Genomic DNA, 113,230 nt, shown 5'->3' with positions numbered 1-113,230 from the left:
CGAGGCGCTGCGCGAGCTCAAGGCCGCTGAAGAGCGTTTCGACGTGATCGTGGCCGACCCCCCCGCGTTCATCAAGCGCAAGAAGGACCTGAAGAACGGCGAAGGCGCCTACCGCCGCCTGAACGAGCAGGCCATGCGCCTGCTGAGCAAGGACGGCATTCTGGTCAGCGCCTCGTGCTCGATGCACCTGCCCGAAGACGACCTGCAGAACATCCTGCTGACCAGCGCCCGCCACCTGGACCGCAACATGCAGCTGCTCGAACGCGGCGGCCAGGGCCCGGACCACCCGGTGCACCCGGCGATCCCGGAAACGCGCTACATCAAGAGCATCACCTGCAGGCTGCTGCCCAACAGCTGATTGCGCTGAATGAAAATCCCGGCCAGGTGCCGGGATTTTTTTGCCTGTAACGGCCTTTCGCCGGCAAGGCCGGCTCCTGCAGGCAGGTGCACTCAATCGCGCTGCGGGTAAGGCATCATTCCCAGTTCTCGCCCGTCGATCACCAGGGTCTTGTAGCGCGGTTTCGCCAGCTTGAGCGTGCCCGCCCGAATCTGCTCGATCAGTGCGCGCCCCGTGCCGATCCCGTCCACCCGCGCATAATCACGCCAGAAGCCCTCGTGACGCGCATATACGAACGCCGACGTCGAGTACTCGTGCTTGGGCACCACCAGCACTTCGTTGACCCCATCGTCATCCAGGTCCACCTGCCAGGCAGCACACCCCGAACTGCCGCATTGGCTCTCGATCAGGGTCAGGTTGAGCATCTGCGCACTGTCCTCCGGCGCAGGCCCGATCCATTCCAGCTTGGGTCCGTACTCACGCGGCGACATGCTCACCGGTTCGGCCTCCAGCAGTCGATCGGCCAGCAGCTCGCGGCTTGGCGCATCCAGGATCTGCCCCTCCTTGACCAGGCGCGACAACCGCTCGAACTGCTCGATCCCCGGCTTGCCGAGCCGGTAGCGCAAAGCGCGCGCATCGAACGCATCCGCCGAGGTGCGCCCGCTCAACAGCCGCTCCATCTGGTTGGCGGCGCTGTAGGTCAACGGGTTGAGCACCGGCGTGAACACCAGCATCAGCACCACGAAACTCAGCAGCGCGATCAACGGGTTGCTGCGCCGCAAGCTGCCCAGCCACACCGCCTGGCGCGGGCGAATGGCCCACAGCGCGGCCAGGCTGTGCACCAGCGCGATGCCGATCAGCAGCATCGCCAGAAAGCGCTGCGGGGTCAGGCCGTACTGGTCGATGCGCAGCCAGCTCGAATAGCACGCCAGCGCCATCAGCAGCGGCAGGCACACAAGGCTGGCGTTCACCAGCAGCTTCAGGGGCCTGGCATAACCGGCATCGTGCTCGCCGTCCTGGAACACGCCGTTGAGCAGAAACAGCGTACTGCCCACCAGGCACAGCAGGATGCTGGTGGAGTAACCGGTGTTGAAGATCGGCGCGACCCCGGTTACCGCCAGCGCCAGGGTGAACACCACCGCAATCAGCGAACACAGCGGCAGCAGGTAGCGGCACACGGTGAGCAGCACATTGCGCAGCAGGCCGATGGCCTTGTCGTTCTGGCGCCCCATGCGGATGCCCAGCGAGAAGAAGATCGGCAGGCACACGCAGATGAATTCGAGCGAGGCGAAGATATCGCTGAGCACCGGCGCGCCCAGAATCGTGAACAGCCGCCCGCACAGCCACAGCAGCAACCAGAACGCCAGGGTCACCAGCAGCGCCAGCAGCACGATGAAGGCATTGTTCCAGGCGTGCTGGTACAGGTCCTGATAGCGCAGGCGATTGCCGTCGCGGGTCGGCCAACTGAGGATGAACGCCGCGCCGATATAGGCCAGCACCAGCGAGGCCGGCATCCAGCGCATCCATAGCCAGCCGTCGGCCGATTGCGCATACAGCCAGGCGGACACGCTGGCCATCAGCAACGCCAGGCCGGCCACCAGCAGCCAGGTGCCGCGCTGGCGCACCGCGCCGCCCAGCAGTTGCAGATTGATGCCGCCCACCAGGGCCAGTGTGGCGCAGAACACCGCGAGCACAGGGTTGCGGTAATGGATGAAGGTGAGCAGCAGCGCCCCCTGTACCAGGGCGATGGCGAGGTAATACAGCACGGAGCGGTTGAGCACGGGCATTCCAAGTCCTTTTGCGAGGGGTGATGCACAAGGCGCGCAGTCTAGGGCCAGGCGACCCCGCACGGCTAGAGCACGTCGACTTCATTGCAACGCCGCACAGGCCCCATGCAGCCATGCACATATACCGATAAAAATCCAGGCCAATAATCCATAAGGGCAAATTTTTCATTGATCCAGGCGACATAAGCAGATAAAAATCGACTCAATCAAAATAAAAACAATGCAGGTTCGACCCATGTCCTCTATCGACCGCTCTCATCCTGGCACTTCAGATACCGCTCGACTGCGCCGCGTGCTGGGGCTGCCCGCCCTGGTGTTCTTCGGCCTGGTGTACATGGTGCCGCTCACCATCTTCACCACCTACGGCATCGTCACCGAGCTCACCGGTGGCCGCACCGCAGGCGCCTACCTGGTGACCCTGCTGGCCATGCTGTTCACCGCGACGTCCTACAGCTTCATGGTCAAACGCTTCCCGGTGGCGGGCTCGGCCTACTCCTATACCCACCTGGCGTTCGGCCCCAACATCGGCTTTCTGGCCGGCTGGTCGCTGCTGCTCGACTACCTGTTCATCCCGATGATCAACTACCTGCTGATCGGGCTGTTCCTCAACATCGCCTTCCCGGCACTGCCGGTGTGGGGCATCATCGTCGCCGCCATCGCCCTGGTGACCGTGCTCAACGTGATCGGCATCCATTCGGTGGCCAAGGCCAGCAACCTGATCGTGGGCGCGCAGATCATCTTCATCGGCGTGTTCGCCGCACTGTCGATCAAGAGCCTGCACGGCGCGCCCATCGACCTGCTGTCGCCCCTGCTCGGTGACGGCACCCGGCCCGGGTTCAGCCACCTGATGACCGGGGCAGCGGTACTGTGCCTGTCCTTCCTGGGCTTCGACGCGGTATCGACCCTTGCCGAGGAAACCCGCGACCCGCAACGCGATGTGCCGCGCGCCATCCTGCTCACCACCCTGGGCGCCGGGCTGCTGTTCACCGTGCTGGCCTACATCAGCCAGCTGGTACTGCCGGGCAGCCACTTCGCCAACGTCGATGCGGCAGCCAATGAAGTGATGTTCAAGGCCGGCGGGCAGTTCCTCGCCAACTTCTTCACCGCGGCCTTCGTGGCCGGCAGCCTGGGTTCGGCACTGGCCTCGCAGGCTGCGGTGTCGCGCATCCTGTACACCATGGGCCGCGACCAGGTGCTGCCACGGCGCTGGTTCGGGCGCCTTTCGCCACGCTTCGGCACCCCGGTGTTCGCCACCCTGGTGGTATCGGTGTTCTCCCTGCTGGCACTGGTGATCGACCTGACCACCCTGGCCTCGCTGATCAGCTTTGGCGCGCTGGTGGCGTTCTCGGCGGTGAACCTGGCGGTGGTGCGCACGCACCTGGTCGATCAAGCCTGCCACCGCAACCTCTCGGGGCTGCTGCGTTACGGCGTGGTGCCGCTGGTGGGCATGAGCCTCACGCTGTGGCTGTGGACCAGCCTGTCGGCACTGACCCTGACCATCGGCATGACCTGGTTCACCCTCGGCCTGGTGTACCTGGGCGTGCTGACCGGCGGCTTTCGCAAGCGCGTGAAGCTGGTGCACTTCTCCGAGGCCGGCTGAACACCATGGCGGTTGGGCGGCCCGCGCGCAGCGAAAACGCCCAACCGCCCAATGCGCCATTCCTTCCCGCCGCCAGCGGTGTAGAATCGGCCTATTCATCGCCAGTCATCCCCGGCGGGTTTATGAGCTCTGGTCGAGCCCTCGGCGATCCCGTGGTGTTTTCGGCCTCATCCGTACCAGCGGCCACCTGCCTTCGGTGCAAAGGACAAGAGAAGCTCACTCCCCTTTTTGTTACCTGATTAGCCGCCAGGAGTGCTTCATGCCTGATTACCGCTCGAAAACGTCCACCCACGGTCGCAACATGGCCGGCGCACGCGCCCTGTGGCGCGCCACCGGCATGAAAGATGCCGACTTCAAGAAGCCGATCATTGCCATCGCCAACTCCTTCACCCAGTTCGTCCCGGGCCACGTGCACCTGAAGGACCTGGGCCAGCTGGTGGCCCGCGAGATCGAGCGCGCCGGTGGCGTGGCCAAGGAATTCAACACCATCGCCGTGGATGACGGCATCGCCATGGGCCACGACGGCATGCTGTACTCGCTGCCCAGTCGCGAGATCATCGCCGACTCGGTCGAGTACATGGTCAACGCCCACTGCGCCGACGCCATCGTGTGCATCTCCAACTGCGACAAGATCACCCCCGGCATGCTGATGGCCGCCCTGCGCCTGAACATCCCGGTGATCTTCGTGTCCGGCGGCCCGATGGAAGCCGGCAAGACCAAGCTGGCCAGCCACGGCCTGGACCTGGTCGACGCCATGGTGATCGCCGCCGACAGCTCGGCCAGTGACGAAAAGGTCGCCGAATACGAGCGCAGCGCCTGCCCTACCTGCGGTTCGTGCTCCGGCATGTTCACCGCCAACTCCATGAACTGCCTGACCGAAGCCCTGGGCCTGGCCCTGCCGGGCAACGGTTCGACCCTGGCCACCCACAGCGACCGCGAAGAGCTGTTCCTCAAGGCCGGCCGCACCATCGTCGAACTGTGCCAGCGCTACTACGGCGAGAACGACGAGTCGGTACTGCCGCGCAACATCGCCAACTTCAAGGCGTTCGAGAACGCCATGATGCTCGACATCGCCATGGGCGGCTCGACCAACACCATCCTGCACCTGCTGGCCGCCGCCCAGGAAGCCGAGATCGACTTCGACCTGCGCGACATCGACCGGTTGTCGCGCAGCGTGCCGCAGCTGTGCAAGGTGGCGCCGAACATCCAGAAGTACCACATGGAAGACGTGCACCGCGCCGGCGGCATCTTCAGCATCCTCGGTTCGCTGGCCCGTGGCGGCCTGCTGCACACCGACCTGCCGACCGTGCACAGCCGCAGCATGGAAGAAGCCATCGCCAAGTGGGACATCACCCAGACCGACGACGAAGCGGTGCACCACTTCTTCAAGGCCGGCCCGGCCGGCATCCCGACCCAGACCGCGTTCAGCCAGTCGACCCGTTGGGAAACCCTGGATGACGACCGCGAGAACGGCTGCATCCGCAGCTTCGAGCACGCCTACTCCAAGGAAGGCGGCCTGGCCGTGCTGTACGGCAACATCGCGCTGGATGGCTGCGTGGTGAAGACCGCAGGCGTCGACGAGTCGATCCACGTGTTCGAAGGCAACGCCAAGATCTTCGAAAGCCAGGACAGCGCGGTACGCGGCATTCTGGCCGACGAAGTGCAGGCCGGCGACATCGTTATCATCCGCTACGAGGGGCCAAAAGGCGGCCCGGGCATGCAGGAGATGCTGTACCCGACGTCGTACCTGAAGTCCAAGGGCCTGGGCAAAGCCTGTGCGCTGCTGACCGACGGGCGCTTCTCGGGCGGCACCTCGGGCCTGTCCATCGGTCATGCTTCGCCGGAAGCGGCAGCAGGCGGCGCGATTGGCCTGGTGCACGACGGCGACAAGGTGCTGATCGACATTCCCAACCGTTCGATCAACCTGCTGGTCAGCGATGAAGAGCTGGCGGCGCGGCGTGTCGAGCAGGACAAGAAGGGCTGGAAGCCGGTCGAGCAGCGTCCGCGCAAGGTGACCACCGCACTCAAGGCCTACGCCCTGCTCGCCACCAGTGCCGATAAGGGCGCGGTGCGCAACAAGGCCATGCTGGACGGGCTGTAAGGTCTGGCGACAATAAAGAACCGGCGCTCAGGCGCCGGTTTTTTATTGCCTGCACTGGCCCCTTCGCTGGCAAGCCCGCTCCCACAGGGCGGACTGCCCCTGAGAACAGCGCAGTACCTGTGGGAGCTGGCTTGCCAGCGAAGGGGGCGCAGCGGTCATCGATCAGAACTGCGGCGTGTACTCCACACTGAACATGAAGTTGCGCGGGTCGCCGAAGTAGTTGTTGCCCGACACCTGGCTGTACGCCGGAATGTAGTACTTCTTGTCGAGCACGTTGTTCAGGTTGACCGCCAGTGTCACCTCGTCGCTGGCACGGTACGCCACCCGCGAGTTCCACACTGTATAGCCGCTTTGCGCAAACGCGCGGTCGAAGCTCAAGGTGCTGCTCTGGCTGTTCAGGCCAGCCCCCACGCTGACCTGGCTGAAGTCGCCCGGCAGTTGATAGTCGGCCCACAGGCGGAACATGTGCATCGGCGTGGAGGTGGCGAACACCTTGCCCTGAAGCTTCTCGTCCTCGAGAAACTTCGTGGTGTTGTAGGTGTAGCTGCCCGCCACCTGCAAGCCTGGCAACACTTCACCACTGAGTTCGGCCTCGATGCCTTGGCTGCGCACCTTGCCGGCTGCCGTGAAGCAACCAACCCCCCCGCAACCTTCCTCGCCGATATCGGCCGGGTCGGCCACGGCGCGGTCCTTGTGGATGTAACGGAACATCGCCAGCGACGCATTCAACTGGCCGTCCATCAACTCGCCCTTCAGGCCCAGCTCATAGTTGTCGCCCTCTACCGGCTTGAGCGGAAGGTTGCCCATGGCGCGCGCGGTCTGCGGGATGAACACCTCGGAATAGGTCGCATAGGTCGACCACTGATCATTCAGTGCATACACCAGGCCGTAGAACGGTGTGACCTTGCCGGTGGTCTTGGTGCTGTTGTTCTCACCATATTCCTGCAGCTCACGGGCAAAATAGTTCTGCTGAGCAAAGGCAAAGTCGTACCAACTGCTGCGCGCCCCCACGATCAAGGTCAGCGGATCCAGCAATTTGACCCGCCAACTGCCATACAGGCCTTTCTGGCGAATGTTGTAAGTGCTGGTGGCCAGGTTGGCCCGGTCGGCGATGCTGTCAAAGTCCAGGTACGGGCGGTGGTGGTCGATATTGTCGATATCCACGCCCGGCGTGAACATCCGCGCATACGCATCGTTGGTGGTGTACTTGGAGTAGTTGGCGCCCAGCAGCACGCTCTGCTCGAACGACAGCGCCTCGAAGTCCCCAGTCAGGTACACATCCATGCCGCGGCTCTTGCCAGCGAAGTCGGTGGCGAAATCCGAATAGGCCGGGCCGGTAGTGGTGCCGGGTGTGACCGGCCGAGCGATGAACTGGTAGGTCGCCTCATTGGACTCGTTCATGGCCATGGCGGCGGCCTTGAGCTTCCAGTGGTCGTTGAAGCGGTGTTCCAGGTCCAGGTACACCGCGGTCTGGTCGTTCATCGCGCGGTTCCAGGTAGACCCGGTGTAGGTCGAGCGCGGCAGGTTCAAGGTGGCCTTGTTGCTGTAGCGCGGCAAAGCGATCATGTAGGGCCGCGAATGGCTTTTCTTGTTGCTGGCGCCGATGCCCAGGGTGGTGTCTTCGCTGAGGTCGAAGTCCAGGGCACCGTAAACGGTCTGCTCCCAGTTCCACACATAGTCGGTGAACGAGCGCCCCTTTTCATAGTTGACCACCGCCCGCCCGCGCACCGTGCCGGCCTCGTTCAACGGCCCGCCGGCATCGGCCTGTGCCACGTAGCGGTCCCAGCTGCCAGCCTTGGCCGTGAGCTTGACGGTGGGTTCGGCCTGCGGGCGGCGGCGTACCATGTTGATCGCGCCGGTGGTGCTGTTGGCACCCTGCAGCAGCGCCGCCGAACCCCGCAGCACCTCCATGCGGTCATAGATCACCATGTTTTCGGTGATGTAGCTGCCCAACGCATACACGTTGCGCGGCACCGGCACACCGTCATATTGCAGCGACTCGATGTCGAACCCGCGCGAGAACACGAACATGCCCGGGCCTGGCGACTTTACCGAGGCCAACCCCGGCACGCTCTCCACGGCCTGAGTCAGGGTGGTGATGTTCTGGTCGTCCATACGCTTGCGGGTCAGTACCGAGACGGACTGGGGGATGTCCTTGAGCTTCTGCTCGCCCTTGGCGATGGTCACCGCGCCGGTGGTGTAGGAGTTGGAGCCTTCGGTGGTCACACCCAGTTGCTTGCCGCTGACCGTGGTCGCGCCCAGCTGCAGGGCCGACTCGTTGCCGCCACGCTTGTGCAGGGTGACGCTGTCGGCATCGATGTAGCTGGCGCTCAGCCCGGTGCCCACCAGCAACCGCGCCAGCGCATCGGCCTGTGAATAACTGCCGCTGAGCCCCGGCGATTGCAGGCCCTGGGTCAGCTCTGCACTCACCAGCACCTGCATCCGGGTAACCGCACTGTACGCCGCCAACGCCGCATCCAGCGACTGCGCCGGCACCTCGAACCGGTACACCTGGGCCTGCGCTGCCGGCGCTGCGTGCAGTGGCAGCAAGGTGCTGCCAGCGCTCAGCCCGATAGCCAGCTTGAGCAGGGTGGGCAAGGCGAATGAGCGCCGGCTGGCGATCGGATGTTCCATTGGTAGTGCTCCCCGGGGCGTCAAAGGTGATCGTGGCGCGGCACTGTCTGAGAGTGCTTATTATTTGCGCCTTCGTGATCAAGGACGACGGGGTTGCAGCAAACCCTGAAAAATCGCAGAAATTATTTTCAGCCTTCGCGAAGCACCCGCAGGTAACCGGTGTATTGGCTGGCCGTCACGCCCAGGGTATGGCTGAGCGCCTTGAGCACCGCCTCGGGCTTGTCGATGTCGAACACCCCCGAGACCTTGCGCTGGCGCAGCGCCTCACCCAGCACCAGGGTCTGCCCCGGCCAGTAGCGGTTGAGTTCATCCACCACCTCGGCCAACGGCTGCTGGCGAAACACCAGTTGGCGCTGGCGCCAGGCAAAGCCCGAGGCCGGCTCGAACGCCTGCACCCGGGCGAGCTTGCCGGCGTGGTACTCCACCGCGCGGCCCGGCTCCAGGTACACCGACGCCCCGTTGCCGGCACTGACTTCAACCTTGCCCTGGGCCACCTGCACACGGGTGTGCGCCTCTCGCCGGGCTACGCTGAAGCGCGTGCCCAGCACTTTTACCCAGCCGTCGTCGGCGCTAACGACAAACGGCCGTGCAGGATCGCGGGTGACTTCGAACCAGGCTTCGCCGCGCAGCAGGCGCACCTGGCGCTCGCCGGCCAGCAGTCGTACCTGCACCGCAGTGTCGGTGTTCAGTTGCAGGGTTGAGCCGTCGGCCAGTTGCAGCGTGCGCGACTCGCCAGTGGCGGTGGCGTAGTCGGCGCGCATGCGGTCCAGATAAGGCGTGTGGGTGATGCCCAGGCCGATCACCAGCAGCACCGCCGCCGCGCTGGCCAGCGGGCGCCAGCGACGTTTGGCCGGGGCGCACCACTGTTCACGCTGGGCCTGGCGGATGCTGCGGGCCGGCTCACGCAGGGCGCCGAGCAGGTCGATGACCTCTTGCCAGGCCTGCGCCTGGGCGACGCCCTGGGCGTGCCAGGCGGCAAACGCTGCGGTGTCGGCGGGCGTGACGTCGTCGGCCTGCAAGCGGAAGTACCACCCGGATGCCTGGGCAAACAGATCGTCGGTATCGGTCATCGGGGCGTCCGTGGCAACGGGCAGACGGGTCATGGCCGCTTGCCCCCGGCGTCGCTGGCCAGGCGGGCCTGGATATACGCCCGACACTCGATCAACGCTCGCCGCAACTGGTATTCGACACTGCGCGGGGTCACGTTCAGGCGTGCGCCGATCTCGCGGTAAGTGCATTCGTCCACATGATAGAGCAGGAAGATATGCCGGGTCGCCTCGGGCAACGCCTGAATCGCGTCATGCATCAGGGCCTGTTCCTGCTGGGCAGCCAGTTGCTCGTCGGCGCCAGGGCTGGCGCAGGGCAGTTCATCGCTGGGTTCGCCGCCGTCCAGGCGTTCGCGGCGGATCATCTGGCGCTGGTGGTCGCGCACCAGGTTGCTGGCGATGGTGAACAGAAATGCCGGCAGATTGTCGATCTGCTTGTCGGGCGGCAGGCGCGCCAGGCGCAGGAACGACTCCTGGGTCAGGTCGGCCGCCACTTGCGCACTGCCCGTGCGGCGCGCCACAAAGGCTTGCAGCGCGTTCTTCTGCTCGGCGAACAAACGCGCGATCTGCGTATTCCACGAAGACACGGCACCACCTGGCACTGGGATCGAATGGCGCGCACGCTAGCAGAGGATGCGAGTGATTCGCAATTAATATATTTTGTCGTCAACGCCCCGCGGCAATTTCTGCCCCTTACCAATCACACCCAGATCTGTTTTTGTCCACCCTTCCTCCCCGAGGCATATGGATATTCCAAAATCGTCTATCTAAATTCCATTTAGATCTAAATTCGTTGTTTTTCAGGCTGTTAGCATTTCTGTTCGCAATCGCGCACAGACGCGACGCCCCGCCCTTTGTCTGGAGCTTCAATGAACCTGCCGCTGTTTCTCAACCTGCTGGTGTTCGCAGCCTTGCTGCTGGGCCTGGCGCAAACCAGCAAGACCTCCTGGAGCCTGGCCAAGAAAGTGCTGGTCGGCCTGATCGTCGGCGTGCTGTTCGGCAGTGCCCTGCATGCCATCTACGGTGCCGGCAGCCCGGTCCTGAAAAGCACCATCAGTTGGCTCGACCTGGTCGGCAACGGCTATGTGGGCCTGCTGCAGATGATCGTCATGCCGCTGATCTTCGTCTCGATCCTCAGCGCCGTGGCACGCCTGCACAACGCCTCGTCGCTGGGCAAGATCAGTTTCCTGACCATCGGCACCCTGCTGTTCACCACGGCCATCGCCGCGTTGATCGGCATCGGCCTGACCAACCTGTTCGGCCTCAGCGCCGAAGGCCTGGTGGCCGGCGTGCAGGAAACCGCGCGCATGCAGACCATCCAGAGTGACTACGCGGGCAAGGTCGCCGACCTCAACATCCCGCAACTGCTGCTGTCGTTCATCCCCACCAACCCGGTGGGCGACCTGGCCCGGGCCAAGCCGACCTCGATCATCAGCGTGGTGATCTTCGCCGCGTTCCTCGGTGTGGCCGCCTTGCAACTGCTCAAGGACGACGCCGACAAGGGCAACCGTGCGCTGGTGGCCATCGACACCCTGCAGGCCTGGGTGATGCGCCTGGTACGCCTGGTGATGAAGCTCACCCCATATGGCGTGCTGGCGCTGATGACCAAGGTGGTGGCCAGCTCGAACCTGGACGACATTCTCAAGCTGGGCAGTTTCGTGGTGGTGTCGTACATCGGCCTGGGCCTGATGTTCGTGGTGCACGGTGTGCTGCTGGGCCTGGGCGGGGTCAACCCGCTGCGGTTTTTCCGCAAGGTATGGCCGGTGCTGACCTTTGCCTTCACCAGCCGCTCCAGTGCGGCGAGCATTCCGCTGAGCATCGAGGCGCAGACCCGTCGCCTGGGCATCCCTCAGGCGATTGCCAGCTTTGCCGCCTCGTTCGGCGCGACCATCGGCCAGAACGGTTGCGCAGGCCTGTACCCGGCGATGCTGGCGGTGATGGTGGCCCCGGCGGTGGGCATCGACCCGCTCGACCCGCTGTGGATCGCCACGCTGGTGGCCATCGTGACCCTGAGTTCGGCCGGGGTGGCCGGGGTGGGCGGCGGTGCGACCTTCGCCGCGCTGATCGTGCTGCCGGCGATGGGCCTGCCGGTGGAGCTGGTGGCGCTGCTGATCTCGGTCGAGCCGCTGATCGACATGGGCCGCACGGCACTGAACGTGAGTGGTGCGATGGTGGCCGGTACCCTGACCAGCCAGGCCATGGGGCAGACCGACAAGGTGCTGCTGGAGGCCGATGAGCATGCGCAGTTGACGCATAGCTGAAGACCCCTTCGCCAGCAAGGCCGGCTCCTACAGCAATCGTGTAGGAGCCGGCCTTGCCGGCGAATGCATCAACGCCGCTCCCACACCTCGAAATGATACGCCGGCCTGCCCTCTTCAGCCGCGTTCGCCTGGGTCGAGGTCCTCGCCCACTGCTGCGCATCCACTTCAGGGAACCACGCATCCCCCACCGGGCTGAGTTCGACCCGCGTCAGGTACAGCCGATCCGCCAGCCCGCGTTCCAGCGCCTGCCCGTACAGCTGCGCACCGCCGATCAGCATCAGCTCGCTCACACCGTGCTCCAGCGCCCACTGCTCGGCCCGCACGATGGCCTCATCCAGCGAACCGAACACCTCGGCGCCCTCCAGCACCAGGCCCGGCTGACGGCTGACCACCAGGTTCAGACGCCCCGGCAAGGGGCGCCCCAGCGAATCCCAGGTCTTGCGACCCATGATGATCGGCTTGCCCAACGTGGTGGCCTTGAAATACTTGAAATCCCCCGGCAAATGCCAGGGCATGCTGTTGTCGATGCCGATGACGCGGTTCTCGGCGAGGGCCGCGATCAGGCTGAGAGGCAGTGATGTTTTCATGCCCGCGAGGATAGCAAAGCCCGCTGGCCGATGCGTGGGTTATGCTTTGGGCAGTTTTGATCAATGGAAGCTGGGTGTGACTGGACTGACTGACCTGGACAAACGCTGGCTCACCGAAGCCGTGCGCCTGCGTGAAGAACATGCCGGCGCGCTGGAAGACCAGGAAGCCAACCGCCGTGCGCGCCAGCAAGGCGGCGACCTGGCTGCACGCATCGAACACCGCGCCCTGTGGCTGGCCGAACGCGACGGCCTGCGCGCCGCGCTGGGGCGCTGGAAAGCCGGGGCGCGCCTGGCGCTGCTGGCCCTGCTGCTGCTCGCCGTGCTCAGCGGCGCCGGCCTGGCCTTCGCCGGGCTGGGCGACGGCCAGCGCCCGGTCAACGTGTTCTGGGCGCTGGGCAGCCTGCTGGGGCTTAACCTGCTGATGCTGCTGAGCTGGGCTCTGGGCTTTGCCCTGGCCGGCGACCATGGCGCCAGCCTGGGGCGGCTGTGGCTATGGCTGAGCGAAAAGTTCGCCCGCGATGCCAAGGCCGCGCATCTGGCCCCAGCCCTGCTGGTACTGCTGCAACGCCAGCGCCTCAACCGCTGGCTGCTCGGCCTGCTGGTGCACGGCCTGTGGCTGCTGGCGCTGGCCAGCGCCCTGGTGGTGATGCTGATGCTGCTGGCCACCCGGCGTTATGGCTTTGTGTGGGAAACCACCATCCTCGACCCCGACACCTTTGTCGGCCTGACCCAGGCCCTCGGCACCCTGCCCGCGCTGCTGGGCTTCAGCGTGCCGGACGCGGCCATGATCCGCGCCAGCGGCGCCAGCCAACCGGCGCTGGAGCTGGCACGCCAGTCGTGGGCCGGCTGGATGCTCGGCGTGCTGGTGGTGTACGGCCTGCTGCCGCGGCTGGTGCTCGCGGCCCTGTGCCTGTGGCGCTGGCACAGCGGGCGCCGGCGCCTGGGCCTGGACCTCAACCTGCCCGGCTACAGCGCCCTGCGCGACGTGCTGATGCCCAGCAGCGAACGCCTGGGGGTCAACGACCCTGCCCCGCAGGCCTTGCCCGAAATCACCCGCAGCGAAGGCGACGCACCGGCCGAGGGCGCCTTGCTGGTGGGCCTGGAGCTCGACGACCAGCACCCCTGGCCGCCCGCTCTGCCAGCCTCGGTGACCAACGCCGGTATCCTCGACAGCCGCGAATCACGCAACAGGCTGCTCGAACAGCTGAGCCGCTTCCCGCCCGCGCGCCTGGCCATCGCCTGCGACCCGCGCCGCTCGCCCGACCGGGGCAGCCTGGCGCTGCTGGCCGAGCTTGCGCGCAGCGCCGGGGCCACGCGCATCTGGCTGTTGCAGGCACCACCCGGCCAGGCACTGGACGCCGACCGCCTGGGCGACTGGCACCAGGCGCTGGAGCAACTGGGCCTGGCGTACGCCGACAGTGCCCCCCTCAACTGGCTGGAGCATGGCCATGACTAAGCCGTTGAAACTGGCCGTGGTCGGCCACACCAACGTCGGCAAGACCTCGCTGCTGCGCACGCTCACCCGCGACGTGGGTTTCGGCGAAGTCTCGCACCGCCCCAGCACCACCCGGCATGTGGAAGGCGCACGGCTGTCGGTGGAGGGCGAGCCGCTGCTGGAGCTGTACGACACCCCGGGCCTGGAGGATGCCATCGCGCTGCTCGATTACCTGGAGCGTCTCGATCGGCCTGGTGAGCGGCTGGACGGCCCGGCGCGGGTCGAGCGTTTTCTGCAAGGCAACGAGGCGCGCCAGCGCTTCGAGCAGGAGGCCAAGGTGCTGCGCCAGTTGCTGGCCAGTGATGCCGGGCTGTACGTGATCGACGCCCGCGAGCCGGTGCTGGCCAAGTACCGCGATGAACTGGAAGTGCTGGCCGGTTGCGGCAAACCGCTGCTGCCGGTGCTCAACTTCGTGGCCAGCAACGAGCATCGCGAGCCGGACTGGCGCGAGGCCCTGGCACGCCTGGGGCTGCACGCACTGGTGCGCTTCGACAGCGTGGCCCCGCCGCAGGATGGCGAGCAGCGCCTGTACGAAAGCCTGGCCTTGCTGCTGGAGAATGCGCGCCCGGCCTTGCAGCGCCTTATCGATGACCAGCAGGCCCAGCGTGTGGCACGCCAGCACAGCGCCAAGCGCCTGATTGCCGAACTGCTGCTCGATTGCGCGGCGTGCCGGCGTAGCGTGATCGCCAGGCCGGAGGCCGAGGCAGCGGCGATCAGCGAGCTGCATCAGGTGATTCGCCAGCGTGAACAACGCTGCGTCGAGGCGCTGCTCAAGCTGTATGCGTTTCGCAAGGACGACGCCCACACCGGCGAGCTACCGCTGCTGGACGGGCGCTGGGGCGATGACCTGTTCAACCCCGAGACCCTGAAATTGCTGGGCGTGCGCCTGGGCAGCGGGGTAGCCGCGGGCGCCGCGGCCGGTGCCGGGGTCGACCTGCTGGTCGGCGGCATTACCCTGGGGGCGGCCGCACTGGCCGGGGCGATTGCCGGGGGTGCGCTGCAGACGGCACGCAGTTACGGTTCGCGGCTGATGGGCAAGCTGAAGGGCCAGCATGAACTGACGGTGGACGACGGGGTGCTGCGCTTGCTGGCGTTGCGTCAGCGTCAGTTGCTGGCAGCGCTGGAGGGGCGCGGGCATGCGGCGACAGCTCGCATCAAGCTGACGTTGCCCAGCGACAAGGGCTGGCGCGAGGGCAAGTTGCCGGAGGCGCTGAGCAAGGCGCGGGCGCACCCGCAGTGGTCGTCGATGAACCCAGGGGCCAAACTCGGGCAGGCGGAGCGGCAGGAGCAGATCGACAGTCTTGTGCAGGAGCTTTAAGGCCAATCGCGGGTCAAGCCCGCTCCCACAGAGAGTGTGCGATCCCTGTGGGAGCGGGCTTGACCCGCGATGGCGGTCTTAGATCAGACGTGCAATATGCCCCTCCGCCAACGCCGGCCCCACGCTCATCCCCACCCCGCTGTGCATCAGCGCCGCACTCACCCCCGGCGCTACCGCCAGCAGCGAAAACGGCCCCGGCCCACCCGAGCCGTACACCCCCTGCCAGCGCTCCAGCACCTCGATGCGCCCACCCAGCGTCTGCTCGGCCAGCTCGATCATCCAGTTGTCCACCTGCTCGGCATTGAACGGCGATGCATCGCTGCCATAGGCATGCGAATCGCCGATGATCAGCTCGCCATGGGGCGTCGGGCTGATCAACAGGTGAATGCCGTTTTCCAGCAGGTGCGGGCTGCCGGCCTGCACCTCGGCGCGCAGGGCCTGCGCCTGCGGCAGGTCGGCATACGCCCCGTAATGCAGGCAGCTCAACCCGGTCAGCAGCGAATGCTGCAGGTCCAGGCCGAAGCATGGCCGGGCGCGCAGCATCTGCAGGCGACATACCTGCGGCTGCAACTGCGCCATCGGCTCGGCGAGCAGCGTCTGGTAGTCGTGCCCGCTGCACACCACGATGTGCTCGCCGCTGAAGCGACCGGCGGTGGTGGTCAGAAACCCCGGCTCCACCTCGCGCACCAGCGTGGAAAAGTGGAACTCGACGCCCAGTTGCTCGCGCAGGTAGTTGACCAGCGCAGGTATGGCCTCGCGCGAGTACACCTGCTGATCGTCCAGCCCACGCAGGGCGGCGCGATGATGGCGGAACTGGCCGTCATACAGCGCATCGAGCGCGGCGCCCTGCAGCAGTTCGACCGGGTAGCCGTGCTCGAGTGCACGCCCGTTGCAGAAGGCTTCGAGCAGGTCTTGCTCCAGCGCGGTGCGGGCCAGCAGCAGCGAGCCGTTGCGCTTGAGCGCAAAGCCGGCGTGCTCGGCCCAGTGGGCCCAGATGCCGCGGCTGGCCTTGGCTAGTTCGAGCATCTGGCCGGGTGGCTGGCCGCTGACCAGGGCCTGGCCGAAGTTGCGAATGGAGGCGCCCAGCGGGGTGGCGCTGCGTTCGAACACCTTGACCCGCATGCCGCGCCGGGCTGCGGCGTAGGCGTGGGACAGACCGAGGATGCCGGCGCCGACGATGAGAAAATCTGACATGGGGGTTCCCTTCAGGATTGTGGTGCGGGCCATCGCGGGTCAAGCCCGCTCCCACAAGGACGGCGATGATCCCTGTGGGAGCGGGCTTGACCCGCGATGAATGCGAAGCGGATTTACTGCTGCGCCACCTTCTCCGACTTGCCGTCATAGCGCTTGCGCCACTCGGCCAGGATGCTGTCGCGGTTCTTCGATGCCCAGCCGAAGTCGTTCTTGATCAGACGCTGCTCGTAATCGGCCGGCAACTCGGTCTGCGGCTTGGCAATGCCTGGCTGCGCCAGCACCGCGAAGTTCTCCTTGTACAGCTCCATCGCCGCCGGGCTCGCCGAGAAGTCGGCCAGGCGCTTGGCCGCGGCTTCATGCTGACTGCCCTTGATCAGCGCAGTGGCCTCGATCTCCCAGCCCAGGCCTTCCTTGGGCAACACGATATCCAGCGGCGCGCCCTGGCGCTTGAGCTGCACCGCCGGGTACTCGAACGAGATGCCGATCGGGAACTCTCCCGCCGCCGCCAGCTTGCACGGCTTGGAACCGGAGTGAACGTACTGGCCGATGTTCTGGTGCAGCTCGTCCATGTACTGCCAGCCCTGCTTCTCGCCGAAGGTCTGCAGCCATGCGCTCACATCCAGAAAACCGGTGCCGGACGACGCCGGGTTGGGCATCACGATCTTGCCCTTGTACTCGGGCTTGGTCAGGTCCTGCCAGCTCACCGGCTTGCTCAGCCCCTGCTTCTCGGCCTCGATGGTGTTGAAGCAGATGGTCGCCGCCCACACGTCCATGCCCACCCACGCCGGCGGGTTGGCCGCATCGCGGTAGTTGGCGCCGATCTTGTCCAGGTCCTTGGGGGCATAGGTCTGCAGCATGCCCTGCTGGTCGAGGATCGCCAGGCTCGACGCCGCCAGGCCCCACACCGCGTCGGCCTGCGGGCGATCCTTCTCGGCCAGCAGCTTGGCGGTGATGATGCCGGTGGAGTCACGCACCCACTTGATCTCGATATCCGGGTTGGCCTTCTCGAAGGCCTGCTTGTAGGTCTTGAGCTGTTCGGCCTCCAGCGCGGTGTACACGGTGAGCTGGGTGTCGGCGGCCTGGGCCTGCACGGTCACGGCAGCGAGCACGGCAGCGGCAAGAGCAAGTGGCTTGAACATGGTGCGGTTCCTTTGAGCAGTACAGGGTTGGAAGAGCAATCAGTGGCCCGGCGCGCGCTGGCGCCAGGCCTGGGAGCGTTTGAGCAGGCCACGCGAGGCCCACGCCAGCAGCAGTGACACGCCGGCGCTGGTCAGCAGGATCAGGGTGGACATGGCGGCGGCACCGCCGACGTTGCCGGCATCGTCCATGTTCAGTACCGCCACCGCGGCCAGGATGGTGTCGGGGCTGTAGAGGAAGATGGCCGCCGACACGGTGGTCATCGCCGAGACGAACAGGTAGCGGATGATGTCCAGCAGCGCTGGCAGGCAGATCGGCACGGTAACCCGCGCAAAGTGGCGGTACAGCGGGGCCTTGAGCGACAGCGCGGCGGCCTCGAACTCGCTGTCGAGCTGGCGCAGTGCAGTGGTGGCGGTCATCTGCGCGGTGGTCAGGTAGTGCGCGATGGTGCACACCACCAGCAGCGTCATGCTGCCGTAGAACACATGCAGCGGGTTGCCCGGCAGGTTGAAGAAGAACACGTAGCCCAGCCCCAGCACCAACCCCGGCACGGCCATCGGCACGAAGCTGAGCAGGCGCAGCAGCAGGTTGAGACGGCCTCTGGTCTTCTCCATCAGGTAGGCGCCGCTGAAGATCACCGCGCTGCCGATCAGGGCGGTGCCCAGCGCCATGGTGATGCTGTTGCGGTAGGCCAGCCAGCCGCCGCCGGCGGTGTCGTCGAACTGGTAGTGCTTGAGCGACAGCGACAGGTTGTAGGGCCAGAACTTGACCAGCGAGGAGTACACCGCCATGCCCACCACCAGCAGCAGAATGGCGCACACCAGCAGCACGATGGCCAGGAAGCACGCATCACGCCGGCGGCTGGGGGCCGGCTCGAACACCTGGGCGCGACCGCTCATGGCATCGCCCTGGCGCCGGCGCAGCCAGGCATCCACCGCAAAGCTGAGCAGCGCCGGCACCAGCAGCACCATGCCGATCAGTGCACCACGGCCGAACTGCTGCTGGCCCACCACCGCCTTGTAGGCTTCCAGCGCCAGCACCTGGTAGTCGCCACCCACTACTACCGGCACGCCGAAGTCGGTGATGGTGAGGGTGAACACCAGGCAGAACGCGGCGAACACGGCCTGGCGTGTGGCCGGCCAGGTGATGCTGGTGAACGCGCGGCGTGGCCCGGCGCCCATGCTGGAGGCCGCATCGAACAACCGTGCATCGGCCAGCGACAGTGCCGAGAGCAGGATCATCAGCGCATGCGGGAAGGTGTAGATGGCCTCGCCCAGCACGATGCCCCAGAAGCCATAGATATTGTCGCTGAGCAGCCCGCGCAGCAGGCCCTGGTTACCGAACAGGTACACCAGCGCGATGGCCGGCAGCATCGAAGGCGCCAGCAGCGGCAGCAGCGAGATCCCGCGCCATATGCGCTTGCCCGGAATCAGCGTGCGTTGCAGCGCATAGGCGAACAGGTAGGCGGTGGGCACCACGATGGCCGCCACGCTCAGCGCGACGGTGAGGCTGTTGCCCAGCAGCCAGTGGAAGTTGGCGCTGGCGAACAGTTCGCGGGCCGCGACCAGCCCGCCCCCCTGCCCGGCATCGCTGCTGAAGCCGCGCCAGAAGATCGCCAGCAACGGCAGCAGCACCGCGACGGTCAGCAGCACCAGCAACAGCCATTTGCCGCCGGTCACGAACAGGCGATCCCCCAGCGCGACGCCGCCGGTGGTCTTGGCCTTCGCAGGTGCGATCGGCAGGCTCATCGGCGCGCCCATGTCAGGCAAACACCTGCAGGCTGCGCGGCGGCAAGGCCACCCAGATATCCTGCGAGCCCAGGCGCGGCATCGACTCGGGCGCCACCTCGGCGGTGAGTGCGTGGCCGGGCAGTTGGTTGAACTCGAAACTCATGCGGCAGCGATTGCCGAGAAAGGTGATTTCCCGCACGCGGGCCGGGAACAGGTTTTCTTCATGCACCGGCGGGTTGACGCTGATCGCCTCGGGGCGGCAGAACAACCGGCCACTGTTGGCCGCGCCCGCACCGGGGGCCAGGCGCAGGTTCATGTCACCCACCTGGGCATGGCTGTCGCTGCGCTGCTGGAATGGCAGCCAGTTGCCCTGGCCGACGAACTCGGCCACGAACGGCGTGGCCGGCTTGTCGTAGATGGCCTGCGGGGTGTCGTACTGCTCGACCTGGCCGTTGTTCATCACCGCGATGCGGTCGGCCATGAGCATGGCCTCGTCCTGGTTGTGGGTGACCATCAGGGTGGTGATGCCAAGCTGGCGTTGCAGCTGACGCAGCTCGCTGCACAGGTGGTCGCGCACGCGGGCATCGAGGGCCGACATAGGTTCGTCGAGCAGCAGCAAGGAGGGTGCCGGAGCGAGTGCGCGGGCCAGGGCCACACGTTGTTGCTGGCCGCCGGAGAGCTGGCCGGGGTACTTCTTCTCGCTGCCGCGCAGGCCGACCAGGTCGAGCATGTCGGCCACGCGCTGACGGGATTCGTCGCGGCTGCTGGCGGTCAGGCCGTAGGCGATGTTGGCTTCGACGGTGAGGTTGGGGAACAGCGCGTAGGACTGGAACAGAATGCCGTAGTCGCGGGCCTGGGGCGGCAGCTCGGAAATGTCGCGGTCACCGATGTAGAGGGTGCCGCGGTCCTGGCGTTCGAGCCCGGCGATGCAGCGCAGCAGGGTGGTCTTGCCGCAGCCGGAGGGGCCGAGCAGGCACACCAGTTCACCGGCGGCGATGTCCAGGGACACGTCGTGCAGCGCGGTGAAGGCGCCGAAGCGTTTGTGGATGCCGCGCACTTTCATCTGTGCGCCGGGGGTTGCGAGTGCGTTGTTCATGCCGGGACCTCACTGAACGAGTGAGGGCCATGCTAGGCGGGCAATGCGAAGGTTCTGTGGCGGTGGGGCAAAAGCGGGTGATAGTGGTATAGGCAGATTTTGTAGGGCTGCTGCGCAGCCCATCGCGGGTCAAGCCCGCTCCCACAACGATCTTGTGGGAGCGGGCTTGACCCGCGATGGCTATGGACCAGACGCCGATACTTCCTGGGCCAAGCCGAGAAAGGCAGCAGGCAACCGCGCCTGGCGCCGTTCCTTGAGGCAGTACAGGTACTCATGCATCACCGGCGCACCCTCCAGCGCCAGCACCTTCAGCTCCGGGTTATGCGGCACCTCGTGGCGGGCGATGATGCTGATGCCGATGTTGCGCAGCACCGCCTCGCGGATCGATTCGCGGCTACCGATCTCCAGCAGCGAGCCCACCTTCACCCCCGCCTCGTCGAGCATCTGCTCGGTGAGCCGGCGCGTGGTCGAGCCCTGTTCGCGCATCAGCAGGCAGTGCCCGCCCAGCGCACTCAGCGGCACCGCCTCACGCGAGGCCAGGGGGTGGTTGCGGTGCACTGCCACCACCAGCGGGTCGACGCCCAGCACCCGCCGCACCAGCCGCGCATCCTCCACCAGCTGTGACGAGGCGGCCATGTCCACGCGGTAATCCTCCAGCCACTCCAGCACCTGCTGCGAGTTGCCGATCTCCACCGACAGCTCCACCTGCGGCAGGCGCTCGCGGAAGATCTTCACCAGGTCGAGAATGTAGTACGGCGCGGTGGCCGCAATGCGCAGGCCGCCCTGCCCCTGGCCGCTGTTGCGCAGGAAGAACTCGATATCCGACTCCTGCTGCATCAGCGCCTTGACCATCGGCATCAGCCGCGTGCCGTCGTCGCTCAGGGTCAGGCGGCGACCGCCACGAAAGAACAGCTCGACCCCGTACTGGGCCTCCAGGTTGCGGATCTGCGTGGTCACCGTTGGCTGGCTGAGCCCGAGTTTCTTCGCCGCCAGGGTAATGCTGCCCAGGCGGGCCACCATGTAGAACGCCTTCAACTCGGAACTCAACATACCGCCTCTTACTTTCTGAGCAGGCGCAAGCCGTTGAATACCACCAGCAAGCTCACGCCCATGTCGGCGAACACCGCCATCCACAAGGTCGCCATGCCGGTGAAGGTGATCGCCAGGAAGATCGCCTTGATGCCCAGGGCCAGAACGATGTTCTGCACAAGGATCGCCGCGCTTTGCCGCGAGAGCCTGACGAACGCCGGGATTTTGCGCAAGTCGTCATCCATCAGTGCCACGTCTGCGGTTTCGATGGCGGTGTCGGTACCGGCCGCCGCCATGGCAAACCCGATCTCGGCCCGCGCCAGCGCCGGGGCATCGTTGATGCCGTCGCCGACCATGCCGACCCGATGGCCCTGGGCGTACAGGTCTTCGATGGCCTTGAGCTTATCGGCCGGCAGCAGGTTGCCGCGAGCCTCATCGATGCCCACCTGCGCGGCGATGGCCTCGGCGGTGTGCGGATTGTCGCCGGTGAGCATGACGGTCTTGATACCCAGTGCATGCAACTGCGCAATCGCCTCGCGGCTGCTTTCCTTGACCGTATCGGCCACGGCGAACAGCGCCAGCGGGCCGGAGGCGTCGAGCAGCAGCACCACGGTCTTGCCCTGGCGCTCCAGCTCATCGAGCTGGGCTTCCAGTTCGGGCGAGCACAGGCCCAGTTCCTCGACCAGGCGATGGTTGCCCAGGTGGTACAGCACGCCGTCGATCCTGCCGCCCACGCCACGGCCCATCAGGGCCTGAAACTCGCTGACCTCGGCCAGCGGCTGATCGGCGTATTGCTGTGCGATGGCCATCGACACCGGGTGATCGGAACGAGCGCCCAGGCTCGCGGCGATGTGCTGGGCGCGGCCTTCGAAGCGCGCATCGAGCACGCGGTAGTCGGTTTGCACCGGTTTGCCGTGGGTGATGGTGCCGGTCTTGTCCAGCGCCAGGAAGCTGAGCTTGCGCCCGCCCTCCAGGTACACGCCGCCCTTGATCAGGATGCCCTTGCGCGCTGCGGCGGCCAGGCCGCTGACGATGGTCACCGGGGTCGAGATCACCAGCGCGCACGGGCACGCCACCACCAGCAGCACCAGCGCACGGTAGATCCAGTCGAACCACAGGCCGCCGAAGAACAGCGGTGCCACCACGGCCACCGCCAGTGCCAGCACGAACACCACCGGGGTGTAGATGCGCGAGAACTGGTCGACGAAGCGCTGGGTCGGGGCGCGGGCGCCCTGGGCTTGCTCCACGGCCTTGATGATGCGGGCCAGGGTCGACTGGCCGGCGGCGGCGGTCACGCGGTACTCCAGCGCACCGGACTGGTTGATGGTGCCGGCGAACACCTTGTCGCCGGGGCCCTTCTCCACCGGCAGGCTTTCGCCGGTGATCGGCGCCTGGTCGATGCTGGACTGGCCTTGCAGCACTTCGCCGTCCAGGCCGATACGTTCGCCTGGGCGCACGCGCACGGTGGCGCCAAGGGCCACCTGGCGCACGTCGACCTCCTGCCATTGGCCGTCGGCCTGGCGCACGGTGGCCAGGTCCGGGGCCAGTTGCATCAGGCCGCCGATGGCGTTGCGTGCACGGTCCAGCGAGCGCGCCTCGATCAGTTCGGCCAGGGTGAACAGCACCATCACCATGGCCGCTTCCGGCCACTGGCCGATCAGCACGGCGCCGGTCACGGCGATGCTCATCAGTGCGTTGATGTTCAGGTTGCGGTTCTTCAGGGCAATCCAGCCCTTCTTGTAGGTGCCCAGGCCGCAGCCGAGGATGGCCGCCAGCGCCAGCAGGGCCACGGCCCATTCCGGGGCGGCATTGGTGAAGTGGACGATCTCGGCGGCGAGTGCGGCGACACCGGACAGCGCCAGCGGCCACCAGGCTTTCTTCGGCGCAGCCACTGCGTCGCTGCCGGCCTCGCCCGCATCGTCGAGCGGTTCGGCGTGCATGCCCAGCGAGGTGATCGCCTGCTCGATGCCGCGGGTGTCGGGGTGGGTATGCGTGACGCCGAGGATACGGTTGATCAGGTTGAATTCCAGCTGCTCGACGCCGTCGAGCTTGCCCAGCTTGTTCTGGATCAGGGTCTGCTCGGTCGGGCAGTCCATGGCCTCGATCCGGAAGCGGCTCAGCCGCGCATCGCTGCTGGTGGTTTCACGCAGCTGCACCAGGGCCGGTGCGGCGGCGCCGGAGCAGCAGCTGCCGTGGGCAGGCGCGGCAGGCGCGGGGCTGGCGTGGTCGTGGTCCGCGTGGTCGTGGGCATGATCGTGGCTATGTTCATGCTTGTGATCGTGCGCGTGGCCGACGTGGTCGGGGCTGACAGGCTGGTTCATGTGGTTCATCCCTAAAGGTCCTGTTGCCAAGTGAACACCCTGTAGCCACTATAGGGTCAAGCAACCAACCGAGGTATTTTGCAGATGAAGATCGGAGAGCTGGCCAGGGCCACCGACTGCCCGGTGGAAACCATTCGCTACTACGAGCGTGAAAGCCTCTTGCCAGAGCCTGCGCGCAGCGAGGGCAACTACCGGCTGTATACCCAGGCGCACGTGGAGCGGCTGACCTTCATCCGCAACTGCCGCACGTTGGACATGACCCTGGAAGAGATCCGCAGCTTGCTGCGCCTGCGCGACAGCCCGGAGGACCAGTGCGAAAGCGTGAATGCGCTGATCGACGAGCATATCCAGCACGTGAAGGCGCGCATCGACGGGTTGGTGGCATTGCAGGGGCAGTTGCTGGAGTTGCGCCAGCATTGCCGGGCGCAGGAAACGCAGTGCTCGATCCTGCAGCATCTGGAGGTGAACGGTGCGGTGACAGCCCCGGAGGCGGAGCATTCGCATGTGGGGCGCAGCCATGGGCACTGACTGAGAGCCCTTTCGCCAGCAAGGCTGGCTCCTACAGGGGATTGCGGTGATCCTTGTAGGAGCCAGCCTTGCTGGCGAAGCGGTATGGCGCGCTTAGACCGCCATCGGCGCCGTCATCGGCGCATGGTGCTCGTAGCCTTCCAGGCTGAAGTCGCTCGGCTCGATCTTCTCCAGCCACTCAGGCTCGTACACACCCGTCTTGGCATACTCCGGCACGCGGTCGGAGATCACCAGCTTCGGCGCCGCCAGCGGCTCGCGCTTGAGCTGTTCGGTGAGCATGTCCAGGTGGTTCTCATACACGTGCGCATCACCGATGAAGTAGGTGAACCAGCGCGGCGTGTAGCCGGTCAGGCGGCCCACCAGCGACAGCAGCGCGGCGCCTTCGGTGAGGTTGAACGGCGTGCCCAGGCCCAGGTCGTTGGAGCGGATGTAGAGGGTCAGGGAAATCTCCTTGGTCTCCACGTTCGGGTGAAACTGATAAAGCAGGTGGCACGGCGGCAACGCCATCTCGTCCAGCTGCGCACAGTTCCAGCCATGGAACAGGATGCGGCGGCTGCCCGGGTCGTTGTGGATGGTGTCGATGCACTGGCGAATCTGGTCGATGGCCTTGTACAGCACCACGAACGCCTCGCCCTCTTCTTCTGCCTCGGCAATCTTCACGAAGCCATTGCTCTGCGCCAGCTCGATGGCCGCCGGGTTGCTCAGCGGGATGCGCTTGTAGGCCGGCCACTGGCGCCATTGCACGCCGTAGATCTCGCCCAGGTCGTCATGCCCCTGGCGGAACGGGTTGGCCAGCCACTGGGCGTTCTCGTTGGCGTTCTGGTCCCAGACCTTGCAGCCCAGTTCACGGAATTCGCCGGCGTTCTTCACGCCACGCAGAAAGCCCACCATTTCGCCGATCGCCGACTTGAACGCCAGACGGCGGGTGGTGATGGCCGGGAAACCCTTCTGCAGGTCGAAACGCAGCATGGCGCCCGGCAAGCTGATGGTGCGCACGCCGGTACGGTTGCCCTGCAGGGTGCCGTTCTCGATCACATCACGCACCAGCTCTAGATATTGCTTCATGTCTTACCTGTCTCGATACCGGCAGGGGCCAGGCCCCTGCCGGGAAAATTAAAGCGCGGCGCCCTTGGCACTCGGCGCGCGGCGGTAGGCCAGCCAGATCAGCGCGATACCGGCGACGATCATCGGCACGCACAGCACCTGCCCCATGGTCAGCCAGCCGAAGGCCAGGTAACCCAGCTGCGCATCCGGCACCCGCACGAACTCGACGATGAAGCGGAAGATGCCGTAGAACAGCGCGAACATCCCGGAAACCGCCATGGTCGGGCGCGGTTTACGCGAGTACAGCCACAGAATCAGGAATAGTGCCACACCTTCCAGGGCGAACTGGTACAGCTGCGACGGGTGACGCGGCAATTGCGCCGGGTCGCTGAACGGCGGGAACACCATGGCCCACGGCACGTCGGTGGCCTTGCCCCACAGCTCGGCGTTGATGAAGTTGCCAATGCGCCCGGCACCCAGGCCGATTGGCACCAGCGGCGCAACGAAGTCCATCAGCTCGAAGAACGACTTGTTGTTGCGCTTGCCGAACCACAGCGCCGCCAGCATCACGCCGATGAAGCCGCCATGGAACGACATGCCGCCCTTCCACACCTCGAAGATCAGCGTCGGGTTGGCCAGGTACGCGCTCAGGTCATAGAACAGCACGTAGCCCAGGCGCCCGCCGACGATCACGCCCATGGACAGCCAGAACACCAGGTCGGAGAGTTTCTCGCGGCTCCAGGTGGGGTCGAAGCGGTGCAGCCGGCGCGACGCCAGCAGCCACGCGCCGCCGATGCCGATCAGGTACATCAGGCCGTACCAGTGGATTTTCAGCGGCCCGATGGCCAGTGCCACGGGATCGATCTGCGGGTAAGGCAGCATGGTGACTCCTCTCGTTAAAGCAAAAAGCTCAGGCCTACACAGAACAGCAGTGCGGCGAACAGCCGCTTGAGCAGGCGTGGCGACAGTTTATGCGCCAGGCGCGCACCGAAACGGGCAAAGAACATGCTGGTCAGGGCAATCCCGAGCAGCGCCGGCAAATACACGAAGCCCAGGCTGTTGGGCGGCAGGTGCGCCTCGTCCCAGCCCAGCACGATGAAACTCAGGGCACTGGCCACCGCAATCGGAAAACCACAGGCCGAGGACGTGGCCACCGCCTGCTGCATGGGCAGGCTGCGCCAGGTCAGGAAGGGCACGGTGAGCGAGCCGCCGCCGATGCCGAAGATCGCCGAGGCCCAGCCCACCACGCCGCCGGCGGCGGTCAGGCCAAGCTTGCCGGGTACGCCGCGGCTGGCCTTGGGCTTGAGGTCCAGGGCCATCTGCACCGCCACCAGCAGGGCGAACACGCCGATGATCTTCTGCAGGTGCGGGCCCTGGATCAGCGAGGCGGTCTTGGCCCCGACCCCGGCGCCGAGCAGGATGCCCACGGTCATCCACACGAAGATCGGCCACTGCACCGCGCCACGGCGGTGGTGCTCGAGGATGGCGTTGACCGAGGTGAAGACAATGGTCGCCAGCGACGTGCCGACTGCCAGGTGGGTCAGCACCGAGGCGTCGAAGCCCTGCAGGGTGAAGCTCAGCACCAGCACCGGCACGATGATGATGCCGCCGCCCACGCCGAACAGCCCGGCCAGTACACCTGCACAGGCGCCCAGCACCAGATAGATCACAAATTCCATTGTCGACCCCCAAAATCAGTTCGGCATGGTAACGGAAGGTGGGCCTGTGGCTCTAGTGAAGACACGTTTAGTCGATGGATAGCGAACGCCAGTGTGGGTAGAGTGGCTGAAAACACTGGGAGCGAACCTATGTGTCTGATTGCTTTTGCATGGCGCCCGGGGCATGCCCGGCCGCTGATCGTCGCGGCCAACCGTGACGAGTTCTATGCCCGCCCCAGCCAGGCGCTGGGGGCGTGGGAGGATGCGCCGGGGGTGTATGCCGGACGTGACCTGGAAGCTGGCGGCAGCTGGCTGGGGGTTGGACCGGGCGGGCGCTTTGCGGCGCTGACCAATATTCGGGACCCGCAGCAGGCGCAGGGTGCGCGCTCGCGCGGCGAGCTGGTGGCGGGGTTTCTGCGCGGCGAGCTGGGGGTGGAGGCTTACCTGGACCATGTGGCCAGCCGCAGCAGCCAGTATTCGGGATTCAACCTGCTGGTAGGGGACGCTGGGCAGCTGGGGTACCTGAATGCGCAGGAGGCGGCGCCGGTGCTGCTGGCCGAGGGGGTGTACGGCTTGTCGAATGCCGGGCTGGATACGCCGTGGCCGAAACTGCTGAAGATGCGGGCTGCGCTCGAAGACCAGCTGCAGGACCCGCGACCACAGCGGCTGCTGGCGTTGCTGGGGGATGAGCAGCAGGCCGAAGAGGCCGAGCTGCCGCAGACCGGTGTGGGGCTGGCGACCGAGCGGTTGCTGTCGAGCGTGTTCATTGCCAGCCAGAACTACGGGACGCGGGCGAGTACGGTGTTGATTGTCGAGGCGGATGGCAGCAGGTTGATGGTGGAGCGCAGCTTCGGGCCGTTTGGGGGGCAGTTGGGCGAGGTCACCTTGCAGGTTTGACGCTTTCGCCGGCAAGGCCGGCTCCTACATCGACCTCCTGTAGGAGCCGGCCTTGCCGGCGAAGGGCCGCGACGCGGCCCAGGGCCTCACAGGGTCTTGGAAGCCCCAGGATTGATCATCCGCGACAGCCCCAGGTTCTTCAGCGCCAGTTGCAGCGAGCTGTGGATAACCTGCGGGTTATCGATACCCATCGCCTGCTCCAGCAATTCCCTGGATTTGCTCATGCTGATCTGACGCAGCATCCATTTCACTTTCGGCAGGTTGGTGGCGTTCATCGACAGGCTGTCGAAGCCCATGGCCATCAGCAGCACCGCCGCAGCCGGGTCGCCAGCCATCTCGCCACAGATGCTCACCGGCTTGCCCTCGGCATGCGCCGCGGTCACCACGTGCTGCAAGGCCTGCAGCACCGCAGGGTGCAGGTAGTCATAGAGGTCGGCCACCCGCGGGTTGTTGCGGTCGACCGCCAGCAGGTACTGGGTCAGGTCGTTGGACCCCACCGACAGGAAGTCGACCATGCGCGCCAGCTCGCGGGTCTGGTAGACCGCCGCCGGAATCTCGATCATGACCCCCACCGGCGGCATCGGCACGTCGGTGCCTTCGTCGCGCACCTCGCCCCAGGCGCGGTGGATCAGGTGCAATGCCTCTTCCAGTTCGTGTATCCCGGAGATCATCGGCAGCAGGATGCGCAGGTTGTTCAGGCCTTCGCTGGCCTTGAGCATGGCGCGGGTCTGCACCAGGAAAATCTCCGGGTGGTCCAGCGTCACGCGGATACCGCGCCAACCCAGGAACGGGTTGTCCTCCTTGATCGGGAAGTACGACAGCGCCTTGTCACCCCCGATGTCCAGGCTGCGCATGGTCACCGGCAACGGGTGGAAGGCCGCCAGTTGCTCGCGATAGATCGCCAGCTGCTCCTTTTCGCTGGGGAAGCGCTGGTTGATCATGAACGGCACTTCGGTACGGTACAGCCCCACCCCTTCGGCGCCGCGCTGCTGCGCCCGCGCCACGTCGGCCAGCAGCCCGGTGTTGACCCACAGCGGCATGCGGTAGCCATCGAGCGTCTCGCACGGCAGTTCGCGCAGGGCGTCCAGGCCCTGGGCCAGCTGGCGCTCCTCCTCGACCACTTCGGTGTAGTGCTTGCGCAGCACTTCGCTGGGGTTGGTGTAGACGTCGCCCTTGTAGCCGTCGACGATCATCTGGATGCCGTCGACCTTCGAATACGGCAGGTCGACCAGGCCCATCACCGTGGGGATGCCCATGGCACGCGCCAGGATCGCGACGTGGGAGTTGCCCGAGCCGAGAACCGACACCAGCCCCACCAGCTTGCCTTCGGGTACTTCGCCGAGCATGGCCGGGGTCAGCTCTTCGCTGATCAGGATGGTGTTGTCGGGGTACACCAGGGTCAGCTGGCGGGCTTCCTGCAGGTAGGCCAGCAGGCGCCGGCCCAGGTCTTTGACATCGGAGGCGCGCTCGCGCAGGTAGGCGTCGTCCATCAGCTCGAAGCGGTTGACGTGCTCGCCCACCACCTGGCGCAAGGCGCCCTGGGCCCACTGGCCGGTCTTGATGACCTCCACCACCTCGCCGCCCAGGGCGACGTCTTCGAGCATCATCAGGTACACGTCGAACAGCGCACGCTCTTCGGGGCGCAGCTGGGTAGCGAGCTTGGCCGAGAGGTTGCGCATGTCGCTGCGCACGCCTTCGAGGGCGTTGTTGAACAGTTTGAGTTCGGCGTCGATGTCGGTGACGGTCTTGTCCGGCACCACGTCCAGGTCGGCCGGCGGCAGCATCACCACCGCCGTACCCACCGCCGCGCCAGGCGAGCCCGGCACGCCGACGAACTTGGCTTCCTGGATACCCTTGCCCTGGCGCCCCAGGCCGCGAATCGAGCCGGTGGCCTCGGCATGGGCGATAACCCCGGCCAGCTGCGCACTCATGGTGACCAGGAAGGCTTCTTCGCCCTCGTCGAACTGGCGACGTTCCTTCTGCTGGATGACCAGCACGCCCACCACGCGGCGGTGGTGGATGATGGGTGCACCGAGGAAGGAGGCAAAGCGCTCTTCGCCGGTTTCGGCAAAGTAGCGATAACGCGGGTGATCGGCGGCGTTTTCCAGGTTCAGCGGTTCTTCGCGGGTACCCACCAGGCCCACCAGGCCTTCGTTGGGGGCCATGCTGACCTTGCCGATGGAGCGCTTGTTCAGGCCCTCGGTGGCCATCAGCACGAAGCGGTTGCTCTCCGGGTCGAGCAGGTAGACGGAACACACCTGGCTGCCCATGGCTTCTTTGACGCGTAACACAATGATCCCCAACGCCGTCTTGAGATCCTTGGCGGAGTTAACTTCCTGGACGATCTTGCGCAGCGTATTGAGCATGGCTCGGGGTCGAACTCCGTCGTCAGTCGCGCGCCAGCAGGCGCGGGGCAAGCTCTTTGAGAGCGCGGCGGTAAACCTCGCGCTTGAATGTCACCACCTGGCCCAACGGATACCAATAGCTGACCCAGCGCCACCCATCGAATTCCGGTTTACCGGTCAAATCCATCCGCACCCGCTGCTCGTTGGACACCAGGCGCAGGAGGAACCATTTCTGTTTCTGGCCGATGCACAGCGGTTGGCTGTGGGTACGCACCAGGCGTTGGGGTAAACGATAACGCAACCAGCCACGGGTGCAGGCAAGAATTTCAACATCCTGCCGCTCCAGGCCCACTTCTTCATTCAGCTCGCGGTACAGGGCGTCTTCCGGCGTTTCCTCGGGGTTGATCCCGCCTTGTGGAAACTGCCAGGCATCCTGGTTGATCCGTCGAGCCCATAGCACCTGCCCGAGATCATTGGTCAGAATGATCCCGACATTGGGGCGAAAACCATCGGGGTCGATCACGGCAGCAACCTCGCAAACGCATGTCGCCGCATTGTTCCACAAAGCTTGCAACGCCAGCAACGCGCCGCTCCACCTTATGTGCATAGCAGATAAAAGTCCGTATTCTGTGGGCCTTTTCAGATGTTATGCGAGTGACTTCGATGCGCCTGGCTTTATTCGATCTGGACAACACGCTTCTGGGTGGCGACAGCGACCACGCCTGGGGCGATTACCTGTGCGAACGCGGGATTCTCGACCCCATCGCCTACAAGAACCGCAACGATGCGTTCTACCAGGACTACCTGGCCGGCAAGCTGGACCAGGGCGCGTACCTTGAGTTCACCCTGGAGATCCTGGCCAGGACCGAAATGGCGCAACTCGACGAATGGCACCGCGACTTCATGCGCGACTGCGTCGAGCCGATCATCCTGCCCCAGGCCCTGGCGCTGCTGCAAAAGCACCGTGACGCGGGCGACAAGCTGGTGATCATCACCGCCACCAACCGCTTCATCACCGGCCCGATTGCCCAGCGCCTGGGCGTGGAGACCCTGCTGGCCACCGAGTGCGAGATGGTCGACGGTCGCTACAGCGGGCGCAGCATCGACGTGCCGTGCTTCCGTGAAGGCAAGGTGACGCGCCTGAACCGCTGGCTCGAAGAGAATGGCTTGAACCTGGACGACAGCTACTTCTATAGCGACTCGATCAACGACCTGCCGCTGCTGGAGCAGGTGGCCAACCCGGTGGCGGTGAACCCGGACCCTACCCTGCGTGCCGAAGCCGAGAAACGCGGCTGGCCGGTGATCAGCCTGCGCGATTGAGGTGTGACCATTCGCCGGCAACGCCGGCTCCTACAGCGCAACCGGTGTAGGAGCCGGCGTTGCCGGCGAAGGCATCAGACGGGTTTTGCACCCATCAGCCCGGCAATCGCGATGAAGCACACGGCGCAGAACACCGCCAGGCCCAGCGTCACCTTCGGGTTGCCTGCGCCCGGCGCCGTGCGCAGCCGGTTAAGGCGCACACTCAGCCAGAACCAGCAGAACGCCCCCACCGTATAGATCAGGCTGGAGCCCAGCACCCAGGTCTGCCCCAATGGCCAGCCGATCAGGTGCACCAGCCACCAGCCACTGAACGGCATGCTCACCAGGCATACGCCCATCAGCAACCATACGAACAGCAAAGGCCGCTGCAACAGGCGCGTGTGCGCAGTCACGTCACCCTTGCGTCGTGCCAGCCAGACCCACAGCGCCAGGCCCAGGGCACTGCCCAGCAGCACGACCGTGGCCAGTACGTGGGCGATTTTCAGGCTTGTCAGCAATTCCATGTCTTCTTATTCCTCAGGCGTTGCCCAACAGCGTAGCCGTTCAGCCCAGAAACAGCCGGTACGCCGGGTTGTCGGTTTCATCCCAGTACGGGTAGCCGATCTTGGCCAGTGCCGCCGGCACCAGGTGGCGCTCATCATCCGGCACCTGCAGCCCGGCCACCACGCGACCATCGGCCGCGCCATGGTTGCGGTAGTGGAACATCGAGATGTTCCAGCGCCCACCCAGCTTGTTGAGGAAGTTGAACAGCGCCCCCGGCCGCTCCGGGAACTCGAAGCGCAGCACCAGCTCGTCACTGACGCGCGCCGCGTGCCCGCCCACCATGTGGCGGATGTGCAGCTTGGCCAGCTCGTTGTCGGTCAGGTCCAGCACCGGAAAACCCTGCGCGGTCAGGCTGTGCAGCAGGGCACTGCGCGGGTCGGTGTCGGGGTGGGTCTGCACCCCGACAAAGATGTGCGCCTCGCCGTCGGCGTGGTAGCGGTAGTTGAATTCGGTGATCTGGCGCTTGCCGATGGCCTCGCAGAACGCCTTGAAGCTGCCCGGCTGTTCGGGGATGGTCACTGCGATGATCGCCTCGCGGCCCTCGCCCAGTTCGGCGCGCTCGGCCACATGGCGCAGGCGGTCGAAGTTCACGTTGGCACCGGAGTCGATGGCCACCAGGGTCTGCCCGGTCACACCTCGCAGCTCAACGTACTTCTTGATGCCGGCAACGCCCAGCGCGCCGGCAGGTTCGGTGATCGAGCGGGTATCGTCGTAGATGTCCTTGATGGCCGCGCAGATCTCGTCGGTGCTGACGGTGATCACCTCGTCCACATGATCCTTGCAGATGTCGAAGGTGTGCTGGCCGATCTGCGCCACCGCCACGCCATCGGCGAACAGGCCCACCTGCGGCAGCACCACGCGCTCGCCGGCGGCCATGGCGGCCTGCAGGCAGTTGGAGTCGTCCGGCTCGACACCGATCACCTTGATCTCGGGGCGCAGGTATTTGACGTAGGCGGCAATGCCGGCGATCAGGCCGCCGCCGCCCACCGGCACGAAGATCGCGTCCAGCGGCCCGGGGTGCTGGCGCAGGATCTCCATGGCCACGGTGCCCTGCCCGGCGATGGTGTGCGGGTCGTCATAGGGGTGGATATAGACGAAGCCCTTTTCGTCCACCAGCTTGAGCGAGTAGGCCAGCGCCTCGGGGAACGAATCGCCATGCAGCACCACCTTGGCGCCCCGCGAGCGCACGCCTTCGACCTTGATCTCGGGGGTGGTCTTGGGCATCACGATGGTGGCCTTGATCCCCAGTTCACGGGCGGCCAGCGCCAGGCCCTGGGCATGGTTGCCGGCCGAGGCGGTGACCACGCCCCGCGCCAGTTCCTCGGCGCTCAACTGCGCCAGCTTGTTGTAGGCGCCGCGGATCTTGAACGAGAACACCGGCTGCAGGTCTTCGCGCTTGAGCAGCACGTGGTTGCCCAGGCGCTTGCTGAGCTGGCCGGCCGGTTGCAGCGGGGTTTCGACGGCGACGTCATAGACGCGCGAGGTGAGGATCTTCTTGACGTACTGTTCGAGCATCGGGAACGCATCACTGGGCAGCTGGGCGGGGCCTCGGAGTCTACCGCAGCGCCCGGTCGGGCGACCACAGCCAGTCTGTGGTTTTAGCCGCTATACTACGCGCCCTCACGATACCCCTGCCCGCTCCGGAGCCCGCATGACCCAGGACCAACTCAAACAGGCTGTCGCCCAGGCCGCTGTCGATTTCATTCTGCCCAAGCTCGATGACAAGAGCATCGTCGGCGTCGGCACCGGTTCGACCGCCAACTGCTTCATCGACGCCCTGGCGCTGCACAAGGGTGCGTTCGATGGTGCGGTCGCCAGCTCCGAGGCCACGGCTGCACGCCTGAAGGGCCACGGCATTCCGGTGTACGAGCTGAACACGGTCAGCGACCTGGAGTTCTATGTGGACGGTGCCGACGAGAGCGACGAGCGCCTGAACCTGATCAAGGGCGGTGGCGCAGCCCTGACCCGCGAGAAGATCGTCGCGGCCGTGGCCAAGACCTTCATCTGCATTGCCGACGCGAGCAAGCTGGTGCCGGTACTGGGCGCCTTCCCGCTGCCGGTCGAGGTGATCCCGATGGCGCGCAGCCATGTGGCACGTCAGCTGGTGAAACTGGGCGGCGACCCGGTGTACCGCGAAGGCGTGGTGACCGACAACGGCAACATCATCCTGGACGTGTTCAACCTGCAGATCACCAACCCGGTGGAGCTGGAAACCCAGATCAACGCGATCGTGGGCGTGGTGACCAACGGCCTGTTCGCGGCGCGCCCGGCGGACCTGCTGCTGCTGGGGACCGCGGACGGCGTGAAGACCCTGACCAGGTAAGCTTGCGGGGCGGCCTCATCGCGGGCCAAGCCCGCTCCCACAGGTTCGGTGTGATCTTGTGGAAGCGGGCTTGACCCGCGATACAGCCTACTCGGTCTTCTTGAATACGTAGAACAGGTTCGGCTCGCTCACCACATACAGCGTCCCGGCATCGTCCAGCGCAATCCCCTCGGCCTGCGGCACGCTCGCCTTCAACCCGGCAGACCCCTTGCGCAGCGACAGGCTGCTGATCGGCTTGCCCTTCACGTCCAGCTCCAGCACCAGTTGCGATTCGTCCGACAGGGCCAGCAGATGCCCGCTGCGCTCGTCGAACTGCAAGCTCGACAGGTCTCTCACGAACAACCGCGAATCACGCTTGCGGTCCTGCACCACGTGCACCGCATAGGGCTGCTCCGGATTGTCATGGGGAAACCCGTGCACCTCGTAGATCAGCATCGGGTCGCGCTCCTTGGCCACGAACAGGCGCTTGCCGCCCGAGTCGTAGGCCAGCCCCTCGAAACCCTTGTTGCCGTTCAGGCCGATGCCCAGGGTAAGCTGCTCGGCATCCTTGGCATCCAGAAACGCGGTATCGGGCGCCACATGCACCCGGATCAGGCGCTGCTCGCGCTCGTCGGTGATCACGAAACTGCCCGGCCCCACATACTCCACCGCCTCGGGGTCGCCGAAACCGGTCAGGGGGATGCGCCGCACGATGCGCCCCTCCAGCGACAGCTCGATCAGCTCGGGGTTCTTGTTGGTGACCGTGTACAGGCTGTTGCGGTCCGGGTCGAAGGTCAGCGCCGAAATATCCGCCTGCAGCCCCTCGACCGGGCGTGCCTCGACCACCACCTGGTAGCGGCTCAGCCCCATGCCCTGCTCGGCCGGCTGCCACCAGGCCTTGAGGTCGAACCAGGCACGCTCGAACACGCGGTGCTGCTGCCCCGCCACGCCCAGGGCGGCAAGGGCCAGCAGACTGAAAACAAGAAAGACCAAGGGCAGGTAACGACGCATTCGGGAAGACTCGGCAGGGTTCGGGCGTCATCTAACCATAGCCAACTGAATCGAAGCTTAATGCCACTATGCGGGAGTCACTGCTTGCGAAAGCGGTAGAACAGGTTCGGCTCACTGACGATGTACAGGGTGCCCTGGTCGTCCATGGCCACGCCCTCGGCGCGAGGGATGCGCTTTTTCAGGCCGTTGAAACCGCCGAGCAGGGTCATGAAGCTGACCTGCTCGCCCCGCTCGTCCAGCTCCAGCAGCATGTTCGAGTCGGCCGACAGCACCAGCATGTGCCCGGTACGCGGGTCGACCCCCAACGCCGAGAGGTTGCGCAGGTCCAGCTCGTCACTGGGCAGCGGCTGCTTGTCGCCGGTCAGCGGCGAACGGCCGTCGGTGCGCCAGGTGAACAGCCGCGGCGGACGCTCCTCGCCCAGCACGAGGCGCTGGTTGCGCGGGTCCCAGGCAATCGCCTCGAAGGCCTTGTTCTGATTGGCCGAAGGGCCCAGGTCGTATTGCGTGAAATCCTTGATGTTCAGTGCCTGGGTGCTGTCGTCCAGGCTGACGATGGTCATGGTGTGATCACGCTCGTCGACAATGGCCAACCGCCCGTCCGCCAGCACCGCAACCCCCTCGGGGTTGCTCCAGCCGTGAAGTGGCAGCTTGCGCAACACATCGCCGTCCAGGGTCAGCTCGACCAGGAACGGGTTCTTGCCCATGACGGCGAACAGGGTCTTGCGCTGGGGGTCGTAGGCCAGGTCGGAGGCCTCGTCGTCCTCCATGCCCGGCAGCACCTTGGCGTCGATATCGACCGTATAGCCCGGCAGCCAGATACTGGCCTGCTGTTCGCTCACCGACTCGAAACGCTCCTGCAGCCACAGCAGGCCACGGTCGTCCCAGTGCATGGCGATGGCCACGCCATAGCCGATCACCGCAGCCGTCACCAGCCAGGTAGACCAGCGCAACAGGAGACGACGCTTGCGCACAGGAGGGAGCGAACCGCTGGAAGGATAAGGTGTGGCCATCAGGTATTCCCGTTGTTTTTTTAGCCTGGCACGCAACACGCAGGCACGTTCACAAGGTTGATTCGCGGGGATTATCCGGATCATTTGTGAAAAAAACGGCAACGCCCGATCAAAGGCCGGGGAAAAGGTGGCAGTCGGCTATCGACTGCCACCCGGGGCAGGTCAGCGAACGCTGCCCTCGAAACGGGTCACACCGGGCAGTTCCAGCACCAGCTCATCGCCAGCGCTCAGCGGCCCGACGCCGGCCGGCGTACCGGTGAGGATCACGTCACCCGCCTGCAGCGCGAACTGCGAGGCCATGTGCTGGATCATCGGCACGATCGGGTTGAGCATCAGCGCGCTGTTGCCGTCCTGTCGCACCTCGCCGTTGATGCTCAGGCGAATGCCGATATCGGCCAGGTCTTCAAATGTGCTGCCAACCACGAAGGGCGTCAGCACGCAGGCGCCGTCGAAGCACTTGGCGCGCTCCCAGGGCAGGCCCTTTTCCTTGAGCTGCGCCTGCAGGTCACGCAGGGTCAGGTCCAGTGCCGGGGCGAAGCCGGAGATGGCGTCGAGCACTTCTTCTTCGGTAGGCGCCGGCGACAGCGACTTGCCCAGCAGCACCGCGATTTCCGCCTCGTAGTGCACCGAGCCACGCTCGGCCGGGATCTTGAACCCGCCTTCCAGCGATACCACGCAACTGCCCGGCTTGATGAACAGCAGCGGCTCGGTCGGAATCGGGTTGTCCAGCTCTTTGGCGTGCTCGGCGTAGTTGCGACCGATGCACACCACCTTGCCCACCGGCAGATGAGTACGCGTGCCGTCTACATACTGGTGCTGATAGTTCATTGCCGACTCCTGGAACGATGTTATTGGCGCTGCGGGGTTCACTCGACGGCGAAGATCTTGCCCGGGTTCATGATCCCGTTGGGGTCGAACACCGCCTTCACTGCCTTCATGTACTCGATCTCGACCGGCGAACGGCTGTAGGTCAGGTAGTCACGCTTGGTCATGCCCACGCCGTGTTCGGCCGAAATCGAGCCGTTGTACTTCTCTACCGTCTCGAACACCTGCTTGTTGACCACCGCGCAACGGGAGAAGAACTCGTCCTTGCTCATGTCGTCGGGCTTGAGGATGTTCAGGTGCAGGTTGCCGTCGCCGATGTGGCCGTACCACACCACCTCGAAGTCGGGGTAGCGTTCGGCGACGATCGCGTCGATATCCTTGAGGAACGCCGGCACCTTCGACACGGTTACCGAAATGTCGTTCTTGTACGGGGTCCAGTGCGAGATGGTCTCGGAGATGTACTCGCGCAGCTTCCACAGGTTCTGCAGTTGCTGCTGGCTCTGGCTCATCACGCCGTCCAGTACCCAGCCCTGCTCGACGCAGTGCTCGAAGGTGGCCAGAGCTTCGTTGGCCACTTCCTCGGTGCTGGCTTCGAATTCCAGCAGCGCGTAGAACGGGCAATCGGTCTCGAACGGCGCAGGCACGTCACCGCGGCCCAGCACCTTGGCCAGGGCCTTGTCGGAAAGAAATTCGAAGGCGGTCAGGTCGAGCTTGCCACGGAAGGCGTGCAGCACCGGCATGATGGAGTCGAAATCAGGCGTGCCCAGCACCATCGCGGTGAGGTTGTTGGGTGCCCGGTCCAGGCGCATGGTGGCCTCGACCACGAAGCCCAGGGTACCTTCGGCGCCGATGAACAGCTGGCGCAGGTCGTAGCCGGTGGCGTTCTTGATCAGGTCCTTGTTCAGCTCTAGCAGGTCGCCCTTGCCGGTCACGACCTTGAGGCCAGCTACCCAGTTGCGGGTCATGCCGTAGCGAATCACCTTGATACCGCCGGCATTGGTGCCGATATTGCCGCCAATCTGGCTGGAACCTGCCGACGCGAAGTCGACCGGGTAGTACAGGCCCTTGTCCTCGGCAAAATTCTGCAGCTGCTCGGTGATCACGCCAGGCTGGCACACCACGCTGCGGTCGAATTCGTTGAAGTCGAGAATCTGGTTCATGTAGTCGAACGCCACCACCACTTCGCCATTGGCAGCTACTGCGGCAGCCGACAGGCCGGTGCGCCCGCCCGACGGCACCAGGGCGACCTGGCGCTGGTTGGCCCAGCGCACGATGGCCTGAACCTGTTCGGTGCTCTTGGGGAACACGATGGCCAGGGGGGCTGGAGCAAAATGCTTGGTCCAGTCCTTGCCGTACGCATCAAGTGAAGCAGCGTCGGTCAGGACCTTTCCAGGCTCAACCAGGGTCATCAGCTCATCCAACAGCGCACGATCGGTCATCTACAGAACTCTCGAACAATTCATGGTCACCCTGAGCACGTTTCACGTGCCAGGGATGGGCGTAAACAGGGGTGCCTATGCTAGCATACGCACCCCCGCAGATCGTGCCGAAAGCCGATGCTGCGAGCGCTTCTTTCCCTGCCATTTTTCTCCGGGACACAGGTTTACGCAGATGAGCAAGACTTCTCTCGATAAGAGCAAGATCAAGTTCCTTCTCCTCGAAGGCGTCCACCAATCCGCCGTGGACGTCCTCAAGGCCGCCGGGTACAGCAACATCGAATACCTCACCGGCTCCCTGCCGGATGCGCAACTGAAGGAAAAGATCGCCGATGCCCACTTCATCGGCATTCGCTCTCGCACCCAGCTGACCGAAGAGGTCTTCGACTGCGCCAAGAAACTGGTCGCTGTCGGCTGTTTCTGCATCGGCACCAACCAGGTCGACCTGGACGCCGCTCGCGAGCGCGGCATCGCCGTGTTCAACGCGCCTTACTCCAACACCCGTTCGGTTGCCGAGCTGGTACTGGCCGAAGCGATCCTGCTGCTGCGCGGTATCCCCGAGAAGAACGCTTCCTGCCACCGTGGCGGCTGGATCAAGAGCGCGGCCAACTCCTTCGAGATCCGTGGCAAGAAGCTGGGCATCGTCGGCTACGGCTCGATCGGCACCCAACTGTCGGTACTGGCCGAAAGCCTGGGCATGCAGGTGTTCTTCTTCGACCCGCTGACCAAGCTGCCGCTGGGCAACGCGACCCAGGTCGCCAGCCTGCACGAGCTGCTGGGCCTGGCCGACATCGTCTCGCTGCACGTTCCTGAGCTGCCATCCACCCAGTGGATGATCGGCGAGAAGGAAATCCGCGCGATGAAAAAGGGCGCGATCCTGATCAACGCCGCCCGTGGCACCGTGGTCGAGCTGGACCACCTGGCCGCCGCGATCAAGGACAAGCACCTGATCGGCGCCGCCATCGACGTGTTCCCGGTAGAGCCGCGCTCCAACGACGAGCAGTTCGAAAGCCCGCTGCGTGGCCTGGACAACGTGATCCTGACCCCGCACATCGGTGGCTCCACCGCCGAGGCCCAGGCCAACATCGGCCTGGAAGTGGCCGAGAAGCTGGTCAAGTACAGCGACAACGGTACCTCCGTGTCGTCGGTCAACTTCCCTGAAGTGGCCCTGCCGGCGCACCCGGGCAAGCACCGCCTGCTGCACATCCACCAGAACATTCCGGGCGTGCTCAGCGAGATCAACAAGGTGTTCGCGGAAAACTCGATCAACATCTCCGGTCAGTTCCTGCAGACCAACGAGAAGGTCGGCTACGTGGTGATCGACGTCGATGCCGAGTACTCGGACCTGGCGCAAGAGAAGCTGCAGCACATCAACGGCACCATCCGTTCGCGCGTGCTGTTCTAAACGCTTCGCCGGCAACGCCGATCCAAATGAAAAAGGCGACCCTCGGGTCGCCTTTTTTCATGCCCGCGATTTACTTCACGGTCACGGTGATCTTCTTCGATTCCACGCTTGGCTTGAACGGCACGTGGAACTTGTCGCCCAGCACCAGTTGCAGGGTGTGCTTGCCAGGGGCCAGGGTCAGCTGGGTTTCGGTCTGCGCCTTGCCAAAGTGCAGTACCTGCGGGCCGGCGGGCAGCGGCTGGCCGTTTTCCGGCATCAGGCTGGTGGGCAGCACCTGGTCGGCAGCCGGCGCCTTGTCGACGTCCACCAGCAGGTGATGATGGCCGCTATGCGGGGTGGCGTCGCCGGCCGGCTTGAGTTCCATGCCTTCGATGCCAAACTTGACGGTGAAGGTCTTGTCGACGGTGGCGCCATCGGCCGGGGAAACGATGAATACCTTGGCATCCTTGGGTGGTGCCTGGCTCACCAGGCCTTCGGCGGCGGCCAGCGCGGACACGCCCATCAACAAACCAGCGACGGCAGCACGCGAAAATAGGCTTTTCATTCACTTCTCCTGTGATTTACTTCGGTAACCCTTACCCCTGAATACCAGGGCAACGGTTCATTACGATAGATCAATTGCGCCAAGGCAAGCTTTAAAAAACGCCACGGAAAAATCTTCCCTGGCATCTAACATCCTCGGCCAAGTGCGGTCCTAGACACTGTTCGACCGCGACACACACAAAAAGTCGCGGCGACCGGACTCACTGCCAAAGACCAGGAAAGGGGCTTAGATGCGTTTGACTATTGGGGTACTGCTCACGGCCCTGCTGACCCCGTTGGCCCATGCCGAGCTGATCGACGAGGTCAACGATCGAAATGAACTGCGTATCGCGATCAGCGCCGATTCCTCGACCAATATCCGCAAGCAAGGCCAGTGGACCGGCTTCGAGATCGGGCTGGGCCAGGCGCTGGCCAAGGAGCTGGATGTAGGGGTGGAGTTCGTGCCCGTCGACCATGACGAGTTGCTGGACGGTGTGGAAAGCGGTCGTTACGACATCGCCCTGGACCAGATCACCGCCAGCCCCGAGCTCAAGCAGCGCCTGGGTGTCAGCGAACCCTATACCGACGGCGACGACGACAATCGCTATGTGATGCCCTTCCAGAAGGACAACCCGGCCTTCGAGAAAGCCTTGAACGCCGCCCTGCAGCGCATCAAGGACAACGGGCGCATGACCGAGCTGGCGCAGCAGGCGGCGCGGCCCGCTGTCGAGCCCCAGGCCCAGACCCACACCGAGGCGGCGGATGCTGCCGTGGACACCGACGCACCTTAGGCGTCGAGGGCATCCAGGGCCTGCACGGCCGCGTCCAGCTCCAGTTCGCTGAACACCTGCACCCCGGCCCGGCGCAACAGCGCCGTGGTCACACCCTCACCTTCCACCCTGGTGCCGCTGAACGTACCGTCATAGGTCAGCCGGTTGCCACAGGACGGGCTGCCCGACTTGAGCACGGCCACCCTTATGGCGTGGCGCTGCACCAGTGCCAGCGCCAGGTGCGCGCCCTGCACGAACGGCGCGGTCACGTCCTCGCCGGCTACCGTCACCACCCGGGCCTGGCCTTCCAGCACCGCACTGCCCTGCCCACCGGGAATTTCCGCAGGTGGCCGCGGGGTCGGCAGACCGCCGGCGACCTCGGGGCACAACGGCACCACGCGACCCTCCCGCTGCCAGCCCTGGAGCACATCCGGATGCCCGCTGGCGCGACCGTCATAGCGCACCGGCTGCCCCAGCAGGCAGGCGCTGACCAGAACCTTGTGCATGCTAGAAGGGCTCGTTGCCGCGCCGACGGAACCAGCCGGTGAGCGACAACCGCTCGCGGTTGGCCGGCAGCACTTCGTGGGGGATCTCGCCGGAGAGGAACACCACCAGGCAACCGCCGGTCGGCTGCACATCGTGTTCCACATTGTCCTTGAGGGTCATGCGCAACTGCCCGCCATGTTCGGGCAGCCAGTCTTCGTTGAGGTAGATCACCGCCGAGACCATGCGCCGGTCGTCGTCGCGAAAGCGGTCCAGGTGCTTGCGGTAGAAGCCGCCGGGCGGGTACAGGGCGAAGTGGCACTCGAAGTCTTCCAGGCCCAGGAACAGGCCGCGGTTCATCGCTTCGCGCAGGCCGTCCATCAACCCCAGGTACTGGTCGCAGGCGTCCGAGTCACCGGGTTCGAGCCACTGGATATGGTCGTTGCGAATACCTTCGCGTACTTCCTGCGCGGGCCCTCGCCCGACCCCCGCAGGGGCCAGTTCGCCTTCGGCGGCGCGGCGGCGGCACTCGGCCGCCAGTGCCCGCGTCAGCGGGGCCGGCAGGAACAGGTCGTGCTGCGACCAGCCACGGGTGGCCAGGTCGTCGACGATGCGCGACAGCAAGGGGTGATCAAGGGATATCTGCATGCCGCGCATAGTATCGAGCCGCCAGCAAAACCGACAGCGCCACTTGGCCGAGAGTGTGCATTGGCGTCTCGACAAAGCCCCGCCGGGCCACGGACAATAGCGGCCTGCCGACAGGAGTCCTGAATGCGCCGTTTGTTTTTTCTGCTGTTGATGATCTGCACCACGCCTGTCCTGGCAGATACCCACGACCAACTGTACAAGGTTGCCGGGTGGCCGGAGCAGCGCGCCCACTTCACCGATGCCCTCGATGCCGCCCAGCAGCGCTATCGCAGCAGCCTGCCGCCTGCAGTCTTCCAGGCCCTGGTGAACAACAGCAACCAGCGTTTCGAACCCACCGCCGTCGACCGCCGCGCCGAAGCCCAGTTGCGCGCTAACCTCGGCGACCCCAAGCCTGCGCTGGCGTTTTTTCAATCCCCCCTGGGGCGCAAGATCGTGGCGGCCGAGCTGCTGGCCACCCGCCGTGACCAGTTGGCCAAGAATGCCAAGGGCCTGCCCAAGATCGAGGCCAGCGACAGCCGCCTGCTGATCATCGGCCACCTGGCCCAGGCCCTGCCGGCCCGCGAGGCCGGTGCCGAGGTCAGCCTGGCGATTGCCGGGGTGGCGGCCGACAGCCTGAGCCAGATGATCCCCGGCCTGCTCGGTGGCAGCCAGGCCCAGGGCCTGCTCGACGGACAGCGCCAGCGCCTGATGCAGCAGATCGAGGCCGACCTGAACAACACCCTGCTGTATGTGTATCGCGGGCTGTCGGATGCCGAACTCGACGCCTTTGCAAGCTTTGCCGAATCGCCCGAAGGCAAGGCGTACTATGCCGCCGCCCTGGCCGCAATCCGGGCTGGCCTGGCGGTCGGTCAGAGCACCTCGGACCTGCAGTGATCAGCCAAGGCGCTGGCCGATGAAGGCAAAGTAGTCTCGGCGTATTGCCGGCAGCTCGTTGACCAGGTGGTGGCGGGCTTCGGGCATCAGCAGAATCTGCGGTTCGGCGAACTTGGCCTTGAGCACCTCAAGGTTGTACGGCCAGTCAACGGTCATGTCGGCCTGCCCCTGCACGATCAGCGGCTGGCGCGGGCTGCATGGCGCCACCTCGATACGCTTGACCCACGCCATCAGCGCCCCGACCCAGGCAGTAGGCAGGCGCCGCGGCTGCAGCGGGTCGGCCTGCAGGAACGGCAAAAAGGTAGGGTCGTTGCTGTTCTCGCTGAAGCGCCGCTCGATGCCGGTGACGAAGTGGCGCAGCACCTGATAGCTGAATTTCGACCAGCGCCACGCACGCGGGCGTACCAGCGGCGCCAGCAGGATCACCTGGCCCTGGGCCGGGCTGTGCGCGCCGTGGTGCAGCAGGTGGTCGACCAGGATGGCGCCGCCGGTGCTCTGCCCACACAGGTGCCAGGGTTGCGGCAGGTTCAGCGCCTGGCCCTGCTCGAACAGCGCCTGCAGCACGTCCTGATACACCGCAAAGTCATCGATGCTGGCGCGCTCGCCACTGGACAGCCCATGACCCGGCAGGTCGCAGGCGATGACCGCGAACTGCCGGGCCAGGGCCCATTCGATGGCGTGGCGGTAGAGGCCCATGTGGTCGTAGAAACCGTGCAGCAATACCAGCGTCGCCACAGGCGCGGCGGGCAGCCAGACCTGGGCGACCAGCTCGAAGCCTGCGGTGTCGAAACGCCCCAGCCAGCTGTCGACGCCGGGGATGTCCAGGCTGTAGAAATGCCGGTACGCCTGCGCCTGGGTCGACAACGGCTGACGCGCGGCCAGCGGTTGCAGGCTGGCACGCAGGGAGTCGGGCTGGAATGACGCGGGCATGGAAGTTACCAACAACGGGGCAAAGGATTGACCTGTGATATTCATCTGTTGCGAACGGCGTGGCAAGCTGGGGGACTTTTTTGTTGCCTGTGCCGCCCCCTCGCCCGTAGGCGCCGGCCTTGCCGGCGAAAAGATACACCCCTTTCCAGAATTGGTACCCCCGATGCCCCGCCACCTGCTCACCGGCCTCACCCTGCTCCTCTGCGCCGCCGGCCTGTGGTGGGCCTACGACAGCTTCCAGGGCCGCTACCTGCGCCCCTTCGACAACCACACCGCACTGTTCGCCGGCGACACTCTGCGCCTGCCAGAAGACATCGCCGGCCCCGGCCCCGTCCGCCTGGTGCACTTCTGGGACCCGGCCTGCCCCTGCAACGTCGGCAACCAGCAGCACCTGGCCGAGCTGACCGAGCACTTCGCCGCCCAGGGCGTGGAGTTCTACGTGGTGCAAAAGCCCGGTACCCACGGCCAACTGCCCGCCACCCTCGGCGCGCTCAAGCCACTGGCCGATCTGCCCGGCGCCGAGCACCTGCCGGCAAGCCCTGCGGTAGCGATCTGGGGCCGCAACGGCCAGCTCGCCTACTTCGGCCCCTACAGCGAGGGTGCCACGTGCAATTCGAGCAACAGCTTCATCGAGCCCATTCTGCTGGCCCTCACCCAGGGCCGCAGCGTGAACGCCACCCACACCCTGGCGGTGGGCTGCTATTGCCCCTGGGCCGGCTAGCGTACCCGTGCCGGGTTGCCCATCGCTGTCGCCCCCGCCGGCACATCGCGGGTCACCACTGCGCCCGCGCCGATGATCGCATCATCACCAATGCTCACCCCTGGCAGAATCAGCGCACCGGCACCGATCCACACGTTGCTGCCGATGTTCACCGGGCGCCCGCTCTCCAGCCCCGAACGGCGGATGGCCGGATCGCGCGGATGGTCGGCGGTGAGGATCTGCACACCGGGGCCGATCTGGCAGTCATCGCCGATGTGCACCTGCACCACGTCGAGGATCACGCAGTTGAAGTTGACGAACACGTTGGCGCCCAGCGTGATGTTGTAGCCGTAGTCGCAATGAAACGGCGGCCGGATCACCGCGCCTGCCCCCACTTTGGCGAAGTGCTCGACCAGCAGGGCATGACGCTGCTCGTTGAGCAGTTCGGGGGAATGGTTGTAGCGATACATCCAGTGCTTGTTGGCGATCTGCTCGGCCTGCAGCTCGGGACAGCCGGCATGATAGAGCTGGCCGGCGAGCATTTTCTGCTTTTCACTGAGGTTCATCGGACCGTGGCTTCCTGGGATGGGTTAAGTTGCAGGGTCTATCCTGTGCCGAACATCTGACCGGCCAGGGCAAGGAACGATCCTCGCACAAGGAGCCCCGATGAAACGCAGCCTTACCCTTCTTGCGGTGCTCATCGCCGCCGTCGCCGGCGGCGGCTACTGGTATGCCCACAGCAAGTTGCCGCAACGCACCGGCGAAGTCACCGTGGCCGGCCTGCAGGCGCCGGTGAGCGTGCGCTACGACCAGCGCGGCGTACCGCACATCCAGGCGCAGAACGAAACCGACCTGTACCGCGCACTGGGCTACGTGCACGCCCAGGACCGCCTGTTCCAGATGGAAATCACCCGGCGCCTGGCCAATGGCGAACTGGCCGAGGTACTGGGCCCCAAGCTGGTGGAGACCGACACCCTGTTCCGCAGCCTGCGCATTGCCGAGCAGGCGCGCAGCATGGTCGCCCGCCAGGACAGGCAATCCCCGGCCTGGCTGGCCCTGCAAGCCTACCTGGAGGGCGTGAACGCCTGGCAGGACTCGCACCCCAGGCCCGTGGAGTTCGATGTGCTGGGCATCACACCGCGCCCGTTCACCGCCGAGGACACCCTGAGCATCGCAGGGTTCATGGCCTACAGCTTCGCCGCCGCGTTTCGTACCGAGCCGCTGCTGACCTACGTGCGCGATCATCTGGGCAAGTACTACCTCAGCGACTTCGACCTGGGTTGGGACCCCGAAGGCGCGGTGCAAACCCCGCCACACCTGGCCGCTGCCGACTGGCGCAGGCTGGGCCGCATCGCCCAGGTCAGCCACCAGGCGCTGGGCGATGCGGGCCTGCCGCAATTCGAGGGCAGCAACGCCTGGGCCGTCAGCGGCAGGCTCACCGCCAGTGGCAAGCCGCTGCTGGCGGGCGACCCGCATATTCGGTTCTCGGTGCCGTCGGTGTGGTACGAGGCCGAACTGTCGGCGCCGGGCTTTCACCTGTACGGCTACCACCAGGCGCTGAACCCGTTCGCCTCGCTGGGACACAACCGCGAGTTCGGCTGGAGCCTGACCATGTTCCAGAACGACGACCTCGACCTGATCGCCGAGCAGGTCAACCCGGACAATCCCGAACAGGTGAAGATCCACGGCCAGTGGCACGACCTCACCTCCACCCAGCAGCAGGTCCGGATCAAGGGAGAAGACCCGCTCACCCTCACCCTGCGCCGCTCGCCGCACGGGCCGATCATCAACCCCGCCGTCAGTGGGCATGAAAACGGCACGCCGATCGCGATGTGGTGGGCATTCCTGGAAACCGAGAACCCGATCCTGGAGGCCTTCTACGACATCAACCGCGCCAACACCCTGGACAGGATGCGTGCGGCCGCCGCCAAGATCCACGCCCCCGGCCTCAACCTGGTATGGGCCAACGCGCAGGGCGACATCGGCTGGTGGGCGGCAGCGCAGTTGCCGATCCGCCCGGACGGGGTAAACCCGGCGTTCATTCTCGACGGCAGCACGGCCCAGGCCGACAAGCTCGGCTTCTACCCGTTCAGCGCCAACCCGCAGCAGGAGAACCCCGCCGCGGGCTACATCGTCTCGGCCAACTTCCAGCCGGTGTCGCCCACCGGCATGGTCATCCCCGGCTACTACAACCCGCCGGACCGCGGCCGCCAGCTCAACAACAACCTGGCCTCGCCCGGCGTGAAGTGGGACCTGCACAACAGCCAGGCGTTGCAGCTGGACACGGCCACCGCCTATGGCCCGCACCTGCTCACACCGCTGCTGTCGGTGCTGCGCCAGGTGGTCACCGACGTACACGAGCGCGAGCTGGTCGAGCAACTGGCCGCGTGGCGCGGCGACTACCCGGTGGAATCGACCAGCGCCACGCTGTTCAACCAGCTGCTGTACGAATTCGCCCGCGCCGCCACCCATGACGAGCTCGGTGACGAATGGTTCGAGACGCTGCTGTCGACGCGCATCGTGGATACCTTGCTGCCGCGCCTGGCCGCGGACGTGGATTCGCAGTGGTGGGCGCGCAAGGGCAGCAACGCGCACAGTGACCGCGAAACGGTGGTCAAGCTGGCCTGGGACAACACCCTGGCGCACCTGCGCACCACCCTGGGCAAGGACCCGGCGAACTGGCAGTGGGGCAAGGCGCACACCTTGACCCACGGGCACCCGCTGGGTGCGCAGAAGCCGCTGAACCTGCTGTTCAACGTGGGGCCATTCGCGGCGCCGGGCGCGCATGAGGTACCGAACAACCTGTCATCCAGAATCGGCCCGGCACCGTGGCCGGTGACCTACGGGCCATCGACGCGGCGCGTGATCGATTTCGCCGATGCGGGGACGGCGCTGAGCATCAACCCGCTCGGGCAGAGCGGCGTGGTGTTCGACAGGCACTATGCCGATCAGGCGCAGGACTATATCGACGGCAGGTATCAGCGGGCGCTGATGGGGTTGGCGGGGGAGACCGAGGGGACGTTGCGGCTGGTGCCCTAGGGCTGCTGTGCAGCCCATCGCGGGTCACGCCCGCTCCCACAGGGGTCTGCGGTGTTCGCAAAACCTGTGGGGGCGGGCGTGACCCGTGATGGCTTTTTCAGATCAGGCCGAGACCTGCGCCGCAGTAGCGCGGCGCACGTCCGGCTGCTTCCACGAGTCCGCGGCGCTTTCTTCGATGGCTTGCTGGATCGCGCGCTTGCGGCGCTCTTCAGCACGGCGGCTGAAGTACCAGACCATGAAGGTCACCAGCGACACGCTGAGCAGGATCAGGCTGGCCACCGCGTTGATCTCAGGCTTCACGCCAAGGCGCACCGCCGAGAACACTTCCATCGGCAAGGTGGTCGAACCCGGCCCGGACACGAAGCTGGCCAGCACCAGGTCGTCCAGCGACAGTGCGAACGACATCATGCCGCCCGCCGCCAGCGACGGCGCGATCATCGGGATGGTGATCAGGAAGAACACCTTCCACGGCCGCGCGCCCAGGTCCATGGCCGCCTCTTCGATGGACAGGTCCAGCTCGCGCAGGCGGGCCGACACCACCACCGCCACATAGGCGGCGCAGAACGTGGTGTGAGCGATCCAGATGGTGACGATGCCGCGCTCCTGCGGCCAGCCGATCATCTGCGCCATGGCCACGAACAGCAGCAACAGCGACAGACCGGTGATCACCTCAGGCATTACCAGCGGTGCGGTGACCAGGCCACCGAACAGCGTGCGCCCCTTGAAGCGGGTCACACGGGTCAGTACGAACGCCGCCAGGGTACCCAGCGCCACCGCGGCCACCGCGGTGTAGCAGGCGATCTCCAGCGAGCGCATCACCGAGCCCATCAGCTGGGTGTTGTCGAGCAGGCCCACGTACCACTTCACCGACCAGCCCCCCCACACCGTCACCAGCTTGGAGGCGTTGAACGAGTAGATCACCAGGATCAGCATGGGCAGGTAGATGAACAGCAGGCCTACCACCAACATCAGTTTGGAGAAACTGAAACGCTTCATGCCCTGCCCTCCATCTCTTTGGCCTGGCTGCGGTTGAACAGCAGGATGGGCACGATCAGGATTGCCAGCATCACCACCGCCAGGGCGGATGCCACCGGCCAGTCACGGTTGTTGAAGAATTCCTGCCACAGCACCTTGCCGATCATCAGGGTTTCCGGGCCGCCCAGCAGCTCGGGGATCACGAACTCGCCCACCACCGGGATGAACACCAGCATGCAGCCGGCCACGATGCCGTTCTTGGACAGCGGCACGGTGATTTTCCAGAAGCTGTTGAAGGTGCTCGAACCCAGGTCGGACGCCGCTTCCAGCAGGCTCTGGTCGTGTTTGACCAGGTTGGCGTAGAGCGGCAGGATCATGAACGGCAGGTACGAATAGACCACGCCGATATACACCGCCAGGTTGGTGTTGAGGATCTGCAGCGGCTGATCGATCAGCCCTAGCCACATCAGGAAGGCATTGAGCAACCCGTTGTTGCTGAGGATGCCCATCCACGCATACACGCGGATCAGGATCGCCGTCCAGGTCGGCATCATGATCAGCAGCAGCAACACGGTCTGCATTTCCTTGCGCGCGTTGGCGATGGCATAGGCCATCGGGTAGCCGATCGCCAGGCACAGGATCGTGCTGATCAGGGCCATCTTCAACGAGCCCAGGTAGGCCGCGATGTACAGCTCGTCCTCGGTCAACAGGCCATAGTTGGCCAGGTTGAGTACCAGCTGAACCTTGTCTTCGAGGTAGGTGAAGATCTCGGTGTACGGCGGGATCGCCACGTCGGCTTCGGCAAAGCTGATCTTCAGCACGATGAAGAACGGCAGCATGAAGAACAGGAACAGCCACAGGAACGGCACCCCGATCACCAGGTGACGCCCTTCGGGTATCAATCGCTGAAACGCTCGCTTGAGCTTGCGCGCTGTCATGACCGCAGGACCACGCCGCTGTCGTCTTCCCACCACACGTAGACCTGGTCATCCCAGGTCGGCCGGGTGCCCTGGCGCTCGGCGTTGGCGACGAACGACTGCACGATCTTGCCGCCTGGCAGCTCCACGTAGAACACCGAATGGCCACCCAGGTAGGCGATGTCGTGCACCTTGCCATGGGACCAGTTGAACTCGAAGCTCGGCTGCTCGGTGGTCACCAGCAGTTTTTCCGGACGCAGCGCATAGGTGATGCGCTTGTCTTCGACCGAGGTGGTCACACCGTGGCCCACGTAGATCTTGCGCTCGAGCTCGGGGCTGGCGATCAGCGCGTGGCCCTCGGCGTCCTCGACCACTTCGCCTTCGAACAGGTTGACGTTGCCGATGAACTCGCACACCAGGCGGCTGGTGGGGGTTTCGTAGATATCGATGGGGCTGCCGATCTGGGCAATCCAGCCCAGGTGCATGATCGCGATGCGCTGGGCCATGGTCATGGCCTCTTCCTGGTCGTGGGTCACCATCACGCAGGTCACGCCCACGCGCTCGATGATCTCCACCAGCTCCAGCTGCATCTGCGAACGCAGTTTCTTGTCCAGCGCGCCCATCGGCTCATCGAGCAGCAGCAGCTTGGGCCGCTTGGCCAGCGAACGGGCCAGGGCCACACGCTGGCGCTGGCCACCGGAGAGCTGGTGCGGCTTGCGCTTGGCGTACTGGGTCATGTGCACCAGCTTGAGCATCTCGGCCACCCGCGCCTCGATCTCGTCCTTGCTCATGCGGTCCTGCTTGAGGCCGAAGGCGATGTTGTCGGCCACGCTCATGTGCGGGAACAGCGCGTAGGACTGGAACATCATGTTGATCGGCCGCTCGTAGGGCGGCATATCGGTGATGTCCACGCCATCGAGGAAGATCCGCCCTTCGGTCGGGCGCTCGAACCCTGCCAGCATGCGCAGCAAGGTGGACTTGCCCGAGCCGGAGCCACCGAGCAGCGCGAAGATCTCGCCCTTCTTGATCTCCAGGGACACATCGTCCACCGCTACGGTTTCGTCGAACTTCTTTGTAACCCGGTCGATCTTGACCAGCACCTGTTTAGGTTGCTGATCGCCTTCTAGGGCTTTCTTATAGGCACCGGAGGCAACTGCCATGTGTGAAACTCCCAACAAGATTTTGGTGCCCGCCCCTGCCGTGACGGGCCCTGGATAGTTACTTGCCCGACTTGATCTTGGTCCAGCTTCGGGTCATCAAACGTTGCACTTTGGGGGGTAACTCTGAGTTGACGTACAGCTTGTCCAGCACCTCTTGCGGTGGGTAAACCGCTGCGTCGGTTCGCACGCTCTGGTCCATGAGTTCGCCAGCCTTGGGGTTCGGGTTGGCGTAACCGACGTAATCGCTGACCTGGGCGATGACCTCAGGCTTGAGCAGATAGTTGATGAAGGCGTGGGCCTCTTTGACGTTCTTGGCGTCCTTGGGAATCGCCAGCATGTCGAACCAGAGGTTGCCGCCTTCCTTGGGGATCGCGTAGGCGATTTCCACGCCCTTGCCCGCCTCTTCGGCGCGGGACTTGGCCTGGAACACGTCGCCGGAGAAGCCGGCGGCCACGCAGATGTCGCCGTTGGCCAGGTCCGAGATGTACTTGGACGAGTGGAAGTAGGTCACGTAGGGCCGTATGGCCAGCAGCTTCTTCTCGGCGTCGGCGTAGTCCTTGGGGTTGGTGCTGTTGGGGTCGCGGCCCATGTAGTTGAGCACCGCCGGCAGCATCTCGTCGGCCGAGTCGAGGAACGCCACGCCGCACTTGGAGAGCTTCTTGATGTTTTCCGGCTCGAACAGCACGGCCCATGAATCGATGGTGTCGGTTCCCAGCGCGGCCTTGACCTTCTCGACGTTGTAGCCGATGCCATTGGTGCCCCACAGGTAGGGGACCGCGTACTGGTTGCCCGGGTCGTTCTTCTCCAGGCGCTTCATCAGGGCCGGGTCGAGATTGGAATAGTTGGGCAGCAGCGTCTTGTCGAGCTTCTGGAACGCGCCCGCCTTGATCTGCTTGCCGAGGAAATGGTTGGACGGCACCACCACGTCATAGCCGGTGCGACCGGCCAGCAGCTTGCCTTCCAGGGTTTCGTTGGAATCGAAGACGTCCTGCACCGGCTTGATGCCGGTCTCCTTTTCGAAGTCCGCAAGGGTGGTCTGGCCGATGTAGTCCGACCAGTTGTAGATATGCACCGTGGGCGCCGCCTGGACACTGATCGCCAGCGTCAGGCTCGCTGTGGCCAGGACGGCCTTGCGAAAATGTGAAGTAGACAAGTGGGAGGTCCTCTACAAAAGTGCCCGAGTCGTTTGGCAGATACGCCTGCGGTACCGGCAAACCGGCGCGCAACTTACCTTCGATACACCCATCGAGCAAAAAGAATTTGCCCTCGAGCCCCGTTCAGGCACTGTTTTTCAGTGCCTGACGGGGAAAACCGGTTTTTATTTGCCCGATTTGATCTTGGTCCAGCTGCGGGTGATCAGGCGCAGGGTGCCTGCATCCAGGTCGCTGATCGCGTACAGGTGCTTCTTCACTTCATCCGACGGGTAGATGCTCGGGTCGCCGGAGATGTCCTTGTCCACCAGAGCGGTGGCTGCCTTGTTGCCGTTCGGGAAGCGCACGGCGTTGGTGATCTCGGCCATGACTTCCGGCTGCATCAGGAAGTCCATGAACTTGTAGGCTGCTTCGACATTGGTGGCGTCCTTGGGAATCGCGACCATGTCATAGAAGGTGCCGGCGCCTTCTTTCGGAATGCTGTAGGCCAGCTTGACCTTGTCGCCCGCTTCGTGGGCACGGGCCTTGGACTGCTCCAGGTCACCCGAGTAACCCACGGCCACGCAGATGTTGCCGTTGGCCAGGTCCGAGATGTACTTGGAGGAATGGAAGTACGCCACCGATGGGCGAATGCTCAGGAACAGGTCTTCGGCGGCCTTCAGGTCTGCCTTGTCCTTGCTGTTGGTCGGCTTGCCCAGGTAATGCAGGGCCGCCGGGATCATTTCGGTCGGTGCGTCGAGGAAACTCACGCCGCAGCTCTTGAGCTTGGCGATGTTTTCCGGCTTGAACACCACGTCCCACGAGTCGATCTTGTCGACGCCCAGCGCGGCCTTGACCTTCTCGGGGTTGTAGCCGATGCCGATGCTGCCCCACATGTACGGGAAGGCATGCTTGTTGCCCTGGTCACTGGCATCGCCCACGGCCTTGAGCAGGTCTTCGTCGAGGTTCTTCCAGTTCGGCAGCTTGGACTTGTCCAGCTCCTGGTACACACCGGCCTTGATCTGCTTGGCCAGGAAGTTGTTGGACGGTACCACCCGTCGTAGCCCGACTTGCCGGCCAGCAGCTTGGCTTCCAGGGTTTCGTTGCTGTCGAACACGTCGTAGACCACCTTGATGCCCGACTGCTTCTCGAACTTGGCGATGGTGTCCGGCGCAATGTAGTCGGACCAGTTGTAGACGTGCAGCACCTTGTCGTCCGCCTGAACAGCACCGGCCATCAACCCCGCGAGGGTAGCGGCCAACAGCGTCTTGCCCATTTTCTTCATGCGTAATGCTCCAGAATTTTTTATAGAAACCATCTGTTCAGCGACCGACTCGTTCGGCGCAAGCGCTGGGCGACTGAAACAGTCGCTAGTCTGGCAAGATCCACGGCGCGGTTTCAACCAGAGTGCGCCGCAGATCGCCATTCAACCCAAGGCTGAGCCTAGCACCTGCTCACTTCAACGCTTCGAGCGTCAGGTCCAGGCATTTGCGTGCCTTTTCCACCAGCTCGTCGATCTCCTCGCAGGTGATGACCAGCGGCGGCGCGATGATCATGGTGTCGCCCACGGCGCGCATGATCAGCCCGTTGTCGAAGCAGAACTGGCGGCAGATCATGCCCACGCCCTTGCCCTCGTAACGGGTGCGGGTCGCCTTGTCCTTGACCAGTTCGATCGCGCCGAGCATGCCCAGGCCACGGACCTCGCCCACCAGCGGATGATCGTTCAGCTCACGCAGACGTTTCTGCAAATACGGTGCCGTTTCTGCCTGAACGCGCTCGATGATTTTCTCGTCGCGCAGGATCCGCAGGTTTTCCAGGGCCACCGCTGCCGCCACCGGGTGGCCGCTGTAGGTGAAGCCGTGGTTGAAGTCGCCGCCTTCACTGAGCACGGCCGCCACTTCGTCACGCACGATCACGCCGCCCATGGGGATGTAGCCCGAAGTCAGGCCCTTGGCGATGGTCATCAGGTCGGGCTTGAGGCCGTAGTAGTCGGTACCGAACCACTGGCCGGTACGACCGAAACCGCAGATCACCTCATCGGCAATGAACAGGATTTCGTACTTGGCGAGGATTTCCTTGATCTTCGGCCAGTAGGTTTCTGGTGGGATGATCACCCCGCCAGCACCCTGGATCGGCTCGGCGATAAAGGCGGCGACGTTGTCTTCGCCGACCTCGAGGATCTTCTTCTCCAGTTGCTCGGCGGCCCATACGCCGAACGCGTCCGGGGTCATGTCGCCGCCTTCGCCGAACCAGTACGGCTGCGCAATATGCACGATGCCCGGCAGCGTACCGCCCTGCTCGTGCATGCCGCTCATGCCGCCCAGGGCAGCGCCGGCCACGGTGGAGCCGTGATAGCCGTTGACCCGACCGATGATCACCTGCTTCTGCGGCTTGCCCTTGAGCGCCCAGTAATGGCGGACCATGCGCAGGTTGGTGTCGTTGCCTTCGGAGCCGGAGCCGGTGAAGAACACATGGCTCATGCCCGCAGGGGCCACCTCGGTGATCGCCCGGGCCAGCTCCAGCGCCGGCGGGTGGGCGGTCTGGAAGAACAGGTTGTAGTACGGCAGCTCGCGCATCTGGCTGGCTGCCGCCTCGGCCAGTTCTTCACGGCCGTAGCCGACGGCCACGCACCACAGCCCGGCCATGCCGTCGAGGATCTTGTTGCCCTCGCTGTCCCACAGGTGCACGCCCTTGGCCTTGGTGATGATCCGCGGGCCTTTTTCCTTCAGCTGCTTGTAGTCGCTGAACGGCGCCAGGTGATGATCACGACTCAGGTCTTGCCACTCGCGGGTTTGCGGGTTCTTGACGCTCATGTGCTTCTCCGATGACTGACGGCCGCGCTCCTGCGGCCCCGGGGTTTATCAGACCGCGAACAGCAGGAACTCGCGTTCCCAGGAGCTGATCACGCGTTTGAAATTTTCATGCTCGGCGCGTTTGGTGGCGACGTAGCCTGCGATGAATTTCTTGCCCAGGTACGGCTCCAGCGCGCTGCAGTTCTCCATACGTTCAAGGGCGTCCTCGATGGTCAGCGGCAGGCGCAGGTTGCGCCGCTCGTAACCGCGGCCCTTGACCGGCGCGCTGGGGTTGATGCCTTCGACCATGCCGATGTAGCCGCACAACAGGCTGGCGGCAATCGCCAGGTAAGGGTTGGCGTCGGCGCCGGGCAGGCGGTTTTCCACACGCCGGTTCTGCGGGCCGGCATCCGGCACGCGCAGGCCCACGGTGCGGTTCTCCTCGCCCCACTCCACGTTCACCGGCGCCGAGGTGTCGGGCAGGAAGCGGCGGAACGAGTTGACGTTGGGGGCAAACAGCGGCAGCACCGACGGGATGAACTTCTGCAGGCCACCGACGTGGTGCAGGAACAGCTGGCTCATGCTGCCGTCTTCGTTGGAGAAGATGTTCTTGCCGGTGTTCACGTCGATGATGCTCTGGTGCAGGTGCATCGCACTGCCCGGCTCGCCGGTCATGGGCTTGGCCATGAAGGTGGCGGCGACGTTGTGCTTGAGCGCGGCCTCGCGCATGGTGCGCTTGAACACCAGGATCTGGTCGGCCAGCGACAGCGCATTGCCGTGACGGAAGTTGATTTCCATCTGCGCGGTGCCGTCCTCGTGGATCAGCGTGTCCAGGTCCAGGTGCTGCAGTTCGCACCAGTCGTAGACGTCCTCGAACAGCGGGTCGAATTCGTTGGCGGCCTCGATGGAGAACGACTGGCGACCGGTCTCGGGGCGACCCGAGCGGCCGATGGGCGGCTGCAGCGGGAAGTCCGGGTCCTCGCAGCGCTTGGTCAGGTAGAACTCCATCTCCGGCGCCACGATCGGCTGCCAGCCTTTGTCGGCGTAGAGCTTCAATACCTTCTTGAGCACGTTGCGCGGCGACAGCTCGACCGGGTTGCCCTGCTTGTCGTAGGTGTCGTGGATCACCTGCGCGGTGGGCTCGATGGCCCATGGCACCAGGAATACCGCGTTCTCGTCGGGGCGGCAGATCATGTCGATGTCGGCCGGATCGAGCAGCTCGTAATAGATGTCATCGTCGACGTAGTCGCCGGTCACCGTCTGCAACAGCACACTTTCGGGCAGGCGCATGCCCTTTTCGGCAATGAACTTGTTGGTGGGGGAGATCTTGCCGCGCGTGATACCGGTGAGGTCGCTGATCAGACACTCGACTTCGGTGATCTTGTGCTCTTTCAACCAATCGGTGAGCTGGTCGAGGTTGTTACTCATAAATACCTCAGGAGGTAAATGTCTGGACTGACGTCAGGACGCCCAGGCTGGGCCGTCCTGCTCATTCTGGATGCCGCACGACGCTAAAGCAAAGCACCTGCCACGGGGCGAACGCGCAGGGCAATACCCGCTGGGCCGCCTGGCCGGCTATAGTGGTGGCAGTCGATTACAGAAGAGGGTGCGATACCGGGCATGCAGCCCAGGCCGTCAATTATTGCGGCCAGGTGGCGGCGCACGGCCACGCGGTATCTGCCGTGGGTGCGGCGGGCGTGCAGACCGATCCGCGCGGTGCGGCCGGTGACGCCGATTGTCGGCTGGCGAGACATGTAACCCCCGGTATTATTGCTGTTATGGGTTGCAACCGAGCTTAGCCTTGTTCATTTTTTTACACAACACCCCTGTAAAAAATAGAATACGGCCCGCTCAAAGTCGCTGTCTCGCTACCAAAGCAGGCCTTGTCGACGCCCTCATTTGCAGCAAAAATGCCGCTTCAGTGCCGTTTTAGGGCATGATGGGGCTGGCTTGACTTCAGCAGGGCTTTCGCGTTGACTGAACCTGCAAGCCCCCATTGATTGATATTTTTAACAACAAAGGTGTTGCATCATGTCGGTACCCCCGCGTGCCGTTCAGCTTAACGAAGCGAACGCGTTCCTTAAGGAACATCCTGAGGTTCTCTACGTTGACCTTCTGATTGCAGATATGAATGGTGTGGTGCGTGGCAAGCGCATCGAACGCACGAGCCTGCACAAGGTTTACGAGAAAGGCATCAACCTGCCGGCCTCCCTCTTCGCCCTGGACATCAACGGTTCCACCGTCGAAAGCACCGGCCTGGGCCTGGACATCGGCGATGCCGACCGTATCTGCTATCCCATCCCCGGCACCCTCTCCAACGAGCCCTGGCAGAAGCGCCCTACCGCGCAGCTGCTGATGACCATGCACGAACTCGAGGGCGAGCCGTTCTTCGCCGACCCGCGTGAAGTGCTGCGCCAGGTGGTGAGCAAGTTCGACGACCTGGGCCTGACCATCTGCGCCGCGTTCGAGCTGGAGTTCTACCTGATCGACCAGGAGAACGTGAACGGCCGTCCGCAGCCGCCGCGCTCGCCGATCTCGGGCAAGCGTCCGATCTCCACCCAGGTGTACCTGATCGACGACCTCGACGAGTACGTCGACTGTCTGCAGGACATTCTGGAAGGTGCCAAGGAACAAGGCATCCCGGCTGATGCCATCGTCAAGGAAAGTGCCCCGGCGCAGTTCGAAGTGAACCTGCACCACGTGGCCGACCCGATCAAGGCCTGCGACTACGCGGTACTGCTCAAGCGTCTGATCAAGAACATCGCCTACGACCATGAGATGGACACCACCTTCATGGCCAAGCCGTACCCTGGCCAGGCGGGCAATGGTCTGCACGTGCATATCTCGGTGCTGGACAAGGATGGCAAGAACATCTTTACCAGCGAGGATCCCGAGCAGAACGCCGCATTGCGTCACGCGATCGGCGGTGTGCTCGAGACCCTGCCGGCGTCGATGGCGTTCCTGTGCCCGAACGTCAACTCGTACCGCCGTTTTGGTGCCCAGTTCTACGTGCCCAACTCCCCGACCTGGGGCCTGGACAACCGTACCGTGGCCTTGCGCGTACCGACCGGCACGCCGGACGCCGTGCGCCTGGAGCACCGTGTGGCCGGTGCCGACGCCAACCCGTACCTGCTGATGGCAGCCGTACTGGCGGGCGTGCACCACGGTCTGACCAACAAGGTCGAACCGGGCCCGGCGATGGTGGGCAACTCCTACGAGCAGAACGAGCAGAGCCTGCCGAACAACCTGCGGGATGCACTGCGCGAGCTGGACGACAGCGAGATCATGGCCAAGTACATCGATCCGAAATACATCGATATCTTCGTGGCCTGCAAGGAAAGCGAGCTGGAGGAGTTCGAACACTCCATCTCCGACCTTGAGTACAACTGGTACCTGCACACCGTGTAAGGTCCATTCGCCGGCAAGGCCGGCTCCTACAGGGTCGATGTGACCGTGTAGGAGCCGGCCTTGCCGGCGAAGCCCTTAAAGCGCCTTCTCGAAGATCTTCGAATTGCGCTGGTAGTTGTACAGCGAAGCCCGCGCCGCAGGCAGCCGCTCCACCTCGCTGGGCACGAAGCCGCGTTCGCGGAACCAGTGCGCCGTGCGCGTCGTCAGCACGAACAAGGTCTTCAAGCCCATCTCCCGCGCCCGCGTCTCGATGCGCTCCAGCAACTCGTCGCCACGCCCGCCATGCCGGTATTCCGGATTCACCGCCAGGCACGCCAACTCGCCCGCCTCCGAATCGGCGATCGGGTACAGCGCCGCGCAGGCAATGATCATTCCCTCGCGCTCCACCACACTGAACTGCTCGATCTCGCGCTCCAGCACCTCGCGCGAACGTCGCACCAGGATGCCCTGCTCTTCCAGCGGGCTGATCAGGTCCAGCAGGCCGCCGACATCCTCGATGGCCGCCTCGCGCACCTTCTCGAACTGTTCCTGAGCCACCAGCGTGCCGCCACCGTCACGGGTGAACAGCTCGGTGAGCAGCGCACCGTCCTCGGCATAGCTGACGATGTGGCTGCGCGCCACACCGCCACGGCAGGCTTCGGCGGCCGCGTCCAGCAACTCGCCCTGATAGTCCGAGCCCAGGCGCTGCAGATGCGCCGGCACCTGCTGCGGGCGCAGCTCACGCACCAGCCTGCCGCTCTCATCCATCAGCCCGCGCTCGGCGCCGAACAGCAGCAGCTTGTCGGCCCCCAGCTCGATGGCCGCACGGGTGGCGACGTCTTCGCAGGCCAGGTTGAAGATCTCGCCGGTGGGCGAATAGCCCAGCGGCGACAGCAGCACGATGGAGCGCTCGTCGAGCAGGCGATTGATGCCCTTGCGATCGACCCGGCGCACCTCGCCGGTGTGGTGATAATCGACGCCTTCGAGCACGCCGATGGGGCGCGCCGTGACCAGGTTGCCGGCGGCCACGCGCAGGCGCGAACCCTGCATCGGCGAGGCGGCCATGTCCATCGACAGGCGCGCCTCGATGGCGATGCGCAGGTGGCCGACCGCGTCGATCACGCATTCCAGGGTGGCCGCATCGGTGATGCGCAGGCCGTGATGGTAGTGCGCGCTCAGGCCGCGGGCGGCCAGGCGGCTTTCGATCTGCGGGCGCGAACCGTGCACCAGCACCAGGCGCACGCCCAGGCTGTGCAGCAGCACCAGGTCGTGGACGATATTGCCGAAGTTGGGGTGCTCGACCCCGTCACCGGGCAGCATGACCACGAAGGTGCAGTCGCGGTGGGCATTGATGTAAGGCGAAGCATGACGCAGCCAATTGACGTATTCGGGCATAACCAGAGCCTGTAGAAACCTGTGGAAAAAGGACAAGAACGGAAAAGCACACAGCGCTCGAAGGGTTATCGTCGCAACAGGTCTGGCGTCACGCGCATTCTCCTTGGGTAAAAACGGTTGAAATCAGCGGGCAATTACCGGGTTGAGGCAATAATGCCCGATCAACTCACGCAATAGACGCACGGTAGGCTCCAGGCGTGACATTTCGAGGTACTCGCCCGGCTGGTGGGCACAGCTGATGTCGCCGGGGCCCAGCACCAGGGTTTCGCAGCCCAGACGTTGAAGATAAGGCGCCTCGGTACCAAAGGCCACCGCCTCGGCCGTATGCCCGGTAAGACGCTCGGCCACGCGCACCAGTTCGGCGTCGGCGGCCTGCTCGAACGGCGGCACCTCGGGAAACAGCGGCGCGTAGTCGATCTTCACCTGGTGCTGTTCGGCCAGCGGCGCCAGCTTGCTGCGGATCGCCGCACGCAGCACTTCCGGGTCCATCCCCGGCAGTGGGCGCAGGTCGAATTCCAGGGCGCACTGCCCGCAGATACGGTTGGGGTTGTCGCCACCGTGGATGCAGCCGAAGTTCATGGTCGGCTGCGGCACGCTGAACTGGGCGTTGCTGTACTGCTGCTGCCATTGCCGGCGCAGGCCCATCAGCTCGCCCATCACCGCATGCATAGCCTCCGAGGCGCTGTGGCCCAGGCTCGGGTCGGACGAATGACCGCTGCGCCCGAGGATATCGATGCGCTCCATCATCACCCCCTTGTGCAGGCGGATCGGGCGCAGCCCGGTCGGCTCGCCGATCACCGCTGCACGGCCCAGCGGGCGGCCGGCATCGGCCAGGGCGCGGGCGCCGGACATCGAACTTTCCTCGTCGCAGGTGGCCAGGATCAGCAACGGCTGCCTGAACGGCTGCTCGAGCAGCGGGCGTACCGCTTCGATCACCAGGGCGAAGAAGCCCTTCATGTCGCAACTGCCAAGGCCCACCCAGCGCCCGTCAACCTCGGTCAGCTTGAGCGGATCGGTCTGCCACAGCTGCGGGTCATAGGGCACCGTGTCGCTGTGCCCGGCCAGCACCAGGCCACCGGGGCCACTGCCGTAGCTGGCCAGCAGGTTGAACTTGCCCGGCGTCACCTCCTGCAGCTCGCAGGCAAAACCCAGGTCACCCAGCCAGGTGGCCAGCAGGTCGATCACCGCGCGGTTGGACTGGTCCAGGCTCGGCTGGGTGCAACTGACCGACGGCGTGGCGATCAGGGCGGCGAACTGGTCTTTGAGCGGCGGCAAAGGCATGCGCATTCTCCTCGGTACGAGGCCCATCATAGGGCTATCGGGCACCTGGAATAAACCGTCGGCGGCCGACTCCTGTACACTGCACGGCCAAGACGCACCCAGTCATCGAGCCTGCCAGCAATGAACAAAGAAACCGAACTCAAACTGCGGGTCAGCCGCGAGACCCTCGCTGCCCTGCGCGAACACCCGTTGCTGAAGAAGCGCAACAAGTCCGGCTGGCAGCAGCGCGAGCTGCTCAATCAATATTTCGATACCCCAGAACGCGACCTGGCCGCGGCCAAGGTGGCCCTGCGCCTGCGTCGTGACGGCGACGTGGTGATCCAGACCCTCAAGGCCCGTGGCCACAGCACCGCCGGGCTGTCGGTACGCAACGAGCACGAATGGCAGCTGCCCAAGGCCAAGCTCGACCTCAAGAAGCTCGACGAGCAGGTATGGCCGGCCGAGCTGGCCGACCTGGACAAGAAAACCATCAAGCCGCTGTTCAGCACCGACTTCACCCGCGAGTACGCCGAAATCGCCTGGGGCCGTGGCAAGGCCAAGGTGGTCATCGAGGCTGCGCTGGACCTGGGCCATGTAGTGGCCGGCAAGCAGAAGGAAGCCATCTGCGAGCTTGAGCTGGAACTGCGTGAAGGCGACCCGGCCGCACTGCTGGAACTGGCCGCCGAGCTGGCCGCCAGCCTGCCGCTGATGCCGTGCGACATCAGCAAGGCCGAACGCGGCTACCGCCTGCTCGACCCCTCGAGCTTCGCCGTGAGCCTGCCGCCTGCTGAACTGAACGCCGAGATGCCGCTGGACGATGCCTTCGCGGCACTGGCCTGGCACCTGCTGGGCAGCAGCCAGCGCCTGGCCGAGCAGTACCTGTTCAACGGACACTGGCGCCTGCTGCAGGACTGGGTCCAGAGCCTGGCCGAACTGCGCGCCCTGCTCGGCAGCCTGGGCCAGGCCGCGCCGCGCCCGACCACCAGCGCCCTGCGTGCCAGCCTCGACGCCCTGCTCGAGGACTGGCGCCCGCTGGTACTGGCTGGCAACGACGACGAAGACGTGCGCCGCGCGGCGCCCGAGCAGTTCGCCGAAGAACTGCTCGACACCCGCTGGGGCCAGTTCTCGCTGGACACCTCGCGCTGGCTGCTGGCCCGTGGCTGGACCGTCGAGCGCAACAAGCGTGGCGACCGCCAGGGCGCTGCGCAACTGGGCAACTGGCTCAAGGTGCTGCTGTCGGACGAAGCCAACGCGCTGCAACTGCCGCTGTACCACCGCCAGCCTGAAGACCTGGCCGAACAGCTACCGCGCATCGAGCGCCTGCTGGCCTGGTTGCACCATGCCCGCCAGGTGCTGGAAAGCCCCGACCTGGACCGCCTGTTCGGCGAGCTGAACAAGCTGCACGAACTGGCCAGCCTGCCAATCAGCGACGACGTGCTCGAAGCCCGTGTGCATCAGGCCATGGCGGTGTTCCAGAGCCGCGGCTGGAAGCACCTGCTGCGCAAGTGACGGCTACACCGGCAAGCTGGTCGTGGACTTGATTTCGGACAAGGCCACGATCGAGTTGACCTCCTGGATCCCCGGCACCATCGACAGCTTTTCGAAGAAGAACCGTTCGTAGGCTTCGATGTCCGGGGTGACGATGCGCAGCAGGAAGTCCACTGCGCCCATCAGCACATAGCATTCCAGCACCTCGGGAAACTCGCGGATCGCCTCGGTGAATTCGGCGAAGTTGGTCCGCCCGTGGGCGTTGAGTTTGACCTCGGCGAAAATCTGCGTGTTCAGGCCGATCTTCTTGCGATCGAGCAGGGTCACCTGCCCGCGAATCACCCCTTCCTCCTTGAGCCGCTGGATCCGCCGCCAGCACGGCGACTGCGACAGGCCGACCCGTTCGGCAATCTGTGCGCTGGACAGCGACGCATCCTCCTGCAGCAGAGCCAGGATACGTCGGTCGTAGGCGTCCAGTTGGCTTTGCATGTTTTATCCCCTCAAGGCGCCATTACTGAATTGAACAATGCGCAGATTACGCAGATCGCTCGATCATAGAGAAAAAATACCCGGTTGAAGATGTAAAAATTCCTCCATCGAAACCGGAGATTTCCCATGAGCGCCCACGAACGGCTGGACAGCCCCGTCACCCCGCTGCGCAGCGATGTCTGGGCCGCCAATGCTGTGCACAGCAGCGTGCGCTACAGCCTGCAGGTGGAAGCCGAGCCGGACAGCCTGTGCCGCGTGCTCAACTTGTTCGCCCTGCAGTTCCTTACCCCGCACCAGGTACAGATGCAGCAGCAGGACGACCTGTTGAACCTGGAGATCGGCGTAGCCGGCCTGAGCTGGCACCGCGCCGAACTGATTGCACAGAAAATGCGCAACCTGATCTGTGTCGCCCAGGTCAGCGTCGAGCCTCTGGCGGCCTCGCGCATGCCGTTGCAGCAGGCACGCTGAACAGAAAAATCCGGCAACCCTTGCGACAGGCCCTGTGGTCCGCTGGCAGCTAGCCTTGGCTGGCCGTCCGACCTTCGCAAGGAAGCCCCATGCCCGCCACGCCGCCCGATCGCTGGCTCGACCTCGACACCCTGCTCGCCGAACTGCTCGCCCAGCAACGCATCAGCCCCGCCTGTGCGCGCCCCTGGCCGCAGGCCGCCAATGAACCCACACATCCGCTGGAGCGCATCGCCCGACGCGGCCTGAACGACCTGCAACGCCCCGGCCATACCCTGGACCTCGATGCCCTGGGCGAATGGCTGGGCCGCCAGGCCGGCCAGCGCCATGTGCGCATCGACCCCCTGGCACTGCAGGCAGCCAGCCTCGGCGGGCTGATGTCGGCCGCATTCGCGCGGCGTCACCAGATTCTGGCCATCGCGGTGGATGCCCACACGGTGACCGTCGCCAGCGCCCAGCCCTACGTACGCAGCTGGGAGCGCGACCTTGGGCAGGTGCTGCAACGCAGGGTGCAGCGGGTGCTGGCCAGCCCGGTGCAGATCCGTGAGCTGAGCCAGGCGGTGTTTCGCCTGGCCCACTCGGTCAGTGGTGCCAGCCAGCAGGCCGTGCCCGGGCCCGAAGGCGCCAGCCTCGAGGCACTGCTTGACCTGGGCAACAGCGCAGGCGACGTCGATGCCAACGAGACGCACATCGTCGGCATCGTCGACTGGCTGTTGCAGTACGCCTTCGAGCAGCGCGCCAGCGATATCCACATCGAGCCGCGCCGCGACCAGGGCCACCTGCGCCTGCGCATCGACGGCCTGCTGCACCCGGCCTACCAGTTCCCGCCGGCAGTGACCCTGGCGGTGGTCAGCCGGCTCAAGAGCCTGGGGCGCATGAACGTCGCGGAAAAGCGCCGCCCGCAGGATGGCCGCATCAAGGCCCGCTCGGCCGCCGGCGCCGAGGTCGAGCTGCGCCTGGCCACCCTGCCCACCGCGTTCGGCGAGAAACTGGTACTGCGTATCTTCGACCCGCACCTGCTGCACCAGGACTTCACCCAGCTAGGCCTGGACGGCGAGGCGCTGCAGCACTGGCAGGCGATGCTGCGCCAGCCCCACGGCATCATCCTGGTGACCGGGCCGACCGGCTCGGGCAAGACCAGCACCCTGTACGCCACCCTCAAGCAACTGGCCACGCCACAGGTCAACCTGTGCACCCTCGAAGACCCGATCGAACAGCTCGAGCCGGCCTTCAACCAGATGCAGGTGCAGCCCGGCATCGACCTGGGCTTTGCCAACGGTGTGCGTGCGCTGCTGCGCCAGGACCCGGACATCATCATGATCGGCGAGATCCGCGATGCCGACACCGCGCAGGTGGCGATCCAGGCCGCGCTCACCGGCCACCTGGTGCTCTCGACCCTGCACACCAACGATGCCTGCGGCGCCGTCGGGCGCCTGCTGGAACTGGGCATCGCGCCGTACCTGATCCGTGCCACGCTGGTCGGCGTGCTGGCCCAGCGCCTGGTGCGCACGCTGTGCCCGGCGTGCAAGGTGGCGCAGCCGCTCGACATGGCGCACTGGCGCGAACTCGACCCGCAGGCGCCGCTGCCCACCGCTACCTGCCAGGCTGAAGGCTGCCGCGATTGCCGGTACACCGGCTACCGGGGCCGCACCGGCCTGTTCGAGCTGCTGCCTGTGAGCCCACGCCTGCGCGAGCAGCTGTCGGGCGACGTCGACCTGGCAAACCTGCGCCGCCAGGCCCGGGCCGAGGGGCTGGGCAGCCTGCGCACCAGCGGCGCGCAAAAAGTCGCCGCAGGGCTGACTACACTGACAGAAGTGATTCGCGTTACTGCATGAAATGAAATGATCCGGCGCTGGCCTGCACAGCTGACCACATGCCAAGCTTGCGCACTTTCAGTCCTGCTGACCAAGGAAACGTCATGCAAATCGGAATGGTAATGCTGTTATTCGTGGGCCTGGCCCTGGCGCTGGTGTTCATGGGGTTCAAGGTGGTGCCGCAGGGTTTCCAGTGGACCGTGGAACGCTTTGGCCGCTACACCACCACCCTCAAGCCGGGCCTCAACATCATCGTGCCGGTGATGGACCGCATCGGGCGCAAGATCAACATGATGGAAAGCGTGCTGGACATCCCGCCGCAGGAAGTCATCACCGCCGACAACGCCACCGTGCAGATCGATGCGGTGTGCTTCTTCCAGGTGGTCAACACGGCGCAGGCCGCCTACGAGGTCAACAACCTCGAGCACGCCACCCGCAACCTGCTGCAGACCAACATCCGTACCGTGCTCGGCTCCATGGAACTGGACGCCATGCTCAGCCAGCGCGACGCCATCAACGAGCGCCTGCTGCGCACCGTGGATGAAGCCACCGCACCGTGGGGCATCAAGATCACCCGTATCGAGATCAAGGACATCAGCCCGCCGGCCGACCTGATGGCCGCCATGTCCGGGCAGATGAAAGCCGAGCGGGTCAAGCGTGCGCAGATCCTCGAAGCCGAGGGCCTGCGGGCGGCTGCCATCCTCACCGCCGAAGGCAAGAAACAGGCGCAGATCCTCGAGGCCGAGGGTGAGCGTCAGGCGGCCTTCCTGGAATCGGAGGCCCGCGAGCGCCAGGCCGAAGCCGAAGCCCGCGCCACCCAGGTGGTGTCCGAGGCCATCGCCAACGGCAATGTGCAGGCCATCAACTACTTCGTGGCGCAGAAATACGTCGACGCGCTGGGCAAGCTGGCCTCGGCCAACAACAGCAAGGTGGTGCTGATGCCGCTGGAAGCCAGCCAGGTGATCGGCGCCGTCGGCGGCATCGGCGAGATCGTGCGGGCCACCTTCGACGGCAAGAAGGGCTGAGCATGTGGGACTACCTGCAACACCTGTCGTTCTGGGACTGGCTGGCGCTCGGTACGCTGCTGCTGATCCTGGAGGTGTTCGGCGCCGGCGGCTACCTGCTGTGGATCGGGGTGGCGGCGGCGGGCGTGGGCGTGATTACCTTCGTCGTCCCGCAGCTGCCGTGGACCTTGCAGTTCCTGCTGTTCGGCCTGCTGTCGGTATTCACCGCAGTGTTCTGGTGGCACCGTCAGCGCAGCAATGCCAGCCCCAGCGATGCGCCGGGGCTGAACATGCGCGGCCAGGAACTGATCGGCCGGACCTTCGTGGTGCAGGAGGCCATCGTGGGCGGTCGCGGCAAGATCAAGGTCGGCGACGGGGTGTGGATGGTCCGCGGGCCGGACCTGCCGGTGGGCACCCCGGTGCAAGTGCTGTCGCAGGACGGCGCGATACTGCAGGTTGGCCCCGCACCGTAGGCCCTGGGGAACTTGCCTGGGGAAATCACGATCCAACGCACCATAATAGCCCCCACACTGGAGTAAGCCCCATGCGCGTCAAACTTGCGGTTGCCACCCTTGCCTTGTTGTCGCTGCCGGTTGGCTCGGCGATGGCTGATGGCTTCTGGCGTGATGTGATTTCGTCCGGTGCCACCACCGGCTCCACCTACCTGACCTTCAAGGACCACAAGCTGGTGGTGGCGGCGCAGGAAGATGCCAGCAGCTATGTGGCCAGCAACGGCCAGATCAGCGGGCCGTATCTTGAGGCTGCCATGCAGCGTGTGCGTGCCGAGCAGCCAGGGCTGCAGGTCAGCGACATGGAGCTGGCCAATGCGATCCTGGCGCAGAATGCCGTGACCGAGTAATCACCTCGCCGGCAATGCCGGCTCCTACAGGAGCCAGCCTTGTCGGCCACGAGGCCCTGGCCTCAGCGATAATCCTCCACCGGCACACACGCACAGAACAGGTTGCGGTCCCCGTACACGTTGTCCACCCGGTTCACCGCCGGCCAGTACTTGTGCAGCCGCGCATGGTGGCTCGGCGCAACACCCTGTTCGATCGAGTAAGGTCGTTCCCACACCCCCAGAACATCCGCCAAGGTATGCGGCGCCCGCTTGAGCGGGTTGTCCTCGGCTGGCCAGTTGCCGTTCTGCACCTCTGCAATCTCGGCCCGAATCTTCAGCATCGCCTCCACGAAGCGGTCCAGCTCGGCCTTGGACTCGCTCTCGGTCGGCTCCACCATCAAGGTGCCCGGCACCGGGAACGACATGGTCGGCGCATGGAACCCGTAGTCCATCAGGCGCTTGGCCACATCCTCTTCGGTGATGGCGGTCAGCGTCTTCAAGGGCCGCAGGTCGAGGATGCACTCATGCGCCACCCGCCCATTGCGCCCGCGGTACAGCACCGGGAACGCCCCGCCCAACTGCTGGGCCAGATAATTGGCCGACAGGATCGCCACCTCGCTGGCATCGGCCAGTTGCGGCCCCATCATGGCGATGTACATCCAGCTGATCGGCAGGATGCTCGCACTGCCCCAGGGCGCCGCACTGACCGCGGTGTTCTGCGGGTCGGGCCCGGGCACCGGCACCACCGGATGGCTGGCCACGAACGGTGCCAGGTGTGCACGCACGCCGATCGGGCCCATGCCCGGCCCGCCACCGCCATGGGGAATGCAGAAGGTCTTGTGCAGGTTCATGTGCGATACATCGGCACCGATGTCCGCCGGCCGCGCCAACCCGACCTGGGCATTGAGGTTGGCGCCATCCATGTACACCTGGCCACCGTGGCTGTGGATAACCTCGCAGATCTCACTGATGCCTTCCTCGTACACACCGTGGGTCGACGGGTAGGTGGCCATCAGGCAGGCCAGACGCTCACCTGCCGCCTGGGCCTTGGCCTTGAGGTCGGCCAGGTCGACGTTGCCCGCCACATCGCATTCCACGATCACCACCTGCATGCCGGCCATCTGCGCAGACGCCGGGTTGGTGCCGTGCGCCGAGGCCGGGATCAGGCAGATATCGCGCTGACCCTGCTGGCGGCTGCGGTGGTACTTGCTGATCGCCAGCAGCCCCGCGTATTCACCCTGGGCACCGGAGTTGGGTTGCATGCAGATGGCATCGAAACCGGTGATCGCGCACAGCCAGCGCTCCAGCTCGTCGATCATCGCGGTATAGCCCTGGGCCTGGGTGAGCGGCGCGAACGGGTGCAGGTTGGCGAAGGCCGGCCAGGTGATGGGGATCATCTCGCTGCTGGCGTTGAGCTTCATGGTGCACGAGCCCAGCGGGATCATCGACTGGTTGAGGGCCAGGTCCTTGTTCTCCAGCTGCTTGAGGTAACGCAGCATCTCGGTTTCGCTGTGGTGCAGGTTGAACACCGGGTGCGTCAGAAACGCCGACTGGCGCTGCAAGGCGTCGGGGATGCCGCTGTGCTGCGCCTGGGCATCCAGCTCGGCCACGCTCAGCCCATGGTCGGCGCCCAGAAAGATGCCGAACAGGCGCAGCACCGTGGCCTCGTCGCAGGTTTCATCCAGGCTTACGCCCAGGTGCCCGCGGCCCAGGATGCGCAGGTTGATCTGTGCGGCCTCGGCGCTCTGGATGATCGCGGTCTGGCTGCCGCCGACGTCCAGGGTCAGGGTGTCGAAGAAGTGCTCGTTCAAGCGCTTGAGCCCCTTGGCTTGCAGGCCGGCAGCCAGGATCACCGTGAGCCGGTGCACCCGCTGGGCGATGCGCCTGAGCCCTTCGGGCCCGTGGTACACGGCATAGAACCCGGCGATGTTGGCCAGCAGCACCTGCGCGGTGCAGATGTTGGAGTTGGCCTTCTCGCGGCGGATGTGCTGTTCGCGGGTCTGCAGGGCCATGCGCAGCGCCAGGTTGCCGCGCGCGTCCTTGGAAACGCCGATGATGCGCCCTGGCATGGCGCGCTTGAAGTCGTCGCGGCAGGCAAAGTAGGCCGCGTGCGGGCCGCCGTAGCCCATGGGCACGCCAAAGCGCTGGGTCGAGCCGAGCACCACGTCGGCGCCCTGCTCGCCCGGCGGGGTCAACAGCACCAGGCTCAGCAGGTCGGCGGCGACGCAGGCCAGCGCCTGCTGGGCATGCAGCTGCTCGATGGCCGGGCGCAGGTCGTGCACCCCGCCGTGGGTGTTGGGGTATTGCAGCAGCGCGCCGAACACCCGGTGCTTGTCCAGGTTGTCCAGCCCATCGACGATCAGCTCGAAGCCGAAGCCCTCGGCGCGGGTCTGCAATACGGACAGGGTCTGCGGGTGGCAATGTTCATCGACGAAGAACGCATTGCTGCGCGACTTGGCCATGCGCCGTGCCAGAGCCATGGCTTCGGCAGCGGCCGTCGCTTCGTCGAGCAGCGAGGCATTGGCCAGGTCCAGCCCGGTCAGGTCGATGACCATCTGCTGGTAATTGAGCAGCGCCTCCAGGCGACCCTGGGCGATCTCCGGCTGATACGGCGTATAGGCGGTGTACCAGCCGGGGTTCTCCAGCACGTTGCGCAGGATCACCGTGGGCGTCAGGGTAGCGTGGTACCCCATGCCGATCAGGCTGGTCCACACCTGGTTCTGCTCGGCGTAACCGCGCAGTTTTGCCAGGGCGGCCTGTTCATCAAGCGCCGGGGGCAGTTCCAGCGGGCGGTTCAGGCGAATGCCCGGCGGGACGGTCTGCTCGATCAGTTCACTGCGACTGCTCAGGCCCAGGGCCTGCAACATCGCCTGCTGCTCGGCCGCATCCGGGCCAAGATGACGACGCAGGAACGGGTTGGGATCCTGCAGTTGGCTCAGGGACGGCGACTGGGACATAGCGGCTCTCTCTTCCAAGACCAAGCCTCGAGGGGTCGAGGCTTATTGAGTCTAGGAAGGGATTGCCGTTCGTGCGGGAAAAACTACTCGCCGATGGCGGCCTTGTAGCCGGCGGCGTCCAGCAACTGCTCCAGCTCTGCCGGGTTGGACGGCTTGAGCTTGAAGATCCAGCTGGCGTAAGGATCGTTGTTCAGGTTCTCAGGGCTGTCGCTGAGGTCTTCGTTGACCGCGATCACTTCGCCGCTGACCGGCGCGTAGATATCCGAAGCGGCTTTCACCGACTCCACCACCCCGGCGGCATCCTTGGCCGCGAACACCTTGCCGACCTCGGCCAGTTCGACGAATACCACGTCGCCCAGGGCTTCCTGGGCGTGGTCGCTGATGCCCACGGTGACGGTACCGTCGGCTTCCAGCCTGGCCCACTCGTGGCTCTCGGCAAAACGCAGGTCGGCGGGGATATTGCTCATAGTGTCTTTCCTCAACAGGTCAGCGGTCGGCCCGCCGGAATGAATTCAGATCAGGATCTTGCCCTGGCGCACGAAGGTCGGCTTGACCACCCGTACCGGGTACCACTTGCCGCGAATTTCCACCTCGGCGCGGTCGGCGGTAGCCACCGGCACGCGGGCCAGGGCAATCGCCTTGCTCAGCGTAGGAGAGAAACTACCACTGGTGATCTCCCCTTCGCCAATCTGTGCGATTCGCACCACCTGATGCGCACGCAGTACACCGCGTTCCTCGAGCACCAGGCCGACCAGTTTCAGCTGCACGCCTGCGGCCTGTTCGGCCTCCAGCGCACGGCGTCCGATGAAGTCGCGGTCGGCCGGTTCCAGGGCGATGTTGTGGGCCAGGTTGGAGGTCAGTGGCGAGTGTGCCTCGTCGATGTCCTGTCCGTACAGCGTCATGCCCGCTTCCAGGCGCAAGGTATCGCGCGCGCCCAGCCCGCTGGGGGCAATACCGGCGCCGACCAGGTCGTTGAAGAACGCCGGGGCCTGCTCTGCCGGCAGGGTGATCTCCAGGCCGTCTTCGCCGGTGTAGCCGGTACGCGAGATGAACCAGTCGCCACTGCTGCGGCCTTCGAAGGGGGCCAGTTCACGAATCAGCGCCGCACGGTCACTGCTCACCAGTTCGGCCAACTTGTCCCGCGCATGCGGGCCCTGCACAGCGAAGATCGACAGTTCGGGACGCTCGCGCACCTGCACGTCGTAGTCGCCGATATGGGCCTGCAGCCAGGCCAGGTCCTTGTCGCGGGTGGCGGCGTTGGCCACCAGGCGGTAGCCGTCGTCGGTGCGGTAGACCAGCAGGTCGTCGATCACACCGCCCTGTTCGTTGAGCAGGGTGCTGTACAGGGCCTTGCCGTGGGCATTCGGGCTGGCCACATCGTTGGCCAGCAACCAGCGCAGCCAGGGCGTGGCCTGGGCGCCGTGCACATCGATCACGGTGAGGTGCGAGACATCGAAGACCCCGCAGTCGCGGCGCACCTGGTGGTGCTCCTCGACTTGCGAGCCGTAATGCAGGGGCATGTCCCAACCGCCAAAATCGACCATCTTGGCGCCAAGCGCCAGGTGCAGGTCATAAAGAGGCGTACGCTGTCCCATGGGTTTCTCCTTCCGGGCGTGGCGAGGCTGCGGCTGAGGGCAGCGTTTCAGCTACCCGGTGCTGATCGGCCGCAGCGAATGCCGCGCATTGTAGCCGCAAGGGCGCAGCCTTACACCCTCAGTGACTCTGACCCGGGTGACGCGCCGAACGCCTTATCAAACCGATGACCGGCAGCAGCCCCACCAGCACCAGCGTCAACGCCGGCAGCGAGGCACGCGACCACTCGCCCTCGCTGGTCATCTCGAATACCCGCACCGCCAGGGTGTCCCAACCGAACGGGCGCATCAGCAGGGTGGCGGGCATCTCCTTGAGCACATCGACGAACACCAGCAGCGCCGCGCTCAGCGCACCCGGCACCAGCAGCGGGAGATACACCTTGAAAAACAATCGCGGGCCGCTGACCCCGAGGCTGCGCGAGGCCTCCGGCAGCGAGGGCCGGATGCGCCCCAGGCTGTTTTCCAAGGGGCCGTAGGCCACGGCAATGAAGCGCACCAGATAGGCCAGCAGCAGTGCCGCCAGGCTGCCCATCAGCAGTGGCCGGCCGGCACCGCCAAGCCAGCTCGAAAGCGGCACCACCAGCTGGTTGTCGAGGTAACTGAAGGCCAGCATGATCGACACCGCCAATACCGAGCCGGGCAAGGCGTAGCCCAGGTTGGCCAGGCTGACCCCGGCGCGCACCACACGGGTGGGGGCCTGACGTCGGGCAAACGCCAGCAGCAGTGCCACCGCCACGGTGATCAGCGCAGCCATGGCGCCCAGGTACAGGGTATGCAGGATGAGCGCGCCATAGCGCTCGTCGAGGTCGAAACGCCCGCGCTGCCAGAACCACACCAGCAACTGCAGCACCGGGATAACGAACGCGCAGGCGAACACCAGCAGGCACCAGCTGCTGGCAGCCAGCGCCTTGACCCCGTGCAGGTGGTACAGCGCCGCCACCCGGGGCCTCTCGTTGCTGCTGCGTACCGCACCGCGGGCCCGGCGCTCGCCGTACAGCACCAGCATGACGGCCAGCAGCAACAGGCTGGCGAGCTGGGCGGCGCTGGAGAGGCTGAAGAAGCCGTACCAGGTCTTGTAGATGGCGGTGGTGAAGGTGTCGAAGTTGAACACGGCCACCGCGCCGAAGTCGGCCAGGGTTTCCATCAGCGCCAGCGCCACGCCCGCGCCGATCGCCGGCCGCGCCATGGGCAGGGCCACGCGCCAGAAGGCTTGCAGCGGCGATTGCCCGAGCACCCGCGCTGCTTCCATCAGGCCCTTGCCCTGGGCCAGGAAGGCGGTACGTGCCAGCAGGTAGACATAGGGGTAGAACACCAGCACCAGCACGATGATCACACCGCCGGTGGAGCGCACGCGCGGCAGGCGCATGGGGCCGAACCATTCGCGCAGCAGGGTTTGCACCGGGCCGGAGAAGTCCAGCAAACCGACGAAGACGAACGCCAGCACATAGGCGGGGATGGCGAAGGGCAGCATCAATGCCCAGTCGAGCCAGCGTCGGCCGGGGAATTCGCACAGGCTGGTGAGCCAGGCCAGGCTCACGCCCAGCACGGTGACGCCGACGCCCACGCCGAGGATCAAGGTCAGGGTGTTGCCCAACAGGCGGCTCATCTGGGTGTCGAGCAGGTGCGACCAGATCTGCAGGTCGATGCTCTGCCACGACAGCACCAGCACGCTCAGCGGCAGCAGCACCAGCGCGCAGACGGTGAAGACCAGGGGGTACCAGCGGCGTTGGGCGGGGTGTGACACGGGGGGAGATCTCTGGAGAAGGTGAGAGCGACCGCGTTGCGGTCTATCGCGGGTCAAGCCCGCTCCCACAAGGGCCACGGTGATCCCTGTAGGAGCGGGCTTGACCCGCGATGGGCCCCGACAGGGGCCCCGCAAGAATAAAGCCTTGCGCTCAGTTCCAGCCAGCCCGATCCATCAGGCGAATCGCTTCAGCCTGACGCTTGCCCGCCACTTCCACCGGCAGGCTGTCGGCCTTGAACTTGCCCCACGCCGCCACTTCTGCCGAAGGTTCCACCTTGGGGTTGGCCGGGAACTCCTGGTTCACATCGGCGAAGATCTTCTGCGCCTGCGGCCCGGTCATCCACTCCACCAGCTTGATCGCGGCCTCCTTGTGCGGCGCGTGCCGGGTCAAGCCGATGCCCGACAGGTTGACGTGCACGCCACGGTCGGCCTGGTTGGGCCAGAACAGCTTGATCGGCAGTTGCGGCTGCTCCTTGTGCAGGCGGCCATAGTAGTAGGTATTGACGATGCCCACGTCGCACTGCCCGGCCTCGATGGCCTTGAGCACTGCCACGTCATCCGAGAACACGTCGGTGGACAGGTTGTTCACCCAGCCCTTGAGGATCTCTTCGGTCTTCTCGGCGCCGTGGGTTTCGATCAGGGTCGCGGTCAGCGACTGGTTGTAGACCTTCTTGGCGGTACGCAGGCACAAGCGCCCTTCCCATTCCTTGCCGGCCAGCGCCTCGTAGGTGCTCAGCTCCTCGGGCTTGACCCGGTCGGTGGCGTAGGCAATGGTCCGCGCGCGCAGGCTCAGGCCGGTCCAGTCATGGGACGAAGCGCGATACTGCGGGGGAATGTTGGCGTCGATCACGGCCGACTTGATCGGCTGCAGGATACCCATCTGCTCGGCCTGCCAGAGGTTGCCGGCATCCACGGTCAGCAGCAGGTCGGCGGTGGCGTTGCTGCCCTCGGCCTTGATGCGCTGCATCAACGGCGCTTCCTTGTCGGTGATGAACTTGACCTTGACCCCGGTTTCCTTGGTGTAGGCATCGAATACCGGCTTGATCAGCTCGTCGATGCGCGAGGAATACACCACCACCTCGTCCGCCGCCTGTGCGGTACCGCCCAGCAGGGTGAGCGCCAGGGCGGCGAGTAGATGCTTGCGTGGCAACATGAAGGCGGTCCTCGGAATGCGGGAGAGGCGCAAATGGTAGTGAATGCCATTTGCCTTCTCAACCGAACTGCCAAGGGAGGAGTTACCAGATGTTGCGGTGCCGCCTCAGGCCCGTGCCAGCTCCGGCAGGTCGCCGCTCAGCCCCAGCGCCTGGCGCACGAACAGCGCCTTGGCCTCCGGCAGTTGCTCCACCCACTTCAGGCCACTGTTGCGCAGCCAGCGCAGCGGCAGCGGGTCGGCCTGGAACAGTCGCTCGAAGCCCTCCATTGCGGCCATCAAGGCCAGGTTGTGCGGCATGCGCCGTCGTTCGTAGCGGCTCAGCACGCGCACGTCGGCCAGGCGCTCGCCGCGCTCATGGGCATGCTGCAGCACTTCGGCCAGCACCGCCGCGTCCAGAAAGCCAAGGTTCACGCCCTGCCCGGCCAGCGGGTGAATGGTATGTGCCGCATCGCCGATCAACGCCAGGCCCTCGGCCACGTAGCGCTTGGCATGGCGCTGGCGCAGCGGTACGCACAGCCGTGGGTCGGCCGCCAGCACCGTGCCCAGGCGGCCCTCGAAGGCCCGCTCCAGCTCGGCGCAGAAGGCTTCGTCCGGCAGGGCCATGAGGCGCTCGGCCTGCGCAGGCGTGGTCGACCACACGATGGAGCACCAGTGCTGCTGGCCGTCGCGCAGCAGTGGCAGAAACGCCAGCGGGCCGTCATCGGTGAAGCGCTGCCAGGCTGTGGCCTGGTGCGGCTCGGCACAGTGCACGCTGGTCACGATGGCGTGGTGCAGGTAGTCCCACTCACGGGTTTGGCAGCCGGTCAGGCGGCGCACCGCCGAGTTGGCGCCGTCAGCCGCAATCACCAGCGGCGCGCGCAGGGTGCGGCCATCGGCCAGGGTCAGCAGCCAGTCGTCGCCACTGCGGCGCATCTGCTCCAGGCGGGCGTTGGCCAGCAGGCCGATCTCGCTGTCGTGCAGGCGCTGCAGCAGACCGTCCTGCACCACGCGGTTCTCGACGATGTGGCCGAGCACCTCGGCGTGCACGCTGGCGGCCGAAAAGTGGATCTGCCCGGTGCCGCTGCCGTCCCACACGTGCATGTCCGAATACGGGCTCAGGCGCCGCTCGCGGATGTGCTGCCAGGCGCCCACGCGCTCGAGGATGCGCTGGCTGGCCATCGACAGCGCGCTGACTCGCGGCTCGAAGGGCGCCTGTGCATCGAACGGCTTGACCGTCAGGGGGCTGCCGTCGAGCAGCAGGATGTCCAGGCCACTGTGCTGCAAGGCCAGGGCCAGGGCGCTACCGACCATTCCGGCACCGACAATCAACAGATCTGCGCGCATTTCCATGCTTTCAAGCCCGATAAAGAGAAGAAGGGGTCATTGGCCAGGCTGGTCCGGGCGTGTACCCAGGCCCATGGCCTGGCGGGCGAACCAGCGCTTGGCCGGGGGCAGCAGGTCCAGGCCCAGCAGGCCCAGGTTGCGCCCGGTGGCGAGCAACGGCTGGCCGCTGCCGAACAACCGCGTGACCTTGTCGGAGAAGCCCACGGTCAGGTCCTGGTCCAGGCGCTGGCGCTCGCGGTAGGCCTGCAGGGTCGCCAGGTCGCCTGGTACTTCGGGCCCGGCCAGCAGACCGTCGGCCAGCGACTGCACGTCGCGCAGCGACAGGTTGAAACCCTGCCCGGCAATCGGATGCAGGCTGTGCGCGGCGTTGCCCAGCACCACCAGGTGCGAGCGCACCTGCTCCTGGGCCTCTACCAGCGACAGCGGGTAGAGGTGACGCGCGCCCACCTGGCGCAAGGTGCCCAGACGGTAGCCGAACACGCCTTGCAGCTCGGCCAGGAAGGCTCGCTCGTCGATCTCGGCCAGCCGTCTGGCATCCATTCCGGCACGGGTCCAGACCAGCGCGCAGCGGTTTTCCGGCAGCGGCAGCAAGGCCATCGGGCCGTCATCGGTGAAGCGTTCGAACGCCTGCCCGCAATGGGCCTCGCTCGGGGTGATGTTGGCGATCAGCGCACTCTGGTTGTACGGACGCTGGCTGACGTGGATGCCCAACTGCTCGCGCAGCCCGGAACGCCCGCCGTCGGCCAGTACCGCCAGGTCGCAGTCCACCGTGGTGTCGTCATCCAGTGTCAGGCGGTAGCCGTCGGCCAGCGGCTGCATCGCGCTGACCTGCGCCGGGCAGCGCCAAGTCACCACCTCGGCATCCAGCCCCTGCCACAGGCACTGGCCGAGCCAGGCGTTCTCGACCACGTAGCCGAGTGCCGGCACGCCTTCTTCCAGGGCGTCCAGGCGGGTGGCGCCAAAGCGGCCACGGTCGGACACCTGGATCTGGCGGATCGGTTCGGCGCGGCGGCTGATCGGCTGCCACAGGCCCAGACGCTCGTAGATCTGCCGGGTGCCGTAGGAAAGCGCCGAGGACCGTGCGTCGTAACTGGGCTGGAAGCTGTCGCCGGGGGCGAACGGCTCGATCAGCAGGATCTTCCAGCCACGCGCCCTGGCCCCGGCCTGCAGGGCCAGCGCCAGGCTGGCACCGACCAGGCCGCCACCGATGATGGCAAGGTTGACCCGGCTCATGCGGCGTGGCTGCGTGCAGCCGCCATCAATGCTTCGATTTCGGCCACCGTGCGCGGTACGCCGGAGGTCAGGATTTCACAGCCCTGCTTGGTCACCACTACGTCGTCCTCGATTCGTACGCCGATACCGCGCCACTTCTTCGCGACGCTCTGGTTGTCGGCAGCAATGTAGATGCCCGGCTCCACCGTCAGGGCCATGCCCGGCTCCAGCACGCGCCACTGGTCGGCGACCTTGTACTCGCCGACGTCGTGCACATCCAGCCCCAGCCAGTGACCGGCGCGGTGCATGTAGAAGGCCCGATGGGCCTCGGCCTCGATCAGCGCCGGCACGTCGCCCTTGAGCAGCCCCAGCTCCACCAGCCCTTCGGTGATCACCTGCACGGTGGCCTCGTGGGCATGGTTCCAGTGCTTGCCCGGTGCAATCGCGGCAAAGGCTGCAGCCTGGGCCTTGAGCACCAGCTCGTAGATCGCTTTCTGCTCCGGCGAGAAGCGCCCGCTGACCGGGAAGGTGCGGGTGATGTCGCTGGCGTAGCAGTCGATCTCGCACCCGGCGTCGATCAGTACCAGGTCGCCGTCCTTGAGCAGGGCGTCGTTCTGCTGGTAATGCAGGATGCAGGCGTTGCGACCCGATGCCACGATCGAGCCGTAGGCCGGCATCTTCGCCCCGCCCTTGCGGAACTCGTAGTCCAGCTCGGCCTCCAGGCTGTATTCGTGCAACCCGGCGCGGCAGGCCTGCATGGCCCGCACATGGGCGCGTGCCGAAATCGCCGCGGCCTCGCGCATCACCTTCACTTCCGTGGCCGATTTATACAGGCGCATGTCGTGCAGCAGATGATCCAGCGCAACGAACTCGTTCGGTGGCTGGGCGCCGAGGTTGGCCTTGGAGCGGATCACGTTGATCCACTCCATCAGGTGGCGGTCGAATTCGGGGTGGCTGCCCATGGCCGAGTACACCCGGTCGCGGCCTTCGATCAGGCCCGGCAGGATGTCGTCGATGTCGGTGATGGGGAACGCATCGTCCGCGCCGTATTCGCGTATCGCGCCTTCCTGGCCAGCGCGCAGGCCGTCCCACAGCTCGCGCTCGGGGTTGCGCTCGCGGCAGAACAGCACGTACTCACCGTGCTCGCGGCCGGGGATCAGCGCAATCACCGCCTCGGGCTCCGGGAAGCCGCTGAGGTACTGGAAGTCGCTGTCCTGGCGGTACACATGCTCCACGTCGCGGTTGCGAATGGCCACCGCGGCCGCGGGCAGGATGGCAATGCTGTTGGGTTCCATCTGCGCCATCAGCGCCTTGCGACGACGGGCATACTCCGCTTTGGGGATATGGGCTATTGGCACGAGGAACCCCTGTTCGGCATTTAGTGCAAGGAAGGCTTGGGCGCAGGCGCCTGTGGCTTGGCCAGCTCGGAGAACAGCAGCATCGGTGCGACGCGCAGGTACTCCATCACTTCCATATAGTCGCTTTCGCCGTCTTCGGATTCTTCCAGTGCATCCTGGACCTGGGAAATGGCGTCCAGGTCACCCAGCACTTCCTTGGCTTCGGCACTCAGGCTCAGGCCTGCCGAGTTGAGGCCGAAGCCGTACAGGAAGCCTTTGCACCACTCGCCCAGGGCGATGGCACGCTCGGTCAGCGGGGCATCGTCGGTGGGCAGCAACAGCACGACGGTGACTTCTTCGCCGGTGAGTTCGCCCTTGACCATCTCCTGCAGGCCGATCAAAGCGTTACGAACATTGTCTACAGGATCGACTTCCAGCAGGTGGGCCGCATCGGCCAACCAGCCGTCGGCATCGAAGCCGGCGCCGGCGCAGCTGCGCCCGAGCAACAAGCCGTGAAGCTCGGCAGGCGAAACAGGGTGACCGTTGCTGGTGAGCAAGGTGGCAAAAGCGGTGTATGGCGAATTCGTAATGGGCATGGGCAGCTAGGCGCCAGACGGCGCAATGACTAGAATGAAGGCCTTGTATCCTAGCACCGGCAGGCGCGCCAAGACCATCGACGCCGCCAATTCGGGGCATGCCGGAACTTAATGAGCGGGTAAGACCCGTCTGACAAAAGCGAGTGGCACGTCATGCCAGAGAACGACCTGCAAGCGCTGATGGGCCGATTCGAGCTGTTGATCGAACGTGTCGAGCAACTAAAGCGGCAAAATGCACTCCTATTAGCTCAGGAAAAATCCTGGCGCGAGGAGCGCGCCCACCTCATCGAAAAAAACGAGATCGCCCGGCGTAAGGTCGAATCGATGATTTCGCGGCTCAAGGCCCTGGAGCAAGACTCATGAGTTCAAGCAATAGCGTCACCGTTCAGATCCTCGACAAGGAGTATTCGATCATCTGCCCGCCGGAAGAGCGCAGCAACCTGGTCAGCGCAGCGCGCTACCTGGACAGCAAGATGCGCGAGATCCGCAGCAGCGGCAAGGTGATCGGCGCCGACCGTATCGCGGTGATGGCGGCGCTGAACATCACCCACGACCTGCTGCACAATCAGGAGCGCCCGCAGGCGCCCACCGGCGGTGCCACCCGTGAACAGGTGCGCGACCTGCTCGAACGTGTCGATCAGGCATTGGCCGACGACGCGGGTTCAAAACCGGCCTGAGTTTCGGGTATACTCCGACCACTCCCTGGAGTGCTTGCCAGTCGGTCATGTCCCTGAGCCGATACGCACAACCACGGGGGTTGCACGTGGGGCCGGTGTGCATGTCCGCTTGACGGAAAGCCTTAACGCCTCCTGTAATCTCCACCTTGAACTTTCGGGTTCAAGGGCTACACCGACAGCGGTTCGTCGGGGAGCCTGAATTCTCCAGCCTGCGCCCACCCAGCGGCGCACGCACATGCACTGCCACCCCTGCGTGGCAGTCGCCCCAGGGACCGCCCGTGCCATGACCGACACCGCGCCGCTTACCCGCCCCCAACTTCGTCGTCTGCTCCGTGATGCCCGCCGTGCCCTCAGCCCGGCCGAACAGCGCCGTGCCGCGCGCGGTCTGTACCGGCAACTGGCGCAGCACCCGCTGTTTCGTCGTGCCCGGCACATTGCCCTGTACCTGCCCAACGACAGCGAGATCGACCCGCGCCTGCTGCTGCGCGAAGCTCAACGTCGAGGCAAGCATACCTACCTGCCGGTGCTGCACGCCTGGCCCAGAACCCGCATGGCCTTCCAGCGCTTCGAGCACGGTGAAAAACTGCGCCCCAACCGCTTCCGCATCCCCGAACCACGCATCAACCTCACACGCCAGCGACCCACCTGGGCACTGGACCTGATCCTGCTGCCGCTGGTGGGTTTCGACGAGACGGGTGGGCGACTGGGCATGGGCGGCGGGTTCTATGACCGCAGCCTGGCGTACCAGGGGCGGCGCAAGGCCTGGAAGAAACCCCTGCTGCTGGGGCTGGCGCACGAATGCCAGAAAGTGGAACGACTGGCCCAGGCCAGTTGGGACGTGCCGCTGCAGGGCACGGTATCGGACAGGGGGTGGTACCTGGCACCCTGAAACGGGCGCCGCAAGGCTCAACGCTTGACGGGGGTCGGGGCGGCCGGCATCTCGTAGGCGGCTGTTTCGAGTTTCTGTTCCCACAGGCTTTGTGCATAGCCGGTGGTGACCACACCCAGGCCAAACAGAAAAACGAGCACCCAGAGCAAATCCGGTTTGCGATTCATCGATTGCCCCCCTCAGGCAAACTCATCACGATGACAGCAACGGTTTTTATTATGCCGTGCAGCAGCGTCAAGCTTAAAATGCGCGCATTCTCCGACAACCTGGTGCCACACGCAAACGTTGACGCCAACCGGCTGTCGGTTTCATGCAACAGGTTATTTCAAACTTTGTCTGGAGCGTCAACGATGGCCTACTGGCTGATGAAATCCGAGCCCGACGAGCTTTCGATCGAAGACCTCGCCCGCCTCGGCCAGGCGCGCTGGGACGGGGTGCGCAACTACCAGGCGCGCAACTTCATGCGCGCCATGGCGGTGGGCGACCTGTTCTTCTTCTACCACTCCAGCTGCCCCGAGCCCGGCATCGCCGGTATTGCCCGCATCACCACCGCCGCCTACCCCGACCCCACCGCACTGGACCCCGAGAGCCACTACTTCGACGCCAAGGCAAGCGCCGAGAAGAACCCGTGGAGCGCAGTGGACGTAGAGCATGTGGAAACCATGCGCAAGGTGCTGGGCCTTGGCTACCTCAAGCAACAGGCGGCACTGGCCGAACTGCCACTGGTACAGAAGGGCAGCCGCCTGTCGGTGATGCCGGTGACGGACGAACAATGGGCCGCGGTGCTCGCACTACGTTAATTTCGCGTAAGATGCCCACTCGTTTGATACGTATCAACCCGCCACGGTAGGCAAAACGTCAGACTCTGACGTCAAACGCAGCAGGATGCAGGTGCATGTCGATGAGCCAACACACCCCCAAACTCTTTGCCGGCGCGCTGATTGCGCTGCTGGTGGCAGCCGGCGGCCTGGGCTACTGGAAGTCCATGCACGACCGTCTGCCCGAAGGCCTGAGCATGGGCAACGGTCGCCTTGAGGCCACCGAGGTGCAGATCGCCACCAAAGTGCCGGGGCGCTTGGCCGAAGTGCTGGCCGACGAGGGCGACGTGGTGCACAAGGGCCAACTGCTGGCGCGCATCGACACCCGCACCATGGAGGCCCAGCGCAACCAGGCCGAAGCCGAAGTGCTGCGTGCCCGCGAGAACTACGCGGCCGCCCAGGCCACCGTGCAGCTGCGCCAGAGCGAACAGCTGCTGGCCAGCCAGGAACTCAAGCGCGTGCGCGAACTGTTCCAGCGCAAGTACTCCAGCCAGCAATTGCTCGACCAGCAGCAGGCCCGCTACGACACCAGCAATTCAGCCGTGGTGGCAGCGCGAGCGCAACTCGCGGCAATCAAGGCCGCCATCGGTGCCGCCGAGGCCCAGGTGGCCCAGCTCACCAGCGAAATCGACGACAGCAGCCTGCGCGCGCCCATCGATGGCGTGATCCAGCTGCGTCTGGCCGAACCGGGCGAAGTGCTCGGGGCCGGCGGGCGCGTACTGCTGCTGATCGACCCCAGCGACCAGTACATGAACCTCTATCTGCCCGCCTCCACCACCGGCAAACTGACCGTGGGCGACCAGGCGCGCATCGTGCTCGATGCCCTGCCCGACCGCGCGCTGCCGGCCAAGATCAGCTTCGTGGCAGCCAAGGCGCAGTTCACCCCCAAGCAGGTGGAAACCCGTGACGAGCGCCAGAAGCTGGTGTTTCGCGTCAAGCTGCGCCTGACCGAGCCCAGCGCGGTGCCCCAGGCCAAGCCGGGCATGCCCGGCGCCGGCTATGTGCGTAGCGCCCCCGTGGACTGGCCGGCCAACCTGCAATGACGGCCCTGGCGCTGCAGGCGCGTGGCATCAGCCACCGCTACGGCTCCCTCGAGGCCCTGCAAAACATCTGCTTTGAACTGCCGGCAGGCACCCGCTGCGGCCTGATCGGCCCGGACGGTGCGGGCAAGTCGAGCCTGCTGGGGCTGATTGCCGGGGTCAAGAAGCTGCAACAGGGCGAGTTGCAGGTGCTGGACGGCTCGATCCGCCAGCGCCGCCACCGCAACAGCCTGTACCCGCGCATCGCCTTCATGCCCCAGGGCCTGGGCGGCAACCTGTACCCAGAGCTGTCGATCAGCGAGAACATCCGCTTCTTCGCCACGCTGTTCGGCCTGAGCCGTTCCGAGTGCGACACGCGCATGCACGCGCTGCTGCTGGCCACCGACCTGGAACGCTTTGCCGAGCGCCCGGCAGGCAAGCTCTCCGGGGGCATGAAGCAGAAACTCGGGCTGTGCTGCGCACTGATCCACGAGCCCGACCTGCTGATTCTCGACGAGCCCACCACCGGCGTCGACCCGCTGTCGCGCCGGCGCTTCTGGGAGCTGGTGGAGCAGGTGCGCGGCGAGCGTCCGCAACTGACCCTGCTGGTGGCCACCGCCTACATGGAAGAGGCCGAACAGTTCGAGCACTGTCTGATGCTCGACCGTGGTCGCCTGATCGCCCAGGGGCTGAGCCGCGAGCTGGCCGGCGCCACCGCCAGCGGCAAGCTGGACGACGCCTTCACCTGCTACCAGAGCCAGCAGCAGGATGACCGCAGCCGCACCCAGGCGCCGCTGGTGATCCCGCCACGCCCGGCCGACGACGGCGACATCGCCATCGAGGCCCATGAACTGACCCTGCGCTTCGGCGACTTCACCGCAGTGAACAAGGTCAGCTTCGCCATCGGCCGTGGCGAGATCTTCGGTTTCCTGGGCTCCAACGGCTGTGGCAAGACCACCACCATGAAGGTGCTCACCGGCCTGATGCCGGCCAGCGAAGGCAGCGCCACCCTGCTCGGCCGCCCGGTCGACGCCAAGGACCTGGCCACGCGCAAGCGCGTCGGCTTCATGTCTCAGAGCTTTTCGCTGTATGGCGAACTGAGCGTGCGTCAGAACCTCGAGCTGCACGCACGCCTGTTCGACCTGAACAAGGCCGACAGCACCCCGCGCATCGCCGAACTGATCGAGCGCTTCGACCTGGGCGACATTGCCGACCAGCAGTCCGGCGCCCTGCCGCTGGGCCTGCGCCAGCGCCTGTCGCTGGCCGTGGCGGTGCTGCACCGGCCTGAAGTGCTGATCCTCGACGAACCCACCTCCGGCGTCGACCCGGCCGCACGCGACGACTTCTGGCGCCTGCTGATCGAGCTGTCCCGCGAGCAGGGCGTGACCATCTTCCTGTCCACCCACTTCATGAACGAGGCGCTGCGCTGCGATCGCATCTCGCTGATGCATGCCGGCCGTGTGCTGGCCTGCGATACCCCGGCCGCGCTGCAACAGCAGTTCGGCGGCCAGACCCTGGAAGACGCCTTCGTCACCTGCCTGGAACAGGCGCAGAACAGCAGCCCGGCGCCGACCGAGGCCCAACCGGTGAGCACCACCGCCGAAGCCGCCAGCCCGCCGCCCCGCAGCGGCTTCAGCTTCGTGCGGCTGTTCGCGGTAGCCACCCGCGAAGGCAAGGAGCTGCTGCGCGACAAGGTGCGCCTGGCCTTCGCCCTGCTCGGTGCGCTGTTCATGATGGTGATCTTCGGCTATGGCATTTCGCTGGACGTGGAGAACCTGGCATTCGCGGTCTACGACCAGGACCAGAGCCCGCAAAGCCGTCTGTACCTGGAAGCGTTTCGCGGCTCGCGCTACTTCGCCGAGCAGGCGCCGATCCGCGACGCCGCGCAACTGCACAAGCGCCTGCAACGCTCGGAAATCAAGCTGGCGCTGGAGATTCCCCCCGGCTTTGGCCGCGACCTGAATGCCGGGCGCCAGCCGGTGGTGGCGGCCTGGCTCGATGGCGGCATGCCGTTTCGCGCCGAAACCAGCCGCAACTATGTGGAGGCCGTGCACCAGGCCAACCTCGAACAGCTCGCCGCGCTGAGCAGCCGCGCACAGCCAGGCCTGGCAGCGGTAAAGCTTGAAACCCGCTTTCGCTACAACCAGGACGTGATCAGCGTGAACGCCATCGGCCCCGGGGTGATGGCGCTGATCCTGGCATTCATTCCCGCGATGCTCACGGCACTGGGCATCGTGCGTGAAAAAGAGCTGGGCTCGATCACCAACTTCTACGCCACGCCGCTCACGCGCCTGGAGTTCCTGCTCGGCAAGCAGGCCCCGTACCTGCTGGTGAGCCTGGTCAACCTGGCGTTGCTGGTGGCGATGAACCGCTGGCTGTTCGGCGTGCCCTTCAAGGGCAGCGCGCTGGCCCTGGCCTGCGGCGGGGTGCTGTACCTGCTGGCCACCACCAGCCTGGGGCTGCTGATCTCGGCATTCACCCGCACCCAGATCGCGGCGATCCTGGGCACCATGATCATCACCAGCCTGCCGACCATCCAGTTCTCCGGGCTGATCGTGCCGCGCTCTTCTCTCGATGGCGCGGCAGCACTGATGGGCCAGCTGTTCCCGGCCGGCTACTTCCTCGACATTGCCGTCGGCACCTTCACCAAGGCCCTGGACCTGTGCGAACTATGGCCGCAGTGCCTGGCCCTGTTCGGGTTCTTCGCCGGCTTCACCGGGCTGAGCCTGATCATGCTGAAAAAGCAGGAGGTCTGATGCAGCGCCTGGCCCATATCTACCGCCTCGGTCTCAAGGAGCTGACCAGCCTGCGCCACGACAGCGTGCTGCTGCTGTTTCTGCTGTATGCCTTCAGCGTGGCCATCTACATGCCCGCCGCCGGCTCGGTGATCGGCGTGCACAACGCCAGCGTGGCCATCGTCGACGAAGACCACAGCCTGGTCTCACGCAAGCTGGGCGAGGCGCTGCAACCGCCGGAGTTCCAGCCGGCGGTGACGCTGCCCTACGACCAGCTCGACCAGGCCATGGACAGCGGCCAGTACACCTTCGTGATCAATATCCCGGTGAACTTCCAGAGCGACCTGCTGGCCGGGCGCACCCCGGAACTGCAGGTGAACGTCGACGCCACCGCCATGAGCCAGGCGTTCATGGGCGCCGGCTACATCGGGCGGATCTTCGAACGCGAGCTGCTCGACTACGCCAAGCAGGCCGTGCAGAGCCCGGCGCTGCTGAGCCCACGGGCGCTGTTCAACCCCAACCTGGAGGGCGGCTGGTTTCTGGCGGTGATCCAGATCGTCAACAACATCACCATCCTGGCCATCGTGCTGACCGGCACTGCGCTGCTGCGCGAACGCGAGCATGGCACCCTCGACCACCTGCTGGTACTGCCACTGACGGCACTGGAAATCATGCTGGCCAAGATCGGCAGCAACGCGCTGGTGGTGGTGCTGTGCACCTGGGTGTCGCTGGAGGTGGTGGTCAAGGGGGCATTGGGAGTGCCGCTGGCCGGCTCCATGGGGTTGTTCCTGGGCGTGACCGCGCTGTACCTGTTCGCCAGCACCGCGCTGGGGATCTTCCTCGCCACACTGGCGCGCTCGACCCCGCAGTTCGGCTTGCTGGCGATCCCGGTGATCATCCCGATGCTGTTGCTGTCGGGCGGCAGCACGCCGCTGGACAGCATGCCGCAATGGCTGCAGTGGGTGATGCAACTGTCACCCTCCACCCACTTCGTCAGCCTGGGTGCCGCGATCCTGTTCCGCGACGCCGACGCATCGGTGGTGTGGCCGGACCTGCTGGCGCTGGCGGCGATCGGCCTGGCGTTCTTTGCGATCGCCCTGGCACGCTTTCGCCGCAGCCTGGCCTCGTGACTACTGCACGATCAGGTTGTTGAACAGCAGGTCGGCCACCACCGGCCGGCCTTCTTCGCCGTTGAGCACCTGCTGCACCTGCTTGAGGGCTTCCTGGCGAAGGTGTTCCTTGGCCTCGACGTTGCTCATGCCGTCCAGGCTCTGCTGGGTGAACAGGGCCACCAGCTGGTTGCGGATCAGCGGTTCGTGGTGCTTGACCGCGGCCGCATCCACATCGTTGTCCACGCGCAACGCCACATCGGCCTTGTACACGCGCAGCTTGGGGCCGCCATCAAGGGCATAGTTGCCCACCAGTGGCGGGGTCAGGGAGATGTACGACACCTTCGGCGCGCCCTCTCCGTCCTTGGCTTCTTCGGCCATGGCCGCCGCTGGCAGCATCAGGGCCAGTACCATCAAGATCCACGCTTTCACCAATTCGCTCCTCAAACAGTTGGCGCCAGCATACCCAGCGCCTTCGCCAAACCCAAGCCCGGGCTTATGCCGGCTTATCAGGCCGGGGCATGCTCGTTGACCCGACACCCTGCCCACCTACACTTATCGGCCACCACCCGCAAAGGAATAGCCCTGATGAAAGCCGTGTTGTGCAAAGCCCATGGTCCGGCCAGCGACCTGGTCCTCGAAGAGGTCGCCAGCCCCGTGCCCAAACGCAATGAAGTGCTGGTGCAGGTGCATGCGGCGGGGGTCAACTTTCCCGACACCCTGATCATCCAGGGCAAGTACCAATTCCAGCCGCCACTGCCGTTCTCGCCGGGTGGCGAAGCAGCAGGGGTAGTGCTGGAGGTGGGCGAAAAGGCCGGGCCGTTGAAGGTGGGCGACCGGGTGATGGCGCTGACCGGCTGGGGCAGCTTTGCCGAGCAGATTGCGGTGCCGGGCTACAACGTGATGCCGATCCCGGCGCACATGGACTTCGCCACGGCTGCCGCATTCGGCATGACCTACGGCACCTCGATGTACGCGCTCACCCAGCGCGGGCAGTTGCAAGCCGGGGAAACCCTGCTGGTGCTGGGCGCGTCGGGCGGGGTCGGGCTGGCGGCGGTGGAGATCGGCAAGGCCCTGGGCGCGCGGGTGATCGCAGCGGCCAGCAGCGCCGACAAACTGGCCGTGGCCAAGGCTGCCGGTGCCGATGAGCTGATCAACTACAGCGAAAGCGGCCTCAAGGAGGAAATCAAGCGCCTGACCGGTGGCCAGGGCGTGGACGTGGTTTTCGACCCGGTGGGCGGCGAGCTGTTCGAACAGGCGGTGCGCGGGCTGGCGTGGAACGGACGGATGCTGGTGGTGGGGTTCGCCAGCGGGCAGATCCCGCAGTTGGCGGTGAACCTGACGCTGCTCAAGGGCGCGGCGGTACTGGGGGTGTTCTGGGGTGCGTTCGCGCAGCGCCAGCCGGCGGATAACGCCGCGAACTTCAAGCAGCTGTTTGCGTGGCATGCCGAGGGCAAGCTGAAACCACTGGTATCACAGACCTACCCACTGGCCGATGCCGGGGCTGCAATCGAGCAGTTGGCGGGGCGCAAGGCGGTGGGCAAGCTGGTGGTGTCTGTGCGATAGCCAAGCCCGCTCCCGCACTGCCCTGTGGGAGCGGACTTGACCCGCGATAGAGGCGTGAACGTCAGCTCATGTCCCAGGCCAGCAGCACCTGCTTGCACCCACGGCACACGAACTTGTAGAACCCGGTATCCCCGCCCGGCGCATACCCCACCGCGGCCCACGACCAGTCCTCCACGGTCATGCCGTTGTACTCGGCCCAGTGCTCCCGGGTCGCCGGCGTGGCCTCACTGATGTCCTCGGCGCTGGCGTCCCCGTGGAACTCGCAGGCGTCACCGCAATGGTGCATCCACTGGCTGTCCTGCCATGTGGGATAGCCCGGCGTGCGATAGGCGATCTCGTCGAGCACCTCAGGCTTTATGCCCGCCTCCCCCATCGCATACACATCATGGAAACTGCCGTCGTAGCGCCTGGCCGCCGAACCATCGGCGATGCACCACGGGCAGATATCGCCCTCGAGTGTGTGCGCGGTGTACAGCGTGCCGTCATACAAGTAACCACGCGCCTGCCCGCAGCACACGCAAGCCTCGCTGCTGGCCACGATGTAATGAACCTTGCCGGGGTAATAGGTAAAGACCGGAAGTGGTGTTGTCATGGCATTCCTTCTCACAGCTGCTTGAGCGCAAGGTCACGCAGTTGCTGCGGCCAGGCGTCGATGAACATCAGGTCGGGCTGCCCGGCGCAGCGCCGCTCGATAGACGGCAGCGCTGCCTCGAACGCCTGCTGCGCCTGCTTGAACTGCAGCAGGGTGGGCGATGCGGGTGACGTCCTGGCCAGCAGGCCGATGGACGTGGCCACGCTGTCCATCTGCCACAGCGGCTGATGCGAGCGGATCTGACGGTAGGTGGCCAGGTAGTAACTGAACAGCTTGCACTGCAGCTGCGGCAACGCGGCCTGGGCATCCAGGGTCATCGCCATGGACTGCTCATCCATGCGAAAGAGCAGGCTCTGCACCACATCGGTTTTCACCGGCTCGCCCGCGGCCACCGTCCAGGGTTCGAACCGCACCTTTGCGATGGCCGCTTCTGCAGACGCACTGAACAACGCATGATCACTGTGCTTGACGGTTACATGGCTGACCGAGCCATCGCGCGAATCGACCTGGTAGCCGATGCGCACAGCGCCCTCCAGGCCCACCAGCCTCATGGCCCTCGGGTACACCGGGGCCGGGGGCTGCGCGAACGTGGGCACATGCTCGGCCTGCACGGCGCAGCACCAGCACAACAGTATTCCAAGCCAGCGTTTCATCCCTGATTCCCAACACGTCCATTGATAAGGGGCGCGATGGTACCGCAGGCTTCACGCCTTGTCCGCCGAATGACAACGCTTGAAGCGTGCCTCCAGGTTGCGGTCGGGCATGGCATGGGTGCGCAGCGCCGAAAGGGTCTGCTCGACATAGTCGCGGGTGGTGCCGTAGCGACCCTTGGCGCTGGCCAGGATATGGCTGAGCAAGGTGTCGGGCAGGTTGCCGGCATAGCACGGCAAGTGCCGCTCCAGCACGAAGCCCAGTGCCTGCACCTTGCTGCCGTCCTCGAGGCGGCAGTTGAGCCAGTGCGGACGGTACGCCGGGTACGGCATCTCGCGCTGCCACAGCGCCAGCAATGAATCCTCCAGGCGCTCTTCGGGCAGCCGATAGGCAAAGCCGCTGCACGAGCCACCACGGTCCAGGCCGAACACCAGCCCCGGGCACTCCGGAGTGCCGCGGTGCTCGTGGGACCACAGGTACAGGCCGCGATGATAGCCATGCACGCGTGCGCGCCGGCGCTCGGCCGCGCTGCATTCCGGTCGCCAGATCAGCGAGCCATAGGCAAACAGCCAGACCGGGCCGCCCTGATGGCGGGACATGGTGTGATCAACCGATTGTCGAAGTTGCTCGTGGGTCAGTTGCTGACCGAAGTCGAGCACCGGAGGGTACGCCAAACTCGAGGGTGCAGTTTCAATTGCCGACATGATCGCCGCCAGAATTCCTCGTGAACTACTGAAGTGGCCCACTGTAAAGTCATTGCACTAACAATACATCGACCGTACGGCAGATGGCCGCTCGAATACAAGCCCCCGTTGCAAACAAAGCCCCCGGCACCGGGGCTTTCAGGCCTGCTGTTTCAAGTGTAGTAATAGTTTTTGGCGGTGCTTGCAATAATTAACGCGGCCAGCACTTATAACCAACGAGTTACAATCGGGTTATTTGAATCGGCGCGTTATTGCAACGCGCCGTTATTACCTAAGTTAGCCGCGCGGGGCATAAGCGAATACATCGGCGCGCATCTGGTGTGCGTCCATGCCAGCGTCCACCAGGGCATCGAGGGTGGCGTAGATCATGGTGGGCGAGCCACTGGCATACACGTGCACGCCCGCAAGGTCGGCAATGTCTTCGCACACGGCCTCGTGCAGCAGCCCGCAGCGCCCCTGCCAGCCGCACAGATCGCTCACTACCTTGTGCAGGAACAGGTTGGGCAGCGTTGACCACTCGTCCCAGTGCTCGATCTGATAGAAGTCTTCCGGGCGGCGCACTCCCCAGTACAGGTGCACCGGGTGCTTGAAGCCGCTGGCCCGGCAATGTTCGATCAGGCTGTGCATCTGCGCCATGCCGGTACCGGCAGCAATCAGTACCAGCGGCCCGTCCGGCAGTTCGGCCAGGTGCGTGTCGCCAAACGGCAGCTCCACGCGCGCCATGCGGTTGCGCTGCAACTGTGCGATCAGTTCCAGTGCACTGCTCTCGCGGGCCAGCACGTGCAGTTCCAGGTCACGCCCGCTGTGTGGCGCCGAGGCCAGCGAGAACGCGGCCTTGTCGCCAGCTTCGCGCTCGATCATCAGGTACTGCCCGGCATGGTAGCGCGGCGGCTTGCCGGCCGGCGCGCGCAGACGCACGCGCCACACGTCGCCGCCCACCTCGACACATTCGCTCAACTGGCAGGCCAGCTTGCGCACCGGCAGCTCGCCCAGGGCCAACACGCCATCCCACAGCAACACGCAATCCTCCAGCGGCTCGGCGATGCAGGTGTACAGCTCGCCATGGTCCTTCACCTCGCCATCCTGGCGCACACGGCCTTCCACCAGCAGTGCCGCGCACACATGGCAATTGCCATTGCGGCAGCTCTGCGGGCAGTCATAGCCCAGACGACGGGCCCCATCCAGTATGCGCTCACCAGGGTTCAGTGCCAGCACCGCCCCGGAGGGCTGCAAGGTAACCTGCATCAGTCTATTCCCAACTGTGTCCACAGCTCATCGATGCGTCGGGTGACGGCCTCGTCCTTGACGATGACACGCCCCCACTCGCGGGTGGTTTCGCCCGGCCACTTGTGGGTGGCATCCAGGCCCATCTTCGAGCCCAGGCCGGAAACCGGCGAGGCGAAGTCCAGGTAGTCGATCGGTGTGTTGTCGATCATCACGGTATCGCGCATGGGGTCCATGCGCGTGGTGATGGCCCAGATCACGTCGTTCCAGTCCCGCGCGTTGATGTCGTCGTCGGTGACGATCACGAACTTGGTGTACATGAACTGGCGCAGGAACGACCACACCCCCAGCATCACGCGCTTGGCGTGCCCTGGGTACTGTTTTTTCATGGTGACCACCGCCATGCGGTACGAGCAGCCTTCAGGCGGCAGGTAGAAGTCGGTGATCTCGGGGAACTGCTTCTGCAGGATCGGCACGAACACTTCGTTCAGCGCCACGCCCAGAATCGCCGGCTCGTCAGGCGGACGCCCGGTGTAGGTGCTGTGATAGATCGGCTTGGTGCGGTGGGTGATGCGCTCCACGGTGAACACCGGGAAGCTGTCGACCTCGTTGTAGTAGCCGGTGTGATCGCCATACGGGCCTTCGGGCGCCATCTCGCCGGGGTGGATCACGCCTTCGAGGATGATCTCGGCGGTGGCGGGCACCTGCAGGTCATTGCCGCGGCACTTGACCAGCTCGGTACGGTTGCCGCGCAGCAGGCCGGCGAAGGCGTACTCGGACAGGCTGTCGGGCACCGGGGTCACCGCGCCGAGGATGGTCGCCGGGTCGGCGCCCAGTGCGACGGCCACCGGGAACGGCTGGCCAGGGTGCTTCTCGCACCACTCGCGGTAGTCCAGCGCGCCGCCACGGTGGCTCAACCAGCGCATGATGACCTTGTTGCGGGCGATGACCTGCTGGCGATAAATACCCAGGTTCTGGCGGTCCTTGTTCGGACCTCGGGTCACGGTCAGGCCCCAGGTGATCAGCGGCGCCACGTCGCCCGGCCAGCAGTGCTGGATCGGCAGCGCGCCAAGATCGACGTCGTCCCCCTCGATCACCACGTCGTGGCAGGGCGCATCCTTGACCACCTTGGGCGCCATCGAGATGACCTTCTTGAAGATCGGCAGCTTCGACCAGGCGTCCTTCAGCCCCTTGGGCGGCTCGGGCTCCTTGAGGAAGGCCAGCAGCTTGCCGATCTCGCGCAGTTCGCTGACCGACTCGGCGCCCATGCCCATGGCCACGCGCTCCGGGGTGCCGAACAGGTTGCCCAGCACCGGAATGTCGTAACCGGTAGGGTTCTCGAACAGCAACGCCGGGCCCTTGGCACGCAGGGTGCGGTCGCAGACCTCGGTCATTTCCAGGATCGGGGAGATGGGGACCTGAATGCGCTTGAGTTCGCCGCGCTGTTCCAGGCCGCGGATAAAGTCGCGCAAATCGCGATACTGCATGCGGGAGCCTCGTGTTCGCCGTAGCGGTCGGGGTGCAAAGTGTAGCGCCGAACCCCGCCCGCCAGAATAGACAATGTACAGATAGCAAAAAGCCGGGTTTCCCCGGCTCTTGCGTACCGCCCGTGTTACTTGCGCTTCATCGACAGGAAGAACTCGTCGTTGGTCTTGGTCTGCTTGAGCTTGTCGACCAGGAACTCGATGGCGGCGATCTCGTCCATCGGGTGCAGCAGCTTGCGCAGGATCCACATGCGCTGCAGCTCGTCGTCGGCGGTCAGCAGCTCTTCGCGACGGGTACCCGAACGGTTGATGTTGATGGCCGGGAACACGCGCTTCTCGGCAATGCGACGGTCCAGGGGCAGTTCCATGTTGCCGGTACCCTTGAACTCTTCGTAGATCACTTCGTCCATCTTCGAGCCGGTCTCGACCAGCGCGGTGGCGATGATGGTCAGCGAACCGCCTTCCTCGATGTTACGTGCAGCACCGAAGAAACGCTTCGGCTTCTCCAGGGCGTGGGCGTCGACACCACCGGTCAGCACCTTGCCGGAGCTCGGGATCACGGTGTTGTAGGCACGGGCCAGACGAGTGATCGAGTCGAGCAGGATGACCACGTCCTTCTTGTGCTCGACCAGGCGCTTGGCCTTCTCGATGACCATCTCGGCCACTTGCACGTGACGGGTTGGCGGCTCGTCGAAGGTGGAGGCGACCACTTCGCCGCGCACGGTGCGCTGCATCTCGGTCACTTCTTCCGGGCGCTCGTCGATCAGCAGCACGATCAGGTGGCACTCGGGGTTGTTGCGGGTGATGTTGGCCGCGATGTTCTGCAGCATGATGGTCTTGCCCGCTTTCGGCGGGGCGACGATCAGGCCGCGCTGGCCCTTGCCGATCGGCGCGCACAGGTCGATGACGCGACCGGTGAGGTCCTCGGTGGAACCGTTGCCGGCTTCCATCTTCAGGCGCTTGTTCGGGAACAACGGCGTCAGGTTTTCGAAGAGGATCTTGTTCTTCGCGTTTTCCGGACGGTCGTAGTTGATGGTGTCGACCTTGAGCAGCGCGAAGTAGCGCTCGCCTTCTTTGGGCGGGCGGATCTTGCCGACGATGGTGTCACCGGTACGCAGGTTGAAGCGACGAATCTGGCTGGGCGAGACATAGATGTCGTCCGGGCCGGCCAGGTACGAAGCGTCAGCCGAACGCAGGAAGCCGAAACCGTCCTGGAGAATCTCCAGCACGCCGTCACCGGAGATTTCCTCGCCGCTTTTCGCGTGCTTTTTCAACAGGGAGAAAATCACGTCCTGCTTGCGCGAACGGGCCATATTTTCTATGCCCATCTGTTCGGCCAATTCGAGCAGATCGGTAATCGGCTTTTGCTTGAGTTCAGTCAGATTCATAAGGGGAATGACGTAATCATGTAAGAAGGGGGAATTAAGCTTCTGGCTTAATGAAGCCGCGCCGCAGAGAAGGCGACAGGATCGCGTACTAATTCGAATTGAGGTGCGTCGGCGACGGCGTGCAGGGGGCACTGAAAGAAACAGTGCGAGGCCGAATGTATCACTTGCATTTTCTGGCGTCTAGTCACCAGACAGAGAAAAGCCCCGACGAATGCGGGGCTTTTTTCGACTCAGATATTGGCGTCGAGGAACGCCTGCAGCTGAGACTTGGACAATGCGCCGACCTTGGTCGCCTCGACATTGCCGTTCTTGAACAGCATCAGCGTCGGGATGCCACGCACGCCGTGCTTGGCTGGGGTTTCCTGGTTTTCGTCGATGTTCAGCTTGGCGACGGTCAGTTTGCCCTCGTAGGTAGCGGCGATGTCGTCCAGAACCGGAGCGATCATTTTGCATGGGCCGCACCATTCAGCCCAGTAGTCGACCAGCACCGGACCTTCAGCCTTGAGCACGTCGGCTTCGAAGGTGGCGTCGGTGACGTGTTTGATAAGATCGCTGCTCATGGAAGTCTCCAAGGTCGTAAGCAAAAAAACGTGGCCCATCATAGCCGCCATCGCCGTAGACAGGAAGCCACGCGCGATTGACTGTAACTATAGTTGTGCGAGACGTTGCATATCGACTGTCACACAAAAGTCATAAAAAAGACCCGCAACTGCGTCAGGTCAAGCCTTGCCACACTGCGCGTTGGCGTCGGCGGCGGATCGTGGCACGATTGCCGGGTTATCGACCGAGAACCCATCACCATGCCGCAAAACCCAGCCAAGAATCTGTCCCTGATAGCCGCCATCGACCTGGGCTCCAACAGTTTTCACATGGTCGTGGCCAAGGCCCACCACAACGACATTCGCATCCTGGAGCGGTTGGGGGAAAAGGTTCAGCTGGCCGCCGGCATCGACGAAGAGCGCCAGCTCAGCGAAGAGTCCATGCAACGCGGGCTCGACTGCCTCAAGCGCTTCGCCCAGCTGATCAACGGCATGCCTGACGGCGCGGTGCGCATCGTCGGCACCAACGCCTTGCGCGAAGCGCGCAACCGCGGCGAATTCATCCGCCGCGCCGAAGCCATTCTCGGACACCCGGTGGAGGTGATTTCCGGCCGTGAAGAAGCACGCCTGATCTACCTGGGCGTCTCCCATACCCTGGCCGACACCCCTGGCAAGCGCCTGGTGGCCGACATCGGCGGCGGCAGTACCGAATTCATCATCGGCCAGCGCTTCGAGCCCCTGCTACGCGAAAGCCTGCAGATGGGCTGCGTGAGCTTCACCCAGCGTTACTTTCGCGACGGCAAGATCACCCCGGCGCGCTATGCCCAGGCCTACACCGCCGCGCGCCTGGAGCTGATGAGCATCGAGAATGCCCTGCACCGCCTGACCTGGGATGAAGCCATCGGCTCCTCGGGCACCATCCGCGCCATCGGCCTGGCCCTGAAGGCCGGCGGCATGGGCAACGGCGAGGTCAACGCCGAAGGTCTGGCCTGGCTCAAACGCAAACTGTTCAAGCTGGGCGATACCGACAAGATCGACTTCGAAGGGGTCAAGCCCGACCGGCGCACCATCTTCCCGGCGGGCCTGGCGATCCTGGAGGCGATCTTCGACGCGCTGGAACTGCAACGCATGGACCACTGCGAAGGTGCCCTGCGCGAAGGCGTACTGTACGACCTGCTGGGCCGCCACCACCACGAAGACGTGCGCGAACGCACCCTGACCTCGCTGATGGAGCGCTACCACGTCGACCAGGGGCAGGCGGCACGGGTCGAGCGCAAGGCGCTGCATGCCTTCGACCAGGTGGCCAAGGCGTGGGATCTTGAAGACGGGATCTGGCGCGAACTGCTGGGCTGGGCGGCCAAGGTGCACGAAGTGGGGCTGGACATCGCCCACTATCATTACCACAAGCACGGCGCCTACCTGATCGAGCACTCCGACCTGGCCGGCTTCTCCCGTGAAGACCAACAGATGCTGGCACTGCTGGTGCGCGGGCACCGGCGCAACATCCCCAAGGACAAGTTCGCCGAATTCGGCGACGACGGCGTGAAGCTGATTCGTCTGTGCGTGCTGCTGCGCTTCGCGATCCTGTTCCACCACATCCGCGGCACCCAGCAGATGCCGACGGTCAAGCTGCATGCCGCCGGCCAGAGCCTGGATGTGGAGTTCCCGGCCGGCTGGCTGGAACAGAACCAGCTGACCCAGGCCGATTTCGGCCTGGAAGCCGAATGGCTGGCCCGGGTCGGCTTTACCCTCAGCGTACGATAAGCACCGGGTTGCTCAGGCGCTCGAGCAGAGTGGCCTGGGCACTGCGCGGGTTCTGGTTGCCGGTCGGCGTGCTGCGCACATAGCGGCCGTCCGACTGCAGCAGCCACGCGTGGGTGTTGTCGGTCAAGTACCCCTCCAGCTCCTTCTTCACCCGCAGGATCAGCTTCTTGCCCTCCACCGGGAAGCAGGTCTCGACACGCTTGTCGAGGTTGCGCTCCATCCAGTCGGCACTGGAAAGGAACATCTGCTCTTCCCCGCCATTGAGGAAGTAGAACGCCCGGGTGTGTTCCAGGAAACGCCCGATGATCGAGCGCACGTGGATATTGTGCGAAACGCCCGGAATGCCCGGACGCAGGCAGCACATGCCACGCACCACCAGGTCGATGCGCACGCCCGACTGGCTGGCCTTGTACAACGCCTTGATGATCTTGGGGTCGGTCAGCGAGTTGAACTTGGCGATGATGTGCGCCGGCTTGCCTTCCAGGGCGAACTGGGTCTCGCGCGCGATCATGTCGAGCATGCCCTTCTTGAGGGTGAACGGCGCGTGCAGCAGCTTCTTCATGCGCAGGGTCTTGCCCATGCCGATCAGCTGGCTGAACAGCTTGCCGACGTCCTCGCACAAGGCGTCGTCGGAGGTCAGCAGGCTGTAGTCGGTGTACAGGCGGGCGTTGCCGGCGTGGTAGTTGCCGGTACCCAGGTGCGCATAACGCACGATCTCGCCGGCCTCGCGCCGCAGAATCAGCATCATCTTGGCGTGGGTCTTGAACCCGACCACGCCATAGATCACCACCGCACCCGCCGCTTGCAGGCGGCTGGCCATCTGCAGGTTGGACTCTTCGTCGAAACGCGCGCGCAGTTCGATCACTGCGGTGACCTCCTTGCCGTTACGCGCCGCATCCACCAGCGCGTCGACGATCTCGGAGTTGGCGCCGCTGCGGTACAGGGTCTGGCGCACGGCCAGCACGTGCGGGTCTTTCGCCGCCTGACGCAGCAGGTCGACCACCGGGGTGAACGACTCGAAGGGGTGCATCAGCAGGATGTCCTGCTTGCTGATGACACTGAAAATGTTCTCGCTGTTCTGCAACAGCTTGGGAATCGCCGGAGTGAACGGCGTGTACTGCAGCTCCGGGTGGCTGTCCAGGCTGGTGATGCTGAACAGGCGCGTGAGGTTGACCGGGCCATTGACCTGATACACCTCGTGCTCGCTCAGGCTGAACTGCTTGAGCAGGTAATCGGACAGGTGCTTGGGACAGGTATCGGCCACTTCCAGGCGCACCGCATCGCCATAGCGACGCGAGAACAGCTCGCCACGCAGGGCACGGGCCAGGTCTTCGACGTCCTCGGAGTCCAGCGCCAGGTCGGCGTTGCGGGTCAGACGGAACTGGTAGCAGCCCTTGACCTTCATGCCCTGGAACAGGTCGTCGGCGTGCGCATGGATCATCGACGACAGGAACACGTAGTTGTCGCCGGGGCCACCGACGTCTTCCGGCACCTTGATCACCCGCGGCAGCAGACGCGGCGCCGGAATGATCGCCAGGCCCGAATCACGGCCGAACGCATCGATGCCTTCGAGCTCGACGATGAAGTTCAGGCTCTTGTTCACCAGCAGCGGGAACGGGTGGGTCGGGTCCAGGCCGATCGGGGTAATGATCGGTGCGATCTCGTCGCGGAAGTAGCGGCGCACCCAGGTCTTGAGCTTGGTGGTCCAGTGACGCCGGCGGATGAAGCGAATCTGGTGCTTTTCCAGCTCCGGCAGCAGCACGTCGTTGAGGATCGCGTACTGGCGGTCCACTTCGCTGTGCACCAGCTCGCTGATGCGCGCCAGCGCCTGGTGCGGCTGCAGGCCGTCGGCGCCGGCCTGCTCGCGAGCGAAGGTGATCTGCTTCTTCAGGCCCGCCACACGAATTTCGAAGAACTCATCCAGGTTGCTGGAAAAGATCAGCAGGAACTTCAGTCGCTCCAGCAGCGGGTAGGACTCGTCCAGCGCCTGCTCCAGCACGCGGATGTTGAACTGCAGCTGGGACAATTCGCGATGGATGTACAGGCTGCTGTCGTCCAGGCCCGGCACGGCAATCGCCGGCACCGCCGGGGCCGGAGCCACCACGGGCGCCTCGGCTTCGACCACCGGCGCGGGCTCGAGGTCCGGCGGGGTTTCGACCAGTTGCTCGGGCACCGGCTGGGCATCCTTCACTTCGACTTCGGTAAGTGCTTCGTTATTCATCTAGCGTTCCTGAAGGGCGTTACTGCCCTCTCATCAATTGTGCGGCGCGAACAGCGAAATAGGTCAGGATGCCGTCGGCGCCCGCCCGTTTGAAAGCGGTGAGGGATTCGAGGATAACCCCTTCCGAGAGCCAGCCGTTCTGGATCGCGGCCATGTGCATCGCGTACTCGCCACTGACCTGGTAGACGAAGGTCGGCACCTTGAACTCGTCCTTGACCCGCGCAAGGATATCCAGATACGGCATGCCTGGCTTGACCATTACCATGTCGGCGCCTTCGGACAGGTCGGCGGCCACTTCATGCAGGGCCTCGTTGGTGTTGGCCGGGTCCATCTGGTACGAGGCCTTGTTGGCCTTGCCCAGGTTCAGCGCCGAGCCGACCGCGTCGCGGAACGGGCCGTAGTAGGCGCTGGCATACTTGGCCGAGTAGGCCATGATGCGCACGTTGACATGACCGGCCAGCTCCAGGGCTTCACGGATCGCCTGGATCCGCCCGTCCATCATGTCCGACGGGGCCACCACCTGGGCGCCGGCCTCGGCATGCGACAGCGCCTGGCGCACCAGGGCGTCGACGGTGATGTCGTTCTGGACGTAGCCTTCCTCGTCGAGGATACCGTCCTGGCCGTGGGTGGTGAACGGGTCCAGTGCCACGTCGGTGATCACCCCCAGCTCCGGGAAGCGGTCGCGCAGGGCGCGGGTGGCGCGCTGGGCAATACCGTCCGGGTTGTAGGCTTCGGCGCCATCCAGCGACTTCCTGTCCAGCGGGGTCACCGGGAACAGGGCCAGGGCCGGAATACCCAGCTTCACCCACTCCTCGGCGGCCTGCAGCAGCAGGTCGATGCTCAGGCGCTCCACGCCGGGCATCGAGGCGACTTCCTCGCGACGGTTTTCGCCGTCCAGCACGAACACCGGCAGGATCAGGTCGTCAACAGTCAGTGTGGTTTCGCGCACCAGGCGACGGGAAAAGTCGTCACGGCGGTTGCGACGCAGGCGAGTGGCAGGAAACAAACGGTTAGCGGGGGTAAAGCTCACGGCAGACTCCTGAGCCCGCGCAGGCGGGCGAGCGCGACAGTTATAAGCAGCCATTATGACGCCCGTATGACGACCTGAGGCAACCCTGCGACTTATGGACGCATTCATTCTCCTTGTAGGAAATGTTCACGTCGAGACACATTTGGACACTTTCCCTAAAGCCTCCCAGGGGGTAGGCTGCGCGTTCATTTCGCCAGCACCCAGAAAATGCTTGAACAATTCCTGCAGGATTTCGGCTATTTTGCCCTTTTTCTAGGCACCTTTTTTGAAGGTGAGACCATACTGGTTCTCGCCGGATTTCTTGCGTTCCGTGGCTACATGGATATCAACATGGTGGTGCTGGTTGCCTTCTTCGGCAGCTATGCCGGCGACCAGCTGTGGTACTTCATGGGGCGTCGTCACGGGCGCAAGCTGCTGGCGCGCAAGCCGCGCTGGCAGATGATGGGGGACCGTGCGCTGGAGCACATCCGCCGCCACCCCGACATCTGGGTGCTGAGTTTCCGTTTCGTCTACGGCCTGCGCACGGTGATGCCCGTGGCCATCGGCCTGTCCGGCTACCCGCCGCGCCGCTACCTGCTGCTCAACGGCATCGGTGCCGCAGTATGGGCACTGGCCCTGGGCGCGGCCGCCTACCACTTCGGCGCCATCCTCGAAGGGCTGCTGGGCAACGTGAAGAAGTACGAGCTGTGGGTACTCGGTGCCCTGGTGGTACTGGGCGCCCTGCTGTGGCTGCGCCGGCGCTTCAAGGCCGCGCGCATTGCCCGCCAGGAAGCCGCCGAGGCCCAGGCCGAACAGGCGCGGGCCCAGGCCCGGGAGCAGCACACTGGAGAAGGTGGCGACCGGCCATAGGCCTGGCTGCTCGCTCTCACGACTGAACACTCCCCCTGCATTGCGATCTATGTAGAGAGCCTGGCGAGAATGGCCAAATCAGGGGACATTTAGCGCCTTGAACGGGAGTAGTGAGCATGACCAAGAAAAAAGTTGCGGTGATCCTTTCCGGTTGCGGTGTGTACGACGGTGCCGAAATTCACGAGAGCGTCATCACCCTGCTGCGCCTTGACCAGCGTGGCGCCCAGGTGCAGTGCTTTGCACCGAACATCGCGCAGATGCATGTGATCAACCACCTTACCGGCGAAGAGATGCCCGAAACGCGCAACGTGCTGGTGGAGTCGGCGCGCATTGCGCGCGGCGAGGTCAAGGACCTGCGTGAAGCGAATGCGGACGACTTCGACGCACTGATCGTGCCCGGTGGCTTCGGCGCTGCGAAAAACCTCTCCAACTTCGCCGTGGAAGGCGACAAATGCTCGGTCAACCCCGATGTGCTCGCACTGGCCGAAGCCTTCGCCGAAGCGGGCAAGCCGGTGGGCCTGATCTGCATTTCGCCGGCCCTGGCGGCCAAGATCTACGGGCCAGGCGTGGTCTGCACCATCGGCAACGATGCCGACACCAGCGCGGCTGTGGTCAAGATGGGCGGCACCCATGAAGAATGCGATGTGCACGACATCGTCGAAGACACTCAGCGCAAGCTGGTCAGCACCCCCGCCTACATGCTGGCGCAGAGCATCGGCGAGGCGGCGGGCGGGATCTACAAGCTGGTCGACCGGGTGCTGGAACTGACCCACGAGGCCGACTGAGGCATCACTGCGGGTAGGCGCGTGCCAACCGCGTGAGAATGCGGTCCAGCGCATTGGCGAAGGCCTGTTTCTCACGCTCGCCGTAGGGCGCCTGCCCACCACCGACCTGGCCCTGCTCGCGCAGGTCGGTGAACAGGTTGCGCACCGCCAGCCGCTCGCCCATGTTGCGCTCGTCGAATTCGCGGCCACGCGGATCGAGCGCGGCCACCCCCTTCTTGACCAGCCGATCGGCCAGCGGCACATCGCTGCAGATCACCAACTCGCCGGGCACGGCGTGTTCCACCAGGTAGTCGTCGGCAGCATCCGGCCCACTGGGCACCACGATGAGCCTGACGCAGGCAAAGGCCGGCTTGATCTGGCCCTGACCGGCGACCAGCACCACCTCGAACTGGCGCTTGAGGGCAAATTTGACCAGTTGGTCCTTGGCCGCCTTGGGGCAGGCATCGGCGTCGATCCAGACACGCATGGTTGGGTTATCCACCGCAAAGAGAACAAGGGGCACAGTATCCCTGCATTGGCGCGGCGTTGCAGCATTCGCCGACAAGCCAGCGCAGGGGCCCTCGATCAGTGCACCGAAACCCGCCGCCCTGCCAGCCAGCTGCGCCCGTACAACACTGCAATGGCCACCAGCGCCAACGCCTGCGCAGCCAGCGAATACGCATCGGCATGAATCCCCAGCCAGTCGAAGTCGAAGAACGGCACTGGCCGCGTACCGAACACCCCCGCCTCCTGCAACGCCTTCACCCCATGCCCGGCGAACACCACCGACAACGCGCACAGCAGCGCCGCGTTGATGCTGAAGAACAGCGACAGCGGCAACTTCGCCGACCCGCGCAGAATCACCCACGCCAGCCCCACCAGCAGCACCAGCGCCGTCGCCCCGCCGGCCAGCACCGCATCGTGCGCCGCAGGCCCGGCCTGCAGCCACAGGGTTTCGTAGAAAAGGATCACCTCGAACAGTTCGCGGTAAACCGAAAAGAACGCCAGCACGGCAAAGCCGAAGCGACCGCCGCCCCCCACCAGGCTGCTTTTGATGTAGTCCTGCCAGGCCGCCGCATGGCGCCGGTCGTGCATCCACACCCCCAGCCACAGAACCATCACGCAGGCGAACAGGGCGGTGCAGCCCTCCAGCAGTTCACGCTGTGCGCCCCCCACGTCGATCACGTAGGCAGCCAGCGCCCAGGTGGCAAAGCCCGCCACCAACGCCAGCGCCCACCCCACGTTGACGCTGCGCACTGCCGACTGCTGCCCGGTATTGCGCAGGAAGGCCAGAATCGCCGCCAGCACCAGGATTGCCTCCAGCCCCTCGCGCAGCAGAATCAGCAGGCCGGAGATGAAGCTCAGCGACCAACTCAGGCCATCGCCACCCAGCAGCTTGGCCGATGCTTCGAGCTTGGCCTTGGCCGCCGCCAGGCGTTGCGTCACCTGCTCCACCGGCAAGCCGTCCTGCAACCCCTGGCGGTAGGCCATCAGGGCCTTTTCGGTGTTCTTGCGCAGGTTGGCATCGACGTTGTCCAGGGCGCTTTCCACCAGCTCGAAGCCCTCCAGGTACGCCGCCACCGACAAGTCGTAGGCCTGCTCGTGGTCGCCGGCACGATAGGCGGCCAGGCTCTGTTCGAGGGTGGTGGCGGTGTAGTCGATCAGTTGGCCAGGGCCGCGTTGCGCCGCTGGCGGCTTGGCGCGCTGGGCGCGAAAGGCGGCCGCCGCCTCGCCACCCTGGGTGTCACGCACCTGCGCCGGGGTGAGCTGCGCCAGCTCGGCCAGGCTGAAGCGCCGGTCGGCCTGCCCAGCACCAGGCTCGGCGCTGAAGCCGGCAATGTAGCTGGCCACATCCCAGCGCTGGCGCTCGTCGAGCTGGTCGGCGAACGCCGGCATGTCGCTGCCCTCGATGCCCTGCTCCATCACCCGGTACAGCTCGGCCAGGCTCAGGGTGTCGAGCCGCGCCGCCTGGCGCAGATCGCCCGGCGGTGGTTCCAGCCCCAACCCCGCCGGCCCATCGCCGGCGCCGCCGTCACCGTGGCACACCGAACAGTGCTGGGCGTACAGCGGTGCACCGCGGGCCGGGTCCGGGGTAATCAGCGGCGCTTGCGGCGCGGCACTGCTCAAGGCACTGCCCAGGGCCAGCAGCGGCCCTAGCAGCCAGGCGAACACACGGGGGCGGGGCATCATGGGAGCCAATCTCGAACAGGAATGAGGAGGATTGCATTGTTCACTTCCACTTGCGCCGGCTCAAGCACCACCCGGAAGTTTCATGAAAAATTTTGAAACAAGTTTATCTCCTACCCCGGGAATCGACTTATTCCTACACCACACGGGAAATGTGACTACTGGCACATCCAAGAAAAAATGAAGCACAAGGCCATTAATTAGCCAGTCATTGCGTCTATAATGCCGCGCCTTTCGTTATAGCGAATGGAAATACAGGCTCCTCTGCTAAGAGGATTTGGAACTAGCGTCCAAAGGGATCACCGCCACTCGCCGGCGCCTAACGTCACTTTTCAGGGAAGAGATTCAAGATGGCCTCCCGTGTCCTCACCGTCGCCACGCTGTGCGCGATCGTCCAACTGACGGGCTGCGCAGCGTTTCGCAGCTACGACAGCGAACTCCAGGAAACCAACCAGCAGCTGGCCAGCGGCAACGTCGACGCGGCCCTGGCCCTGCTGGAAAAGAACAACAAGGGTGAGGACAAGGACCTTCTCTACTACTTCGAGAAAGGCGAACTGCTGCGCTCCAAGGGCGACCTGAGCGGCAGCCAGGATGCCTGGCGCGAAGCCGATAGCGTGGTGTTCAAGTGGGAAGAGTCGGTGAAGCTGGACACCGCCAAGTACCTGAGCCAGTTCGGCAGCTACCTGGTCAACGACAAGGTGCGCCGCTACGAAGGCTACGACTACGAAAAAGTCATGCTGACCACCCAGATGGCCCTGAACCTGCTGGCGCAGAATGATTTCGACGGTGCCCGCACCGAAATCAAGAAAACCCATGAACGTGAGGCCGTGATCGCCGAGCTGCGCGACAAGGAATACCTCAAGCGCGAAGAAGAGGCCGAGAAGGAAGGCGTCAAGACCGAGTACAAGGACCTGCAGGGCTACCCGGTGGCCGCCCTGGACGCGCCTGAAGTGGTCGGTCTGAAGAACAGCTACCAGAGTGCGTTCAGCCACTACCTGTCCGGCTACGTATACGAAGCACTGGGCGAAAAAGGCCTGGCTGCACCGGGCTACCGCAAGGCGGCCGAACTGCGCCCGAACACCGCGCTGCTCGAGCGTGCGCTGCTCGACCTCGACAAGCCTGCCGCCAAGGGCGCCGACAGCGACGTGCTGATCGTGGTGCAGAGCGGCCTGGCGCCGGCCCGCGACTCGGTGCGCATCCCCCTGCCCCTGCCAATCAGCGGCAATCTGGTGATCACCCCGCTGTCGTTCCCGATCATCAAGGAAGACACCTCCACCGCGCACTTCAGCGAGATCTACCTGAACGACAAGACGCTCTCGCTGACCGCGCTCAACAGCACCACCGCCATGTCGCGCCGCGCGCTGCGTGACGACATGCCAGGTATCATCCTGCGCACCAGCGTGCGCGCCATCACCCGTGGCGTGGCGCAAAAGCAGCTCAACGACGTCAACCCGCTGGCTGGTCTGGCCGTGGGCATCGCCTCGGCCGTCACCGAAGGCGCCGACACCCGTACCTGGCGCACCCTGCCGGACGACACCCTGGTTGCCCGCGTGCGCCTGGCCCAGGGCGAGCACCAGCTGAGCCTGCCGTCGAACCTGGGCGGCAGCAAGATCGCCGTGAAGATCGATCGCCCCTATCAGGTCGTGGCCCTGCGCGTCGTGGGCAACCGCGTCTACGCCGGTGGCCCGGCCCTGCAAGTCACCCAGCCTGCGCCGGCCGCCGCCGTCGCCAGCCTCAAGTAAGCCAAGGAATCGCCATGCGCCTCAAGCTTCTCGCCGCGCTCGCCACCGCCACCCTGCTGGCCGGCTGCGCCACCCCACCACCGCCCGCACCGGGCAGCGCCGCCAGCAAGGTGGTCGTGATGGGCAAACTGAGCAACATCGATATCGGCCCGATGCGGGTTGCCCGCGAAAACGGCTTCATGACCGTCAAGGTCTCGCTGACCAACACCAGCCGCAGCAACAAGACGATGTTCTATCGCTTTGCCTGGCTGGGCAACGACGGCTTCCCGGTCGCCAGCGAAGAAAGCTGGAAGACCCTGAGCCTGTACGGCTCGCAGTCCACCGTACTGCCAGCGATTGCCCCGGTCCCCCAGGCCACTGACTTCCGCATTGAAGTCCAGGCCCAGTAATTTTCAATTTTCAGGAGATGCTCAACATGATGTTCGCTCGTTTTTCCCTGCTGGCCGTAGTGGTCGCGCTGGCCAGCGGCTGCGCCAACAACTCCCCTGTACTGGGCGGCAAGAACATTGGCTACGGCGACAGCAAGGCCGTTGAACTGGTCACCAACGAGTTCGGTTCCACCGACCTGCAGATGATCGCCGAAAGCATGACCCGCTCGCTGGCCCAGTCCGGCATCCTGCAGGGCCGTCCGGTGGTTCAGGTCTACGACGTGAAGAACAAGACCAGCGAGTACATCGATACCCGCGAGATCACCACCTCGATCAAGACCCAGCTGATGAAGACCGGCACCGCCCGCTTCGCCAGCGACAACAACCAGATGCAGAGCCAGGTCGACCAGCTCAAGCTGCAGAACCAGAGCGGCCTGTACAAGAAGAACACCGTGGCCAAGACCGGCAACATGATCGCTGCCAAATACCGCCTGGAAGGGTCGATCAGCTCGATCGTCAAGCGCAGCAGCGACTACAAGGACGTGTTCTACAAGTTCAGCCTGCAGCTGATCGACGTGGAAAGCGGCCTGGCCGAGTGGATGGACGAAAAAGAAATCCGCAAGACCACGGAGCGCTAAGCAATGCGTGCATGGATGGGCATCATCGGCCTGGCTTGCGCGTTCGGCGTGCAAGCGGCCCCCAAGGTAGCGGTCACCGACCTGGCTTATCAGGAGCGCGTGGAGCAGTACATCCACATGGTCTCGGCGAGCAGCAACTCGAATGCGAGCATGTACCACGCCAACGCGTCGTCCAGCTACAGCGAGTTCGAAAGCAGCCAGAGCTACATCGAGCAGACCGAGCTGCGCAAGTTCAGCGGTGACATCAAGGGCGAGATCCTCAAGTCCGGCATGTTCCAGCTGGTGCAGGGCACGCCGTACACGGCCAAGGCCAAGCAGGACGTGTATGACGTGATCGCGCGGATCAAGGCGGGCAACTACAAGGGCGCCGACTACGTACTGTTCGGCACCCTGTCGGATATCGACTTCCAGCGCGATATCACCTCGATCGACAACACCAACAGCTACTCGGCGATCCTGGGCCTGACCCTGGTGGCCGATTTCAGCCTGATCAACACCCGTACCTACGAGATCACCTCGGCGTTCACCGCCATGGGTGAAGGCCAGGACACCAAGCTGGTGAACAGCCAGGACGTGCGGGTCAGCCTGAACCGTCCGCGGGTGGTGCGTGAAGTGTCCAAGGAACTGGGCATGGATGTGGCCAGACAGCTCAAGGAGCAGCTGGTGGGTGTGATGCCGGATCAGGAACGTGCGCCGATGCGCAACAACCTGCCGCCGGATGAGCCGGCGCAGATCTTGCGCTGAGCATGCAAAAGGCGACCTTCGGGTCGCCTTTTTTATTGGGTGTCTGTGCTGGCCTCTTCGCCGGCAACGCCGGCTCCCACAAGAACAGTGGTGACCCGCGATGGAAGGCGCAGCCTTCCGGTCTTAGACCGGCGCCCGGCGAATGGTCGCCAGCAATGTCGCCGCACCCAGGAACAACCCGGCAAACGTGCGGTTCATGCGCCGCTGCTGCCGGGGCGTGCGCAACAGGCGCAGTACCCGCGCCGCCAACCCGGTATAACCCGCCATCACCAGCAGGTCCACCGCCACCATGGTGCCGGCGATCGTCAGGTACTGCGGCAGCAGCTCGGCATGCGGATTGATGAACTGCGGCAGCACCGCAAGCATGAAGATCAGCGCCTTGGGGTTGCTGACGTTGACCAGAAAACCACGGAACACCAGGCTCAGCGGCTTGCCGATGGGGCGTACCGTCGAGTCGTCGGCCAGGTCTGCCGGCAGCGCTCGCCACTGTTTCACGGCCAGGTAGATCAGGTAGGCAACGCCAAACCATTTGATGACCTGGAACGCAGTAGCCGAGGCAGCGAGTACCGCGCCCACGCCGGCGGCAATGATCGCGATCTGCATCACCAGCCCCAACTGCAGGCCCAGCGCGTTCCAGTAGCCGCGCCAGAAGCCGTACTGCAGACCGCAGGACATGGACGCAATGGCCCCCGCCCCCGGCGAAAGACTGATTACCCAACAGGCAGCAAAAAAAGCCAACCACGTTTCCAGCGACATCACACACCTCGGCCCGGACCCTTGTTCAAGGGTTCCACGCTAATGCGCCGCTGAAAAAATCACCACATTTTTTTGCAGCCGGTGTTCAGGCCCCGGGTTTCGGGCTTTCGCTTACCACGGCCAGGCCGTCCGAACCGCGCCAGCGGCGCACGCTCTTCTGGAAGAACTGGCTGTTGGGCACCTGCACCAGTGCGCCGCCCGCCTCGGGCAGTTCGACCAGGGTGGTGAACAGCAGGTTGATCGCGGTCACGCGGCCCTTGACCCCCGGCTTGTCGAGGGTCTCGACCAGCTCGACCACGTCGCCGATGCGAAACGGCCCCACGGTGAAGATCAGCACCGCGCAGAGCAGGTTGGACAGTACGCTCCACATCGCGAAGAAGGCCACCGCCGCCACCGCGACAAAGCCCGACAGGGCCGTCCACAGCACCGTGGCCGAAACACCCAGGCGCTCCAGCACGAAGATCAGCGCGCTGCCCATGATCAGCCAGCGCAAGCCGCCGCGCAGCGGCACCATCAGCTCCGGCGGCAACGGGTAACGCTCGCTCAGGCGAGTCAGGCAGCGCGCCACCAGGCGTTGCAGCAGGTACGCCGCGACCAGGATCAGCAGTATCTGCAAGCCCATCCAGAAGGGGCCGATCCACTCGACCGGCAGCAATCCCTGCATCGACTCCATCAGGACAACGCCTCCAGCTCGGCCTGCATGCTTTCAAGCACTTCGAGCGCTTGCATCCAGGCTTCTTCCAGCTCGCCTTCGCGCACCTTCAGCTTGGCCTGGCGGGCCAGCAGCTCGCGCAGCTCGTCCTTGCGCGCCGCTTCATACAGCGCGCTGTCGCTCAGGCTGGCATCGACCCCGGCCAGCTCTTCATGCAACTTGGCCAGCTCGGCTTCGAGCTTGTCGGCCTGGCGCTTGTGCGGGGCCAGTTGCTGGCGCAACGCCGCCGCAGCCTGGCGCTGGGCCTTCTTGTCGGTCTTGTCGGGGTTGACCGGTGTGGTGCTGACCGGGGCATTGCGCTGACGATACTCGACCAGCCAGCGGGTGTAGTCGTCGAGGTCGCCATCGAAGGTCTCGACCTTGCCGTCTGCCACCAGCAGGAAGTCGTCGGTGGTGCTCTTGAGCAGGTGACGGTCGTGGGACACCACCAGTACCGCGCCACTGAACTCCTGCAGGGCCATGGTCAGTGCCAGGCGCATCTCCAGGTCCAGGTGGTTGGTCGGTTCGTCGAGCAACAGCAGGTTGGGCCGCTCCCAGGCAATCAGCGCCAGGGCCAGGCGGGCCTTTTCGCCGCCGGAGAAGTTCAGCACCGGTTCGTCGATGCGCGCACCGCGAAAATCGAAACCGCCGAGGAAGTCGCGCAGGGTCTGCTCGCGCTCGGTGGGGGCCAGGCGCTGCAGGTGCAGCAGGGGGCTGGCCTTGCTGTCCAGCGAATCGAGCTGGTGCTGGGCAAAGTAGCCCACCACCAGGTTCTCGCCGCGCACCAGGCGTCCGGCCAGCGGCTCCAGCTCGCCGGCCAGGTTCTTGATCAGGGTCGACTTACCGGCGCCGTTGGGGCCCAGCAGGCCGATGCGCGCACCCGGGGTGAGCTGCAGCTTGACCTTCTCCAGCACGGTCTTGTCGCCATAGCCCAGGCGGGCTTCGGCAAGGTCGAGCAGCGGGCTGGAGATCTTCTCGGACTCGCGGAAGGTGAAGTCGAACGGCGAGTCGACATGCGCCGCCGAAAGCTCCTCCATGCGCTCCAGTGCCTTGATGCGGCTTTGTGCCTGGCGCGCCTTGGTGGCCTGGGCCTTGAACCGGGCGATGTACTTTTCCATGTGGGCGCGTTGCGCCTGCTGCTTCTCGTACGCCTGCTGCTGTTGCGCCAGGCGTTCGGCACGGGCGCGCTCGAAGGCGCTGTAGCCGCCGCGGTAGAGGGTCAGCTTGCACTGTTCCACGTGTGCCACGTGGTCGACCACGGCATCCAGGAAATCGCGGTCGTGGGAAATCAGCAGCAGCGTGCCGGGGTAGCTCTTGAGCCAGTCTTCAAGCCACAGGATCGCATCCAGGTCCAGGTGGTTGGTGGGCTCGTCGAGCAGCAGCAGGTCGCTGGGGCACATCAGTGCCTGGGCCAGGTTCAGGCGCATGCGCCAGCCGCCGGAGAAGTCGCCGACGCGCCGGTCCATCTGTTCGTTGCTGAAGCCCAGGCCGGCCAGCAGCTTGCGGGCGCGGGCATCGGCGGTATAACCGTCGGCGCTGTCGAGCTCCACATGCAGGCGGGCCAATGCATTGTTGTCGTGCGCGGCCTCGGCGGCTGCGAGCGCAGCCTGTACCTCGCGCAGGCGCACGTCGCCATCGAGCACGTAGTCCACCGCCAGGCGATCGAGGGTATCGACCTCCTGGCGCATGTGCGCGATGCGCCAGTCGCCGGGCAGCTGGCATTCGCCCGAATCGGGCGTGAGCTCACCGCGCAGCAAGGCGAACAGGCTGGATTTGCCGGCGCCGTTGGCACCGATCAGGCCGGCTTTCTGGCCGGCGTGCAGGGTCAACTCGGCGCCTTCTAGCAGGCGCTGGGGACCACGCTGTAAAGTGAGGTTCGAAAGTCTGATCATAATGGCCGCGGAGTCTACCAGCTTCGATGGCAACTGGCGCGAGTAGGACCATGCACACCGACCTGTGGAATTTCGCTCTGCACCTGTATGCCCGGCCGGGCGTGGAGGCTGCCTGCCTGGCCTTGCAGGACGAAGGGGCCGATGTGTGCCTTCTGCTGTGCGGGGCGTGGCTTGAAGCCGGCAGGGCCGGGGTGACCCCCGAGCGCGTACAGCACCTGCAACAGCTGGCCGCTGCCTGGCAGCAGCATGTGGTGACACCGCTGCGTCAACTGCGCCGGCAATGGCGTGCAGACGCGCAGCACGACCCGCAGCTGACGCACTTGCGCGAGCAGGTCAAGGCACTGGAACTGGAGGCGGAGCGAACATTGCTGGCGCGCCTGCAACAGGCTAGCGAAGGCTGGATGAATCAGGGTGTGGCAGGTGACTGGCTGGCCGTGCTGGCCCCCCAGGGCACCCGGCACCACGACGCGCTGCAGGTGCTGCGCGTCGTGGCGGTGGCGGATCAGGAAGCAGTCGAGGGCGACTGAGTCACTGGGGTCGTCACGGGTGCAGCGGCAGGCGAAGCAGCAGGTGCGGCTGTGGTGGCCGCAGCAGGTGCCGAAGTCGCCGGTTTGGCAGCAGCGGGTTTGGCGGCCGGCTTGGCGGGTGCGCGGGTAGCGGCGGGCTTGGCAGGGGCCTTGGCAGCAGCAGGCTTGGCAGCTGGCTTGGCCGGAGCCTTGGCAGCGGCGGGTTTGGCAGCTGGCTTGGCGGCTGCAGGTTTGGCAGGCGCCTTGGCCGCAGCAGGTTTGGCAGCTGGCTTGGCGGGCGCCTTGGCAGCGGCAGGTTTGGCAGCTGGCTTGGCGGGGGCCTTGGCGGCTGCGGGTTTGGCAGCAGACCTTGCCGGAGCCTTGGCGGCTGCAGGTTTGGCAGCGGCTGGCTTGGCCGCGGCAGTTTTGGCCGCTGGCTTGGCGGCGGCTTTGGTAGCGGCTGGCTTGGCTGCAGCCTTGCGGGCCGGGGCCTTGGTGGCCGACTTGGACGCTACCGGAGCAGCCTTGGCCGAACGCGAGGTCAGGGCCTTGGACGCTGCTTCCTGCACCTTGCCGACGCCTTGGGCGAGCTTCAGGCTTTCCTGCGCATCACGCTTGAGCTGCACGATGTACAGGCGGGTTTGCGACTGGCGATCCTTGAGCGAATCGAGCAGGGTTTCCAGTTCGCCTACGGCGCCCTTGGCCTTGTTCTGCGCCTTGTTCTTGCCGGCGACCGCAGCGTCCTGAAGTTTGAGACGCGACTTGTGAAGTTTTTCCTGCGCCTTGCCCCGTTGTTTTTCCAACTTGGCCAACAGTTTTTCAGCATCAGCCAGTGCTTGCGAGCAGGCACTTTCCAGATGCTCGAGCAAACTGCCCGAGAGTTGATGTAGCAGGTGTAATGGCGTACTGACTGGCTTCTTACTGGCCGACATGGCTTACCTCCTGGCTGACGAGAATGCGGCTCATACTAGACCTTCTGCTGCTACCGCCGCTAGGGCATGTTGACAGTAAGTAGGACGCCGCGTTGCATGCCTGGGCAAAGTTGTTATGGCTGCAGCTGCGCACAAGTGTAGATGCTGTTAAAAAGGCTGTCGGAATTTGCTCTATGCAAAGATTCATCCGGCCCTCACCATGCACTCAAACCACCTGGAGTGAGCCTGTGCCACGCTACCTGTTACTGCCCTTGCTGCTCGCCCTGCCCTGCGCATTCGCAGACACCACCGAGCCACCGGCAAGTGCTCACGACCTGTCCTATAGCGTCGGCGCCAGCCTGGGTGAACGGTTGCGCAACGAGATGCCCGAGCTGCAGCTCGATGCCTTGATCCAGGGGTTGCAACAGGCCTACGCGAACAAGCCCCTGGCAATCAGCCAGGCACGGCGCGAAGCGATTCTCAGCCAGCACGAGGCCCAGGCCAGCGAGGCCGCCGAGCAGTCGCAGGTGGAAATGCTGATGGCGGTGGAAACCCGTTACATGGCCACCGAACGCGCCCGTGCCGGAGTACGAGAACTACCCGAAGGCGTACTGGTGACCGAACTGGTCAAGGGCAATGGTGCCTCACCCAGAGCCGATGGCCGGGTGCAGGTACGCTACGTCGGCAAGCTGCCCGATGGCAGCGTGTTCGACCAGAGCGAACAACCGCAGTGGTTCAGCCTCAAGAGTGTGATCGAGGGCTGGCAGGTGGCGTTGCCACAGATGGCTGTCGGGGCGAAATGGCGTGTGGTGATTCCGTCGGCCAAGTCCTACGGAGCCGATGGCGCAGGCGATCTGATTCCGCCGTTCACGCCACTGATCTTCGAGATCGAACTACTGGGGGTTGCCGACTGAATGTCGGCAACGGAGGAGACAGGGATCAGGCCTGGACGGCCTCTTCTTCCTTGTGCGCGTTGTGCAGCACTTCGATCAGGCAATCCTCAAGCTCGAAGCGCTCGTGGAGCAGGCTGCCCAGCTCGCTGAGCTTCTTGGCGAAGCGCTCCTGGTCGGTACAGTTGCCCTTGTCGCAGTGATCGTTGAAAGCCGACGCGATATCGGTAATGGCACTGATACGAGGGCTGATCTGCTTCGCCAGTTCCAGGCCCTTGTCATCTCCGAACGCCTTGGCTTCAGCCACCAACTGCTCACTGACCTCGAAGTGCCAGGCGGAGACGTAATCGACCAGTATCGCGCAGAAGCCGAGGTTCTTGTCCTTGTCCGCAAAAGCCGGTTTGGCATCGCGCAATGCGCGAAAGGCCGTGACCAGTTCGGCCCGCTCGTCCAGCCAGCGGTCAATCAGCTTGTGAACCCCACCCCAGCGTTCCTGAGCATTCTGACAACTATCTAACATGGCGGTGTCTTCCCTTCTGGGTCATGCCGCTGCGCCCCGTCGTGCGAGGTATGCACAACAAAGGGAGAAAGCAGCAGAACGGCATCGAGCAGCAGTGTTTTGGGTATGCGTGCAAGGGAGATTATTCCCGCACGCCCTTGCCTTCAAGGTACGCAGGCGACAAGTTTCATACAAGTGTTTAATCGCCGCACCCGCGGCCATCGGTCGATTGCCTGGCCCCCGCCGGCAAGCGTCAGGGTTTCAATGACTTGCCCGTGGCCGCTGGCTGCACGTACAGCAGCCGCGCCAACGCCAGCGCCGCCAGCAGCAGGAAGGCCAGGAGGCTCCACTCCGGCAGGCTCAGGTCCAGAAAGCTCCAGGTGATCGAAGCGC

Annotated in this window: 102 protein-coding genes, 1 other RNA gene and 2 pseudogenes (2 of these 105 cut by a window edge); 40 read left to right on the top strand and 65 right to left on the bottom strand. The window is 65.0% G+C overall.

Translation table 11 applies throughout. The features are described from left to right. Positions 1–358: the 3' portion of a class I SAM-dependent rRNA methyltransferase gene (locus DN388_RS17905; RefSeq protein ID WP_043860000.1), read on the top strand. 839 nt of this gene lie to the left of the window's left edge; 358 of the gene's 1,197 nt are visible here — the last part of the coding sequence; its start codon lies off the left edge, out of view; its stop codon occupies positions 356–358. A gap of 92 nt (positions 359–450) precedes the next feature. Here the strand turns inward: DN388_RS17905 and DN388_RS17900 are convergent, their stop codons facing one another. Then, a complete protein-coding gene (locus DN388_RS17900) occupies positions 451–2,124 on the bottom strand; it encodes a DUF4153 domain-containing protein (protein ID WP_100634280.1) in 1,674 nt (557 codons plus the stop codon). A gap of 235 nt (positions 2,125–2,359) precedes the next feature. On the opposite strand from DN388_RS17900, the gene DN388_RS17895 reads away from it, so the two are divergent. Continuing rightward, positions 2,360–3,724 carry an APC family permease gene (locus tag DN388_RS17895; RefSeq protein WP_043860002.1) on the top strand — a complete coding sequence of 455 codons (1,365 nt, stop codon included), beginning with the start codon at positions 2,360–2,362 and terminating at the stop codon, positions 3,722–3,724. A 259-nt stretch (positions 3,725–3,983) separates the two neighbouring features. Continuing rightward, the gene (gene ilvD / locus DN388_RS17890; protein WP_255001440.1) at positions 3,984–5,825 is read left to right on the top strand and encodes a dihydroxy-acid dehydratase; all 1,842 of its coding nucleotides are present in this window, start codon (positions 3,984–3,986) and stop codon (positions 5,823–5,825) included. 162 nt (positions 5,826–5,987) lie between these two features. Here the strand turns inward: ilvD and DN388_RS17885 are convergent, their stop codons facing one another. The 3 genes from DN388_RS17885 to DN388_RS17875 form a co-directional block, all read right to left on the bottom strand. Then, positions 5,988–8,459, bottom strand: a complete 2,472-nt coding sequence (locus tag DN388_RS17885) for a TonB-dependent receptor (RefSeq protein ID WP_255001438.1) — start codon at positions 8,457–8,459, stop codon at positions 5,988–5,990. A 128-nt stretch (positions 8,460–8,587) separates the two neighbouring features. Next, positions 8,588–9,562 (bottom strand): FecR family protein, encoded by a 975-nt coding sequence (locus DN388_RS17880; RefSeq protein ID WP_236176458.1) that lies wholly within the window; start codon positions 9,560–9,562, stop codon positions 8,588–8,590. Then, positions 9,559–10,092, bottom strand: a complete 534-nt coding sequence (locus DN388_RS17875) for an RNA polymerase sigma factor (RefSeq protein ID WP_236176459.1) — start codon at positions 10,090–10,092, stop codon at positions 9,559–9,561. The genes DN388_RS17880 and DN388_RS17875 overlap by 4 nt, the downstream gene beginning before the upstream one ends. A 282-nt stretch (positions 10,093–10,374) precedes the next feature. Here DN388_RS17875 and DN388_RS17870 point away from each other — a divergent pair, with 282 nt between their 5' ends. After that, a complete protein-coding gene (locus DN388_RS17870) occupies positions 10,375–11,766 on the top strand; it encodes an L-cystine transporter (protein ID WP_058541775.1) in 1,392 nt (463 codons plus the stop codon). Between the two features lie 68 nt (positions 11,767–11,834). Here the strand turns inward: DN388_RS17870 and DN388_RS17865 are convergent, their stop codons facing one another. After that, the gene (locus DN388_RS17865; protein ID WP_255001432.1) at positions 11,835–12,353 is read right to left on the bottom strand and encodes a dihydrofolate reductase; all 519 of its coding nucleotides are present in this window, start codon (positions 12,351–12,353) and stop codon (positions 11,835–11,837) included. A 76-nt stretch (positions 12,354–12,429) separates the two neighbouring features. On the opposite strand from DN388_RS17865, the gene DN388_RS17860 reads away from it, so the two are divergent. Both DN388_RS17860 and DN388_RS17855 read left to right on the top strand, forming a co-directional pair. Then, positions 12,430–13,809, top strand: coding sequence for a DUF2868 domain-containing protein (locus DN388_RS17860; protein WP_210015336.1), 1,380 nt, complete (start codon positions 12,430–12,432; stop codon positions 13,807–13,809). Then, positions 13,802–15,166, top strand: a complete 1,365-nt coding sequence (locus DN388_RS17855; RefSeq protein WP_078480707.1) for a DUF3482 domain-containing protein — start codon at positions 13,802–13,804, stop codon at positions 15,164–15,166. Before DN388_RS17860 ends, DN388_RS17855 begins: the two co-directional genes overlap by 8 nt. Positions 15,167–15,244: 78 nt before the next feature. Here DN388_RS17855 and DN388_RS17850 read toward each other — a convergent pair whose 3' ends face one another. The 6 genes from DN388_RS17850 to DN388_RS17825 all read right to left on the bottom strand — a co-directional run bounded on the left by DN388_RS17850 (position 15,245) and on the right by DN388_RS17825 (position 23,673). After that, positions 15,245–16,360, bottom strand: a complete 1,116-nt coding sequence (locus DN388_RS17850) for a TIGR03364 family FAD-dependent oxidoreductase (RefSeq protein ID WP_104572824.1) — start codon at positions 16,358–16,360, stop codon at positions 15,245–15,247. A 113-nt stretch (positions 16,361–16,473) separates the two neighbouring features. Beyond that, complete coding sequence (locus DN388_RS17845) at positions 16,474–17,499, bottom strand: putative 2-aminoethylphosphonate ABC transporter substrate-binding protein (RefSeq protein ID WP_054915526.1); 1,026 nt, start codon at positions 17,497–17,499, stop codon at positions 16,474–16,476. Between the two features lie 39 nt (positions 17,500–17,538). Continuing rightward, complete coding sequence (locus DN388_RS17840) at positions 17,539–19,257, bottom strand: putative 2-aminoethylphosphonate ABC transporter permease subunit (protein WP_043863458.1); 1,719 nt, start codon at positions 19,255–19,257, stop codon at positions 17,539–17,541. 1 nt (position 19,258) lies between these two features. After that, positions 19,259–20,323: a putative 2-aminoethylphosphonate ABC transporter ATP-binding protein gene (locus DN388_RS17835; protein WP_058541770.1), complete on the bottom strand. Its 1,065-nt coding sequence runs from the start codon at positions 20,321–20,323 to the stop codon at positions 19,259–19,261. Between the two features lie 180 nt (positions 20,324–20,503). Continuing rightward, a complete protein-coding gene (locus DN388_RS17830) occupies positions 20,504–21,373 on the bottom strand; it encodes a LysR family transcriptional regulator (protein ID WP_043863456.1) in 870 nt (289 codons plus the stop codon). An 8-nt stretch (positions 21,374–21,381) separates the two neighbouring features. Continuing rightward, the gene (locus DN388_RS17825) at positions 21,382–23,673 is read right to left on the bottom strand and encodes a heavy metal translocating P-type ATPase (RefSeq protein WP_255001426.1); all 2,292 of its coding nucleotides are present in this window, start codon (positions 23,671–23,673) and stop codon (positions 21,382–21,384) included. Between the two features lie 84 nt (positions 23,674–23,757). On the opposite strand from DN388_RS17825, the gene cadR reads away from it, so the two are divergent. Beyond that, on the top strand, positions 23,758–24,201 hold the full coding sequence (gene cadR, locus DN388_RS17820) for a Cd(II)/Pb(II)-responsive transcriptional regulator (protein WP_043863455.1): 444 nt from the start codon (positions 23,758–23,760) through the stop codon (positions 24,199–24,201). Positions 24,202–24,294: 93 nt separating this feature from the next. Here cadR and DN388_RS17815 read toward each other — a convergent pair whose 3' ends face one another. Genes DN388_RS17815 through DN388_RS17805 form a run of 3 tightly spaced genes read right to left on the bottom strand, consistent with a single transcriptional unit; the run spans position 24,295 to position 26,924 of the window. Beyond that, entirely contained in the window at positions 24,295–25,266 is a 972-nt protein-coding gene (locus tag DN388_RS17815; protein ID WP_043863454.1) for a thymidylate synthase, read from the bottom strand. A gap of 48 nt (positions 25,267–25,314) precedes the next feature. After that, complete coding sequence (gene lgt / locus DN388_RS17810) at positions 25,315–26,127, bottom strand: prolipoprotein diacylglyceryl transferase (protein ID WP_088514634.1); 813 nt, start codon at positions 26,125–26,127, stop codon at positions 25,315–25,317. 14 nt (positions 26,128–26,141) lie between these two features. Then, entirely contained in the window at positions 26,142–26,924 is a 783-nt protein-coding gene (locus DN388_RS17805) for a sulfite exporter TauE/SafE family protein (RefSeq protein ID WP_043863452.1), read from the bottom strand. 129 nt (positions 26,925–27,053) lie between these two features. Between DN388_RS17805 and DN388_RS17800 the strand changes: the two genes are divergently transcribed. Continuing rightward, on the top strand, positions 27,054–27,800 hold the full coding sequence (locus DN388_RS17800; protein ID WP_116052393.1) for an NRDE family protein: 747 nt from the start codon (positions 27,054–27,056) through the stop codon (positions 27,798–27,800). Between the two features lie 86 nt (positions 27,801–27,886). On the opposite strand, the gene ptsP is transcribed toward DN388_RS17800, so the two are convergent. Together ptsP and DN388_RS17790 are read right to left on the bottom strand one after the other, a co-directional pair. Beyond that, positions 27,887–30,166: a phosphoenolpyruvate--protein phosphotransferase gene (ptsP, locus tag DN388_RS17795; protein WP_043863450.1), complete on the bottom strand. Its 2,280-nt coding sequence runs from the start codon at positions 30,164–30,166 to the stop codon at positions 27,887–27,889. Between the two features lie 22 nt (positions 30,167–30,188). Beyond that, complete coding sequence (locus DN388_RS17790) at positions 30,189–30,668, bottom strand: RNA pyrophosphohydrolase (protein ID WP_043863449.1); 480 nt, start codon at positions 30,666–30,668, stop codon at positions 30,189–30,191. 140 nt (positions 30,669–30,808) lie between these two features. Here DN388_RS17790 and DN388_RS17785 point away from each other — a divergent pair, with 140 nt between their 5' ends. Then, positions 30,809–31,465: an HAD family phosphatase gene (locus tag DN388_RS17785; RefSeq protein ID WP_043863448.1), complete on the top strand. Its 657-nt coding sequence runs from the start codon at positions 30,809–30,811 to the stop codon at positions 31,463–31,465. A gap of 74 nt (positions 31,466–31,539) precedes the next feature. Here the strand turns inward: DN388_RS17785 and DN388_RS17780 are convergent, their stop codons facing one another. Both DN388_RS17780 and ilvA read right to left on the bottom strand, forming a co-directional pair. Beyond that, the gene (locus DN388_RS17780) at positions 31,540–31,968 is read right to left on the bottom strand and encodes a DUF2269 family protein (protein ID WP_043863447.1); all 429 of its coding nucleotides are present in this window, start codon (positions 31,966–31,968) and stop codon (positions 31,540–31,542) included. A gap of 40 nt (positions 31,969–32,008) precedes the next feature. Beyond that, the gene (ilvA, locus tag DN388_RS17775; RefSeq protein ID WP_054915520.1) at positions 32,009–33,523 is read right to left on the bottom strand and encodes a threonine ammonia-lyase, biosynthetic; all 1,515 of its coding nucleotides are present in this window, start codon (positions 33,521–33,523) and stop codon (positions 32,009–32,011) included. Between the two features lie 136 nt (positions 33,524–33,659). Between ilvA and rpiA the strand changes: the two genes are divergently transcribed. Next, positions 33,660–34,331, top strand: coding sequence for a ribose-5-phosphate isomerase RpiA (gene rpiA, locus DN388_RS17770; protein ID WP_043863445.1), 672 nt, complete (start codon positions 33,660–33,662; stop codon positions 34,329–34,331). Between the two features lie 87 nt (positions 34,332–34,418). On the opposite strand, the gene DN388_RS17765 is transcribed toward rpiA, so the two are convergent. The 4 genes from DN388_RS17765 to DN388_RS17750 all read right to left on the bottom strand — a co-directional run bounded on the left by DN388_RS17765 (position 34,419) and on the right by DN388_RS17750 (position 38,595). Continuing rightward, positions 34,419–35,321 carry an SdiA-regulated domain-containing protein gene (locus tag DN388_RS17765; RefSeq protein ID WP_088514631.1) on the bottom strand — a complete coding sequence of 301 codons (903 nt, stop codon included), beginning with the start codon at positions 35,319–35,321 and terminating at the stop codon, positions 34,419–34,421. 77 nt (positions 35,322–35,398) lie between these two features. After that, the gene (locus DN388_RS17760; RefSeq protein ID WP_043863443.1) at positions 35,399–36,331 is read right to left on the bottom strand and encodes an SdiA-regulated domain-containing protein; all 933 of its coding nucleotides are present in this window, start codon (positions 36,329–36,331) and stop codon (positions 35,399–35,401) included. A 162-nt stretch (positions 36,332–36,493) separates the two neighbouring features. Next, positions 36,494–37,159 carry a fumarylacetoacetate hydrolase family protein gene (locus DN388_RS17755; RefSeq protein ID WP_255001425.1) on the bottom strand — a complete coding sequence of 222 codons (666 nt, stop codon included), beginning with the start codon at positions 37,157–37,159 and terminating at the stop codon, positions 36,494–36,496. A 38-nt stretch (positions 37,160–37,197) separates the two neighbouring features. Then, positions 37,198–38,595 (bottom strand): FAD-binding oxidoreductase, encoded by a 1,398-nt coding sequence (locus tag DN388_RS17750; protein WP_043863441.1) that lies wholly within the window; start codon positions 38,593–38,595, stop codon positions 37,198–37,200. Positions 38,596–38,767: 172 nt separating this feature from the next. Between DN388_RS17750 and serA the strand changes: the two genes are divergently transcribed. Beyond that, positions 38,768–39,997, top strand: a complete 1,230-nt coding sequence (gene serA, locus DN388_RS17745) for a phosphoglycerate dehydrogenase (protein WP_043863440.1) — start codon at positions 38,768–38,770, stop codon at positions 39,995–39,997. A gap of 70 nt (positions 39,998–40,067) precedes the next feature. On the opposite strand, the gene DN388_RS17740 is transcribed toward serA, so the two are convergent. Further along, on the bottom strand, positions 40,068–40,541 hold the full coding sequence (locus DN388_RS17740; RefSeq protein WP_043863439.1) for a DUF4399 domain-containing protein: 474 nt from the start codon (positions 40,539–40,541) through the stop codon (positions 40,068–40,070). A 229-nt stretch (positions 40,542–40,770) separates the two neighbouring features. On the opposite strand from DN388_RS17740, the gene DN388_RS17735 reads away from it, so the two are divergent. Continuing rightward, the gene (locus tag DN388_RS17735; RefSeq protein ID WP_255001424.1) at positions 40,771–41,310 is read left to right on the top strand and encodes a transporter substrate-binding domain-containing protein; all 540 of its coding nucleotides are present in this window, start codon (positions 40,771–40,773) and stop codon (positions 41,308–41,310) included. Here DN388_RS17735 and DN388_RS17730 read toward each other — a convergent pair. Further along, a complete protein-coding gene (locus tag DN388_RS17730) occupies positions 41,307–41,795 on the bottom strand; it encodes a DUF523 domain-containing protein (RefSeq protein WP_229588982.1) in 489 nt (162 codons plus the stop codon). The genes DN388_RS17735 and DN388_RS17730 overlap by 4 nt on opposite strands. 1 nt (position 41,796) lies before the next feature. Next, a complete protein-coding gene (locus DN388_RS17725) occupies positions 41,797–42,429 on the bottom strand; it encodes a 2OG-Fe(II) oxygenase (RefSeq protein ID WP_043863436.1) in 633 nt (210 codons plus the stop codon). Between the two features lie 114 nt (positions 42,430–42,543). On the opposite strand from DN388_RS17725, the gene DN388_RS17720 reads away from it, so the two are divergent. Then, positions 42,544–43,293 (top strand): DUF2059 domain-containing protein, encoded by a 750-nt coding sequence (locus tag DN388_RS17720; RefSeq protein ID WP_116052396.1) that lies wholly within the window; start codon positions 42,544–42,546, stop codon positions 43,291–43,293. Here the strand turns inward: DN388_RS17720 and DN388_RS17715 are convergent, their stop codons facing one another. Further along, the gene (locus tag DN388_RS17715) at positions 43,294–44,223 is read right to left on the bottom strand and encodes an alpha/beta hydrolase (protein WP_058541761.1); all 930 of its coding nucleotides are present in this window, start codon (positions 44,221–44,223) and stop codon (positions 43,294–43,296) included. A 163-nt stretch (positions 44,224–44,386) separates the two neighbouring features. Here DN388_RS17715 and DN388_RS17710 point away from each other — a divergent pair, with 163 nt between their 5' ends. Further along, entirely contained in the window at positions 44,387–44,944 is a 558-nt protein-coding gene (locus DN388_RS17710) for a DUF6436 domain-containing protein (RefSeq protein WP_229588985.1), read from the top strand. Here DN388_RS17710 and DN388_RS17705 read toward each other — a convergent pair. Continuing rightward, positions 44,941–45,489: a sugar O-acetyltransferase gene (locus DN388_RS17705; protein ID WP_043863432.1), complete on the bottom strand. Its 549-nt coding sequence runs from the start codon at positions 45,487–45,489 to the stop codon at positions 44,941–44,943. The genes DN388_RS17710 and DN388_RS17705 overlap by 4 nt on opposite strands. Positions 45,490–45,589: 100 nt before the next feature. Here DN388_RS17705 and DN388_RS17700 point away from each other — a divergent pair, with 100 nt between their 5' ends. Then, positions 45,590–47,962 (top strand): penicillin acylase family protein, encoded by a 2,373-nt coding sequence (locus DN388_RS17700; RefSeq protein ID WP_255001421.1) that lies wholly within the window; start codon positions 45,590–45,592, stop codon positions 47,960–47,962. Between the two features lie 102 nt (positions 47,963–48,064). On the opposite strand, the gene DN388_RS17695 is transcribed toward DN388_RS17700, so the two are convergent. From DN388_RS17695 to DN388_RS17665, 7 genes and pseudogenes are all read right to left on the bottom strand, one after another. After that, complete coding sequence (locus DN388_RS17695) at positions 48,065–48,958, bottom strand: ABC transporter permease subunit (RefSeq protein ID WP_043863430.1); 894 nt, start codon at positions 48,956–48,958, stop codon at positions 48,065–48,067. After that, complete coding sequence (locus DN388_RS17690; protein ID WP_173925095.1) at positions 48,955–49,836, bottom strand: ABC transporter permease subunit; 882 nt, start codon at positions 49,834–49,836, stop codon at positions 48,955–48,957. Before DN388_RS17690 ends, DN388_RS17695 begins: the two co-directional genes overlap by 4 nt. A gap of 35 nt (positions 49,837–49,871) precedes the next feature. Continuing rightward, on the bottom strand, positions 49,872–51,014 hold the full coding sequence (locus tag DN388_RS17685; RefSeq protein WP_043863428.1) for an ABC transporter ATP-binding protein: 1,143 nt from the start codon (positions 51,012–51,014) through the stop codon (positions 49,872–49,874). 58 nt (positions 51,015–51,072) lie between these two features. After that, a complete protein-coding gene (locus DN388_RS17680; RefSeq protein ID WP_043863427.1) occupies positions 51,073–52,167 on the bottom strand; it encodes a polyamine ABC transporter substrate-binding protein in 1,095 nt (364 codons plus the stop codon). Positions 52,168–52,332: 165 nt separating this feature from the next. Continuing rightward, positions 52,333–53,429: pseudogene (locus DN388_RS17675) on the bottom strand (polyamine ABC transporter substrate-binding protein). Between the two features lie 169 nt (positions 53,430–53,598). Continuing rightward, positions 53,599–54,957, bottom strand: a complete 1,359-nt coding sequence (locus DN388_RS17670; RefSeq protein WP_043863425.1) for an aspartate aminotransferase family protein — start codon at positions 54,955–54,957, stop codon at positions 53,599–53,601. A 48-nt stretch (positions 54,958–55,005) separates the two neighbouring features. Beyond that, complete coding sequence (locus DN388_RS17665) at positions 55,006–56,364, bottom strand: glutamine synthetase family protein (RefSeq protein WP_043863424.1); 1,359 nt, start codon at positions 56,362–56,364, stop codon at positions 55,006–55,008. A 603-nt stretch (positions 56,365–56,967) separates the two neighbouring features. Between DN388_RS17665 and DN388_RS17660 the strand changes: the two genes are divergently transcribed. Continuing rightward, on the top strand, positions 56,968–58,344 hold the full coding sequence (locus DN388_RS17660; RefSeq protein WP_043863423.1) for a glutamine synthetase family protein: 1,377 nt from the start codon (positions 56,968–56,970) through the stop codon (positions 58,342–58,344). 75 nt (positions 58,345–58,419) lie between these two features. Here DN388_RS17660 and argA read toward each other — a convergent pair whose 3' ends face one another. Further along, positions 58,420–59,718, bottom strand: a complete 1,299-nt coding sequence (gene argA, locus DN388_RS17655; RefSeq protein ID WP_043863422.1) for an amino-acid N-acetyltransferase — start codon at positions 59,716–59,718, stop codon at positions 58,420–58,422. Between the two features lie 123 nt (positions 59,719–59,841). Continuing rightward, a complete protein-coding gene (argE, locus tag DN388_RS17650; protein WP_043863421.1) occupies positions 59,842–60,999 on the bottom strand; it encodes an acetylornithine deacetylase in 1,158 nt (385 codons plus the stop codon). 120 nt (positions 61,000–61,119) lie between these two features. Between argE and DN388_RS17645 the strand changes: the two genes are divergently transcribed. Continuing rightward, a complete protein-coding gene (locus DN388_RS17645; protein ID WP_054915510.1) occupies positions 61,120–62,487 on the top strand; it encodes an inorganic triphosphatase in 1,368 nt (455 codons plus the stop codon). 3 nt (positions 62,488–62,490) lie between these two features. Here the strand turns inward: DN388_RS17645 and DN388_RS17640 are convergent, their stop codons facing one another. After that, positions 62,491–62,955 (bottom strand): Lrp/AsnC family transcriptional regulator, encoded by a 465-nt coding sequence (locus DN388_RS17640; RefSeq protein ID WP_043863419.1) that lies wholly within the window; start codon positions 62,953–62,955, stop codon positions 62,491–62,493. Between the two features lie 126 nt (positions 62,956–63,081). Between DN388_RS17640 and DN388_RS17635 the strand changes: the two genes are divergently transcribed. The 5 genes from DN388_RS17635 to DN388_RS17615 all read left to right on the top strand — a co-directional run bounded on the left by DN388_RS17635 (position 63,082) and on the right by DN388_RS17615 (position 67,097). Continuing rightward, the gene (locus DN388_RS17635; RefSeq protein WP_255001407.1) at positions 63,082–63,423 is read left to right on the top strand and encodes a hypothetical protein; all 342 of its coding nucleotides are present in this window, start codon (positions 63,082–63,084) and stop codon (positions 63,421–63,423) included. A gap of 89 nt (positions 63,424–63,512) precedes the next feature. After that, positions 63,513–65,255, top strand: coding sequence for a GspE/PulE family protein (locus tag DN388_RS17630; protein WP_054915508.1), 1,743 nt, complete (start codon positions 63,513–63,515; stop codon positions 65,253–65,255). A gap of 83 nt (positions 65,256–65,338) precedes the next feature. After that, positions 65,339–66,259, top strand: coding sequence for an SPFH domain-containing protein (locus tag DN388_RS17625; RefSeq protein WP_043863416.1), 921 nt, complete (start codon positions 65,339–65,341; stop codon positions 66,257–66,259). A gap of 2 nt (positions 66,260–66,261) precedes the next feature. Next, positions 66,262–66,711: an NfeD family protein gene (locus DN388_RS17620; protein ID WP_054915507.1), complete on the top strand. Its 450-nt coding sequence runs from the start codon at positions 66,262–66,264 to the stop codon at positions 66,709–66,711. Between the two features lie 71 nt (positions 66,712–66,782). Further along, positions 66,783–67,097, top strand: coding sequence for a DUF2388 domain-containing protein (locus tag DN388_RS17615; protein ID WP_043863414.1), 315 nt, complete (start codon positions 66,783–66,785; stop codon positions 67,095–67,097). Positions 67,098–67,159: 62 nt separating this feature from the next. Here the strand turns inward: DN388_RS17615 and gcvP are convergent, their stop codons facing one another. The 9 genes from gcvP to DN388_RS17570 form a co-directional block, all read right to left on the bottom strand. After that, entirely contained in the window at positions 67,160–70,033 is a 2,874-nt protein-coding gene (gene gcvP / locus DN388_RS17610) for an aminomethyl-transferring glycine dehydrogenase (RefSeq protein WP_255001402.1), read from the bottom strand. Positions 70,034–70,116: 83 nt separating this feature from the next. Next, positions 70,117–70,500: a glycine cleavage system protein GcvH gene (gcvH, locus tag DN388_RS17605; protein ID WP_043863412.1), complete on the bottom strand. Its 384-nt coding sequence runs from the start codon at positions 70,498–70,500 to the stop codon at positions 70,117–70,119. 45 nt (positions 70,501–70,545) lie between these two features. Beyond that, on the bottom strand, positions 70,546–71,628 hold the full coding sequence (gcvT, locus tag DN388_RS17600; RefSeq protein ID WP_043863411.1) for a glycine cleavage system aminomethyltransferase GcvT: 1,083 nt from the start codon (positions 71,626–71,628) through the stop codon (positions 70,546–70,548). Positions 71,629–71,746: 118 nt separating this feature from the next. Beyond that, complete coding sequence (locus DN388_RS17595; protein WP_196932021.1) at positions 71,747–73,369, bottom strand: iron ABC transporter permease; 1,623 nt, start codon at positions 73,367–73,369, stop codon at positions 71,747–71,749. A 151-nt stretch (positions 73,370–73,520) separates the two neighbouring features. Next, positions 73,521–74,522, bottom strand: a complete 1,002-nt coding sequence (locus DN388_RS17590) for an extracellular solute-binding protein (protein WP_043863409.1) — start codon at positions 74,520–74,522, stop codon at positions 73,521–73,523. Positions 74,523–74,627: 105 nt separating this feature from the next. Continuing rightward, entirely contained in the window at positions 74,628–75,845 is a 1,218-nt protein-coding gene (locus tag DN388_RS17585; RefSeq protein WP_168186836.1) for a 2-octaprenyl-3-methyl-6-methoxy-1,4-benzoquinol hydroxylase, read from the bottom strand. A gap of 36 nt (positions 75,846–75,881) precedes the next feature. Then, entirely contained in the window at positions 75,882–77,078 is a 1,197-nt protein-coding gene (gene ubiH / locus DN388_RS17580; protein ID WP_116052403.1) for a 2-octaprenyl-6-methoxyphenyl hydroxylase, read from the bottom strand. After that, positions 77,075–78,409: a Xaa-Pro aminopeptidase gene (pepP, locus tag DN388_RS17575; protein ID WP_043863469.1), complete on the bottom strand. Its 1,335-nt coding sequence runs from the start codon at positions 78,407–78,409 to the stop codon at positions 77,075–77,077. Before pepP ends, ubiH begins: the two co-directional genes overlap by 4 nt. A gap of 26 nt (positions 78,410–78,435) precedes the next feature. Then, positions 78,436–78,990: a YecA family protein gene (locus DN388_RS17570; protein WP_043863406.1), complete on the bottom strand. Its 555-nt coding sequence runs from the start codon at positions 78,988–78,990 to the stop codon at positions 78,436–78,438. 153 nt (positions 78,991–79,143) lie between these two features. On the opposite strand from DN388_RS17570, the gene DN388_RS17565 reads away from it, so the two are divergent. From DN388_RS17565 to DN388_RS17550, 4 genes are all read left to right on the top strand, one after another. Further along, entirely contained in the window at positions 79,144–79,353 is a 210-nt protein-coding gene (locus DN388_RS17565) for a TIGR02449 family protein (RefSeq protein ID WP_043863405.1), read from the top strand. Further along, positions 79,350–79,667: a cell division protein ZapA gene (locus DN388_RS17560; protein ID WP_043863404.1), complete on the top strand. Its 318-nt coding sequence runs from the start codon at positions 79,350–79,352 to the stop codon at positions 79,665–79,667. Before DN388_RS17565 ends, DN388_RS17560 begins: the two co-directional genes overlap by 4 nt. Positions 79,668–79,686: 19 nt before the next feature. Next, positions 79,687–79,864: non-coding RNA, 6S RNA (gene ssrS / locus DN388_RS17555), on the top strand. Between the two features lie 86 nt (positions 79,865–79,950). Further along, positions 79,951–80,556, top strand: coding sequence for a 5-formyltetrahydrofolate cyclo-ligase (locus DN388_RS17550; RefSeq protein ID WP_210014695.1), 606 nt, complete (start codon positions 79,951–79,953; stop codon positions 80,554–80,556). 17 nt (positions 80,557–80,573) lie between these two features. Here the strand turns inward: DN388_RS17550 and DN388_RS17545 are convergent, their stop codons facing one another. Continuing rightward, complete coding sequence (locus DN388_RS17545) at positions 80,574–80,696, bottom strand: hypothetical protein (protein WP_255001640.1); 123 nt, start codon at positions 80,694–80,696, stop codon at positions 80,574–80,576. A 210-nt stretch (positions 80,697–80,906) separates the two neighbouring features. Here DN388_RS17545 and DN388_RS17540 point away from each other — a divergent pair, with 210 nt between their 5' ends. The 4 genes from DN388_RS17540 to DN388_RS17525 all read left to right on the top strand — a co-directional run bounded on the left by DN388_RS17540 (position 80,907) and on the right by DN388_RS17525 (position 86,258). Continuing rightward, positions 80,907–81,356 (top strand): EVE domain-containing protein, encoded by a 450-nt coding sequence (locus DN388_RS17540; RefSeq protein WP_088514621.1) that lies wholly within the window; start codon positions 80,907–80,909, stop codon positions 81,354–81,356. 101 nt (positions 81,357–81,457) lie between these two features. Continuing rightward, positions 81,458–82,417 (top strand): HlyD family secretion protein, encoded by a 960-nt coding sequence (locus DN388_RS17535; RefSeq protein WP_080922916.1) that lies wholly within the window; start codon positions 81,458–81,460, stop codon positions 82,415–82,417. Beyond that, positions 82,414–85,149, top strand: coding sequence for a ribosome-associated ATPase/putative transporter RbbA (gene rbbA, locus DN388_RS17530; RefSeq protein ID WP_255001388.1), 2,736 nt, complete (start codon positions 82,414–82,416; stop codon positions 85,147–85,149). The genes DN388_RS17535 and rbbA overlap by 4 nt, the downstream gene beginning before the upstream one ends. Then, entirely contained in the window at positions 85,149–86,258 is a 1,110-nt protein-coding gene (locus DN388_RS17525) for an ABC transporter permease (RefSeq protein WP_043863399.1), read from the top strand. Before rbbA ends, DN388_RS17525 begins: the two co-directional genes overlap by 1 nt. Here the strand turns inward: DN388_RS17525 and DN388_RS17520 are convergent, their stop codons facing one another. After that, positions 86,259–86,669, bottom strand: a complete 411-nt coding sequence (locus tag DN388_RS17520) for a flagellar basal body-associated protein FliL (protein ID WP_054915500.1) — start codon at positions 86,667–86,669, stop codon at positions 86,259–86,261. Positions 86,670–86,825: 156 nt separating this feature from the next. On the opposite strand from DN388_RS17520, the gene DN388_RS17515 reads away from it, so the two are divergent. Beyond that, the gene (locus DN388_RS17515; protein ID WP_255001386.1) at positions 86,826–87,803 is read left to right on the top strand and encodes an NADPH:quinone oxidoreductase family protein; all 978 of its coding nucleotides are present in this window, start codon (positions 86,826–86,828) and stop codon (positions 87,801–87,803) included. 61 nt (positions 87,804–87,864) lie between these two features. On the opposite strand, the gene DN388_RS17510 is transcribed toward DN388_RS17515, so the two are convergent. The 7 genes from DN388_RS17510 to trxA form a co-directional block, all read right to left on the bottom strand. Then, on the bottom strand, positions 87,865–88,395 hold the full coding sequence (locus DN388_RS17510; RefSeq protein WP_043863396.1) for a CbrC family protein: 531 nt from the start codon (positions 88,393–88,395) through the stop codon (positions 87,865–87,867). 11 nt (positions 88,396–88,406) lie between these two features. Then, a complete protein-coding gene (locus tag DN388_RS17505; RefSeq protein ID WP_116052406.1) occupies positions 88,407–89,048 on the bottom strand; it encodes an energy transducer TonB in 642 nt (213 codons plus the stop codon). A gap of 51 nt (positions 89,049–89,099) precedes the next feature. Then, positions 89,100–89,750 carry a gamma-glutamylcyclotransferase gene (locus DN388_RS17500; protein WP_043863394.1) on the bottom strand — a complete coding sequence of 217 codons (651 nt, stop codon included), beginning with the start codon at positions 89,748–89,750 and terminating at the stop codon, positions 89,100–89,102. A 276-nt stretch (positions 89,751–90,026) separates the two neighbouring features. Beyond that, positions 90,027–90,995, bottom strand: a complete 969-nt coding sequence (locus tag DN388_RS17495; protein WP_255001384.1) for a CDP-6-deoxy-delta-3,4-glucoseen reductase — start codon at positions 90,993–90,995, stop codon at positions 90,027–90,029. After that, positions 90,995–92,461 carry a 4-hydroxy-3-polyprenylbenzoate decarboxylase gene (ubiD, locus tag DN388_RS17490; RefSeq protein WP_255001383.1) on the bottom strand — a complete coding sequence of 489 codons (1,467 nt, stop codon included), beginning with the start codon at positions 92,459–92,461 and terminating at the stop codon, positions 90,995–90,997. The genes DN388_RS17495 and ubiD overlap by 1 nt, the downstream gene beginning before the upstream one ends. A gap of 125 nt (positions 92,462–92,586) precedes the next feature. Then, the gene (gene rho, locus DN388_RS17485) at positions 92,587–93,846 is read right to left on the bottom strand and encodes a transcription termination factor Rho (RefSeq protein ID WP_043863391.1); all 1,260 of its coding nucleotides are present in this window, start codon (positions 93,844–93,846) and stop codon (positions 92,587–92,589) included. Between the two features lie 230 nt (positions 93,847–94,076). After that, complete coding sequence (trxA, locus tag DN388_RS17480; protein ID WP_043863390.1) at positions 94,077–94,406, bottom strand: thioredoxin TrxA; 330 nt, start codon at positions 94,404–94,406, stop codon at positions 94,077–94,079. A gap of 240 nt (positions 94,407–94,646) precedes the next feature. On the opposite strand from trxA, the gene ppx reads away from it, so the two are divergent. After that, a complete protein-coding gene (ppx, locus tag DN388_RS17475; RefSeq protein WP_043863389.1) occupies positions 94,647–96,149 on the top strand; it encodes an exopolyphosphatase in 1,503 nt (500 codons plus the stop codon). On the opposite strand, the gene ppk1 is transcribed toward ppx, so the two are convergent. Together ppk1 and hemB are read right to left on the bottom strand one after the other, a co-directional pair. After that, on the bottom strand, positions 96,136–98,370 hold the full coding sequence (gene ppk1 / locus DN388_RS17470; protein ID WP_043863388.1) for a polyphosphate kinase 1: 2,235 nt from the start codon (positions 98,368–98,370) through the stop codon (positions 96,136–96,138). The two genes, ppx and ppk1, sit on opposite strands and share 14 nt — an antisense overlap. Before the next feature lie 19 nt (positions 98,371–98,389). Then, positions 98,390–99,400, bottom strand: coding sequence for a porphobilinogen synthase (gene hemB / locus DN388_RS17465; protein ID WP_043863387.1), 1,011 nt, complete (start codon positions 99,398–99,400; stop codon positions 98,390–98,392). A 207-nt stretch (positions 99,401–99,607) separates the two neighbouring features. Here hemB and DN388_RS17460 point away from each other — a divergent pair, with 207 nt between their 5' ends. Together DN388_RS17460 and elbB are read left to right on the top strand one after the other, a co-directional pair. Next, complete coding sequence (locus DN388_RS17460; protein ID WP_043863386.1) at positions 99,608–100,249, top strand: DedA family protein; 642 nt, start codon at positions 99,608–99,610, stop codon at positions 100,247–100,249. A 116-nt stretch (positions 100,250–100,365) separates the two neighbouring features. Continuing rightward, entirely contained in the window at positions 100,366–101,034 is a 669-nt protein-coding gene (elbB, locus tag DN388_RS17455; RefSeq protein ID WP_043863385.1) for an isoprenoid biosynthesis glyoxalase ElbB, read from the top strand. 4 nt (positions 101,035–101,038) lie between these two features. Here the strand turns inward: elbB and DN388_RS17450 are convergent, their stop codons facing one another. Together DN388_RS17450 and DN388_RS17445 are read right to left on the bottom strand one after the other, a co-directional pair. Next, positions 101,039–101,500, bottom strand: a complete 462-nt coding sequence (locus tag DN388_RS17450; protein ID WP_043863384.1) for a YaiI/YqxD family protein — start codon at positions 101,498–101,500, stop codon at positions 101,039–101,041. 98 nt (positions 101,501–101,598) lie between these two features. Continuing rightward, a pseudogene (locus DN388_RS17445) lies at positions 101,599–103,122 on the bottom strand (FTR1 family protein); the annotation flags it as partial. 428 nt (positions 103,123–103,550) lie between these two features. Between DN388_RS17445 and DN388_RS17440 the strand changes: the two are divergent. The 4 genes from DN388_RS17440 to DN388_RS17425 are packed head-to-tail and all read left to right on the top strand — an operon-like array spanning position 103,551 to position 106,692. Next, positions 103,551–104,942, top strand: coding sequence for a COG3014 family protein (locus tag DN388_RS17440; protein WP_054915494.1), 1,392 nt, complete (start codon positions 103,551–103,553; stop codon positions 104,940–104,942). A 14-nt stretch (positions 104,943–104,956) separates the two neighbouring features. Next, positions 104,957–105,331: a YcfL family protein gene (locus DN388_RS17435; RefSeq protein WP_043863382.1), complete on the top strand. Its 375-nt coding sequence runs from the start codon at positions 104,957–104,959 to the stop codon at positions 105,329–105,331. A 29-nt stretch (positions 105,332–105,360) separates the two neighbouring features. Continuing rightward, positions 105,361–105,948, top strand: a complete 588-nt coding sequence (gene lpoB, locus DN388_RS17430) for a penicillin-binding protein activator LpoB (RefSeq protein WP_043863467.1) — start codon at positions 105,361–105,363, stop codon at positions 105,946–105,948. A 3-nt stretch (positions 105,949–105,951) separates the two neighbouring features. Beyond that, positions 105,952–106,692, top strand: coding sequence for a hypothetical protein (locus tag DN388_RS17425; RefSeq protein WP_043863381.1), 741 nt, complete (start codon positions 105,952–105,954; stop codon positions 106,690–106,692). A gap of 123 nt (positions 106,693–106,815) precedes the next feature. On the opposite strand, the gene DN388_RS17420 is transcribed toward DN388_RS17425, so the two are convergent. The 3 genes from DN388_RS17420 to DN388_RS17410 all read right to left on the bottom strand — a co-directional run bounded on the left by DN388_RS17420 (position 106,816) and on the right by DN388_RS17410 (position 110,031). Then, the gene (locus DN388_RS17420) at positions 106,816–107,448 is read right to left on the bottom strand and encodes a LysE family transporter (RefSeq protein WP_043863380.1); all 633 of its coding nucleotides are present in this window, start codon (positions 107,446–107,448) and stop codon (positions 106,816–106,818) included. An 85-nt stretch (positions 107,449–107,533) separates the two neighbouring features. After that, on the bottom strand, positions 107,534–108,121 hold the full coding sequence (locus tag DN388_RS17415; RefSeq protein ID WP_043863379.1) for a mechanosensitive ion channel family protein: 588 nt from the start codon (positions 108,119–108,121) through the stop codon (positions 107,534–107,536). After that, complete coding sequence (locus DN388_RS17410; protein ID WP_058541744.1) at positions 108,121–110,031, bottom strand: ATP-binding cassette domain-containing protein; 1,911 nt, start codon at positions 110,029–110,031, stop codon at positions 108,121–108,123. Before DN388_RS17410 ends, DN388_RS17415 begins: the two co-directional genes overlap by 1 nt. Before the next feature lie 50 nt (positions 110,032–110,081). Here DN388_RS17410 and DN388_RS17405 point away from each other — a divergent pair, with 50 nt between their 5' ends. Continuing rightward, on the top strand, positions 110,082–110,558 hold the full coding sequence (locus tag DN388_RS17405) for a TIGR02444 family protein (RefSeq protein ID WP_058541743.1): 477 nt from the start codon (positions 110,082–110,084) through the stop codon (positions 110,556–110,558). Here DN388_RS17405 and DN388_RS17400 read toward each other — a convergent pair. Next, positions 110,534–111,469 (bottom strand): AlgP family protein, encoded by a 936-nt coding sequence (locus DN388_RS17400; RefSeq protein WP_255001380.1) that lies wholly within the window; start codon positions 111,467–111,469, stop codon positions 110,534–110,536. The genes DN388_RS17405 and DN388_RS17400 overlap by 25 nt on opposite strands. A gap of 227 nt (positions 111,470–111,696) precedes the next feature. On the opposite strand from DN388_RS17400, the gene DN388_RS17395 reads away from it, so the two are divergent. After that, positions 111,697–112,362, top strand: a complete 666-nt coding sequence (locus DN388_RS17395; RefSeq protein WP_255001379.1) for an FKBP-type peptidyl-prolyl cis-trans isomerase — start codon at positions 111,697–111,699, stop codon at positions 112,360–112,362. A gap of 25 nt (positions 112,363–112,387) precedes the next feature. Here the strand turns inward: DN388_RS17395 and DN388_RS17390 are convergent, their stop codons facing one another. Then, entirely contained in the window at positions 112,388–112,858 is a 471-nt protein-coding gene (locus DN388_RS17390; protein ID WP_043863375.1) for an Rsd/AlgQ family anti-sigma factor, read from the bottom strand. 232 nt (positions 112,859–113,090) lie between these two features. Further along, positions 113,091–113,230: the final stretch of a disulfide bond formation protein B gene (locus DN388_RS17385; RefSeq protein WP_043863374.1), read on the bottom strand. It continues 382 nt past the right edge of the window; the window shows 140 of its 522 coding nt (coding positions 383–522); its start codon lies beyond the right edge, outside the window; it ends in the stop codon at positions 113,091–113,093.

It is taken from the genome of Pseudomonas sp. S12(2018) (assembly GCF_024355235.1).
GTDB classification, from domain to species: domain Bacteria; phylum Pseudomonadota; class Gammaproteobacteria; order Pseudomonadales; family Pseudomonadaceae; genus Aquipseudomonas; species Aquipseudomonas palmensis.
This window is presented reverse-complemented; position numbering and strand designations above follow the sequence as displayed.

Excerpts from the sequence above, each read along its gene's own strand:
- rbbA (WP_255001388.1), top strand. The coding sequence starts at position 82,414 with ATGACGGCCCTGGCGCTGCAGGCGCGTGGCATCAGCCACCGCTACGGC.
- ppx (WP_043863389.1), top strand. The coding sequence starts at position 94,647 with ATGCCGCAAAACCCAGCCAAGAATCTGTCCCTGATAGCCGCCATCGAC.
- DN388_RS17835 (WP_058541770.1), bottom strand. The coding sequence starts at position 20,323 with ATGAACAACGCACTCGCAACCCCCGGCGCACAGATGAAAGTGCGCGGC.
- DN388_RS17765 (WP_088514631.1), bottom strand. The coding sequence starts at position 35,321 with ATGCGTCGTTACCTGCCCTTGGTCTTTCTTGTTTTCAGTCTGCTGGCC.
- DN388_RS17665 (WP_043863424.1), bottom strand. The coding sequence starts at position 56,364 with ATGAGTAACAACCTCGACCAGCTCACCGATTGGTTGAAAGAGCACAAG.
- DN388_RS17845 (WP_054915526.1), bottom strand. The coding sequence starts at position 17,499 with ATGTTCAAGCCACTTGCTCTTGCCGCTGCCGTGCTCGCTGCCGTGACC.
- DN388_RS17780 (WP_043863447.1), bottom strand. The coding sequence starts at position 31,968 with ATGGAATTGCTGACAAGCCTGAAAATCGCCCACGTACTGGCCACGGTC.
- DN388_RS17865 (WP_255001432.1), bottom strand. The coding sequence starts at position 12,353 with ATGAAAACATCACTGCCTCTCAGCCTGATCGCGGCCCTCGCCGAGAAC.
- DN388_RS17870 (WP_058541775.1), top strand. The coding sequence starts at position 10,375 with ATGAACCTGCCGCTGTTTCTCAACCTGCTGGTGTTCGCAGCCTTGCTG.
- gcvT (WP_043863411.1), bottom strand. The coding sequence starts at position 71,628 with ATGGGACAGCGTACGCCTCTTTATGACCTGCACCTGGCGCTTGGCGCC.
- DN388_RS17735 (WP_255001424.1), top strand. The coding sequence starts at position 40,771 with ATGCGTTTGACTATTGGGGTACTGCTCACGGCCCTGCTGACCCCGTTG.
- DN388_RS17685 (WP_043863428.1), bottom strand. The coding sequence starts at position 51,014 with ATGGCAGTTGCCTCCGGTGCCTATAAGAAAGCCCTAGAAGGCGATCAG.
- DN388_RS17645 (WP_054915510.1), top strand. The coding sequence starts at position 61,120 with ATGAACAAAGAAACCGAACTCAAACTGCGGGTCAGCCGCGAGACCCTC.
- DN388_RS17420 (WP_043863380.1), bottom strand. The coding sequence starts at position 107,448 with ATGTCGCTGGAAACGTGGTTGGCTTTTTTTGCTGCCTGTTGGGTAATC.
- DN388_RS17805 (WP_043863452.1), bottom strand. The coding sequence starts at position 26,924 with ATGGAATTTGTGATCTATCTGGTGCTGGGCGCCTGTGCAGGTGTACTG.
- DN388_RS17435 (WP_043863382.1), top strand. The coding sequence starts at position 104,957 with ATGCGCCTCAAGCTTCTCGCCGCGCTCGCCACCGCCACCCTGCTGGCC.
- DN388_RS17740 (WP_043863439.1), bottom strand. The coding sequence starts at position 40,541 with ATGAAAAGCCTATTTTCGCGTGCTGCCGTCGCTGGTTTGTTGATGGGC.
- rho (WP_043863391.1), bottom strand. The coding sequence starts at position 93,846 with ATGAATCTGACTGAACTCAAGCAAAAGCCGATTACCGATCTGCTCGAA.
- DN388_RS17405 (WP_058541743.1), top strand. The coding sequence starts at position 110,082 with ATGCACACCGACCTGTGGAATTTCGCTCTGCACCTGTATGCCCGGCCG.
- DN388_RS17900 (WP_100634280.1), bottom strand. The coding sequence starts at position 2,124 with ATGCCCGTGCTCAACCGCTCCGTGCTGTATTACCTCGCCATCGCCCTG.
- DN388_RS17760 (WP_043863443.1), bottom strand. The coding sequence starts at position 36,331 with ATGGCCACACCTTATCCTTCCAGCGGTTCGCTCCCTCCTGTGCGCAAG.
- DN388_RS17715 (WP_058541761.1), bottom strand. The coding sequence starts at position 44,223 with ATGCCCGCGTCATTCCAGCCCGACTCCCTGCGTGCCAGCCTGCAACCG.
- cadR (WP_043863455.1), top strand. The coding sequence starts at position 23,758 with ATGAAGATCGGAGAGCTGGCCAGGGCCACCGACTGCCCGGTGGAAACC.
- rpiA (WP_043863445.1), top strand. The coding sequence starts at position 33,660 with ATGACCCAGGACCAACTCAAACAGGCTGTCGCCCAGGCCGCTGTCGAT.
- DN388_RS17785 (WP_043863448.1), top strand. The coding sequence starts at position 30,809 with ATGCGCCTGGCTTTATTCGATCTGGACAACACGCTTCTGGGTGGCGAC.
- DN388_RS17630 (WP_054915508.1), top strand. The coding sequence starts at position 63,513 with ATGCCCGCCACGCCGCCCGATCGCTGGCTCGACCTCGACACCCTGCTC.
- ppk1 (WP_043863388.1), bottom strand. The coding sequence starts at position 98,370 with ATGAATAACGAAGCACTTACCGAAGTCGAAGTGAAGGATGCCCAGCCG.
- elbB (WP_043863385.1), top strand. The coding sequence starts at position 100,366 with ATGACCAAGAAAAAAGTTGCGGTGATCCTTTCCGGTTGCGGTGTGTAC.
- trxA (WP_043863390.1), bottom strand. The coding sequence starts at position 94,406 with ATGAGCAGCGATCTTATCAAACACGTCACCGACGCCACCTTCGAAGCC.
- DN388_RS17500 (WP_043863394.1), bottom strand. The coding sequence starts at position 89,750 with ATGTCGGCAATTGAAACTGCACCCTCGAGTTTGGCGTACCCTCCGGTG.
- argA (WP_043863422.1), bottom strand. The coding sequence starts at position 59,718 with ATGCCCGAATACGTCAATTGGCTGCGTCATGCTTCGCCTTACATCAAT.
- DN388_RS17850 (WP_104572824.1), bottom strand. The coding sequence starts at position 16,360 with ATGTCAGATTTTCTCATCGTCGGCGCCGGCATCCTCGGTCTGTCCCAC.
- DN388_RS17585 (WP_168186836.1), bottom strand. The coding sequence starts at position 75,845 with ATGCGCGCAGATCTGTTGATTGTCGGTGCCGGAATGGTCGGTAGCGCC.
- DN388_RS17615 (WP_043863414.1), top strand. The coding sequence starts at position 66,783 with ATGCGCGTCAAACTTGCGGTTGCCACCCTTGCCTTGTTGTCGCTGCCG.
- DN388_RS17570 (WP_043863406.1), bottom strand. The coding sequence starts at position 78,990 with ATGCCCATTACGAATTCGCCATACACCGCTTTTGCCACCTTGCTCACC.
- DN388_RS17660 (WP_043863423.1), top strand. The coding sequence starts at position 56,968 with ATGTCGGTACCCCCGCGTGCCGTTCAGCTTAACGAAGCGAACGCGTTC.
- DN388_RS17705 (WP_043863432.1), bottom strand. The coding sequence starts at position 45,489 with ATGAACCTCAGTGAAAAGCAGAAAATGCTCGCCGGCCAGCTCTATCAT.
- DN388_RS17425 (WP_043863381.1), top strand. The coding sequence starts at position 105,952 with ATGCGTGCATGGATGGGCATCATCGGCCTGGCTTGCGCGTTCGGCGTG.
- DN388_RS17840 (WP_043863458.1), bottom strand. The coding sequence starts at position 19,257 with ATGGGCGCGCCGATGAGCCTGCCGATCGCACCTGCGAAGGCCAAGACC.
- DN388_RS17895 (WP_043860002.1), top strand. The coding sequence starts at position 2,360 with ATGTCCTCTATCGACCGCTCTCATCCTGGCACTTCAGATACCGCTCGA.
- lgt (WP_088514634.1), bottom strand. The coding sequence starts at position 26,127 with ATGCTGCCTTACCCGCAGATCGATCCCGTGGCACTGGCCATCGGGCCG.
- DN388_RS17710 (WP_229588985.1), top strand. The coding sequence starts at position 44,387 with ATGCCCCGCCACCTGCTCACCGGCCTCACCCTGCTCCTCTGCGCCGCC.
- DN388_RS17390 (WP_043863375.1), bottom strand. The coding sequence starts at position 112,858 with ATGTTAGATAGTTGTCAGAATGCTCAGGAACGCTGGGGTGGGGTTCAC.
- gcvH (WP_043863412.1), bottom strand. The coding sequence starts at position 70,500 with ATGAGCAATATCCCCGCCGACCTGCGTTTTGCCGAGAGCCACGAGTGG.
- serA (WP_043863440.1), top strand. The coding sequence starts at position 38,768 with ATGAGCAAGACTTCTCTCGATAAGAGCAAGATCAAGTTCCTTCTCCTC.
- DN388_RS17625 (WP_043863416.1), top strand. The coding sequence starts at position 65,339 with ATGCAAATCGGAATGGTAATGCTGTTATTCGTGGGCCTGGCCCTGGCG.
- DN388_RS17750 (WP_043863441.1), bottom strand. The coding sequence starts at position 38,595 with ATGACCGATCGTGCGCTGTTGGATGAGCTGATGACCCTGGTTGAGCCT.
- DN388_RS17510 (WP_043863396.1), bottom strand. The coding sequence starts at position 88,395 with ATGACAACACCACTTCCGGTCTTTACCTATTACCCCGGCAAGGTTCAT.
- DN388_RS17565 (WP_043863405.1), top strand. The coding sequence starts at position 79,144 with ATGCCAGAGAACGACCTGCAAGCGCTGATGGGCCGATTCGAGCTGTTG.
- DN388_RS17550 (WP_210014695.1), top strand. The coding sequence starts at position 79,951 with ATGACCGACACCGCGCCGCTTACCCGCCCCCAACTTCGTCGTCTGCTC.
- DN388_RS17450 (WP_043863384.1), bottom strand. The coding sequence starts at position 101,500 with ATGCGTGTCTGGATCGACGCCGATGCCTGCCCCAAGGCGGCCAAGGAC.
- ubiD (WP_255001383.1), bottom strand. The coding sequence starts at position 92,461 with ATGCAGTATCGCGATTTGCGCGACTTTATCCGCGGCCTGGAACAGCGC.
- DN388_RS17635 (WP_255001407.1), top strand. The coding sequence starts at position 63,082 with ATGAGCGCCCACGAACGGCTGGACAGCCCCGTCACCCCGCTGCGCAGC.
- DN388_RS17730 (WP_229588982.1), bottom strand. The coding sequence starts at position 41,795 with ATGCACAAGGTTCTGGTCAGCGCCTGCCTGCTGGGGCAGCCGGTGCGC.
- DN388_RS17590 (WP_043863409.1), bottom strand. The coding sequence starts at position 74,522 with ATGTTGCCACGCAAGCATCTACTCGCCGCCCTGGCGCTCACCCTGCTG.
- gcvP (WP_255001402.1), bottom strand. The coding sequence starts at position 70,033 with ATGTCCCAGTCGCCGTCCCTGAGCCAACTGCAGGATCCCAACCCGTTC.
- DN388_RS17725 (WP_043863436.1), bottom strand. The coding sequence starts at position 42,429 with ATGCGCGGCATGCAGATATCCCTTGATCACCCCTTGCTGTCGCGCATC.
- lpoB (WP_043863467.1), top strand. The coding sequence starts at position 105,361 with ATGTTCGCTCGTTTTTCCCTGCTGGCCGTAGTGGTCGCGCTGGCCAGC.
- DN388_RS17515 (WP_255001386.1), top strand. The coding sequence starts at position 86,826 with ATGAAAGCCGTGTTGTGCAAAGCCCATGGTCCGGCCAGCGACCTGGTC.
- DN388_RS17800 (WP_116052393.1), top strand. The coding sequence starts at position 27,054 with ATGTGTCTGATTGCTTTTGCATGGCGCCCGGGGCATGCCCGGCCGCTG.
- DN388_RS17415 (WP_043863379.1), bottom strand. The coding sequence starts at position 108,121 with ATGGAGTCGATGCAGGGATTGCTGCCGGTCGAGTGGATCGGCCCCTTC.
- DN388_RS17640 (WP_043863419.1), bottom strand. The coding sequence starts at position 62,955 with ATGCAAAGCCAACTGGACGCCTACGACCGACGTATCCTGGCTCTGCTG.
- DN388_RS17825 (WP_255001426.1), bottom strand. The coding sequence starts at position 23,673 with ATGAACCAGCCTGTCAGCCCCGACCACGTCGGCCACGCGCACGATCAC.
- ilvA (WP_054915520.1), bottom strand. The coding sequence starts at position 33,523 with ATGCTCGAACAGTACGTCAAGAAGATCCTCACCTCGCGCGTCTATGAC.
- argE (WP_043863421.1), bottom strand. The coding sequence starts at position 60,999 with ATGCCTTTGCCGCCGCTCAAAGACCAGTTCGCCGCCCTGATCGCCACG.
- DN388_RS17525 (WP_043863399.1), top strand. The coding sequence starts at position 85,149 with ATGCAGCGCCTGGCCCATATCTACCGCCTCGGTCTCAAGGAGCTGACC.
- ilvD (WP_255001440.1), top strand. The coding sequence starts at position 3,984 with ATGCCTGATTACCGCTCGAAAACGTCCACCCACGGTCGCAACATGGCC.
- DN388_RS17755 (WP_255001425.1), bottom strand. The coding sequence starts at position 37,159 with ATGAACTATCAGCACCAGTATGTAGACGGCACGCGTACTCATCTGCCG.
- ptsP (WP_043863450.1), bottom strand. The coding sequence starts at position 30,166 with ATGCTCAATACGCTGCGCAAGATCGTCCAGGAAGTTAACTCCGCCAAG.
- DN388_RS17700 (WP_255001421.1), top strand. The coding sequence starts at position 45,590 with ATGAAACGCAGCCTTACCCTTCTTGCGGTGCTCATCGCCGCCGTCGCC.
- DN388_RS17720 (WP_116052396.1), top strand. The coding sequence starts at position 42,544 with ATGCGCCGTTTGTTTTTTCTGCTGTTGATGATCTGCACCACGCCTGTC.
- DN388_RS17885 (WP_255001438.1), bottom strand. The coding sequence starts at position 8,459 with ATGGAACATCCGATCGCCAGCCGGCGCTCATTCGCCTTGCCCACCCTG.
- DN388_RS17495 (WP_255001384.1), bottom strand. The coding sequence starts at position 90,995 with ATGCAGGTTACCTTGCAGCCCTCCGGGGCGGTGCTGGCACTGAACCCT.
- DN388_RS17535 (WP_080922916.1), top strand. The coding sequence starts at position 81,458 with ATGAGCCAACACACCCCCAAACTCTTTGCCGGCGCGCTGATTGCGCTG.
- DN388_RS17815 (WP_043863454.1), bottom strand. The coding sequence starts at position 25,266 with ATGAAGCAATATCTAGAGCTGGTGCGTGATGTGATCGAGAACGGCACC.
- DN388_RS17505 (WP_116052406.1), bottom strand. The coding sequence starts at position 89,048 with ATGAAACGCTGGCTTGGAATACTGTTGTGCTGGTGCTGCGCCGTGCAG.
- DN388_RS17670 (WP_043863425.1), bottom strand. The coding sequence starts at position 54,957 with ATGAGCGTCAAGAACCCGCAAACCCGCGAGTGGCAAGACCTGAGTCGT.
- DN388_RS17695 (WP_043863430.1), bottom strand. The coding sequence starts at position 48,958 with ATGAAGCGTTTCAGTTTCTCCAAACTGATGTTGGTGGTAGGCCTGCTG.
- DN388_RS17440 (WP_054915494.1), top strand. The coding sequence starts at position 103,551 with ATGGCCTCCCGTGTCCTCACCGTCGCCACGCTGTGCGCGATCGTCCAA.
- DN388_RS17880 (WP_236176458.1), bottom strand. The coding sequence starts at position 9,562 with ATGACCCGTCTGCCCGTTGCCACGGACGCCCCGATGACCGATACCGAC.
- DN388_RS17830 (WP_043863456.1), bottom strand. The coding sequence starts at position 21,373 with ATGTTGAGTTCCGAGTTGAAGGCGTTCTACATGGTGGCCCGCCTGGGC.
- DN388_RS17620 (WP_054915507.1), top strand. The coding sequence starts at position 66,262 with ATGTGGGACTACCTGCAACACCTGTCGTTCTGGGACTGGCTGGCGCTC.
- DN388_RS17400 (WP_255001380.1), bottom strand. The coding sequence starts at position 111,469 with ATGTCGGCCAGTAAGAAGCCAGTCAGTACGCCATTACACCTGCTACAT.
- ubiH (WP_116052403.1), bottom strand. The coding sequence starts at position 77,078 with ATGAGCCGGGTCAACCTTGCCATCATCGGTGGCGGCCTGGTCGGTGCC.
- DN388_RS17855 (WP_078480707.1), top strand. The coding sequence starts at position 13,802 with ATGACTAAGCCGTTGAAACTGGCCGTGGTCGGCCACACCAACGTCGGC.
- DN388_RS17560 (WP_043863404.1), top strand. The coding sequence starts at position 79,350 with ATGAGTTCAAGCAATAGCGTCACCGTTCAGATCCTCGACAAGGAGTAT.
- DN388_RS17410 (WP_058541744.1), bottom strand. The coding sequence starts at position 110,031 with ATGATCAGACTTTCGAACCTCACTTTACAGCGTGGTCCCCAGCGCCTG.
- DN388_RS17460 (WP_043863386.1), top strand. The coding sequence starts at position 99,608 with ATGCTTGAACAATTCCTGCAGGATTTCGGCTATTTTGCCCTTTTTCTA.
- DN388_RS17540 (WP_088514621.1), top strand. The coding sequence starts at position 80,907 with ATGGCCTACTGGCTGATGAAATCCGAGCCCGACGAGCTTTCGATCGAA.